The organism is Thioalkalivibrio sp. ALJ2, from assembly GCF_000378325.1.
Classification (GTDB): domain Bacteria; phylum Pseudomonadota; class Gammaproteobacteria; order Ectothiorhodospirales; family Ectothiorhodospiraceae; genus Thioalkalivibrio.
The window spans coordinates 110113-222901 of the sequence record NZ_KB899555.1 but is presented as its reverse complement, the minus strand read 5'-3'; the positions used below and the strand labels follow the sequence as shown (position 1 = coordinate 222901).

At 66.8% G+C, this 112789-nt stretch carries 113 protein-coding genes and 2 tRNA genes (1 of these 115 cut by a window edge); 38 read left to right on the top strand and 77 right to left on the bottom strand.

Annotated elements, in window-relative coordinates:
- From F468_RS0106295 to rnr, 16 genes are all read right to left on the bottom strand, one after another.
- A protein-coding gene (locus F468_RS0106295; protein ID WP_018994774.1) for a heavy metal translocating P-type ATPase crosses the window boundary here: on the bottom strand, positions 1-968 show its 5' end (the start). 1537 nt of this gene lie to the left of the window's left edge; the window shows 968 of its 2505 coding nt (coding positions 1-968); the start codon lies at positions 966-968; the stop codon falls past the left edge of the window.
- Positions 969-979: 11 nt separating this feature from the next.
- Positions 980-1111 carry a hypothetical protein gene (locus F468_RS14730; protein WP_018138107.1) on the bottom strand — a complete coding sequence of 44 codons (132 nt, stop codon included), beginning with the start codon at positions 1109-1111 and terminating at the stop codon, positions 980-982.
- A gap of 108 nt (positions 1112-1219) precedes the next feature.
- Entirely contained in the window at positions 1220-1588 is a 369-nt protein-coding gene (locus tag F468_RS14645) for a hypothetical protein (protein ID WP_026278817.1), read from the bottom strand.
- A 96-nt stretch (positions 1589-1684) separates the two neighbouring features.
- Positions 1685-3157: a cardiolipin synthase gene (cls, locus tag F468_RS0106280; protein WP_018138105.1), complete on the bottom strand. Its 1473-nt coding sequence runs from the start codon at positions 3155-3157 to the stop codon at positions 1685-1687.
- Positions 3158-3184: 27 nt separating this feature from the next.
- A complete protein-coding gene (locus F468_RS0106275; RefSeq protein ID WP_026182194.1) occupies positions 3185-4375 on the bottom strand; it encodes an O-succinylhomoserine sulfhydrylase in 1191 nt (396 codons plus the stop codon).
- Between the two features lie 34 nt (positions 4376-4409).
- Positions 4410-5519, bottom strand: coding sequence for an alanine racemase (gene alr, locus F468_RS0106270; protein ID WP_018994074.1), 1110 nt, complete (start codon positions 5517-5519; stop codon positions 4410-4412).
- A gap of 70 nt (positions 5520-5589) precedes the next feature.
- Positions 5590-6948 carry a replicative DNA helicase gene (gene dnaB / locus F468_RS0106265; RefSeq protein WP_018138102.1) on the bottom strand — a complete coding sequence of 453 codons (1359 nt, stop codon included), beginning with the start codon at positions 6946-6948 and terminating at the stop codon, positions 5590-5592.
- A gap of 88 nt (positions 6949-7036) precedes the next feature.
- On the bottom strand, positions 7037-7486 hold the full coding sequence (rplI, locus tag F468_RS0106260; RefSeq protein ID WP_018138101.1) for a 50S ribosomal protein L9: 450 nt from the start codon (positions 7484-7486) through the stop codon (positions 7037-7039).
- Between the two features lie 68 nt (positions 7487-7554).
- Positions 7555-8502, bottom strand: a complete 948-nt coding sequence (locus F468_RS0106255) for a hypothetical protein (protein WP_018175450.1) — start codon at positions 8500-8502, stop codon at positions 7555-7557.
- 31 nt (positions 8503-8533) lie between these two features.
- On the bottom strand, positions 8534-8758 hold the full coding sequence (gene rpsR, locus F468_RS0106250) for a 30S ribosomal protein S18 (protein ID WP_018138099.1): 225 nt from the start codon (positions 8756-8758) through the stop codon (positions 8534-8536).
- A gap of 42 nt (positions 8759-8800) precedes the next feature.
- Positions 8801-9205, bottom strand: a complete 405-nt coding sequence (gene rpsF, locus F468_RS0106245) for a 30S ribosomal protein S6 (RefSeq protein WP_012983301.1) — start codon at positions 9203-9205, stop codon at positions 8801-8803.
- Between the two features lie 166 nt (positions 9206-9371).
- Positions 9372-9827: a cytochrome c gene (locus F468_RS0106240; protein ID WP_018994075.1), complete on the bottom strand. Its 456-nt coding sequence runs from the start codon at positions 9825-9827 to the stop codon at positions 9372-9374.
- On the bottom strand, positions 9811-10437 hold the full coding sequence (locus F468_RS0106235) for a cytochrome c (protein ID WP_026296501.1): 627 nt from the start codon (positions 10435-10437) through the stop codon (positions 9811-9813). Before F468_RS0106235 ends, F468_RS0106240 begins: the two co-directional genes overlap by 17 nt.
- Before the next feature lie 64 nt (positions 10438-10501).
- The gene (locus F468_RS0106230) at positions 10502-10816 is read right to left on the bottom strand and encodes a hypothetical protein (protein ID WP_018994773.1); all 315 of its coding nucleotides are present in this window, start codon (positions 10814-10816) and stop codon (positions 10502-10504) included.
- A 27-nt stretch (positions 10817-10843) separates the two neighbouring features.
- On the bottom strand, positions 10844-11599 hold the full coding sequence (rlmB, locus tag F468_RS0106225; RefSeq protein ID WP_018994772.1) for a 23S rRNA (guanosine(2251)-2'-O)-methyltransferase RlmB: 756 nt from the start codon (positions 11597-11599) through the stop codon (positions 10844-10846).
- A gap of 11 nt (positions 11600-11610) precedes the next feature.
- The gene (gene rnr / locus F468_RS0106220) at positions 11611-14091 is read right to left on the bottom strand and encodes a ribonuclease R (protein WP_018994771.1); all 2481 of its coding nucleotides are present in this window, start codon (positions 14089-14091) and stop codon (positions 11611-11613) included.
- Positions 14092-14329: 238 nt separating this feature from the next.
- Here rnr and F468_RS0106215 point away from each other — a divergent pair.
- Positions 14330-14416: transfer RNA gene (locus F468_RS0106215), tRNA-Leu, on the top strand.
- 149 nt (positions 14417-14565) lie between these two features.
- On the opposite strand, the gene F468_RS0106210 is transcribed toward F468_RS0106215, so the two are convergent.
- From F468_RS0106210 to rpoE, 18 genes are all read right to left on the bottom strand, one after another.
- Positions 14566-15861, bottom strand: a complete 1296-nt coding sequence (locus tag F468_RS0106210) for an adenylosuccinate synthase (RefSeq protein ID WP_018138094.1) — start codon at positions 15859-15861, stop codon at positions 14566-14568.
- A 4-nt stretch (positions 15862-15865) separates the two neighbouring features.
- Complete coding sequence (locus tag F468_RS0106205; RefSeq protein WP_018138093.1) at positions 15866-17050, bottom strand: ATP phosphoribosyltransferase regulatory subunit; 1185 nt, start codon at positions 17048-17050, stop codon at positions 15866-15868.
- 216 nt (positions 17051-17266) lie between these two features.
- Complete coding sequence (gene hflC / locus F468_RS0106200) at positions 17267-18151, bottom strand: protease modulator HflC (RefSeq protein WP_018138092.1); 885 nt, start codon at positions 18149-18151, stop codon at positions 17267-17269.
- Entirely contained in the window at positions 18151-19371 is a 1221-nt protein-coding gene (gene hflK, locus F468_RS0106195; protein WP_038049052.1) for an FtsH protease activity modulator HflK, read from the bottom strand. Before hflK ends, hflC begins: the two co-directional genes overlap by 1 nt.
- A gap of 124 nt (positions 19372-19495) precedes the next feature.
- On the bottom strand, positions 19496-19876 hold the full coding sequence (gene acpS / locus F468_RS0106190) for a holo-ACP synthase (protein WP_026182192.1): 381 nt from the start codon (positions 19874-19876) through the stop codon (positions 19496-19498).
- 7 nt (positions 19877-19883) lie between these two features.
- Entirely contained in the window at positions 19884-20651 is a 768-nt protein-coding gene (locus tag F468_RS0106185) for a pyridoxine 5'-phosphate synthase (RefSeq protein WP_018138089.1), read from the bottom strand.
- 46 nt (positions 20652-20697) lie between these two features.
- Complete coding sequence (locus F468_RS0106180) at positions 20698-21357, bottom strand: DNA repair protein RecO (protein WP_018138088.1); 660 nt, start codon at positions 21355-21357, stop codon at positions 20698-20700.
- Positions 21358-21373: 16 nt separating this feature from the next.
- Complete coding sequence (era, locus tag F468_RS0106175) at positions 21374-22249, bottom strand: GTPase Era (protein WP_018138087.1); 876 nt, start codon at positions 22247-22249, stop codon at positions 21374-21376.
- A 41-nt stretch (positions 22250-22290) separates the two neighbouring features.
- Positions 22291-23001 (bottom strand): ribonuclease III, encoded by a 711-nt coding sequence (rnc, locus tag F468_RS0106170; RefSeq protein ID WP_018138086.1) that lies wholly within the window; start codon positions 22999-23001, stop codon positions 22291-22293.
- A 15-nt stretch (positions 23002-23016) separates the two neighbouring features.
- On the bottom strand, positions 23017-23373 hold the full coding sequence (locus F468_RS0106165; RefSeq protein WP_017925696.1) for a DUF4845 domain-containing protein: 357 nt from the start codon (positions 23371-23373) through the stop codon (positions 23017-23019).
- A gap of 59 nt (positions 23374-23432) precedes the next feature.
- The gene (gene lepB, locus F468_RS0106160) at positions 23433-24203 is read right to left on the bottom strand and encodes a signal peptidase I (RefSeq protein WP_018138085.1); all 771 of its coding nucleotides are present in this window, start codon (positions 24201-24203) and stop codon (positions 23433-23435) included.
- Between the two features lie 51 nt (positions 24204-24254).
- Complete coding sequence (gene lepA / locus F468_RS0106155) at positions 24255-26060, bottom strand: translation elongation factor 4 (RefSeq protein WP_018138084.1); 1806 nt, start codon at positions 26058-26060, stop codon at positions 24255-24257.
- Entirely contained in the window at positions 26057-26296 is a 240-nt protein-coding gene (locus F468_RS0106150) for a glutaredoxin family protein (protein ID WP_026182191.1), read from the bottom strand. Before F468_RS0106150 ends, lepA begins: the two co-directional genes overlap by 4 nt.
- Positions 26297-26348: 52 nt before the next feature.
- On the bottom strand, positions 26349-27767 hold the full coding sequence (locus tag F468_RS0106145) for a DegQ family serine endoprotease (protein ID WP_018138082.1): 1419 nt from the start codon (positions 27765-27767) through the stop codon (positions 26349-26351).
- Between the two features lie 88 nt (positions 27768-27855).
- The gene (locus tag F468_RS0106140) at positions 27856-28341 is read right to left on the bottom strand and encodes a SoxR reducing system RseC family protein (protein WP_018138081.1); all 486 of its coding nucleotides are present in this window, start codon (positions 28339-28341) and stop codon (positions 27856-27858) included.
- A gap of 5 nt (positions 28342-28346) precedes the next feature.
- Entirely contained in the window at positions 28347-29330 is a 984-nt protein-coding gene (locus F468_RS0106135; RefSeq protein ID WP_018138080.1) for a MucB/RseB C-terminal domain-containing protein, read from the bottom strand.
- A gap of 6 nt (positions 29331-29336) precedes the next feature.
- Positions 29337-29906, bottom strand: coding sequence for a sigma-E factor negative regulatory protein (locus F468_RS0106130; RefSeq protein WP_018875328.1), 570 nt, complete (start codon positions 29904-29906; stop codon positions 29337-29339).
- 11 nt (positions 29907-29917) lie between these two features.
- Positions 29918-30499: an RNA polymerase sigma factor RpoE gene (rpoE, locus tag F468_RS0106125; RefSeq protein ID WP_018138078.1), complete on the bottom strand. Its 582-nt coding sequence runs from the start codon at positions 30497-30499 to the stop codon at positions 29918-29920.
- 144 nt (positions 30500-30643) lie between these two features.
- Here rpoE and nadB point away from each other — a divergent pair, with 144 nt between their 5' ends.
- A complete protein-coding gene (gene nadB, locus F468_RS0106120; RefSeq protein ID WP_018138077.1) occupies positions 30644-32284 on the top strand; it encodes an L-aspartate oxidase in 1641 nt (546 codons plus the stop codon).
- 143 nt (positions 32285-32427) lie between these two features.
- Here nadB and F468_RS0106115 read toward each other — a convergent pair whose 3' ends face one another.
- The 3 genes from F468_RS0106115 to F468_RS0106105 form a co-directional block, all read right to left on the bottom strand.
- Positions 32428-33156 carry a ferredoxin--NADP reductase gene (locus F468_RS0106115; RefSeq protein ID WP_018138076.1) on the bottom strand — a complete coding sequence of 243 codons (729 nt, stop codon included), beginning with the start codon at positions 33154-33156 and terminating at the stop codon, positions 32428-32430.
- Positions 33153-33980 carry a nucleoside triphosphate pyrophosphohydrolase gene (mazG, locus tag F468_RS0106110; RefSeq protein WP_018138075.1) on the bottom strand — a complete coding sequence of 276 codons (828 nt, stop codon included), beginning with the start codon at positions 33978-33980 and terminating at the stop codon, positions 33153-33155. The genes F468_RS0106115 and mazG overlap by 4 nt, the downstream gene beginning before the upstream one ends.
- Before the next feature lie 96 nt (positions 33981-34076).
- Positions 34077-34829 (bottom strand): MBL fold metallo-hydrolase, encoded by a 753-nt coding sequence (locus tag F468_RS0106105; protein ID WP_018138074.1) that lies wholly within the window; start codon positions 34827-34829, stop codon positions 34077-34079.
- A gap of 230 nt (positions 34830-35059) precedes the next feature.
- Here F468_RS0106105 and F468_RS0106100 point away from each other — a divergent pair, with 230 nt between their 5' ends.
- The 6 genes from F468_RS0106100 (at position 35060) to lipA (ending at position 39838) form a co-directional block, all read left to right on the top strand.
- A complete protein-coding gene (locus F468_RS0106100) occupies positions 35060-35299 on the top strand; it encodes a BolA family protein (protein WP_018138073.1) in 240 nt (79 codons plus the stop codon).
- Positions 35300-35314: 15 nt separating this feature from the next.
- Positions 35315-35719: a hypothetical protein gene (locus tag F468_RS0106095; RefSeq protein ID WP_018138072.1), complete on the top strand. Its 405-nt coding sequence runs from the start codon at positions 35315-35317 to the stop codon at positions 35717-35719.
- Positions 35716-36300 (top strand): hypothetical protein, encoded by a 585-nt coding sequence (locus F468_RS14570; RefSeq protein ID WP_018138071.1) that lies wholly within the window; start codon positions 35716-35718, stop codon positions 36298-36300. The genes F468_RS0106095 and F468_RS14570 overlap by 4 nt, the downstream gene beginning before the upstream one ends.
- 95 nt (positions 36301-36395) lie before the next feature.
- Entirely contained in the window at positions 36396-37607 is a 1212-nt protein-coding gene (locus F468_RS0106085) for an HDOD domain-containing protein (RefSeq protein ID WP_026296500.1), read from the top strand.
- Between the two features lie 8 nt (positions 37608-37615).
- Positions 37616-38815: an HDOD domain-containing protein gene (locus F468_RS0106080; RefSeq protein ID WP_026296499.1), complete on the top strand. Its 1200-nt coding sequence runs from the start codon at positions 37616-37618 to the stop codon at positions 38813-38815.
- A 66-nt stretch (positions 38816-38881) separates the two neighbouring features.
- Entirely contained in the window at positions 38882-39838 is a 957-nt protein-coding gene (gene lipA / locus F468_RS0106075; RefSeq protein WP_018994767.1) for a lipoyl synthase, read from the top strand.
- Positions 39839-40668: 830 nt separating this feature from the next.
- Here lipA and lipB read toward each other — a convergent pair.
- From lipB to ppa, 9 genes are all read right to left on the bottom strand, one after another.
- Positions 40669-41379, bottom strand: a complete 711-nt coding sequence (gene lipB / locus F468_RS0106070; protein WP_018994766.1) for a lipoyl(octanoyl) transferase LipB — start codon at positions 41377-41379, stop codon at positions 40669-40671.
- A complete protein-coding gene (locus F468_RS0106065; protein WP_017925710.1) occupies positions 41376-41645 on the bottom strand; it encodes a YbeD family protein in 270 nt (89 codons plus the stop codon). Before F468_RS0106065 ends, lipB begins: the two co-directional genes overlap by 4 nt.
- On the bottom strand, positions 41642-42526 hold the full coding sequence (locus F468_RS0106060; RefSeq protein ID WP_018994765.1) for a D-amino acid aminotransferase: 885 nt from the start codon (positions 42524-42526) through the stop codon (positions 41642-41644). The genes F468_RS0106065 and F468_RS0106060 overlap by 4 nt, the downstream gene beginning before the upstream one ends.
- A gap of 12 nt (positions 42527-42538) precedes the next feature.
- Positions 42539-43786, bottom strand: coding sequence for a D-alanyl-D-alanine carboxypeptidase family protein (locus F468_RS0106055; protein WP_018138668.1), 1248 nt, complete (start codon positions 43784-43786; stop codon positions 42539-42541).
- 104 nt (positions 43787-43890) lie between these two features.
- Entirely contained in the window at positions 43891-44895 is a 1005-nt protein-coding gene (locus tag F468_RS0106050; RefSeq protein ID WP_038049044.1) for a septal ring lytic transglycosylase RlpA family protein, read from the bottom strand.
- Positions 44852-45877, bottom strand: a complete 1026-nt coding sequence (gene mltB, locus F468_RS0106045) for a lytic murein transglycosylase B (protein ID WP_018138666.1) — start codon at positions 45875-45877, stop codon at positions 44852-44854. The genes F468_RS0106050 and mltB overlap by 44 nt, the downstream gene beginning before the upstream one ends.
- A complete protein-coding gene (rodA, locus tag F468_RS0106040; protein WP_018994764.1) occupies positions 45874-46992 on the bottom strand; it encodes a rod shape-determining protein RodA in 1119 nt (372 codons plus the stop codon). Before rodA ends, mltB begins: the two co-directional genes overlap by 4 nt.
- Entirely contained in the window at positions 46989-48869 is a 1881-nt protein-coding gene (gene mrdA, locus F468_RS0106035) for a penicillin-binding protein 2 (RefSeq protein ID WP_018138664.1), read from the bottom strand. Before mrdA ends, rodA begins: the two co-directional genes overlap by 4 nt.
- A gap of 104 nt (positions 48870-48973) precedes the next feature.
- Entirely contained in the window at positions 48974-49510 is a 537-nt protein-coding gene (gene ppa / locus F468_RS0106030; RefSeq protein ID WP_018138663.1) for an inorganic diphosphatase, read from the bottom strand.
- A gap of 262 nt (positions 49511-49772) precedes the next feature.
- On the opposite strand from ppa, the gene F468_RS0106025 reads away from it, so the two are divergent.
- The 8 genes from F468_RS0106025 to F468_RS0105990 are packed head-to-tail and all read left to right on the top strand — an operon-like array spanning position 49773 to position 58209.
- On the top strand, positions 49773-50420 hold the full coding sequence (locus F468_RS0106025) for an adenylate kinase (protein WP_018649281.1): 648 nt from the start codon (positions 49773-49775) through the stop codon (positions 50418-50420).
- A gap of 37 nt (positions 50421-50457) precedes the next feature.
- Positions 50458-52713, top strand: coding sequence for an LPS-assembly protein LptD (locus F468_RS0106020; protein ID WP_018994763.1), 2256 nt, complete (start codon positions 50458-50460; stop codon positions 52711-52713).
- Positions 52697-54124: a peptidylprolyl isomerase gene (locus F468_RS0106015; RefSeq protein ID WP_026182207.1), complete on the top strand. Its 1428-nt coding sequence runs from the start codon at positions 52697-52699 to the stop codon at positions 54122-54124. The genes F468_RS0106020 and F468_RS0106015 overlap by 17 nt, the downstream gene beginning before the upstream one ends.
- Entirely contained in the window at positions 54090-55154 is a 1065-nt protein-coding gene (gene pdxA, locus F468_RS0106010; RefSeq protein WP_026296498.1) for a 4-hydroxythreonine-4-phosphate dehydrogenase PdxA, read from the top strand. The genes F468_RS0106015 and pdxA overlap by 35 nt, the downstream gene beginning before the upstream one ends.
- A gap of 8 nt (positions 55155-55162) precedes the next feature.
- Positions 55163-55954, top strand: coding sequence for a 16S rRNA (adenine(1518)-N(6)/adenine(1519)-N(6))-dimethyltransferase RsmA (gene rsmA, locus F468_RS0106005; RefSeq protein WP_018175425.1), 792 nt, complete (start codon positions 55163-55165; stop codon positions 55952-55954).
- A 40-nt stretch (positions 55955-55994) separates the two neighbouring features.
- Positions 55995-56981, top strand: coding sequence for an ROK family protein (locus F468_RS0106000; protein ID WP_018138657.1), 987 nt, complete (start codon positions 55995-55997; stop codon positions 56979-56981).
- The gene (gene apaG, locus F468_RS0105995) at positions 56978-57370 is read left to right on the top strand and encodes a Co2+/Mg2+ efflux protein ApaG (RefSeq protein WP_012983348.1); all 393 of its coding nucleotides are present in this window, start codon (positions 56978-56980) and stop codon (positions 57368-57370) included. Before F468_RS0106000 ends, apaG begins: the two co-directional genes overlap by 4 nt.
- A gap of 8 nt (positions 57371-57378) precedes the next feature.
- Positions 57379-58209 carry a symmetrical bis(5'-nucleosyl)-tetraphosphatase gene (locus tag F468_RS0105990; protein WP_018138656.1) on the top strand — a complete coding sequence of 277 codons (831 nt, stop codon included), beginning with the start codon at positions 57379-57381 and terminating at the stop codon, positions 58207-58209.
- A 254-nt stretch (positions 58210-58463) separates the two neighbouring features.
- On the opposite strand, the gene F468_RS0105985 is transcribed toward F468_RS0105990, so the two are convergent.
- From F468_RS0105985 to F468_RS0105935, 11 genes are all read right to left on the bottom strand, one after another.
- Positions 58464-61952, bottom strand: a complete 3489-nt coding sequence (locus tag F468_RS0105985; RefSeq protein WP_018994761.1) for an EAL domain-containing protein — start codon at positions 61950-61952, stop codon at positions 58464-58466.
- A 183-nt stretch (positions 61953-62135) separates the two neighbouring features.
- Positions 62136-63509, bottom strand: coding sequence for a metalloprotease PmbA (pmbA, locus tag F468_RS0105980; protein ID WP_018138654.1), 1374 nt, complete (start codon positions 63507-63509; stop codon positions 62136-62138).
- A gap of 86 nt (positions 63510-63595) precedes the next feature.
- Positions 63596-63859 (bottom strand): hypothetical protein, encoded by a 264-nt coding sequence (locus tag F468_RS0105975; protein ID WP_012983351.1) that lies wholly within the window; start codon positions 63857-63859, stop codon positions 63596-63598.
- 46 nt (positions 63860-63905) lie between these two features.
- A complete protein-coding gene (tldD, locus tag F468_RS0105970; RefSeq protein ID WP_018138653.1) occupies positions 63906-65348 on the bottom strand; it encodes a metalloprotease TldD in 1443 nt (480 codons plus the stop codon).
- Positions 65349-65451: 103 nt separating this feature from the next.
- Positions 65452-66282 (bottom strand): carbon-nitrogen hydrolase family protein, encoded by an 831-nt coding sequence (locus tag F468_RS0105965; protein ID WP_038038394.1) that lies wholly within the window; start codon positions 66280-66282, stop codon positions 65452-65454.
- A gap of 11 nt (positions 66283-66293) precedes the next feature.
- Positions 66294-70196 carry a YhdP family protein gene (locus F468_RS0105960; protein WP_018994760.1) on the bottom strand — a complete coding sequence of 1301 codons (3903 nt, stop codon included), beginning with the start codon at positions 70194-70196 and terminating at the stop codon, positions 66294-66296.
- A 153-nt stretch (positions 70197-70349) separates the two neighbouring features.
- Positions 70350-71876, bottom strand: coding sequence for a ribonuclease G (gene rng / locus F468_RS0105955; RefSeq protein ID WP_018138651.1), 1527 nt, complete (start codon positions 71874-71876; stop codon positions 70350-70352).
- Between the two features lie 81 nt (positions 71877-71957).
- Positions 71958-73076 carry an AI-2E family transporter gene (locus F468_RS0105950; RefSeq protein WP_018994759.1) on the bottom strand — a complete coding sequence of 373 codons (1119 nt, stop codon included), beginning with the start codon at positions 73074-73076 and terminating at the stop codon, positions 71958-71960.
- The gene (locus F468_RS0105945; protein WP_018138649.1) at positions 73073-73549 is read right to left on the bottom strand and encodes a hypothetical protein; all 477 of its coding nucleotides are present in this window, start codon (positions 73547-73549) and stop codon (positions 73073-73075) included. Before F468_RS0105945 ends, F468_RS0105950 begins: the two co-directional genes overlap by 4 nt.
- A 14-nt stretch (positions 73550-73563) precedes the next feature.
- Positions 73564-74307 carry a type 1 glutamine amidotransferase gene (locus F468_RS0105940; RefSeq protein WP_018138648.1) on the bottom strand — a complete coding sequence of 248 codons (744 nt, stop codon included), beginning with the start codon at positions 74305-74307 and terminating at the stop codon, positions 73564-73566.
- Positions 74304-75263, bottom strand: coding sequence for a LysR family transcriptional regulator (locus tag F468_RS0105935; protein WP_018138647.1), 960 nt, complete (start codon positions 75261-75263; stop codon positions 74304-74306). The genes F468_RS0105940 and F468_RS0105935 overlap by 4 nt, the downstream gene beginning before the upstream one ends.
- 182 nt (positions 75264-75445) lie before the next feature.
- On the opposite strand from F468_RS0105935, the gene F468_RS0105930 reads away from it, so the two are divergent.
- The 3 genes from F468_RS0105930 to rpmG all read left to right on the top strand — a co-directional run bounded on the left by F468_RS0105930 (position 75446) and on the right by rpmG (position 77674).
- Positions 75446-77182 carry a bifunctional diguanylate cyclase/phosphodiesterase gene (locus tag F468_RS0105930; protein WP_018994758.1) on the top strand — a complete coding sequence of 579 codons (1737 nt, stop codon included), beginning with the start codon at positions 75446-75448 and terminating at the stop codon, positions 77180-77182.
- 74 nt (positions 77183-77256) lie between these two features.
- Positions 77257-77493 carry a 50S ribosomal protein L28 gene (rpmB, locus tag F468_RS0105925; RefSeq protein WP_012983361.1) on the top strand — a complete coding sequence of 79 codons (237 nt, stop codon included), beginning with the start codon at positions 77257-77259 and terminating at the stop codon, positions 77491-77493.
- Positions 77494-77503: 10 nt separating this feature from the next.
- Positions 77504-77674 carry a 50S ribosomal protein L33 gene (rpmG, locus tag F468_RS0105920; protein WP_012983362.1) on the top strand — a complete coding sequence of 57 codons (171 nt, stop codon included), beginning with the start codon at positions 77504-77506 and terminating at the stop codon, positions 77672-77674.
- Between the two features lie 116 nt (positions 77675-77790).
- Here the strand turns inward: rpmG and F468_RS0105915 are convergent, their stop codons facing one another.
- On the bottom strand, positions 77791-78000 hold the full coding sequence (locus F468_RS0105915) for a hypothetical protein (protein ID WP_018138645.1): 210 nt from the start codon (positions 77998-78000) through the stop codon (positions 77791-77793).
- A gap of 74 nt (positions 78001-78074) precedes the next feature.
- On the opposite strand from F468_RS0105915, the gene F468_RS0105910 reads away from it, so the two are divergent.
- The 3 genes from F468_RS0105910 to mutM are packed head-to-tail and all read left to right on the top strand — an operon-like array spanning position 78075 to position 81045.
- Entirely contained in the window at positions 78075-79289 is a 1215-nt protein-coding gene (locus F468_RS0105910; RefSeq protein ID WP_018994757.1) for an EAL and HDOD domain-containing protein, read from the top strand.
- A 3-nt stretch (positions 79290-79292) separates the two neighbouring features.
- Complete coding sequence (locus F468_RS0105905) at positions 79293-80237, top strand: hypothetical protein (RefSeq protein ID WP_018994756.1); 945 nt, start codon at positions 79293-79295, stop codon at positions 80235-80237.
- Positions 80230-81045 carry a bifunctional DNA-formamidopyrimidine glycosylase/DNA-(apurinic or apyrimidinic site) lyase gene (mutM, locus tag F468_RS0105900; protein WP_018138642.1) on the top strand — a complete coding sequence of 272 codons (816 nt, stop codon included), beginning with the start codon at positions 80230-80232 and terminating at the stop codon, positions 81043-81045. The genes F468_RS0105905 and mutM overlap by 8 nt, the downstream gene beginning before the upstream one ends.
- Before the next feature lie 28 nt (positions 81046-81073).
- Here the strand turns inward: mutM and spoT are convergent, their stop codons facing one another.
- From spoT to ispB, 5 genes are all read right to left on the bottom strand, one after another.
- Entirely contained in the window at positions 81074-83245 is a 2172-nt protein-coding gene (spoT, locus tag F468_RS0105895; RefSeq protein ID WP_018138641.1) for a bifunctional GTP diphosphokinase/guanosine-3',5'-bis pyrophosphate 3'-pyrophosphohydrolase, read from the bottom strand.
- A 13-nt stretch (positions 83246-83258) separates the two neighbouring features.
- Entirely contained in the window at positions 83259-83534 is a 276-nt protein-coding gene (rpoZ, locus tag F468_RS0105890; RefSeq protein ID WP_017925738.1) for a DNA-directed RNA polymerase subunit omega, read from the bottom strand.
- Positions 83535-83568: 34 nt separating this feature from the next.
- A complete protein-coding gene (gmk, locus tag F468_RS0105885) occupies positions 83569-84219 on the bottom strand; it encodes a guanylate kinase (RefSeq protein ID WP_018138640.1) in 651 nt (216 codons plus the stop codon).
- A gap of 85 nt (positions 84220-84304) precedes the next feature.
- A tRNA-Pro gene (locus tag F468_RS0105880) sits at positions 84305-84381 on the bottom strand.
- 128 nt (positions 84382-84509) lie between these two features.
- A complete protein-coding gene (ispB, locus tag F468_RS0105875; protein WP_018175413.1) occupies positions 84510-85478 on the bottom strand; it encodes an octaprenyl diphosphate synthase in 969 nt (322 codons plus the stop codon).
- A gap of 202 nt (positions 85479-85680) precedes the next feature.
- Between ispB and rplU the strand changes: the two genes are divergently transcribed.
- The 9 genes from rplU (at position 85681) to F468_RS0105830 (ending at position 93131) form a co-directional block, all read left to right on the top strand.
- Positions 85681-85992 (top strand): 50S ribosomal protein L21, encoded by a 312-nt coding sequence (rplU, locus tag F468_RS0105870; protein WP_012983371.1) that lies wholly within the window; start codon positions 85681-85683, stop codon positions 85990-85992.
- Between the two features lie 33 nt (positions 85993-86025).
- Positions 86026-86286: a 50S ribosomal protein L27 gene (rpmA, locus tag F468_RS0105865; protein ID WP_012983372.1), complete on the top strand. Its 261-nt coding sequence runs from the start codon at positions 86026-86028 to the stop codon at positions 86284-86286.
- 88 nt (positions 86287-86374) lie between these two features.
- Positions 86375-87442, top strand: a complete 1068-nt coding sequence (cgtA, locus tag F468_RS0105860; protein ID WP_018138638.1) for an Obg family GTPase CgtA — start codon at positions 86375-86377, stop codon at positions 87440-87442.
- Positions 87439-88569 (top strand): glutamate 5-kinase, encoded by a 1131-nt coding sequence (gene proB / locus F468_RS0105855; protein WP_018138637.1) that lies wholly within the window; start codon positions 87439-87441, stop codon positions 88567-88569. The genes cgtA and proB overlap by 4 nt, the downstream gene beginning before the upstream one ends.
- Positions 88570-88654: 85 nt before the next feature.
- Positions 88655-89044 (top strand): RidA family protein, encoded by a 390-nt coding sequence (locus F468_RS0105850; RefSeq protein WP_018138636.1) that lies wholly within the window; start codon positions 88655-88657, stop codon positions 89042-89044.
- Positions 88998-91127, top strand: coding sequence for an ATP-dependent DNA helicase RecG (gene recG, locus F468_RS0105845; protein WP_081601204.1), 2130 nt, complete (start codon positions 88998-89000; stop codon positions 91125-91127). The genes F468_RS0105850 and recG overlap by 47 nt, the downstream gene beginning before the upstream one ends.
- 63 nt (positions 91128-91190) lie before the next feature.
- Entirely contained in the window at positions 91191-91448 is a 258-nt protein-coding gene (locus tag F468_RS0105840) for a GlsB/YeaQ/YmgE family stress response membrane protein (RefSeq protein WP_018138634.1), read from the top strand.
- Positions 91449-91472: 24 nt separating this feature from the next.
- Entirely contained in the window at positions 91473-91661 is a 189-nt protein-coding gene (locus F468_RS0105835; RefSeq protein ID WP_018994755.1) for a DUF3185 family protein, read from the top strand.
- Positions 91662-91826: 165 nt separating this feature from the next.
- Positions 91827-93131 carry an OmpP1/FadL family transporter gene (locus F468_RS0105830; RefSeq protein ID WP_018994754.1) on the top strand — a complete coding sequence of 435 codons (1305 nt, stop codon included), beginning with the start codon at positions 91827-91829 and terminating at the stop codon, positions 93129-93131.
- A 34-nt stretch (positions 93132-93165) separates the two neighbouring features.
- On the opposite strand, the gene F468_RS0105825 is transcribed toward F468_RS0105830, so the two are convergent.
- Positions 93166-94125, bottom strand: coding sequence for a matrixin family metalloprotease (locus F468_RS0105825; RefSeq protein ID WP_038049037.1), 960 nt, complete (start codon positions 94123-94125; stop codon positions 93166-93168).
- Positions 94126-94244: 119 nt separating this feature from the next.
- On the opposite strand from F468_RS0105825, the gene F468_RS0105820 reads away from it, so the two are divergent.
- On the top strand, positions 94245-94685 hold the full coding sequence (locus F468_RS0105820; RefSeq protein WP_018138630.1) for a DUF3617 family protein: 441 nt from the start codon (positions 94245-94247) through the stop codon (positions 94683-94685).
- A 55-nt stretch (positions 94686-94740) separates the two neighbouring features.
- Here the strand turns inward: F468_RS0105820 and ruvA are convergent, their stop codons facing one another.
- The 6 genes from ruvA to F468_RS0105790 all read right to left on the bottom strand — a co-directional run bounded on the left by ruvA (position 94741) and on the right by F468_RS0105790 (position 100000).
- Positions 94741-95346: a Holliday junction branch migration protein RuvA gene (gene ruvA, locus F468_RS0105815; protein WP_018175406.1), complete on the bottom strand. Its 606-nt coding sequence runs from the start codon at positions 95344-95346 to the stop codon at positions 94741-94743.
- A complete protein-coding gene (ruvC, locus tag F468_RS0105810; RefSeq protein ID WP_018138628.1) occupies positions 95343-95858 on the bottom strand; it encodes a crossover junction endodeoxyribonuclease RuvC in 516 nt (171 codons plus the stop codon). Before ruvC ends, ruvA begins: the two co-directional genes overlap by 4 nt.
- 48 nt (positions 95859-95906) lie before the next feature.
- A complete protein-coding gene (locus F468_RS0105805) occupies positions 95907-96644 on the bottom strand; it encodes a YebC/PmpR family DNA-binding transcriptional regulator (RefSeq protein WP_018138627.1) in 738 nt (245 codons plus the stop codon).
- Between the two features lie 161 nt (positions 96645-96805).
- Entirely contained in the window at positions 96806-97360 is a 555-nt protein-coding gene (locus tag F468_RS0105800) for a DJ-1 family glyoxalase III (protein WP_018138626.1), read from the bottom strand.
- A 12-nt stretch (positions 97361-97372) separates the two neighbouring features.
- Positions 97373-98659, bottom strand: a complete 1287-nt coding sequence (locus F468_RS0105795; protein ID WP_018138625.1) for a S41 family peptidase — start codon at positions 98657-98659, stop codon at positions 97373-97375.
- 141 nt (positions 98660-98800) lie between these two features.
- On the bottom strand, positions 98801-100000 hold the full coding sequence (locus F468_RS0105790) for a peptidoglycan DD-metalloendopeptidase family protein (protein WP_038038402.1): 1200 nt from the start codon (positions 99998-100000) through the stop codon (positions 98801-98803).
- A 77-nt stretch (positions 100001-100077) separates the two neighbouring features.
- Between F468_RS0105790 and F468_RS0105785 the strand changes: the two genes are divergently transcribed.
- The 6 genes from F468_RS0105785 to F468_RS0105760 all read left to right on the top strand — a co-directional run bounded on the left by F468_RS0105785 (position 100078) and on the right by F468_RS0105760 (position 103471).
- Entirely contained in the window at positions 100078-100413 is a 336-nt protein-coding gene (locus F468_RS0105785) for a helix-turn-helix transcriptional regulator (protein ID WP_017925754.1), read from the top strand.
- Between the two features lie 28 nt (positions 100414-100441).
- Entirely contained in the window at positions 100442-100870 is a 429-nt protein-coding gene (locus tag F468_RS0105780) for a rhodanese-like domain-containing protein (protein ID WP_018138623.1), read from the top strand.
- Positions 100870-101148: a glutaredoxin domain-containing protein gene (locus tag F468_RS0105775; protein ID WP_018138622.1), complete on the top strand. Its 279-nt coding sequence runs from the start codon at positions 100870-100872 to the stop codon at positions 101146-101148. The genes F468_RS0105780 and F468_RS0105775 overlap by 1 nt, the downstream gene beginning before the upstream one ends.
- A 109-nt stretch (positions 101149-101257) precedes the next feature.
- Positions 101258-101794, top strand: coding sequence for a protein-export chaperone SecB (secB, locus tag F468_RS0105770; RefSeq protein ID WP_018994752.1), 537 nt, complete (start codon positions 101258-101260; stop codon positions 101792-101794).
- 16 nt (positions 101795-101810) lie between these two features.
- Positions 101811-102809: an NAD(P)H-dependent glycerol-3-phosphate dehydrogenase gene (locus F468_RS0105765; protein WP_018138621.1), complete on the top strand. Its 999-nt coding sequence runs from the start codon at positions 101811-101813 to the stop codon at positions 102807-102809.
- A gap of 83 nt (positions 102810-102892) precedes the next feature.
- Positions 102893-103471, top strand: coding sequence for a hypothetical protein (locus F468_RS0105760; RefSeq protein ID WP_018994751.1), 579 nt, complete (start codon positions 102893-102895; stop codon positions 103469-103471).
- Positions 103472-103518: 47 nt separating this feature from the next.
- Here F468_RS0105760 and F468_RS0105755 read toward each other — a convergent pair whose 3' ends face one another.
- From F468_RS0105755 to rluD, 7 genes are all read right to left on the bottom strand, one after another.
- Positions 103519-103806 carry a hypothetical protein gene (locus F468_RS0105755; RefSeq protein ID WP_017925760.1) on the bottom strand — a complete coding sequence of 96 codons (288 nt, stop codon included), beginning with the start codon at positions 103804-103806 and terminating at the stop codon, positions 103519-103521.
- 112 nt (positions 103807-103918) lie between these two features.
- A complete protein-coding gene (locus F468_RS0105750) occupies positions 103919-105595 on the bottom strand; it encodes a BCCT family transporter (RefSeq protein ID WP_018649265.1) in 1677 nt (558 codons plus the stop codon).
- A 27-nt stretch (positions 105596-105622) separates the two neighbouring features.
- A complete protein-coding gene (locus F468_RS0105745; RefSeq protein WP_018994750.1) occupies positions 105623-106786 on the bottom strand; it encodes a putative zinc-binding metallopeptidase in 1164 nt (387 codons plus the stop codon).
- A gap of 103 nt (positions 106787-106889) precedes the next feature.
- Positions 106890-108158 carry a triacylglycerol lipase gene (locus F468_RS0105740; protein ID WP_018649264.1) on the bottom strand — a complete coding sequence of 423 codons (1269 nt, stop codon included), beginning with the start codon at positions 108156-108158 and terminating at the stop codon, positions 106890-106892.
- A 198-nt stretch (positions 108159-108356) separates the two neighbouring features.
- Positions 108357-110939, bottom strand: a complete 2583-nt coding sequence (gene clpB / locus F468_RS0105735; RefSeq protein WP_018994749.1) for an ATP-dependent chaperone ClpB — start codon at positions 110937-110939, stop codon at positions 108357-108359.
- A 108-nt stretch (positions 110940-111047) separates the two neighbouring features.
- Positions 111048-111833, bottom strand: coding sequence for a peptidoglycan editing factor PgeF (gene pgeF / locus F468_RS0105730; protein WP_018994748.1), 786 nt, complete (start codon positions 111831-111833; stop codon positions 111048-111050).
- The gene (rluD, locus tag F468_RS0105725; protein WP_018138614.1) at positions 111823-112782 is read right to left on the bottom strand and encodes a 23S rRNA pseudouridine(1911/1915/1917) synthase RluD; all 960 of its coding nucleotides are present in this window, start codon (positions 112780-112782) and stop codon (positions 111823-111825) included. Before rluD ends, pgeF begins: the two co-directional genes overlap by 11 nt.
- Positions 112783-112789 lie beyond the last annotated feature (7 nt).

Below are 112789 nucleotides of genomic sequence, written 5' to 3'. Positions count from 1 at the left end.
GATTTCACCGGCACCTCGACCTCTTCGCCATCGCGTTCGACCCGGGCGGTCTTCGCGCCCAGATCCAGCAGCTTGCGGATCGCGGAGGAGGCCTCGCCCTTGGCGCGGTACTCCAGATACCGCCCGAGCATGTGGAAGGCCATGATGGTCGCGGCCATCTCGATGAACGAGGTCATCGGATAGAAGAAGCCGATCAGCCCCAGCAGGTAGGGTGGCAGCGAGCCCATGGAGATCAGCACGTCCATGTTCAGGCTGCCGCTTTTCAGCGCGCGCCAGGACGAACGGTGGGTGGCCGCACCGCCCGCCATGAACACCACCGGGAAGGCCAACACGGCAATGATCAGCAGATAGCCGGGGATCTCCTGCCAGAACATGTGCGGCATCATCAGCACCATGATCGCGATGGTCGGGATCATCGCGATCCACAGCCGGCGCCAGGCCTGCTTCAGATAGGCGGCGTCAATCTCGGCGTCGTCCGCCTCGCTGCCGGCCTCCTCGGTCTCCACCGCCGCCACGTCATAGCCGGCCCCCTCGACCGCGGCGCGCAGGGCCTTGGCATCGGGGCCGCCGGGACCGGGCTCTACGGTCACACGGTGATCGCCGATGTTGGTGCGCACCGCCTGGATGCCGTCCAGCTTCTCGATCGCACCGCGCACGATCCCCGCACAGTGATCCGACCCCATGCCGGGCACCACCAGGCGCACCGCACCGACACCGCCCGCCGCGCCCTCGACCTGGGCAACGTCGTAGCCGGCCCCCTCCACGGCGGCCCGCAACCCCTGCGGGTCCACCTGCTCGGGGTCGTATCCCACGGTCACCCGGTGGCGGGCGATATTGGTCCCCACCGAGGCTACACCCGGGGTCTTCTCCAGCGCCGCGCGGACAATCCCCGCGCAGTGGTCCGACCCCATGCCGGGGACGATCACCACCGCCTCGCGGGCGTCCGCTGGCTTCGTTTCCGTCGTCATCGCGCGACTCCTCAGCGATTACTGAACAGATACTTGATCAGGGCCGCGATCCCGAGGATCAGCAGCGCCAGAATCAGTAGACCAATCCAGCCATGGCCGAAGCCGAGGCCCGTCATCCAGCCAAAACCTTGTTCATGCATCATGGTGTAGTCCTCCCAGGGAACTAGTGACAACCGCAATGCGCGACACCGCGCACCGAGTGGGCGATCCACGATCACCCGGGGCCGGGCGGAACCCCGGCCAGGGAGGACTCAGAGGGGTGGGCGAAGATCCGGTGCCGCAGGGATACCGGGGCCCATGGCGACGGGAAGGGGGGCGAAAACGGGCGCGGCCGCCGTGACCGGCGTGCCGGCGGGTGAAGGCAAACCCGAGACCCCGCAGGCGCCACAGACCGCACAGGGCATCTCGCAGGCCGAAGGCGCAGCCTGGATCACAAGGTCCGGCGAAAGGTCCGATGACATGGGGTCTGCAGGTGATCCCGCTCCATGATCCAGGCAGCGGTCCGCCGCGGTCATGCCGCCCGCGGCGCCACCGTGCATCATCCCCGCACCGGCGATCGGCGCCAGCAACAGGGCGGCGACGATCAGTAGATTCATTAGATGGCGCGAGGCTCGTGACACGGGCTGGTCTCGAAAAGGTATTCTGCCTGCAAGTCTAGCAGCCGGTCCGGCGTTCGGCGTGACACAGATCAAGCCGCCCGTTCATCGCCCAGAGCGCTACAGCACAGGCGCCAGCAGATAGGCGGCCCGCGCGGCCACGCGGCGCCACAGCGGCAGGTCGTCCACGTCCTGCCGGGTCATCTCGCGCGAGCGGGCGAAGTCGGCCTCGAACATGCGCGCCGTCTCGCGGGCAAATCCCGGATCCAGCACCAGCGCGGTGACCTCGAAGTTCAGCCGAAACGAGCGGTTGTCCAGGTTCACGGTCCCCACCGCCGCACCCATGTCGTCCACCACGAAGGCCTTGCCGTGCAGGAAGCCCTCCTGATAGCGGTAGACGCGCACGCCGGCATCCAGTAGCGGGCCCAGGAAGGCGTAGGCCGCATGCGTGGTCAGCGGGTTGTCGGTGACCTCGGGGATCAGCACGCGCACGTCGACGCCACTGAGTGCCGCCAGCTTGAGCATGCCCTGCACGCCCTCGTCGGGCACGAAGTACGGGCTGGCGATCCAGATGCGCCGCTCGGCCGAATGGATCGCCTGCTGCATCATCAGGCTGGCGGTCTCGAACTCGTCGGCCGGTCCTGAGGGCAGGATCAGCACCGGGACGCCATCGTCCGCCATGGTCGCCGGCTGCCAGTCCAGCTCCGGGATCTCTTCGGTGGCCCAGTGCCAGTCCTCCAGGAACACCGACTGCAGGGCCAGGGCGGACGGCCCCTCGATGCGCAGGTGGGTGTCGCGCCAGGGGCCGATCTTCGGGTCCCGCCCGAGGTACTCGTCCCCCACGTTCAGTCCGCCGACCCAGCCCTGTTCGCCATCGGCCACCACGATCTTGCGGTGATTGCGGAAGTTCAGCTGGAAGCGATTGCCGCGCCCGCGGGTCGAGTGAAAGTGCTGCACATGCACCCCCGCCTCGCGCAGGGTGTCCAGATAGCTGCCGGGCAGGCGGTAGCTGCCGATCTCGTCGTAGAGAAAATAGACCTCGACCCCGTCCTGCGCCCGCTCCACCAGCCGCCGCTTGAGTTCGCGCCCGATCGCGTCGTCGCGCACGATATAGAACTGCACCAGCAGGTAGCGCTCGGCCTGCTCGATCCCCTCGAAGATACTGTCGAAGGTCGCCTCGCCATCCACCAGCAGCTCGACCTCGTTGCCGTGGAGGAACGGCCAGCGGGCGAGTTGCTGCACCCCGTCCAGGTGCTTGCTCGGCTCTTGCGCGATGTACTGGTGTGACCACAGCTCCTCGGTCTTCGGCTGCAAGGCCCGCGCCAGAGCGGAGTCCTCGTCACGGCGCGCGACCACATAGCCGCGAAACTCGCTGGCGCCGAATACCCAGTAGGCCGGCACAGCCACATAGGGAACGGTGTTGAGCGACACGATCCAGGCCACCGCGCCCTGCGGCGTGCGGGTGGACATCAGCGCATCCAGCGACGACAGGAACCCCAGCAGGTGAAAGCCAATTACAACCGTCAGCAGCACGCGCCAGCGCGGACGCCGGCGCGGCTTCGGATGGGCATCACCGGACTCGGGTCTGGACATATCCGTGCGGTCGACCCGGGAGCCGCGTCAGAGCGCGTCGAGCCCGCGGGCCAGGTCGCGCTGGATGTCGGCGACCGCCTCCAGCCCCACGGCGACCCGCACCAGAGCCTCGGTAATGCCCTGGGCCTCCCGCTTGTCCGGGTCCACACGACCGTGGGTAGTGGTGGCCGGGTGGGTGATGGTGGTCTTGGCATCGCCCAGGTTCGCGGTGATCGACAGGAATTTCGTTGCGTCGATCACCGACCAGGCGGCCTCGCGCCCGTCGGCGACCTCGAAGCTCAGCACGCCGCCGAAGCCGCTTTGCTGGCGCTTGGCGATCGCATGCTGCGGGTGGGATTCGAGCCCCGGGTAATGCACGGCGGTGATCTTCGGGTGGGCCTGCAGCCACTGCGCCAGGGCCAGGGCGTTGTCGCTGTGGGCGCGCATGCGCAGGGCCAGGGTCTCCAGCCCCTTCAGGAACACCCAGGCGTTGAACGGCGACAGGGTCGGCCCGGCCGTGCGCAGGAAGCCGTAGACGTCCTTGCCGACGCGCTCGGCATCGCCGACTACCGCGCCGCCCAGGCAGCGCCCCTGGCCGTCGAGGAACTTGGTCGCCGAGTGGATGATGATGTCGGCGCCCAGATCCAGCGGACGCTGCAGGATCGGCGTGCAGAAGCAGTTGTCCACCGCGAGCAGCGCGTCGTGCCGATGCGCGATCTCCGCCAGCGCGGCAATGTCCACCACCTCGCCCAGCGGGTTGGACGGCGTCTCGCAGAAATACAGCCGGGTATTGGGCTGCGTGGCGGCCTCCCAGGCCTCGAGGTTCGACAGCTCGACGTAGGTCACCTCGACGCCGAAACGCCCGAGGTAATTGTTGAACAACACGGTCGTCGTGCCGAACACCGAACGCGAGCAGACCACATGATCGCCGGCCTTCAACAGACCCATCATGGTCGCGAGGATCGCGGACATGCCGGAGGCGGTGGCCACACAGGCCTCGCCCCCCTCCAGCGCCGCCAGACGGTCCTGGAAGGTGCGCACGGTCGGGTTGGTGAAGCGCGAGTAGATATTGCCGGGCGACTCCCCGCCGAAGCGCGCGGCGGCCTCCGCGGCCGAACCGAACACGAAGCTGGAGGTCGGGAAGATCGCCTCGGAGTGCTCGCCCTCGGGCGTACGCCGGTAGCCGTGCCGGATGGCTACAGTCTGCGGGTCGTAATCAGCGGGGTCGAAGTCGGTCATCGCGGCATCCTTGAATGCGGAATGCCACAGTGTATCAGCGCGCCGGCTGCAGCCGGTCGGCCACACGCGTCAGCAGCTCGTAGCTGATCGTCCCCGCCGCACGCGCCACGCGTTCCACGGGAAGGCCTTCGCCCCACAGGGTCACCGGGTCCCCGACCTGCGCATCGGGCACCCCGGAGAGATCCACCGCCAGCATGTCCATGGACACGCGCCCGATCAGCGGGCAAAGCGCCCCCTTCACCAGCACTGGTGTGCCCGACGGGGCATGGCGCGGGTATCCGTCGGCATACCCCATCGCGACGATCCCGGCCCGGCCCGGCACATCGGCAGCCCAGGTCGCCCCATAACCGACGGTACTGCCGGATTCGAGCGGCTGGGTGGCGATGATCGGGGCCTGCACGGTCATCGCCGGGCGCAGGTCGCTGTCCGGACCCTCCGGGAGGTGCTCGGTGGGTACCGAGGCCGGATGCGCGCCGTAGAGCATGATACCGGGCCGGCCCCAGTATTCACCGGGGGCATCGGACGTCCCGCCCCGACCCCAGCCGGCAAACAGGGCCGCCGAATTGGCCACGCTGCGGCGTCCCGAAAATTCCGCCACCGTCGTCGCGAAACGGTCCAGCTGGCGGGCATTTTGTGGATGCTCCGGCTCGTCGGCACAGGCCATGTGGGTCATCCAGTGCAACCCGCCCTGCCCGTGGCCGGTAACCTGCAGTCGCCTGGCGACCGAGGCCGCCTCCGCCGGCACGAAACCCAGCCGGTTCATCCCGGTATTCAGTTTGATCCAGACGATGGGAAGCGTGACTCGGGCGGTCTCGAGATGGTCGAGTTGTGCCGCGTCGTGCAGCACGGGCTGCAGATGGAATTCGGTGCAGGCATGCACCTCGGAGGGATCGCGCGGACCCTGCAGCACCAGCAACGCGCCGTCGAAGCCGGCATCGCGCAGTGCCCGCGCCTCACCGACCTGGGAGACGGCCAGCCCGTCGCTTTCGCTGGCGAGTGCCTCGGCCGCCCACAGCAGTCCGTGGCCGTAGCCTTCCGCCTTTATCACCGACCACATGGGGACACCGGGTGCGAGGCCTCGCGCCACGGCCAGGTTGTGCCGCAGGGCCTCGGGGTGGAGCTGGATGCTGGCCGCGCGCCTCACGCGCCGCCTCGGGCCAGGGATCGAGAAGCATTGGGCGCCAACGCAAGTGTGTACATGGCTGGGTGTCCCCCTACTGCTCCATCCCGCCGTAGACGTCGGGGGCGTAGTTCTCGAAGCGAGTGAACTGCCCGCGGAAGGTCAGGCGCACGGTACCGATGGGGCCATTACGCTGCTTGGCGATAATGATCTCGGCCGTGCCCTTGTCCGGGGACTCCTCGTTATAGACCTCGTCGCGGTAGACGAAGGCAATAATGTCGGCGTCCTGCTCGATGGCTCCGGACTCGCGCAGGTCGGACATGACCGGGCGCTTGTTCGGGCGCTGTTCCAGCGAGCGGTTGAGCTGCGACAGCGCGATCATCGGCACGCTCAGCTCCTTCGCCAGGGCCTTCAGTGATCGCGAGATGTCCGAGATTTCGTTGGCGCGATTCTCGCTGCTGCCGGGCGACTGCATCAGCTGCAGGTAGTCGACCACAATCAGCTTGAGCCCCTTGTGCTCGCGCATCAGCCGGCGGGTACGGGCGCGCAGTTCGGTGGGTGACAGCGCCGGGGTGTCGTCGATAAACAGCGGGGCCTCGGAGAGCATCTGCACGGCACTGGTCAGTCGCGGCCAGTCGCCGTCCTCCAGGCGCCCGGAGCGCAGCTTCTGCTGGTTGATCCGGCCCATGGACGACAACAGACGCATCGCCAGCTGCTCGCCGGGCATCTCCATGGAGAAGATCGCCACCGGTTCGGCGTTCTTCATCGCCACATACTCGGCGATGTTCATGGCAAACGAGGTCTTGCCCATCGAGGGTCGACCGGCGACGATCACCAGATCGCCGGGGTTCAGCCCCGACGTCAGGGCATCCAGGTCCTGATACCCCGTCGCCACGCCGGTGATCGGGTTCTGCGTCTCGTAGAGGTACTCGATCTGCTCGACCGCGGCGGTCAGCAGCGGCTTCATGCCGCGGAAACCCCGGGCTCCGCGCGCACCCTGCTCGGCGATGCGGAACACCTTCTGCTCGGCCTGGTCCAGCAGCTCCTTGGATTCCCGACCCTCGGGCACAAAGGCCGAGTCGGCGATCTCGGTGCCCACCGAGATCAGGGAACGCAGGATGGACCGCTCGCGAACGATATCCGCGTAGGCCACGATGTTCGCGGCACTGGGGGTTTCGGCCGCCAGACGGCCCAGATAGGCCATGCCGCCCGCGTCTTCCAGCTCGGAGCTGCGCTCGAGCTGCTCCGACACGGTCACCATGTCGAACGGGGCGTTGCGTTCGGCCAGCGCGGCCACCGCCCGGAAGATCAGGCGGTGGTCGTGGCGATAGAAGTCTTCATCGGTAATGCGGTCCGCCACCCGATCCCAGGCGGCGTTATCCAGCATCAGCCCCCCGAGGACCGACTGCTCGGCCTCCTCGGAGTGCGGGGGGATGCGCGGATTCGGCGTCATTGGCCGGTTCATGCCCGAGGGCACCGTGTGAACCGGCCAGCCTGCCGGGCGTCAGCGACCTGCGGCCACTCTCCCGACATGCGGAGGATCACTCCTCGCCGATGACCACGACGTGAATGTCGACATCCACGTCCGTATGCAGATGCAGTCCGACCTCGAACTCACCCGTAGTACGCAGCGGTCCTTCCGGCATGCGCACTTCCTTCTTCTCCACCTCGGTGCCCTTGGCAGTCAGCGCATCGGCGATATCGGCGGGCCCGATGGAGCCGAACAGCTTGCCTTCGCCACCGGACTTGGCGGTGATTTCCAGCACGGTGCCTTCCAGCTGTGCCTTGCGCGCCTCGGCGGCGGCCAGCGCTTCGGCGGCGGCCTTTTCCAGCTCGGCACGGCGGGCCTCGAACTCGGCGATGTTCTCCGCGGTGGCGAACTTGGCCTTGCCCTGCGGCAGCAGGTAGTTGCGGGCGAAGCCGGAGCGCACGGTCACGCGGTCACCCAGACCACCCAGGTTATCGATCTTTTCCAGCAGAATGACTTCCATCTTCGGTATTCCTGTAACGTTGGGTCAGCCCCAAAAACGAGGCATTCTACACCGGTCGCCGACCGGTCTCACGAATTGTTGTCACCGTCCGGTCCGTCACCCGGACCCTTTCGCCCGCCCAGCGCGCCAAGACGCGAGCGGATGTCCGCCCAGGCATCGATCACCCCGATCGTCGCCAGCAGCAGGAACATCTGCGGCAGGGCCAGCGCCATCAGCACGTACATGCCCACCAGCCAGAAGCTGCTCATGCCCTGGTGATGCGTCAGTGCATGCACCAGTGCAATGCCCTGGAGGAAGAACAGCACCCCAAGGATGAACGCCAGCTCGGTGGCCAGCGGCACCGGGCCGAGATGCCCGACCAGCCCCAGCGCGACGGTCACGCCGCTCATGGCGCGACCGAACTGCAGCGCGCGGAACTCCTCGCCAAACGCCCCCGGGTTATACAGAAGCGCCTGCCAATAGCGGCCGATCAGCAGACTCAGCGTCAGACTCAGCAGCACGATCCCGGCAAAAAGCCCCGTCAGGTAGGGCGCCGCACGGCGCAGCGCGGCCTCCAGCTCCTGCGCCCCGGTATCCGTACCCTCGACCAGCGGTCCCAGCAGGGCCATGCCCGCCTCGGACCAGGCCGTCTGCAGATCCGGTACCAGGGCATGTACTGCCAGTACGCCAAGCCCGGCGACCATCGCGCCGGCCTTCAGCGTCATGCGCCAGGACACCGTACGGCGCAGGACCTCGGCCAGCAGGACCACGGGTGCCCACTGCACAAACCCCGCGGCCACACCCGCCATCGGCGGGGCCTCCGGGATCAGCACGAACATCGCAGCTCCGAGCACCAGCGCCGACAACGCGGCGACGAGCAGGGCCTGCCCCAGACCGACACGCAGGCCGACCAGTGCGATCAGGGCACTGCTGACGATCGCGATCGGCGGCAGGAAGAGCCCCGCAACGCCAAAGCCGGAGACCGCGCCCACGGCGCGGCCCCGGCTTTTCATCACGAATTCGGCCAGTACACGCATGGCCGTGCGTCCGGGCGAACCGGAGCGCGGATCAGTGGTTGTCGCTGTACGGCAGCAGCGCGAGGTAGCGCGCGCGCTTCACGGCCGTGGCCAGCTGGCGCTGATACTTCGCGCTGGTGCCGGTCACGCGGCTGGGCACAATCTTGCCGGTCTCGGTTACAAAACCTTTCAGCAGGTTCAGGTCCTTGTAATCGATGTACTCGATGCCTTCGGCGGTGAACTTGCAGTACTTGCGACGACGCGGAAAACGGGCCATGTCAGATCTCCTTCAAAAATTCGGTCAACGGACGGGCGGGACTTACTCGGCGGAGGCCGAGTCGTCAGAGGCGGCCTGGCCACCTTCGTCGTCACGCTCGCGGCGACGGCCCTTGGCACCTTCCTCTTCCTGGCCCTTGGCCAGCGGGGAGGTTTCGGTGACGGCCTCTTCCATGCGCATGGCCAGGTGGCGCAGCACGGCATCGTTGAACCGGAAGGCACTGACCAGTTCTTCCAGCGCCTCTTCCGAGGCCTCGATGTTCATCAGCACGTAGTGGGCCTTGACCAGCTTCTGGATCGGGTAGGCCAGCTGACGACGGCCCCAGTCTTCCAGGCGGTGGATCTTGCCCTCGTGACCTTCGACCAGGCCCTTGTAGCGCTCGATCATCGCCGGGACCTGCTCGCTCTGGTCCGGGTGGACCAGGAACACAACTTCGTAATGACGCATTGTTCGACTCCTTGCGGGTATCAGCCTCCCGACGCAGCGGTGAGGCAAGGATTCCGCCCGCCGGAAAACCGGCAGACGGAAAGGCGCGATATCTTAAACGAACTGGGCCCCGGCAACAAGCCCGACGGCCCTCGGCAGCGCCGTCGCGCCGAGCCGGGTGACGATGTCAGTCCTCGTCCACCGGCCACTCGTCGTCCGGGATGATCCCGTCGTCACGCTGTTCGTGCCGCACCCAGGCGACGATATCCGCCACATCCTGATGATCCAGCCCGGGAACCGGCGGCATGTCGCCGTATTCCCAGTGATGCGCGACCACCCCGCGCTCGACCGCGATAAAGAAGGTGATATCGGCATGATGCGACGGCTCGTAGATCCGGTGGATCAGCGCCGGCCCTTGCTCGGTACCGCGGGCATCGGCACCATGACACTCTGCGCAGCTCTGCGCGAAGCGCTCCCGACCCACCTGCGGATCGCCATACAGCTCGATATTGGCCAGCCCCTGGATCGGATACGGCGCGCGCTCCTTCGCTGCCTCCGGGGCCTCGTCGCCACACCCGGTCAGCAGACCGGCAAGGGCCAGCGTGACCACCGGTGCCCCGACCGACTTAATGCGCATGCCCATGATGGCCCCCGCTGTGCTGATCATGGTCGTCGTGCCCGTCAGGCGCGTGATGACCATCGTGGTCATCCGAGGGGGCGTCGTCGACATCGGCCAGCTCGTAGCGTATGTAATTGACCACGTGCCAGATCTCGTCGTCGTCCAGCACACCGGCAAAGGCGGGCATCTCGCCCGAGCCCTCGCGAATCACCCAGTGGTATTCGCCTGCGGTGTGTCCCCCGGCGTGTTCCCGTAGATCGGCTGGACGCGACTCCAGCGCACGCGCCTGCGGGCCGTCACCGGCGCCGGCCTCCCCGTGGCAGGCCAGGCACTGGGCCCTGTAGGCCTCCCGCCCCATGCGTATGGATGAATCGTCCGCCGCGTGGGGGTTGTCCCGCGCGGCTGCGTCGGAAGGCGCTTCCCAGCGATGCTCGTGCGCGTCGTGGTCGTGCATGTGGTCATCGTGCGCGTGATGGTCATGGCCGTGGTGGTCACCCTGGCCGGAATGGTCATGGTGATCGTGGGTCGGCTCGCCATGATGGTGGTCGTGGGCCTCGCTCGCCGCGAGTGGCGCAGCCAGGGTCAGGCTCATGGCCAGCAGGGTGCTGACCGGAAAAACGGTTGCAAAAGACATCTGGATTCCTCGCTGTCGCAATCATCAAAACGGACACGGCCAGGCCGCATCCAAGACAGGGGAATCAGGATCTAGGTGGCGGGCTCGGGGGTGCGGCGGATGACCGGGCCGGCCGCAACAGCGATTCGGCGGGTACCCGGGCCAGTTGCGGCGTGAGCGAGACAACCGTCGCCAGCGGGGCCATGCAACAGCCACCGTGGCTGGAACACTCATGTTCGGCGTGATGATCGCAGTGCGCACCATCGCAGTGCATGGCGGCGTCCATCTCCACGGGCTCGATGTGCATGGTCGCCATGTCGGCCGCATGCACGGTTTGCGCCATCACCAGCAGGGGCAACAGCAGCAACAGCCAGAGGAACGGTCGAGGATGCACGCGCATGTACCGAGTGTATCAGGGCCGGCGCCGTCAGGATTGGCGCTGGCGCCGGACCTCGAACAGTGTGATCCCGGTCGCCACGGAGACGTTCAGGCTCTCCACCGTGCCCCGCATCGGGATTTTCGCGAGATGATCACAGGCCTCGCGGGTCAGGCGTCGCATGCCCTCGCCCTCGGCCCCCATCACGATCGCGGTCGGCGGCCGCAGATCCACCGCATAGAGGTCCTCGCGCGCGGCACCGTCCAGACCCACGGTCCACATGCCAGCATCCTTCAATGCCGCCAGGGTCCGCGCGAGGTTGCCGACCGCGACCACCGGCACGGTTTCCGCCGCGCCCGAGGCGACCTTGATCGCCGCCGGCGTGAGCGCCGCGCTGTGGTGTCGGGGTGTCACGATGGCACCGGCGCCGGCCGCGTCCGCGGTGCGCAGGCAGGCGCCCAGGTTGTGCGGATCGGTGACCCCGTCCAGCACCAGCACGAGGTCCAGCCCATCCTGTACCCGCCGGACCAGGGTCTTTTCGTCCACTACCGGGCGCGGGGCGCAATGCACGATCACGCCCTGATGCTGGAAGCCGGGATGGTGCTGGTCGAGCTTGTCGCGCCCCGCCCGCTCGATCGAGATCCCGCGCGCCTGGGCCTGCTCCAGCAAATGAGCCAGCGCGGGCTCCAGGGTGCCGCTCGCCAGCTGCAGCAGACGCACGCGCTCCGGGGCATGCTGCAACACGGCGGCGACCGCATGGATCCCGCCGAAGGACTCGCCGCGAGGCCCCTTGCCGCCCTTGCCCATCGCCTGGATTCTTAGGAGGCGCTGGACGAACGGCGCCGCCGACCACGACGACGCCGGCCGGACTTGCCGCCGGGCTCGCCATCGGCACCCGACGGCGTCTCTGAAGTGTCGACAGCCGGGGCCTCGGTCGGGGCCTCAGCAACAGACTCCGGCGACTTGCCACGACCGCGCCCACCGCGGCGGCGGCGCTTCTTCTTCGGCGGGCCGTCGTCCTGGGCCTGCTCGGGCGCGGCCTCCGGTGCCGGCTGCACGGCCTCGGCGTCCTTGCGCTTGCGACCACGGCCGCCCTTCTTCTTTGGCGCGGCCTCGACTTTGGACTCTTCGGCCAGAGCCAGATCGATCTTGCGATCGTCCAGGCTGACGCGCACGACCTGCACGCGCAACTCATCGCCAATACGGAATACGCGACCGCCGCGTTCGCCGGTCAACGTGTGGCGCGACGGCTCGAAGTGATAGAAGTCGTTATCGAGGGCGGTCACGTGCACCAGGCCCTCGATGTAGACGTCCTTGATCTCGACGAACAGACCGAACCCGGTCACCCCGGAGACGACGCCGTCAAAGGTGTCGCCGACCTTGTCCTGCATGTATTCGGCCTTGAGCCAGGCGACCGCGTCGCGCGTGGCATCATCCGCACGGCGTTCAGCCATGGAGCAGTGCTCGCCGAGCGATTCCATGTCGTTGTGCGAATACGGGAAGGCCTTGTTGCTGCCCTTGCGCAGCACATGGCGAATCCCGCGATGCACCAGCAGATCCGGGTAGCGCCGGATCGGCGAGGTGAAGTGGGCGTAGTCATCCAGCGCCAGCCCGAAGTGGCCGTCCAGTTCGGGCGCGTACACCGCCTGGCTCAGCGAGCGCAGCAGCACGGTCTGGATCAGCTGCTGGTCGGGACGCTTCTTCGCCGCCTTCAGGACCTCGGTGTAGTCGCGGGGGCTCGGCTCGCTGCCCCCGCCGAGCGCCAGACCCACCCCATTGAGGAAGTCACGCAGGTCGTCGACCTTGTCCGTCGGCGGCTGGTCATGGATACGGTAGAGCGCCGGCACCTTGTGCTTCTTGAGAAAGCGCGCGGCCGCCACGTTGGCCATGATCATGCATTCCTCGACCATGCGATGCGCGTCGTTGCGCTCGGTCGGCACGATCTGCTCGATCTTGCGATCCTCGCCGAACAGGATCTTGGTCTCGGTGGTATCGAAGTCGATCGCCCCGCGGCGGTTGCGCGCGGCATGCAGCGCCTTGAAGACCTCGTGCAGGACCTCCAGGTGGGGCATCACATGCCCATTCTGCTCGCGCAGCTGCTCGTCGCCATCGAGCATCGCGGCGACGTCCTCGTAGATCAGGCGCGCATGCGAGCGGATCAGCCCCTCGTGGAAGCGATAGTTCTTCAGGGCACCGCGAGCACCGATCTCCATCTCGCAGACCATGCTCAAGCGATCGACCTTCGGGTTCAGCGAGCAGAGCCCGTTGGACAGGACCTCCGGCAGCATCGGGATCACGTTGTTCGGGAAATACACCGAGGTCCCGCGCGTACGTGCCTCGCGGTCCAGCGCCGCATCCCGCTCGACGTAGTGCGACACGTCCGCGATGGCCACCCACAGGCGCCAACCCTTGCCGTCGCGCTCGCAGTACAGCGCGTCATCAAAGTCCCGCGCGTCGTCGCCATCGATAGTCACAAATGGCTGCTCGCGCAGGTCCAGGCGGCCCTTCTTGGCCTTCTCGTTGACCTCGGCCCCCAGCTCATCGGCTGCGGCAGCGACCTCCTCTGGCCACTCGTGCGGCAGACTGTGCGCACGGATCGCGATATCGATCTCCATGCCGGGCGCCATGTGTTCGCCCAGCACCTCGATGACGTCCCCGCGCAGGCGTGCCGTGCGCGACGCGGACTCGCGGATACGCACGACCACGATCTGGTCGTCTTCGGCCTCGCCCAGACCATCGGGCGGCACCAGGATGTCGTGCGTGATGCGCTTGTTGTCCGGGGTCAGGATGCCCACCCCGTCCTCGATGCGCAGGCGCCCGACCACCTGGGTCGTGTTGTGTTCGAGGACCTCGACGATGCCGCCCTCGCGGCGACCGCGACGATCCACGCCCATGACCCGCGCCAGCACGCGGTCACCATGGAACACACCGCGCATCTGGCGCGGCGAGAGAAACAGATCGTCGTCCTGTTCATCCGGCACCAGAAAACCGAAGCCGTCCGGGTGGCCGATCACGCGACCGCGAATCAGGTCTTCCTGGTTGACCGGGAGATAGGCGCCGCGCCGGTTGCAAAGGGCCTGCCCGTCGCGCTCCATCGCCTTCAGGCGACGGCGCAGGGCCTCGAGACGGTCGTCGTCGACGATCTCCAGCCGCTCGGCGATCTCGTCGTAGGACAGGGGGTTGTCGGCTTCCTGCAGGAGCCCGAGGATGAACTCGCGGCTGGGGATGGGATTGTCGTACTTCTGCGCCTCGCGCTCGAAATTGGGATCGGCCGGCGCCTTGCTTCTTTTTCTTGGCATTCAAACAACTCGTTGGATGATTCGGTGGCCGCCAGCGGAAGGCTGGCAACGCAAGCGCCCTATTATGCGGCAAGTAAAGATTTGCTGCCGGAAGCGCCGAGGGACGCGCGAACCCAGCCTCACGTCCGCGCCCATGGCACAGGACATTCTTGCGGGCGTTGACAGGCTTTTGGCCGCGCACTATATTGCGCGCTCCTGAAGCGCAGGACCCGGTCTCGAACCGGCGATCCGACCTCGTGCCGAGGTGGCGGAATTGGTAGACGCGCTAGCTTCAGGTGCTAGTGAGCGAAAGCTCGTGGAGGTTCAAGTCCTCTCCTCGGCACCATTTCTCTGCTTCCCGATCCCCCGAGACGAAAATACCCGCCCCGTTCTCCGCACGGATCTCCGTATAGCGGTGGAACTATGTCTGTCCGCGCGTACGGCACGGGCCTGGCCCGCACCGCACGTCCAAGCGATATCCCAAACGCGCCTGGATCAGCAATCGAACGGGTCGCGCAGCACAAGCGTCTCGTCGCGATCCGGCCCGGTGGAGATCATGTCGATCGGGACACCCACCACCTCGGACAGGCGCTCCAGATAGGCTCGCGCCGCGGCCGGCAGCTTTTCGTATTCGCGAATCCCCACGGTGGATTCCTGCCACCCCGGCATCTCCTCGTAGATCGGCTTGCAGGCCGCATAGGCCTCGGCTCCGGACGGCGGTACCTCGTGGCGTTTGCCGCCACAGTCATAGCCGACACAGATCTGCACGCTCTCCAGCCCGTCCAGCACATCCAGCTTGGTCATGCACAGGCCGCTGATGCTGTTAATCGCGACCGCGCGCTTGAGCGCGACCGCATCGAACCAGCCACAGCGCCGTGCGCGCCCAGTGGTGGAACCGAATTCGTTGCCGCGGGTGGCCAGGTGCTCGCCCATGTTATCGAACAGCTCGGTCGGAAACGGGCCGGCCCCGACACGGGTGGTGTAGGCCTTGGTGATCCCCAGCACGTAGTCGATATCGCGCGGACCGACACCGGAGCCCGTCGAGGCGCCCCCGGCGGTGGTATTGGACGAGGTGACGAACGGGTAGGTCCCGTGGTCGATGTCCAGCAGGGTGCCCTGTGCCCCCTCGAACATCACGTCCCGGCCCTGGGCCCGCAACTCGTGCAGTCGCCCGGCGACATCCGCGACCATCGGCTGCAGGCGCTCGGCGTGCGCCAGGCACTGTTCCAGCACCTCCTGCTGGTCGATCGTGGGGGCCTTGAAATAATGCTTCAATGCGAAGTTGTGGTAGTCCATCACCTCGCCCAGCTTGGCGGCCAGACGCTCGCGGTGGAACAGGTCGTCCAGGCGCAGGCCACGACGCGCGACCTTGTCCTCGTAGGCGGGGCCGATCCCGCGCCCGGTGGTCCCGATCGCAGCCTTGCCGCGCGCCTTCTCGCGCGCATGGTCCAGCGCCACGTGGTAGGGCAGGATCAACTGGCAGGCGTCCGACAGCCGCAGGCGGTCGGCAACCGGCACGCCCTTGGCCTCGAGCTCTTCCATCTCGGTAATCAGCGCCTCGGGCGAAAGCACCACCCCGTTGCCGATCATGCATTCCACGCCTTCGCGCAGGATCCCCGACGGGATCAGGTGCAGCACGGTCTTCTCGCCATCAATCACCAGGGTATGCCCGGCATTGTGCCCACCCTGAAAACGGACAACAGCGGCTGCGTCCTCGGTCAGGCGGTCGACGATCTTGCCCTTGCCCTCGTCACCCCACTGACTGCCCAGTACGACTACGAAACGTCCCATCGGCTCAGTACTCCACTACCGTCCAGGCCCCGTCGCGCAGCTCCAGGCGCGCATCGGCGGGGGGTTCATTGGTTTGCCCTTCCAGATCGCGCACCACGCGATTACCGCGCGCACGCAGGTCGGCGATTGCGGCCTCCATGGCCACGTCACCCGAGGCCGGCGCGCGCACCGTACGACGCGGCACCGGCGGCGCCACCTCGGCGCGGCGCAGCAACTCGCGCAGATCGGTGCTGAAGCCGGTCGCGGCGCGCGCCCGGCCAAAGACGCGACCAATATCGTTGTAGCGCCCGCCGCGTGCAATTGCCTGCCCGGAGCCTGGCACGAACACCGCGAACACCAGGCCCGTGTGATAGGCATAGCCGCGTAACTCGCCGAGATCAACGTGGAGGTCCACGTTCGGCTGTGTCGCCTCCAGACGTTCCGCCACCGCCTGCAGGTGATCCAGGGCCGCCTCGACCTCGGCCGGCGCACCGGCCAGGGCCTCACGCGCCGCGGCAATGACACCGGCGTCACCATTGAGATCCACCAGAGCGCGCAACCGCCGGCAGACAGCCGCATCCATGCCTTCCGTCTCCCATGCCTCGAGGGTCCCCTCGATCTCGGGGACGCTTTTGCGCTGCAACTGGTCGAAGAAGGCCTCTTCGCGCGCGTTGTCCAGACCGGCCTCGCGCGCCAGCGCGCGATAGATACCGACATGACCCAGATCCATGCTGGGCTGATAGACCCCGCAAACCTCCAGTGTGGCGAGCATCAGGCGGATGATCTCAAGGTCGGAATCCAGACCATCATGGCCGAACAACTCGGCCCCGGCCTGCAGGGGACTGCGCGATCCGGACCACTCGTCCGCACGCGTACGCAGCGTACTGCCGACATAACAGAGGCGGTTGGGGCCTTCGACCTTCAGGCGATGGGCGTCGATGCGTGCCACCTGTGGGGTCAGGTCCGCGCGCACCCCCATCAGCCGACCGTTCATCTGGTCGGTCAGCTTGAAGGTCTGCAAATCCAGCGCATGGCCCGCGCCCACCAGCAAGGACTCCAGGTATTCCGCCAGCGGCGGCATTACCAGGTCATAGCCCCAGGTATCAAACTGGTCCAGCACCCGACGGCGCAGTCCTTCCAGGCGCCGCGCGGCGTCCGGCAGCGCCTCGTCGAGGCCATCCGGCAGTAGCCAGCGGTTGATCTCGGTCATCTCGTCCCTGCCCTTGTCCTAGGGAAACACTGATCAATGTCCACGCTCGCACTCAAGGCGCTTTTGCGTCCGGCGAGTGTGTACATTGATCAGTGTTTCCCTTGTGTCACCCAATGCGCGCCGGCCGGGTCCCGGCATGACTCGGGCCCGGAAGACCGGGCCCGAGTCAAACGGTCACCGCGCACCGGACACCTGCGATGGCGCCCGGCCCCGGTGTTACTGGGTCGGCAGCGGCGCCGGCCGCTCCCCGCCCGGCGCGTTGAAGAACTGGAAGAACTCGGAGTTCGGCTCCAGGATAAAGGTGCTCTTCTCGCCGCTCATGCTGTTGCGGTAGGCGATCAGGCTTCGATAGAAGCGGAAGAACTCCTCGTCCTCGCCGAACGAGCGGCCCAGCGTCTCGGTGGCACGCGCATCACCGGCACCCCGGATCTCCTCGGAGTCGCGATAGGCGTTGGCGAGGATGACCGTGCGGTCACGGTCGGCGCGCGAGCGGATGCGCTCGGCCTCCTCCTGGCCACGGGCACGGAAGTCCTGCGCCACGCGCTCACGCTCGGCACGCATACGTTCGTACACCGACTCGGAGACCTCGTCGGGCAGATCCATCCGGCGTACGCGCACGTCGACCAGGTCAATCCCCAGCTCCAGCGCCGTCTCCAGCGCGGTCTGCCGTACCGCCCCCATGATCGCCAGGCGCTCGCCGGCGACGACTTCCTGCAACTCGAAGCGTGCGAACTCGTTACGCATGCCGTCGCGCAGGATCTGGGCCAGACGCTCCTCGGCCAGCCGCTCGTCACCGCGGGTAGCGCGGTAGAACTGACCAATATCATCGATACGCCATTTGGCGTAGAAGTCGACGATGATGTTCTTCGCCTCGGAGGTCAGGAACCGATCCGGCGGGATGTTCAGCGTCATGATCCGGGCATCGAACTTCTCGACGTTCTGGATCAGCGGAAACTTGAAATGCAGACCAGGCTCGGGGTCGACCTGACGGATCTCCCCCAGGGCAAACTTGATCACGCGCTCGCGCTCATCGACGGTGTAGGTCGACAGCGCCACCACGATCCCGATGACAACAACGGCGATACCGGCTATGCGTAGCATTAGCGCACCTCCCGCGAGCGCTGGGCCGCCGGATCACGGCTACCCAGTCGATTGACACCTGACCCAGGAGTGGCACCGAGGCCACCGCGGCTGGTATCGATGGGTTGCGGGGTCGGCGTATCACCCGAGTTGGATCGGGTACCGGTACCACGGAACAGCTGATCCAGCGGCAGCATCATCAGGTTGTTGCTGCTGCCCACGTCGAGCATGACCTTGCGCGAATCCTCGAGCACGGCCTCGACGGCCTCCAGATACAGACGGTCGCGGGTCACTTCCGGGTACTGCTGGTATTCCACCAGCAACTGATCGAAGCGCGCAGCATCACCGTCGGCCTGCGCAATGACCTGATCACGATAGGCCTCGGCCTCCTCGATGATACGCGCCGCCTGACCACGGGCCCGCGGGATCACGCCGTTGGCGTAGGCCTCGGCCTCGTTGCGGAAGCGAACCTCGTCCTCGCGGGCGCGGATCGCGTCGGCAAAGGCCTCCTGGACCGGCTCGGGCGGCTGGGCCTGCTGCATGGACACGGCGGTAACCGTAACCCCGGCCCCGTAGGAATCCAGATTCTCCTGCATCACCACACGCGCCGACGAGGCAATCTCCCCACGCCCTTCGCCGAGGATGAAGTCCAGGTTGGAACGCCCGACACGTTCGCGGATCGCGGATTCCATTACGTGATTCACAGTGGAGTCCGGGTTGCGCACGTTGAAGAGGAAATCGACCAGATCGAGGATGCGGTACTGCACCGCGATATCGATATCGATGATGTTCTCGTCTCCGGTCAGCATCAACGCGCGGTGCTCGATGGTTCGCACGTTATCGACGTTGACGATCTCGACCCGCTCGATCGGATAGGGCAGATGCCAGCCGGGACCCGGGTTCTTCACTTCCTGGAAGGCGCCAAAGCGCAGCACAACACCGCGCTCGCCCTCGGAGATGATATGGAAGCCGGAGGCCAGCCAGACGACCAGAGCGATGATCAGCCCGAGACTGACCAGGGCCTGGGCACCACGGCCCATGCCACCACCGGAGGAACCCCCGGAGCCACTGTCGCCACCACCGCCGAAGATTCCATTCAGCTGGCGCGACAGCTTGCGCATCATTTCTTCCAGATCGGGAGGCTGGTTGCCCCCGCCGCCACCGCTACCACCACCGCGCTGGCCACCGCCGCCCCCACTCCAGGGGTCGCGGTTACTATTTCCCGGTTCGTTCCAGGGCATGGACTGGACTCCGTCACTCGCTCAGGGCTGGCACCATCCGTTCACCCGACACGGATGGGCATAAGGGGCCATATTCTAGGGAGCCGGTCCCACCCGGGCAACCACGACCGGAGGGAAAAGCGGGTTACTCACCACCCTCGAGGACGACAAAGGCCTGGGCATACTCGCGCTCGTCGCTAATACTGAGGTGAATGGCGCTCACCCCAAGGCGTTCGGCGGTCGCCCGTGCGCGGCCTTCCAGCACGAATTCGGGGCGCCCGCGGGCATCATGGGTCACCCCGGCTTCGGCCAGCCCCATGTCGGCCCCGACCCCACATCCCAGCGCCTTGGCGAGGGCCTCCTTGGCCGCAAAGCGCCGGGCGAGAAATCCCGCCGGATGCTCCGACGGCAGGTCGGCGTGCTCGACCGGATGCAGGATACGCTCGGCCAGCCGCCGGCCATGGCGCTCCCACATGCCCTGCATGCGCGCCACCTGGACGAGGTCGGTGCCGATCCCGAGGATCATGCGGCGATCACACCGGGTACTGGCCGACTGGCAGGCCAGCGCGGGCGGCATCCATCAAACCGCGCATGTGGCTGACTGCCTCCGGCAACCCCGTAAACAACGCCCGGGCCACGATGGAGTGGCCGATATTCAGCTCGTGAAAGACCGGATTCGCGGCAATCGGACGTACATTGTCGTAGTCGAGCCCATGACCGGCGTTGATCACCAGCCCCATGGCCTGACCGGCAGTGGCGGCCTGGTTGATCCCGGCCAGCAAACGTTCGCGCTCGGCTGCATCACGGGCATTGGCATAGGCGCCCGTATGCAGCTCCACCACCGGAGCACCAATCTTGACCGCCGCCTCCATCTGGCGAACATCCGGCTCCACGAACAGCGAGACCTCGATCCCGGCCGCGGTCAGCGGGGCCACGAAATCACGCAGCCGCTCCAGCTGCCCGGCCGCATCCAGCCCGCCCTCGGTGGTCAGTTCCTCGCGCTTTTCCGGCACGATGCAGCAAGCCTCGGGGAGCAGCTTCAAGGCGATCGCCTGCATGCCCTCGGTGGCGGCCATCTCGAGGTTCATCGGCACCGTAAGCCGCGGCTTGATCCCGAAGACATCGTCATCCTGGATATGGCGGCGATCCTCGCGCAGGTGCAGGGTGATCGAATCCGCGCCGCTGGCCTCGGCCAGGCGTACCGCCTGCATCAGGTCAGGATACGGCGTGTGGCGGGCCTGGCGAATCGTGGCGATGTGGTCGAGGTTGACCCCCAGCTTGAGCGGTGCAGGATGCGACATGGTACGTGTGGCCTTGTATGGGCTTGAATGCGTGTCAGGGCCGGGGCTACAGCAGCGCTCGCGTGCGCAGCACGCGGCCGGCCAGGTGATGGTCAATCAGGGCGCGCATGAAGTCACGCGCCGGACGGGCATGATTATCGGGGACCGGCTGCCCCGAAGCGAGCGCCCACAGGGCCTCCCCGGCGATGGCACCCGCGCGCCCCGGTGCCGTGGGCTCCAGGCCCATCTCGGGCTCGTACCGATACCAGGCCGCCGGATCAAGCTCGGCGGCATCGACATGCTCGAGCCCGGAATCGATCGGCAGCAGCAGCGCCCACTCGGCGCGGCGCAACACCACGTCCGCGCGCTCCCGGGCCGCCAGCCGCGCGTAGGCCGTCAGCAGGGCCGGCAACGCCTCGGGGATCGGCGCGTCACGCGGATAGAGGCGCAACACCAGCTCATTCAGATACAAACCGCAGACCAACGCCCGCCCGGTCAACGGAAAGACCCGCTGCTGCTCCGCCACCTGCAGCGTGGGAAGCTCGCCACGGCCGCGCCAGGCCAGATCCAGTAGCACAAAGGGCTGTACCGACCCCGCCTTGCCACGCACCACCGCCGCCACACGCCCGGCCTCGCCCGTCAGCAGTTCCAGCACGCGGCTGTTCTCGCGCAGTGCCCGCGCATGCAGCACTACACCCTGGGTGACGGCCGTCGCCGCGCCACTCATGCGCGCCGCGGCGCCTTCACCGGGGTTCTTCGATGCCCAGCTCGCGCAGGGCGCGGGGATTCCGGGTCCAGTCCGCCTCGACACGTACCGTCAGGCGCAGCATGACCTTCCGCCCCAGCAGCTCTTCCAGCTGCAGACGCGCCGCCTGCCCGATCCGCTTCAGGCGCTGTCCACCCTTGCCGATCACGATCCCCTTCTGGCTGTCGCGCTCGACCATGATGACGGCATCGATATGCGTCGTCCGCGGCTCGTCGGACCACTGCTCCACGCGCACCGCCACCGAGTACGGGACCTCCTGCCCCAGGCTCTCCAGCAGGGACTCGCGGATCATCTCCTCGGCGCGGAAGCGCTCCGGGCGATCGGACAGCTGCTCGGGGTCGTAGAGGAAGGGCCCCGCGGGCAGGTGGCCGCGGATCTCGTCGATCAGGCCCGCGACGTTGGAGCCCGTCTTCGCCGACAGCGGGACAACACCTGCATACGGCATCGCCTCCATGCGCGCCGCGATAAACGGCAGCAGTTCTTCTTTTTCCCGCGCCCGATCGACCTTGTTGATCACCAGCAGCGCCGGCCGCTCGGACTGGCGAATCAGCTGCTCGATGCGCTCGTCGCCCTCGCCAAAGCGTCCCGCCTCGACCAGGAAACACACCAGGTCCGCGTCGGCCAGGGCCTGACTGGCCGTGCGGTTCAGCACACGGTTCACCAGACGCGTGCGTTCAGTATCGATCCCCGGGGTGTCCATCAGCACGATCTGGTCGTTCCCCTCGGTCACGATGCCGAGGATGCGATTGCGCGTGGTGTGGGGACGCCGCGTCGTGGCTGCGAGCTTCTCGCCCACCAGGCGGTTCATCAGCGTAGTCTTGCCAACATTCGGGCGGCCGACCAGCGCGACCATACCGCACCGCGTTCCGGACTCGGAAGTGCTATCCATGCCGTTCACTGCTCCTGTGCCTGCTGCTGCAACCGCTGCAGCGCGGCCTCGGCCGCGGCCTGCTCCGCGCGGCGCCGAGAGGAGCCCTCGCCCTGCTGCCCCCAGCCCTGAGTAGGCAGGTGTACGGAGACGGTGAAGCGGCGCTGGTGATCGGGGCCAACCACCTCCAGCACTTCGTAAACGGGCAGTTCCGCATTGCGGCCCTGCAATTGTTCCTGCAAACGGGTCTTCGGGTCCTTCAGGGATTCGGCGGAGGGGAGATTCCCCAGGCGCTCGGCATAAAGTGCCAGGGTGAAGTCGCGCGCAGCCTGCATGCCGGCCTCGCGGTAGGTCACGCCAATCAGGGCCTCGACCGCGTCGGCGAGGATGGAATCGCGCCGCTGACCGCCGCTCTTGCGTTCGCCCTGGCCGAGATTGAGCGTGCCTTCCAGTCCCGACTCTCGCGCCAGGGCCGCCAGCGATTCGCGGTTGACCAGCGCCGCGCGCAGGCGCGTGAGATCCCCTTCTGGCGCGTCCGGCAGCTGCTCGTACAGGGCATCGGCGATGACCAGACCCAGGACCGCATCGCCCAGAAACTCCAGGCGCTCGTTGTTGCGCCCGCCGGCACTGCGATGGGTCAGGGCCTGGCGGACGCCATCGCCCTCGCGCACCGCCTCCGGCAGCAGATCGCGAAAATCGCGACTCGCACTCGATCGTTGAAGGTTACGGTCCGACAATCCCACAGCGTTTCCCTAGGGCGCCAGGGTTTCGCTACGCGAGAAACGCGCGACCACGTCGACGTTCCCCAGGAACTCGCGGCGGACTTCGTATTCCAGATGCATCTGCCGGCGATCGCCCTCCTCGGTCACCGAGAAGTCGTCCTCCTCGATCCCGTCGTACACCGAGTTGATCTGGAAGCGGCGGTTCATCTCGCGCCACAGCTCGCGCTCGCTTTTCTCGGCCGCACCGGGCTGGGTCGCCACGTCCTGCATGATCGAGCGCACCGTCAGGTACTGGGTGTACTGCGTACCCATCTTGATCACGAAGGTCCCGACCAGCAGCGCCAGCAGGATCAATGCCATCACCGTCAGGGCACCCGCCCCGCGCATGGAATGTCTGGAATGCCGCATCGCCCTACCCCCTGGTTGCCTGCGCCCGCGAAACAGGCCTAGCGAATCGCCTGGCCAATCCGGGAAAAGTCCCTGTGCCCTTCATTGTAATCCCAATGCAGCCAGATAAAGAGGGCACGCCCCACCAGCAGATCCTCGGAGACGAATCCCCAGGTCCGGCTGTCGTTCGAGTTGTCGCGATTGTCGCCGACCATGAAATAGTGGCCGTCGGGGACCGTCACCGAGCCATCCAGGCTCGGGCGTTCCTCGCGCATCAGCGTCGTGTAGGTGCGCCCGTCGAGGGTCTCCTCGTACAGTGAGGCACCGGACATCATCTCCCCGGACCCCTCGCCCTCGAAGGTACCCACGCGCTCGGCCGACTGTGCCTCGCCGTTGACGTACAGCACGCGATCGCGGAACTCGATGGTATCCCCCGGCAGCCCAATCACTCGCTTGATGTAGTCCTCTTGCGGGTTGCGCGGATACTTGAACACCACGACCTCGCCACGCTCGGGCTCGCCCATATCGAAGACCTTGGTACGCGTAACCGGCAGGCGAATCCCGTAGGAAAACTTGTTCACCATGATGAAGTCGCCCACCAGCAGGGTCGGCATCATGGAGCCCGACGGGATGCGGAACGGCTCGGCCACGAACGAGCGCAGCACCAGCACAATCAGCAGCACCGGGAAGAACGAACGCGAATAGTCCACGAACCACGGCATGCGCGCCTGACGCTCGGGGCTCAGCCGCCGCCGCAGGAGCACCCAGCCCAGCCAGATCAGGCCCGTTGCGGCCGTGGCCAGTACCAGGATCAGTTCCAGATTCGCCATGTATTGTCCTCGATCACCGCCTTGCGGCGTGCCCGCTCCGACCCGGGCGCGTTATTTGTCGTCGCCGACCGACAGCACCGCCAGGAAGGCCTCCTGCGGCACATCTACCTTGCCAATCGACTTCATGCGTTTCTTGCCGGCCTTCTGCTTCTCCAGCAGCTTGCGCTTGCGCGAGACGTCGCCGCCGTAGCACTTGGCCAGCACATTCTTGCGCATCGCCTTGACCGTGGAGCGCGCGATAATCTTCGAGCCGATCGCCGCCTGGATCGCCACCTCGTACATCTGCCGCGGGATGATCTTTGCCATGCGCTCGGTCAGCTCGCGACCGCGCGACTCCGCATGGTCACGATGCACGATCCCGGACAAGGCATCCACCCGCTCGCCGTTGATCAGGATATCCACGCGCACCAGCGGCGCCGCCTGGAAGCGCCGCGGCTGGTAGTCGAACGAGGCGTAGCCGCGGGTTGCGGACTTCAGCCGGTCGAAGAAGTCCAGCATCACCTCGGACATCGGCAGCTCGTAGGACAACTGCACCTGACGCCCCAGGTATTGCATCTTGGTCTGCACCCCGCGCTTCTCGATGCACAGGGTGATCACCGCGCCGACGTAGTCCTGCGGCACGAGGATGTTCGCCTCGATAATCGGCTCGCGGATCTCGGCAATCTCGTTGCTCGGCGGCAGCCCGGATGGGTTGTGCACCATCACCACCTCGCCGTCGCTCTTTTCCACCTCGTAGACCACCGTGGGCGCGGTGGTAATCAGGTCAAGGTCGTACTCGCGCTCCAGGCGCTCCTGCACGATTTCCATGTGCAGCATGCCGAGGAAGCCGCAGCGAAAACCAAACCCCAGCGCCTGCGAGGTCTCCGGCTCGAAGGACAATGCGGCATCGTTCAGGCGCAGCTTGTCCAGCGCCTCGCGCAGGTCGTTGAAGTCATCCGCGCTGACCGGGAACAGGCCGGCGAACACCCGCGGCTGGACCTCCTGGAAGCCCGGCACCGGCTCGGAGGCCGGGTTGTTGAAGTCGGTGAAGGTGTCGCCCACCTTGGCCCCGGAGATGTCCTTGATGGTCGCGATCAGGTAGCCAACCTCGCCGACCTCAAGGGTCTCGCGGTCCACCGGCTTCGGCGTGAACACCCCGACCCGGCTGACCTCGTGGGCGCGCCCGACCGACATCGCCTTGATCTTCTGCCCCGCGTAGAAGCGCCCGGCCTTCACCCGCACCAGCGCGACCACGCCCAGGTAGTTGTCGTACCAGGAGTCGATCACCAGCGCCTTGGGCGAGGCCTCGGCGTCCCCCTCCGGCGGCGGGATGCGGCGCACGATCTCCTCCAGCAGCTCGGCAATCCCCTCGCCGGTCTTCGCGGAGACCCGCACGGCGTCGGTGGCCTCGATGCCGATCACATCCTCGATCTCGGCCGCCACCCGATCCGGCTCGGCCGCCGGCAGGTCGATCTTGTTAAGCACCGGGACGACCTCGAGCCCCTGATCGATCGCGGTGTAGCAGTTGGCCACACTCTGCGCCTCCACACCCTGGGAGGCATCGACCACCAGCAGTGCGCCCTCGCAGGCATACAGCGAACGCGAGACCTCATAGGAGAAGTCCACATGCCCCGGGGTATCGATGAAATTCAGCTGGTAACGCTGTCCGTCCTGGGCGTCGTAGAACAGCGAGACGCTCTGCGCCTTGATGGTGATCCCGCGCTCGCGCTCCAGGTCCATCGAGTCCAGCACCTGCTCGGACATCTCGCGCTCGGTCAGGCCATGGCAGCCCTGGATCAGGCGGTCGGCCAGCGTGGACTTGCCGTGGTCGATATGCGCGATGATGGAAAAATTGCGGGTCAGGCGAGTTTCGGTCATGCAGGGGCCAGTAGGTCCAGCAGTGCCTTTCGGTCGAGGAAATGGCAGCAAAGAATGTCGCCGTCGACCGCAAGCACCGGGACCTTCGCGTTGAAACGCACGCGCAGGTCCCGGTCCTCGTCGATGTCGACGATCTCGAGGGCGAAAGTATAACGACTTTTGAGGGCCGAAAGCTCCGCGAGCATCTGCTCGCAAAGCCCGCAGCCTTCGCGGTGATACAGCGTCAGAGTCCGCATCATGATCGCTGCCGCCGCCCGGGCGCACAACGCCCGGGCCAGGGCACGACCATCATTCGGACGGGATGCGCAGGGCGATAAAGGTCGGGTTGCCGTCGCGCTGAATCAGGACCGGGACCGTGCGCCCGGTGCCGGCCGCCTCGATCTGCTCTTCCAGCTCTTCCAGCGAATCCACCGAGTGGCGACCGAACTGCACAATCACGTCGCCTGGCCGAATGCCGGAGGAACGGGCCGGATTACCCGTCACCTCCGTAACCACCAGCCCGCCGTCCAGCCCGAGCTCGTCGGCCTCGGCGGCATCCAGCGGCTCCAGGTGCATCCCGAGCAGGCTTTGCGGCTCGGCACGCTCCTCCTGCTCCGGCTGGCGACCGCCGCGTTCCGCCGCCACATCGTCCGGCAGGCGTTCGATCTCGACCGTCAGGGTCCTGGTCTCCTCGCCGCGACGAATCTCCACCTCGGCCTCGGTACCGACCGGTGTACGTCCCACGATCGGCGGCAGCGCGGAGGAGTTCGGGACCTCGATCCCATTGAACTTGAGGATCACATCTCCCGTCTCGAAGCCGGCCTTCTCCGCCGGGCTGTCCGACTGCACACGGGCGACCAGGGCGCCGCTGGGCTTGTCCATGCCAAACGACTCGGCCAGATCGCGCGTAACCTCCTGGATCAGCACGCCCAGCCAGCCCCGCGTGACCTCGCCGTGCTCGCGCAGCTGCTTGACCACGTCCTCGACCATCTCGATCGGGACCGCGAATGACAGCCCCATGAAGCCACCGGTACGGCTGTAGATCTGGGCATTAATCCCCACGACCTTGCCGTCCAGGTTCAGCAGCGGGCCACCCGAGTTCCCGGGGTTGATCGCGACATCGGTCTGGATGAACGGGACGTAATTCTCGGTCGGGAGGTTGCGCCCCTTGGCGCTGACGATCCCGGCCGTCACGGAGTGATCGAAGCCGAACGGCGAGCCGATCGCCAGCACCCACTCGCCGACCTTGAGGTCGTCCGAGGAACCCAGCTCCAGCGTCGGCAGGTCATCGGCATCGATCTTCAGCAGGGCCACGTCGCTTTGCGGGTCCTTGCCGACCACCTCGGCGTCGAACACGCGCCGGTCGGAGAGATGCACGACGACCTCGGAGGCCCCCTCCACAACGTGATTCGCCGTGATGATGTAGCCATCCTCGGTGTAGATGAAGCCGGACCCCAGCGAGCTGCGCTCCGGCATCCGGCCTTCGCCGCCCTCGCCTCGTCCGCCACCTGGGGGGGCGCCGAAGAAGCGTTCGAACAGGTCCTCGAACGGGGAGCCCTCGAAATCGGGGTGTCCGCCCGTCTGGCCACCCTCACGCTCACGCGTGGTGGAGATATTGACCACCGCGGGGCTGTGCTCCTCCGCCAGCGGGACAAAATCCGGCAGCATGCGCGCCGAAGCCGGCAGGGAGAAGGCAAACAGGATCAGCCCCAGCAGGGCCCATTGCATCGGTCGCGTCATGATTGAACCCGCTCTTGCTCGTGCGTTCATGCTCTAGAAAATTCGTACCGGGACAAGTTCCCGGCGATTGCCTGCATTATTCGATCGGACGCGGACGGCCCTGCGCCCGGACCACACCGGCGTCGGGCTCGCGGCGCAGGAATACCGGCGCCAGATCCGGTGCGCGGTGGCGCATCCAGTACCGAACCCCGCCGAGCCCCAGCACGAAACCCGCCGCACCGGCCAGCATCAGCCAGCCCTCGCCCAGCAGCGGCCAGGCCAGCATCAGCAGCCCCGGCACGGCGACCAGGCCCAGCAGTGGCAGCAGATACATCGCCAGGGCCCCCGAGACCAGGGCCTGGTCGCGAATCCCGATGATCACGCGATCGCCGGCGCGGAGCTGACCCGGGTGGCCGATGGTCACCTCCACGGCCTTTCGCCCCAGCACCTCGGACAGCACACCGCTACCGCAGCCGGTGCGGGCCGAACAGCTTCCGCAGGTGGACTGGCGCTCGATGCGCACGCGCGCGCTGTGCGCCTCGGCCGCGAGCACGACACCTTGTTCCTCGATCCAGTGCCCCACCGGCCTTACTCGCCCGCGGCGCCTTGGTAATAGACCGCGTCCAGCACCTGCTGGACCGTAATATGGGGGACATCGCCGACCGCCGTGACCTGATGTCCGGCCATCACCCGTGCAGCGGCATGCGTGGCGCCGGCACGGGTTGCACCCTCGAAACTCTTCTCGCCATCCGCCGGCTCTACATAGACCGACACCGAGGCCAGACCATCACTCAGCACGAAGTGGCGCGAGACCTCGTCCCCGTTACCCAGCGAGCGCTCCGTGGCGGCGACTGCCTGAAAGCCAGGGGGGAGTTCACCAAACTTCCAGCCACCCAGGCCATTGTCGTCGTCCCACTGGGGCTTCTTGTGGCCGCGATCGGCGCGCACCTCGATGTGCTCGGCCTGATCGGTCGTCGGCTCGAGTTCGCTCTCGGCGATCTCGTCACTCAACTCCAGATCGGTGAAGGCAAGCCGTTCCAGCAGCTTGCCCTTGGGATCGTACAGCTCGCTCAGGAGCGGCAGGGCGCTGTCCATATGGAGACAGTAGCGATGGCTGTAGCGCAGGGCATCCCGCGCGCGCGCCATAATCAGGGTGCAGGGATAACCGGCCACGCGGTCCAGGCCCTGGATCTTCAGCGCATAGAGGTCATGTGTTTCCAACAGGGAGACCGGCGCGCCGGCAGGGCCCAACGGTGACTGCGCCCCGTCTCCCGAGGCACCGCGCGCGCCCTTGATTGCACTCAGGCGATCCACCGAGCGCAGGATCTCGCGTTCGGCGCCAGTCAGGGTCTCGAGGCGTTCTCGGTAACCGCCATCATCGGCGACATGTACCACACGGATGGTATCGATGCGGTCATCGCGCTGCAGCACGAAGGTGCCTTGATAGCTCTCCGCATGCAGGCTTGTCGTCATGCGCTCAAGCCATTCCGACGGCGAGACCTCGTCCGCCAGGACCTGCGCCGGAAGGCAGAGCGCGGTTGCGGCCAGAACGAGCGGCAGCCCACGCCACATGACGTATTACTCGTCGCTGACCGAGTAGCGTACGCGTCCCAGGGCCGAAGAGCCCGGGCCGGTCAGTTCGGCATGATTTTCGAGGTAGCGGGCAAACCGCGGATCCAGGGACTCGCCAAGTTCCGCCTGTGCGGGATCTTCGGCACCGGCGCGGGAGCTGGCCGTCTGCACGTCGCCCGTAGCCGCCGGGGTACCGCTTTCCACGGCCACCGGGGTCGCATCCTGACCGGGTTGATCCCCCAGCATCTGCATACCCACCAGCGTGACCATCGCCACGGCCGCGGCCACTCCGGTGCCGGCGACGGGCTTCAGCCAGCGCGGCGATTCGCGCCGGGGCACACCCTGCAGGGCGGGTTCGTCCGCCAGGGCCGTGCGGATGTCATCCATGAAATGTGCGGGGGCCGTGTTGCGCAGGCCGCCGCGGAGACTGTCACCGATCAGGTGATAGCGTTCCCACTGATTGCGATCCTCTTCGGACTTGACCAGCTCGTCGATCAGGCGCCGCGTCTCGAAGTCATCCGTTTCTCCGTCTACGAGGGCGGATAGACGTTCATTCTTGGTGACTTGTTCTTTCATGGTGCTTCTCGTCATTCTTCGTCTAACAAAGGACGCAAGGTCCGGTCGATGGCCTCGCGGGCCCTGAAGATGCGCGACCGTACGGTACCGATCGGACATCCCATCGTCTGCGCGATTTCTTCGTAACTCAGTCCCTCGATTTCGCGCAGCGTAATCGCCATGCGAAGGTCGTCGGGCAGTTTCTCGATGGTGCGCTGCACCGCGCCTTCTATCTCCTCGGACAAGAGCTCCCCCTCCGGGGTTGCATTGTCCTTGAGAGCGGAGTCACCGCTCATCTGTTCCGCGTCCTGTGCGTCGACTTCGGCCTCCGGCCGCCGCCGTCCCTGGGAAACCAGGTAGTTCTTGGCCGTATTGATCGCGATGCGGTAGAGCCAGGTGTAGAACGCACTCTCGCCGCGAAAGTTCGCCAGTCCCCGGTACGCCTTGATAAAGGCCTCCTGGGACACATCCTGGGCGGCAGCCTGATCATGCACGTAGCGCCCGACCAGGTTGATAATCTTGTGCTGATACTTCAGCACCAGGATGTCGAAAGCCGCCTTGTCGCCGGTTTGTACGCGTTTGACCAGAGCCTCGTCGGAAGCCTTCTCGCTCATGCGGGGGCTCCCGCCAGGGCACCGGTCTCCGGTAATCTATGAAGCATGGACCGCCTGACTCGCATTAAGTTCGCTTTCCGCACAACACTGTTGCGAAAGGGCCACGATTTGCTCGGGCAACAAGCGCAGCACGTTACCTGAGCCATGGGAACAGTACAACAACCTCGCCTGGCCGACGTACTGGTCATCGGGAGCGGCGCAGCGGGGCTCTCCGCTGCCCTGCATCTGGCCCCGCATCGCCGCGTCACCGTAATCAGCAAGGGTCCAGTGGACGAGGGCTCGACCCGCTATGCGCAGGGCGGGATCTCCGCCGTTCTCGACCGCGCCGACTCGTTCGATGCCCATATCGCCGACACCCTGGATGCGGGGGCCGACCTGTGCGATCCGGACGCGGTCCGGCGCACCGTGGCCGCCGGCCCCGAGGCAATCCAGTGGCTGCTGAACCTCGGCGTGCCGTTCACCCGCGAGGCCCTGGAGGGGCGCAGCCGCCTGCACCTGACCCGCGAGGGGGGGCACAGCGCCCGGCGCGTCGCCCATGCCGCCGATGCGACCGGCCGCGCAATCGAGGATGCCCTCGTGAAGAGCGCCTCCGGGCAGGCCAGCATCGAGGTCTTCGAGCGCCACGTGGCGGTGGATCTGATCACCCAGCCCGTGGACGGAACCCGGCGCGTGGTCGGCGCCTACGTGCAGGACGCCAAGACCCGCGAGGTGGAAACCATCCTCGCCCCGACCGTGATCCTGGCGACCGGCGGCGCGAGCAAGGTCTACCTCTACAGCTCCAACCCCGACGGCGCCACCGGCGACGGGATCGCGATAGCGTGGCGTGCCGGCTGTCGCATCGCGAACATGGAGTTCATGCAGTTCCACCCGACCTGCCTGTTCCATCCGCGCGCCAAGTCGTTCCTGATCTCCGAGGCGGTGCGTGGCGAGGGCGGTCTGCTGCTGCTCCCCAACGGCGAGCGCTTCATGCCGCGCTTCGACAAGCGTGCGGAACTGGCCCCGCGTGACATCGTCGCCCGCGCGGTCGACCACGAGATGAAGCGTCTCGGCCTGGATCACGTGAACCTGGACATCAGCCACAAGCCGGCAGAGTTCATCCGCGAGCACTTCCCCACGATCTATGAGCGCTGCCTGGAGTTCGGCTTCGACATGACCCGCGAGCCGCTGCCGGTGGTGCCGGCCGCGCACTACACCTGTGGCGGGGTGATGGTGAACCACTTTGGCCAGACCGATCTGCCCGGCCTGTACGCGGCCGGCGAGGTCTCCTATACCGGCCTGCACGGGGCCAACCGCATGGCCAGCAACTCCTTGCTGGAATGCCTGGTCTATGCCCGCGCGGCCGCCGAGCACATCCTCTCGCAGACCGACCTGCCCGCGCCGGAGCAGCTCGCGGCACCGCCCGCCTGGGACGAGTCACGGGTCACGGAATCCGAGGAGGAGGTCGTGGTCGCCCACGACTGGGATGAACTGCGCCGCCTGATGTGGGACTACGTCGGCATTGTGCGAACCCGCGAGCGCCTGCACCGCGCCGAGCGCCGCATCCGCATCCTGCAGGAAGAGATCCACGAGTATTACAGCCATTTCCGCATCTCGCCGGACCTGCTCGAGCTGCGCAACCTGGCCATGGTCGCGGAGATCATCGTGACCAGCGCCCTGTCCCGCAAGGAAAGCCGCGGGCTGCACTTTATTCGCGACTACCCCGAGACCGACCCGGCCCTGGACGGCCAGCCGACGATCCTGGCACCGGACAACGCCCTGCGCCCCGGCGACCGCCGCCGGCCGTAACCTGCCTCCCCGTCATTGCGAGGAACCTCGCGACGAAGCAAGCGGTATCCGCCAGCCAGCAAACCCCAAAGCGACGTCCAGCTTCGGGCGGTTGCCGCGTCGCCTGCGGCTCCTCGCAATAACGGGGGGCAAGCGCGGCGGCGCTACCACCACTTCTCGTACTTGAGCTGCGCCTCGGGGATTCCCCACTCGGCCAGAAGCGTGGCCATATCCTCGATGAACTCGCGCGAACCGCAGAAGTAGAACAGGGCGTCGCGCGGCAGGTTCAGGGACTCCAGCAGCTCGTGGCTGATGCGCCCGGTGTGGCCCAGCCAGTCCTCGGCCTCGCGCGTCACTGTCAGCGTTACGTCGATGTTCTCGGCCTTGGCCAGGTGCGCCAGCTCGTCGGGGAACAGCATCTCGTCCTGGTGAGCGACGCTGTAGACGAGATGGGCGTAGACGTCCGGCATGCCGTCATTGACCGCACGCAGGATGCTGAACAGCGGCGTGACCCCGATCCCCGCGCCCAGCAGCACGACGTTCCGCGCCATGCCCGGCTCGAAGAAGAAGCTGCCCTGGCCGGGGGTGATGTAGACCGTATCTCCCTCGCGTGCGGTGGAGTGCAGGTAGTGCGTGGCGTGATGGTGATCGGCGTACTTGATTGCGAGCTGCAGCCGCCCGTCATCGCGCGGCGCGGAGACCACCGAATACCCCCCGACAAACGGCTTGCCGGCGGCCTGCGGGATCACCAGATCCAGCCACTGCCCGGCCTTGCTGGCAAAGCGCGCCGGGTCGGCCGACAGAGTAAAGACCTTGATCAGCGGCGTAACCTGTTCGATCGCCTCGATCCGGGCCGGCATGAAGTGTTCGGGCAGTTCAACGGCGTGTGTCATTTGGGGTCCGTGTTGGTGTCGCGTTCACGCCGCCGGGCCTCCTGGTAGAGAGCCTCCTGGGCGTCGAAATCCAGTTGTTCCAAGGCCTGCCCCTGCGCGCGGGCCAGGGCCTCCATGGTACGAAAGCGCGCCTCGAACTTGCGCGTGGCGCCACGCAGCGCACCCTCCGGTTCCACTCCCAGATGACGCGCCCAGTTGGTCACGGCAAACAGCAGGTCGCCGATCTCCTCGGCCACGCGCTCGGGATCGGCGTCGCTGGCCAGCTCCTCGCGGACCTCGTCCAGTTCCTCGTGGATCTTCTCCAGCACCGGGGCCGGGTCGCCCCAGTCGAAGCCCAGCCGGGCCGCGCGGCGCTGGGTCTTGGCGGCACGGGCCAGGGCCGGCATCGCCAGCGGGATGTCGTCCATCGCGCTGTGGTGGTCGCGCGCGGCGCGCTCCTCGGCCTTGGCCGATTCCCAGGCGGCCTCGCGGGCGGCATCATCCGAGTATTCGGCATCGGCGAATACATGCGGGTGGCGCCGCACCAGCTTGTCGCCGATCGCACGTGCGATGTCATCGAGGTCGAAACGCCCCGCCTCCTCCGCGATCCGCGCCTGGAAGACCACCTGAAACAGGAGATCGCCCAGTTCGTCGCGCAGCTCGCGACTGGCCGCCTCGCGGCCATCGTCGCGAGCGATCGCATCGGCCAGCTCGAAGGCCTCCTCCAGTGTGTGGGGCACGATAGTTTGAGCGGTCTGCGCCCGGTCCCAGGCACAACCCTGCTCGGGATCACGCAGGCGCGCCATGATCGCGCGCAGGCGATCCACGGGATTGGTGTCCGTCATGACGGTGGAGTGTAAGGGGTCCCGGTGGGCGGGCAAAACCGTCCGCCACACTCCGATGCCAGTGTCGGGGCCGCGTGATCGGCCCCGACACCTCGATCAGCCCTGCTGATCCGGTTCGCAGAGGCGCTTTTTCTCGTCCGGCAGGTTGTCCGGGCAGATCCCGCAGCCCTCGTTGCCGGGCAGCGCCCAGTCGATCTTCTTCGGATACGGCAGGTCCATCTCCTCCATGATCTTGACGAACTCGGCCTCGGGCTTGTTCTTGCCCAGACGCGGGTTGCGCATCTTCTCCTGCCCGATGGTGGTGATCTGGCGCTCTTCGTAGTCGTGGCACGGATATACCAGCGTCTCGTCTGGCAGGGTGAAGAACTTGTCATGGATCGACCGGTACAGGGTCTTGGCGTCACCCGACTGGAAGTCGGTGCGGCCACAGGCCTCGATCAGCAGGGCGTCCCCGGAGAACAGCATCTTCAGGCCGACGTGATCCATCAGATAGGCATGATGGGAATCGGTATGCCCCGGGGTATAGAGGGGATTGATCACCAGATTCCCCACCTGGAAGGGCTCGCCCTCGCGCAGGCCGACGTCGCGACAGGGCAGCTCGTCCAGCGCCGGGCCGGCCAGCTGGCAGCCCGTCCGCTCGCGCAGCATCTTGCCGCCGGTGATGTGGTCGGCGTGGATGTGCGTCTCGATCGCGTAGTCGAGGCTCAGCCCCATCTCCTGCAGCACCCGCAGATCGCGGTCCACGGTCTCGATCACCGGATCGATCAGCGCGGTCTTGCCCGTGTCCGGGCAGCTCAGCAGATAGGTGTAGGTGGACGATTCTTCCTCGAACAGCTGCTTGAAAATCATGCGGTGTCCTCCAGGGCCATATGGGCCCGTCCGTTATATCAGCATTTCCTAATACTAACCGGTAGTCGCTGCCGGCACCAAGCCAGTGTGCGTACCGCGACTATCTCCCGTTCGGAACCCCACCACTACCACGAGTTCCCGGAGCCGGGCCACCTCGCCCTTCTGTAGCGCCACGCCACTGGCTATCATGCGGCCTCTGCCGACATACACATCGACATCAAGGACTCACCATGGAAGCCAATCAAGTGGCCGAACTCATCCGCGCCGGCCTGCCGGAGGCCGAGAAGGTCGAGGTGACCGGGGGCGAGGGCAAATTCGAGGCCCTGGTCGTCAGCCCGCAGTTCGCCGGAATGAACAAGGTCAAGAAGCACCAGACCGTCTACGCCACCGTGCGCGACCAGATCGACTCCGGCGAGGTCCACGCGCTGTCCATCCGCGCCCTGACGCCGGAAGAGGCCGCAAGCGCCTAGGCACGGCGAGCGGTAATGCTTTCACCCAAGGGCCGCGAGGAGATCGAGCGCCTGCTGGAGGGCGGCCTGGTCCACGACTGGGGCGAGGCCGAGACGACCCTGCGCAATGTCACGCGCATGCTGCTGACCACGCGCCCGGACCTGCTACGTCTGTACTTCAGCCCCGAGGCCTGGGGCCAGATCACCGCCTGGCCGCAAAAAAAGGCTGCCAACGCAATCATCGCCGCATTGCGCACCGGCGTGGTCGACGCCCTCGGGCGACCGGCTATCGCCAACCGCGAGCAGGCCCGCTTCTACCTCCTGTGCTTTCAGGATGACCTCGCCGAACGGGTGGATGCCTGGTGCCGCGAGCACCCGGAGGAATGCCCGCGCCGCAGCCGCGCCCAGACCCAGGCCCTGCCCGGCAACTCCGGCCCATGACCTCAACCGTTCTCGAATGCGGCGATGCCACCATCGAAACCCCGCTACGCGACCTGCTCGAACGCTACGGACTACAACTGGTAATGCATCCGCCCGGTGCCGCACTGCCCGGGACCTGGTGGGGCGAGCCCGAGGCCGGGATCATCGGGTTGGCCGTACATGTACGCCCGGACACCCCGCTGCACTCGGCGCTGCACGAGGCCGGCCATCTGATCTGCATGGAACCCGAGCGCCGCGCGGCCCTGCATACCAATGCCGGAGGCGACGACCTGGAGGAATGCGGGGTGTGCTATCTGCAGATCCTGCTCGCCGATGCCCTGCCCGGGGTCGGGCGCAACCGGCTGATGCAGGACATGGACGCCTGGGGCTACAGCTTCCGCCTGGGATCGACCGCGCGCTGGTTCGAGGGGGACGCCGACGATGCACGGGCCTTTCTGCGCGCCGAGGGCCTGATCGACTCGCACGAGCGTCCTTCCTTCGCCTGTCGCGGGGGCCTTGAGCCTGCGCGGGATGCTACACTGAGACCCACGTCACAAGGCGCGACTCCCCCGCAAAATACCCGGCAAGCTCCATTGCGGTGATTGCGCGGCCGGGCACCGCGGGCCGGGGGAACACGAACCCACTGGCGCCCCGCCCGGACCAGGGAATGATCGAAACACAGGCAACGGAATCGCTCATGGACACGACGACCATCGACAGTCTGCTCCAGGAAATGGACCTCACCGCGCACCTGTCGGAGTCCGCCCGCGCGGAACTGGCCCAGGCATGCGCGAGCCCGGAGCTGCCCGCCGGCAAGCGGCTGCGGCCCAAGGACGTAGCGGACCGGCACCTGTTTCTGCTGAGCGGCCAACTGGTACGCGTCAGCGGCGGCACCCCTTCGCGCATTACCGTCAGCGATGGCAACAGCGAGCCGCCCCTGCAGATGTTCGACGGCGGGGCCGGCCAGCACGATTTCATCATCACCGAAAAGCCCTGCCGCATGCTGGAGGTGCCCACAGGGGCGCTGGAGCAGGCCCACAGTGCCTCGCTGGTAATGCACGACACCGAGCTGGATGACACGGAAGGCGCCTTTTTCGGCGAGCTGTACGACTTGATCACCAGCAATCGTCTGGAGCTGCCGACCATGCCCGAGGTCGCCCTGCGCATCCAGGAGCTGACCAAGGATCCAGACGCGGACATCGACAAGCTGACCGATGTCATCCAGCGCGACGGGACCATCGCCGGAGCCTTGTTGCACGCCACGAACAGCCCGCTGTTCCGCGGCTCGCAGCAGATCCAGTCGGTACGGGACGCGGTCACGCGCCTGGGCTTTCGCAATACCCGCATGCTGGCCATGAACATGGCTATGCGACAGGCCTTCAAGGCGCGCCACGCCACCACGCGTGAGGCGATGGAGGCGGTCTGGCAGCACGGGGTACTGCAATCGGCCTATGCCTATCTGGTGGCCGACTCCCTGAAGCTGCTGGACCGTGAGCGCGCGTTGCTCGCCGGCCTGGTGGCCGGCATCGGGGCCGTCCCGATCATCCAGTTCATCGAGGTACGCGAGGACCACCCGGAGCCCGAGCGGGTGGCCCGTCTGGTTCGCCGCCTGCGCAATCTGGCTGGCGTACTGGTCATCAACTACTGGGACCTGGGCGGAGACCTGGTCAACGTCGCGGAACACAGCAGCGACTGGGGCTACCGGCCGGCGGAACCCGACTATGCCAGCATCGCGCTGGTCGCCCAGTACGCCGCGCTGCAGGCCGAGGGCAAGGAACTGCCGGCCCCGTCCGAGGTCAAGGCTTTCGAACTCCTGGGCATCGATGCCCCCGCCCCCGGGGAACCGATCGCCTTCCTGGAGGCCCGGGCCGCCGACCTGGCGGAATTGCAAAAACTCTTTGATATGTAGAGGTGTCGGTGATCGAGGAACGTCTTCCACAACTGGTCCCGTTCGCCGACCTCGGCGAGCGTGCGCGCCACAAGCTCCTCCAGCACGCCAGCACCCTGGACATCAAGCCCGGCCTGAAGCTGCATGCGCGTGACGAATGGCGCCACCTGATCTTTCTCCTTGAAGGCCGGGTAATCCTGTCTGACGACGGCCAGTCGGTCATCCTCAAGGGCGGCAGCCCGGAATCCCTGAACCCACTGTTCAACGAACGCGATTACCACAGCCACGCGATCGCGGCGAGTAGCGGGCGTATCGCCCTGTTCGACCGCAAGGTCTACGAAAACCTGATCGATGGCGCGCGCGAAGGTGTGGAGGTCAGCGAGATCGAGCTGTCCGACCTTGAGGGCGAGCTGTTCACCAGCATCTACACCCGCGCCTTCTCCGGCGAACTGCAACTGCCGCAATTGCCGGAAGTGGCACTGCACCTGCAGGCGGCGCTGAAGGACCCGGACGTCGATATCGAGCGCGTCACCCGCATCATCGAGGAAGACCCCAGCGTCGCCGCACGCCTGCTGTCGGTGGCCAACAGCCCGGCGATGGGGAGCCAGCGCGAGGTCTCGCGACTGGCCGATGCGGTCTCCCGTCTCGGCCTCGAACGGACCCGGCAACTGGTGATGGCGCTCGCTGCGCACCAGGTCTTCATTCGGCGCGACAGCCCCTACCACGGCCTGCTGGAACGCCTGTGGCGGCGTTCGTCCCGCGTCGCGGCCATCAGCTGCGTACTGGCGGACCAGAGCGAGGCAGTCGATCCGCAAAAGGCCCTGCTGGCCGGGCTGCTGCATCGGGTCGGTGCATTGCCCATCATCGGCGAGGTCGCCCGCAGCCACCCCGACCGCAGTGCCGAGGACATCGAGCGCATCCTCTATCGCCTGGAAGGCCTGATCGGCGAACTGGTTGCTCAACAGTGGGGCCTGGCTTCCGATATCATGGCGGCTATTCGCGATTCCGGTGGCCCGGAAACCGCTACGGCAGCACCCCTGACCGATATCGTGCGCATCGCTCGCAGCGCCTGCACGCGCGATGGCGACGACGCCCTGGCGGACCGGACGCCACTGGCCAAGTTGAACGCCGTGGCACGATTCGGCTTTGTGCTCGACGACGACGGCCAGCTGCCGGCAATCGACACGGCCCGCCGCGAGATTGACGCGCTGATCCGCGAGGTCGCCTGACCCCGATCGCGCCGCTATCGCCCCCTGATCGGGCGGAGCGACCGCAACCCATTCAGGGAAGACCCTATGACCACTCGAACACGACCCCAACCTGGCGAAAAACAACGCGCCGCCGACAAGGTCGCGCGCATCCCGGTCAAGATCAGCCCGACCGAGCAGCCGCAGCGCAAACCGAAGTGGATCCGCGCCCAGAGCCAGGCTCGGCCCGAGGTGCAGCGTATCAAGCGCATCCTGCGCGACCAGAAGCTGCACACCGTCTGCGAAGAGGCGAGCTGCCCGAACCTGGGCGAATGCTTCGCCCACGGCACCGCCACCTTCATGATCATGGGTGACATCTGCACCCGCCGCTGCCCGTTCTGCGATGTCGCCCACGGCCGCCCCGAGGCCCTCGACCCCGACGAGCCCCGCCACCTGGCGGAGACCATCCAGGCGCTGGGCCTGAAGTACGTGGTCATCACCTCGGTGGATCGCGACGACCTCCGTGACGGTGGCGCCGGCCACTTCGTGGACTGCATCCGCGAGGTCCGCACGCTGAATCCGAACACGAAGATCGAGATCCTGGTGCCCGACTTCCGCGGCCGCATGGACCGGGCGCTGGAGATCATGCACCAGGCCCCGCCGGACGTCTTCAACCACAATCTCGAGACGATCCCGCGGCTTTACCGCGAGGCGCGTCCCGGCGCCGACTATCAATGGTCGCTGGAGCTGCTGAAGCGTTTCCGCGAACAGCACCCCGGGGTGCCGACCAAGTCCGGTCTGATGCTCGGGCTCGGCGAGACCCGCGAGGAGCTGCTGGAGGTCCTGGCGGACCTGCGCGAACACGGCTGCGACATGCTGACCCTGGGGCAGTACCTGCAGCCCTCGCGCCATCATCTTCCGGTCACGCGCTTCCTGGCACCGGAGGAGTTCGACGACCTCGGCGAGGCCGCACGCGAAATGGGCTTCAAGCAGGTGGCCAGCGGGCCCATGGTGCGCTCTTCCTACCACGCCGACCTCCAGGCCCAGGGCCTCGAAACCGCCTGACCCGCCCTGTGCCCCCTCCCGCTGGGGCGCTGTCCCGTGCCCTGAGGCGGGACCTGGTTTGACCTCTGGAGTTTACGGTGGCTTCGGGCCACCGCCTGCCTGCGCTCACTCGCGAGCGCGCCGCGAGTTACTTCTTTGCTCGTGCAAAGAAGTAACCAAGAAACACGCCCGGAATTCGCCCAGGAACCTTGCTCCGGACGCGCCAGGCCGGCGGCGCTGAAACTCGCTACGCTGTCGCTTCGCTCAGACAGTCAGCGCCTTTTCTCCGTCCTGTCACGCCCTCCACAAGGGGCTCATATCGGGAGGGAAGATCAAAACCAGTTGTCTTCCAGCGCTTCTGCCTATCCCGTACGCCGTAGGGTGCGTTGAGCGTAGCGAAACGCACCGTGCCAACGCCGGGGCAACCCTGATGCGATTCGCTGCGCTCATCACATCCTACGATGGGGTCTGGCGCCCGCTGGCGGGCGCGGCACGCCAGGGCTGCAGGCCGCGCGTGCCCAGGATGTCGGAACACCTTGCCTCCATCCATTGGCACGAACGTCAGAGCGGCCGTTGTCTTGACCTTCATCCCCCGTATGAAGCCCCTTGCGGAGGGGTCCTCGGGACGGAAAAGAGGCGCTGACTGTCTGAGCGAAGCCGAAGGCGTAGCGAGTTTCAGCGCCGCCGGCCCGAGGACCCTGGAGCAAGGTCCCCGGGCGGAATCCGGGTGCCCTTCTTTGGGTACTTTCTTGGGCAAGCAAGAAAGTACCTCGCGGCGCGCTGGCGAGACAGCGCAGGCAGGCGGCCGGACGAAGCCACCGTAAACTCCAGAGGACGAACCAGGCCCAGCCTCAGGATGCGGGACAACGCCCCAGCGCCAGAATACGGACGAGCTCGGGCGGCAAAGAGGGTTCATGCCTGATGCTCGCGACCGCCGCGGGAAACAGCTGTTCGGCTAGATGGGCGAGCAGTTGCTCGCGGACGCGGGTGGCGTCCACCGGGCCGAGCAGATGCTGCATGGAGGTCGCGGCGAGGCCGGGATAGCCACAGGGGTTCATGCGCTGAAACGGCGCCAGATCCGGGGCGATGTTCAGCGCCAGCCCATGGATGCTGCGCCCGTGCCGGATGCGCAGCCCGAGCGCCGCAATCTTGGCCCCGTCCACATATACCCCTGGCGCCTGCTCCCGGCGCTGCGCGTGGATACCCCATTGCGCGAGCGTATCGATCACCGCCTGCTCCAGGCCTTCGACCAGACGCCGGACCCCGATCCCCAGTCGCGGCAGATCCACCAGCGTGTAGATGACCAGTTGTCCGGGGCCGTGCCAGGTCACCTGTCCCCCGCGATCGATCGCGATCACCGGCGTCGCGCCGGGGTCCAGCAGATGCTCGGGGCGGCCATTACGGCCCTGGGTGAAGACGGGGGGGTGTTCAACGCACCAGAACGCGTCCGGCCGGGTCGCATCGCGCTCCCGGGCCTGGAGTTGCATCGCCTGCCAGACAGGTACGTAGGGCTGCATACCCAGCAGGCGGGCCACGGGCCCGGGGACGAGCGGACCGGTCACAGGATCATGCGGACCCGGTCACAGCGCCCCAGGGCCCGGTAGAGGTCATCGAGCTGGGCCTGACTGGTCGCGGTGAAGGTGATGGTGATGCCGACGAAACGCCCGCCACTGGAGGCGCGCTGCTGGATCACGGCGTCGTCCGGGTCCGGCACATGCTCGGCCACACAGGCCTCCACGGCCTCCAGGAGCTCCGGGTGCGAGTCGCCCATGACCTTGATCGGAAAACGACAGGGAAACTCGATCAGGCTTTCGCGCTCGTCTGTCATGCGCACCCCTCGACTGGTGCCCGGGACGGGTGAGCGTCGCGCTTTGCCTGCTGATACGCGGCATGAACGGCCTGCCAGCCCGGGCCCGGGACCCCGGCTCCGACCGGATGGCCGTCGAGCCGACAAACCGGCAGGAGCTCCTTGGTGGAACTGGTCAGCCAGATCTCGTCGGCCGCACGCAACTGGGACTCGGACAGATCACGCTCCACAACATCGAGACCGCACTGGGCGGCCAAGCGCAGGACCAGGGCCCTTGTTACCCCCGGGAGCAGCGATGATGCCAGCGGAGGCGTAACCAGCGTGCCGTCGACGAGGGCGAACACATTGCTGGCCGCACCCTCCGTCACCTGACCGTCGCGCAACAGGATGGCCTCGACTGCATCCTGTTCGCGGGCCTCCTGACGCGCGAGCACGTTGGCCAGCAGCGTAGTGGCCTTGATGTCACAGCGGGACCAGCGCGTATCGGGCCCCGTCACCGCCGCGACCCCGGCCTGGCGGATCGTGTCCGGCAGTGGCGCGATCGGATTCGCCATCGCAAAGACCGTGGGCGGCCCGCCGGCGGGAAAGGCGTGGTCGCGCGGGGCAACCCCGCGCGTGACCTGCAGGTACAGCCCGAGATCGATGGGCACATCCCCCTCGTTGCGCCGGACGAGCTCCTCCAGCATGCCCCGCCACTGGTCGAACGACAGCGGCGATTCGAGGCGGATGGCGTCCAGCGAGCGCTGCAGCCGCTCAAGGTGTTCCGTCAGCAGAAACAGCTGCCCGGCGTAGCTGGGGATTACCTCGTAGACCGAGTCCCCGAACAGGAATCCGCGATCCAGCGGGGAGATACGCACCGATTCGAGCGGCATGAAGTCGCCATTGAAATACGCAACGCTCACACTCGCCCCGAGTCAGAACGGCCAGACCGAGCGCAGCGACAAGGCAGCACCATCCCATAGGCGACGCACCAGCCCGCCCTCCTCGATCTCTTCAAGGGCGACGACCGGCTGCTGCCCGATCAACTCGCCATTGAGACGGGCCTGCACCTCGCCCACGGCGGCCCCTGCGGCCAGCGGCGCTTCCAGCGGCTGGTTCAATTCCATTGTGGCCTCAAGGTTGTCACCGCGGCCCGGGGGCACGATCACCCAGAAATCCTCGGCCAGCCCGACGGACACCTCGCTATCCGCACCACGATAGATGCGCGGGCTGCCCAGCTGCGTCCCCGCCTCGAACAGACGCTGGGGTTCGGTAAAACGCATGCCCCAGTTGACCAGGGCCTGCGACTCGTTGGCCCGACGCGTACCACCCTCCTGGTGGTTGGAGGCCTCGATGCCCAGCACCACGGCGATCAGGCGGCGATCGCTGCGCTTCGCCGACGAGACCAGGTTGTAACCGGCCGCGGAGGTCCAGCCGGTCTTCAGGCCATCGAAACCGGCGTCACGCCAAAGGAGCATGTTGCGGTTACTCTGCGAGATATCGTTGAACTCGAACGAGCGCTCGCTGTAATAGCCGTAAAGGTCGGGGAACTCGCGAATCAGCGCCCGAGCCAGCAGCGCCATATCCTGAGCAGAGGTGGATTGCGGCTCATCGGAAGGCAGCCCGTGCGAGTTGGTGAAATACGAGTTCATCATCCCGAGTTCACGCGCCTGGCTGTTCATCATGTCGACGAACGCCCCCTCGGAACCGGCCACAGCCTCGGCGAGCGCGGTGGAGGCATCGTTTCCGGACTGGATGATCATCCCGCGCAGCAGGTCCTCGACCTTCACCTCGTCGCCGACCTCAATAAACATGCGCGACGCGCCCCGCATACCCGTGCGCCAGGCCCGCTCGCTGATGGTCACCGTGTCCTCGAGCCCCAGCCGCCCGTCGCGAATCTCGCCGAACACGACGTAGGCCGTCATCAGCTTGGTCAGGCTCGCGGGTTCGCGATCAACATCCGCCTCGCGCGAGGCCAGCACCAGACCGGAATCGAAGTCCATCAGCGCATAGCTCTTCGCCGTCACGTCAGAGGGCGGGCTGGGGATCCCGCTTGGCATGGCCCCACCACTGCCCGGAACCGGCAGGGGCTCACCCGCCATCGCCGGCATGGCGGCAACGCACACGGCCAGGGAGAGGGTCATCAGGGCGCGGCGGGCGACAGAATGGAGCGGGGGGATCATGGTGGTTCGAGGCCTCCTGTAGAGATGGCTAACGATAGCAGACCGGGCCCGAGCAGATGAACGCAAACGGGCCCGGCGGCACAAAAACTGAGCGATACGCGATGTCAGTCGTCAACGATGCGGTAGTCGACGTGGGCGGCCTCCTGCAGGCGCTCGGTCGCCTCCTGCAGCTCGACCTCTTCCAGCGGGCCGATACGCACCCGATGCAGATCCGCCTGCTCGTCGCGTTCCAGCGTCGAGATCTCGATCGACTCGAAGCCCAGGGCCTCGAGATCGCGCCGGATCTCCTCCGCCGTTCGGCGTTCGGAAAACGCCCCGATCTGCACCCAGCGGCCGTTGTTCGCGGCGGCCTCTGGGGCGTTCGCTTCGGAAGCAGCGCGCGCGTCATCAGACGATGTCGCGACCGGGCTGCTGCCGCCCCCCTGGCTGGCCTCGGCGAGCACGATGGGTTCCGGCACTGGCGGGCGCGATTCGGCCACACGCGGCGAATCGACGTCTTCCGGCCCCACGGCACGAATGCGCACCGGGGCCACACCGGCATCGGTCATGTCCAGCCGATGCGCCGCCGCATAGGAGAGGTCAATGATGCGTTCATCCACAAAGGGTCCGCGATCATTGACCCGCACAATCACGCGACGGTCATTCTCCAGGTTCACGACCTCGACATAAGTCGGCAGCGGCAGCGTCTTGTGGGCTGCCGTCATCGCATACATGTCGTAGGGCTCGCCACTGGAGGTTCGCCGGCCGTGGAACTTGGTCCCGTACCAGGAGGCCAGACCCTCTTCCTCGAAGCCGGTGCTAGTGCGCAGGGTACGGTAGCGCTGCCCGAAGACCTCGTACTCGGGCGGGTTCCCGTAGCGACTCGGGGGCTCGTCGGTCGGCACTGCGTCGGGGATCAGCGCCAGATCCTGCGGGATGTCATCCGGGTCCGGGTAGGCGTCATACGCCGCATCGCCCAGCGGGCGATCCGGGTCTGCCTTGCGATCGGGGGCCGACGAGCAGCCGGCCAGCATCAGCGCGAACAACACCGCCGCCGCGGCGGCGGCCGCGCCAGGGCGGCACCGTTTACTCGGCAAAGGCCTCGGCCAGCTGGTGGACGGCCATCGCATACAGCGGGCTCCGGTTGTAGCGGGTGATCACATAGAAATTGGGATAGCCAAGATAGTATTCATACCCGTCCTCGCCCTCGAGGCGAATGAACGAGTACTTCCCGTCCTCGGCCACGGACTCGTCGGGATAGATGCCGTGCTCGGCGAGTTCGTCGAGATCAAAGCGGGCCTGGTAATTGCGGCTGATCAGCTCCTCGTGGGCATCCCCCTCGACCCGGGCGCGTGCCACCACCGGCTCACCGGTCTGCCAGCCATGCTCGCGGAAGTAGTTGGCGACACTGCCGATCGCATCCGGCCAGGAGTTCAGCAGGTCCCGGCGACCATCGCCGTCGAAGTCCACCGCGTAGTGACGGTAGCTGGACGAGATGAACTGTCCGCGCCCCATCGCGCCGGCGTAGGAGCCCCGTGTCTCGCGGACATCCAGGTCCTCCTCCTGCACCAGGGTCAAAAACTCGCCCAGTTCGCGGCGGAAGAAGTCCGCGCGCGGCGGGTAGTCAAATCCCAGCGTGACCAGCGCATCGAACACTCGGAAGCCCCCGGTGTTGCGCCCGTAGTTGGTCTCCACGCCGATGATCGCCGTGATCATCGCCTGCTCGACGCCGAAGGTCTCCTCGGCGCGCGCGAGGGTCTCGGCCTGCTCTTCCATGAAGCGCTCGCCGCGCTCGATGCGCAGGTCGTTCACGAAGATCGGGCGATAGTCCTTCCAGGGGCGCGCCTCGGCAGGGGCCGAGATCAGGTCGAGGATGCGTTGCTGGGGATCGGCCTCGGCGAACATACTCTCCAGCTCGTCGCGATCCATGCCCGCCTCGACCTGTTCGTCGATAAAGGCCTGGACCTCCTCGCGCTCCAGGTACGGCGGATCACCGGCGCGAAACTCGGACCCCGAGACGTTCGACAGGGAGCAGGCCCCCAGTGACAGGATCAACCCGGCCTGCAAGAGGACGGAACGAAGGGTGCCCAGCGGGCGGAGGTTGAGGGTCATCGATTCACCAGGCGCTTTTGCGACGCAATGCTCATGAGAATACCGAAGGCGACCATAAGCGTCACCAATGATGTGCCGCCGTAGCTCACCAGCGGAAGCGGCACGCCGACCACGGGCAGAAGCCCTGTCACCATCGCGATGTTGACCACCATATAGACGGCGAAGGTCAGCGCCAGGCTGCCGCCCAGCAAACGGGCGAAGCGATCCTGAGCGAGGGCCGAGATCCACAGCCCGCGCGCCACGATCGCAAAATACAGCAACAACAGGAGTGCGACACCGATAAACCCGAATTCCTCGGCGTATACCGCAAAAATGAAATCCGTGGAACGCTCGGGCAGAAAGTCGAGGTGCGACTGCGTGCCATTCAGCCAGCCCTTGCCGTACAGCCCGCCGGAGCCGATCGCGATCTTCGACTGGATGATGTGATAACCGGTCCCCAGCGGATCCGACTCCGGATTGAACAGGGTCAGCACCCGCTGGCGCTGATAGTCATGCATCTGCAACCACAACGCCGGGATCGCGGCGGCCGCGGCCAGTCCCAGCCCGACGAACCAGCGCCAGCTCAGCCCCGCCAGGAAAATCACCAGGAAACCAGCGGCACCCACCAGCATCGCGGTCCCCAGATCCGGCTGGCGCATGATCAGAAAAACGGGCACCAGGATCAGGGGCACCGTCACCAGCAGGTCGCGAAAACGCGGCCGATCGTTGCGAGTGGACAGGTACCAGGCGACCATCATCGGCACCGCCAGCTTCATGATCTCGGAGGGCTGGAAGCGCATGAAGCCGAGATCCAGCCAGCGTCGCGCCCCCTTGCCGATCTCGCCGGCGACCATGACCGCCAGCAGTAGCGCGACACCAGCCACAAACAGCCAAGGCGCGAGGGACCGCAGAGTACGCACGGGGATCTGCGCGACCAGCACCATCGCGGTCACGCCGAGTCCGATGCGCATGGCCTGACGCTCCAGGGCATTCATGCTCTCGCCGGAGGCACTGAACAGCACCGCCAGCCCCACCAGCAGCAAGATGCCGATCAGCACCAGCAGCACGCCATCCAGGCGCAGGCGCCCCAGCACCCACTGCCCTAGCGGCATCTCGCGCCCCGTCACGCTGATCATTCGTCCTCCGCCACGTCGAGCGTCATTCCGGCATCGCCTTTCAGGAAGGCGTCCATCACCTCGCGGGCTACCGGGGCCGCCACACGACCGCCCGAGCCGCCGTGCTCGACCAGCACGGCCACCGCGATCTGCGGATCGTCCGCGGGCGCATAGCCCACGAACAGGGCGTGATCCCACAGATGCCGGGGCAGCTCGTCCTCGTCGTACTCCTCGTCCTGGCCCAGCCCGAAGACCTGCGAAGTGCCGGTCTTGCCCGCGATGCGGTAGTTCGTCGGCGGGCGGCTGCCAATCGAACCCCAGGCGGTGCCATGGCGCGTATGTACGGCCTCGATCAGTGATTCGTGAATCGTGTCCCAGTGCTCCGGGGCCGCCTGCACCGGCTCGCGAGGCTGCGGCAGCAGCCGTTCGAGTTCGCCGTTGCCATTGTCCATCGACTGCAGCAGGCGCGGCTGGATGCGCTGCCCGCGCCCGGCCAGCGTCGCCGTGAAGTCCGCCATCTGCAGCGGTGTCGACAGCATGTAGCCCTGGCCAATCGCGGTGATCAGGGTCTCGCCGGGGAACCAGACCTGGTCGTGCGTCGCTCGCTTCCAGTCACGGCTGGGCAGGATACCTGCGCGCTCGCCCGTGGCGTCGATACCGACGCGCTGCCCAAGCCCGAATGCCCCCAGCATCGGCACCATGCGGTCGATCCCCATCGTATGCGCAAGGTCGTAGAAATACACGTCAGAGGAGACCGCGATGGCGCGCGACATGTCGACCCAGCCATGCCCCTCCCGGCGCCAGTCACGATAGCGACGCTCATGGCCGGGGATCTGAAAATAGCCACGGGCGAACATCCGTCGATCCGCGGTGGTAATCCCCTCGTCCAGCGCGGCCAGCCCCACCAGGGGTTTGACCGTGGAGCCCGGCGGATACTGCCCGGTCAGGGCGCGATTGAACAACGGCCGCGCGGGGTCAGATTGAAGATCGGAAAAGGCGGCCTGGGAGATGCCGTGCACGAACATCTCGGGGTCGAATCCCGGGGCACTAACCAGCGCCAGCACCTCGCCGTTGTTCGGGTCCAGGGCGACAATCGCACCCCGCCGGCCCGCCAGCGACCGGTAAGCGGCACGCTGCAGGTCCGCGTCAATGGTGAGCGTAATGTCGGTACCGGCCTCCGGTGGTGTCACCGACAACTCGCGGATCACCCGTCCCTGGGCATTCACCTCTACCTGACGGTAGCCCGGGCGGCCGTGCAGCAGGTCCTCGTAGTAGCGCTCGATGCCGATCTTGCCGATATGCGAGCTGCCGGCGTAGGCACGCGGGTCCACCCGTGCCAGGTCCTGCTCGTTGATCCGGCCCACGTACCCGACCACATGCGAGAACTTGTCACCGAGCGGATAGAAGCGCATCGGACGGGCCTCGATCTCCACCCCCGGCAACTCGTGCCGCGAGACCGCGATCCTGGCCACCGTGGTGTCGTCCAGGCCCGCCTTGAGCAGCACCGGCTGGAAGGGTCGGCGCTGGCGCACGCCGCGGCGGAAGCGTTCGATATCCGCGTCGGAGAGCTCGACAAAGTCATGCAGTCGTTCCAGGAGGTCATCGAGATTGCCAGCCTGTTCAACCGTCACCTCCAGCTGGTAGGAGGCGCGGTTGCCCGCCAGCAACTGACCATTGCGATCCCGGATCACACCGCGACTGGGCGCAATCGGCTCCACCCGCAGCCGGTTGTTCTCCGACAGCGTGGTGAAATGGGTATGCGCGCCGACCTGAAGCCCCGACAGGCGCCAGCCGATCAGGAGCAGGACCGCGGCGAGCAGGACCAGTGCCAGCAGGATGCGCACGGCATACCGCTGCTGGTCCTGTTGTTCCTGCCCGTAGTCATCGCGCCCGGCCATCTCAGCGGACCGCCACAACAACGAACGCCGCGCACCCGGCGACCCCCGACCCCGGGGATACGGGGACGATCCACGCCACGCGCTGACGCCGGGCCGCTACCGGCTCAGATCTTGCTCTTCTGGTAACGCTTGTAGCTGGCAACAATCTCCGCCTTGGCCTCTTCGGCGCCTACCCAGCCCTCAACCTTGACCCACTTGCCCTTCTCCAGCTCCTTGTAGCGCTCAAAGAAGTGCTTGATCGAGTCCAGCAGTTCCTTCGGCACGTCTTCCGGGCCCTTGAATCGCTCGGACTGCGTGCACAGCTTGCTCACCGGAACCGCCAGGATCTTCGCGTCGACCCCGGCCTCGTCGGTCATTTTCAGCATGCCAATCGGGCGCGAGCGCACGACCGAGCCCGGCAACAGCGGCACCGGGGTGATCACCAGCACGTCCACCGGGTCGTTGTCTTCCGACTCCGTGTTCGGGATGAATCCGTAGTTGCACGGGTAGAACATTGCGACCGCCATAAAGCGATCGACCACCAGAGCCCCGCTGTCCTTGTCCATCTCGTACTTGACGGGCTGGCCCTGGGTGGGGATCTCGATCACCACGTTGATGTCGTTGGGGAGATCCTTGCCGGCTTCGATCTGGTTGAGGTCCATGCTTGAGTATATTCCGATTATTTTGAAGAGCGGGGCATTATACAGGGGAGAGCCTCCGCAATGGCACCCGTCGCCGTCAGGCCAGGGAGCCACGGGCTGTATTGAGCGGTTGCGGCCGATTACCCTCAGGCGGTATAAGACCGCGCTCGGGAAACGGTTTGCGCCGCACCACCGCGGCCCTTTCACGATAGCCATTCACCGTGCCGCCTCGTACCCGGCTTGTGCTGCGGTTCGGCGTCGCACCCGGCAGCAGGAGTCAGCCATGCGTATCGTCCTGATGGGCGCACCGGGGTCCGGCAAGGGCACCCAGGCCAAGAAGATGGTCGCCACCTTCGGTATCCCCCAAATCTCCACCGGCGACCTGCTGCGCGCCGCAATGGCCGCCCAGACCGAACTGGGCAAGCAGGTCGAAAGCGCGATGAACGCCGGCCAGCTCGTACCCGACGACCTGGTCCTGGGCCTGATCCGCGACCGGCTGCAGGAACCGGACGCACAAAAGGGCTTCATCCTCGACGGCTTTCCACGCAACGTCGCCCAGGCCGAGACCCTGGACACCATGCTCGAGAAGCTCGGCGCACCGCTGGACCAGGCGATCCAGATCGATGTGCCGTTCGATGAACTGAAACAGCGCCTGACCGGACGCGTCTCCTGCGGCGATTGCGGCGCGGTATTCAACTCCCATACCTTCCCGCCCCAGCAGGAAGGGGTTTGTGATTTGTGCGGTGGCGAACTCGTCCACCGCGCCGATGACACCGAGAAGACGGTCGTCAATCGACTGAAGGTCTATGAAGAACAGACCCAGCCGCTGATCGAATACTACGCCCGCCGCGGCCTGCTCAAGCATGTGAATGGCACCCGCGACATTGCACTGATCTTCGACGAAGTCCGCCAGCTGCTGGGGAAACACTGATCCAGCATGATCCGTGTTTCCCCAGACTGAAACCCGCATGACGCCATCGCCTGACGGCTACGCACGCCCACTGCACCGCCGGGCCACGGCGCGGACCATCATTGCCTGCGTGCTCGGCGTCACGGCCACGGCGGCACAGGCCGGACTCGAGCGGATGGAGCGCCCCCCGGGCTGCGACTTCGCTCCCGGCATGGAGTGGCCCGAGATGCGCGAGCTCGCGGCCGAAATCACTGATATCGACGCCGATTACGTACGCCGAGAGGGTGAACTGATCAGCGCCCGCGGAAACGTCCAGCTCTTCGAACAAGGACGTCGCCTGGATACCGAATTCCTCGAATACGACCGGGCGACGGGCGTGGCTCGCACCGAGGGTGACACCCGGCTGTTCGACGGCGACCTGCTGCTGCACACCGACGGTGGCGAGTACCGCCTGGACGAAGAAACCGGGGAATTCCGGCGCATCGACTACCTGGTGCAGTCCGTGCCGGCACGAGGCAGCGCCGGGGTGGGCATCCAGCTCGCGCCCCACCTGCACGAGTTCGAGGACGCCGAGTACACCACCTGCCCGATCGACAACGACAGCTGGTGGCTGCGCACACGAGATCTGGAACTGGACCGCGAACGCGGCATCGGGGTTGCCCGCAACGCCCGCATTGACTTCAAGGGCGTGCCCATCGCCTACACGCCGTACATCCACTTCCCGCTGGACGACCGCCGCCAGAGCGGCTTCCTGCTGCCCAGCGCCGGGGTCAGTTCACGCCACGGGCTCGACATCAGCACGCCCTGGTACTGGAACATCGCACCGAATTACGACGCGACGTTCACCCCGCGAGTCATGTCGGACCGCGGGGTGAAGCTCGGCACCGAATTCCGCTACCTGCAGCCTCGCCACGAGGGCGTGGCCGATATCCGCTACCTGCCGAGCGACCGCGTATTCGGCGACGACCGGCACTACGTGCAGTGGTTTCACCAGAGCCGCCTGACCTCGGACCTGCGCTTTCGCCTGGACGCCGCCGACGCCTCCGACAGCGAGTATTTCCGCGACTTCGGTGGCGCGGACCGCTACTCCGGCAGCACCCCCTATCTGCGCCGCCGTGCAGACCTGACCTACAACCAGCCGGCCTACCGCCTGCGCACCCGCATCGAGGACTACCAGATCGTCGATCCCGAGCTGCGCGCCCAGCGCGAGCCCTACCAGCGCCTGCCGCAGATCACCCTGGAGGCGGGCGAGTATCTGGGGCGCGGACTGGCCTGGGACCTGGACACTGAACTGGTGCGCTTCGAGCGCAGCGAGAGCGACTCGCTGGAACCCCTGGGCACGCGCTTCGACCTCAACCCCACGGCCTCCTGGCGTTTCGATACTGGGGGCTTCTTCTTTGAGCCCAGCGCCGGGGTGCGCTATACCCATTACGAACTGGACCGCCGGGGCGAGCCAGGACCCGAGTCGATCAGCCGCACCGTGCCGCGGGCATCGATCGACACCGGTCTGGTCTTCGAACGTCCGATCCAGGACGGGCGTCGCCTGCAGACGCTGGAACCGCGGATCTTCTACGGCTATGTCCCGTTCGTCGACCAGACCGATATCCCGGTCTTCGACACCGGCGAGGCGGACTTCAGCTTCGACAACCTGTTCAGCCTCGACCGCTTCGTCGGCGCCGACCGGGTCGGCGACACGCACCAGCTGACCACCGCGCTGACCACCCGCATCTTCGACGAGCAGACCGGCCAGGAACGGATGAGCCTGTCCGCCGGCCAGATTCGCTATTTCGAAGATCGCGAGGTCCGCCGCGCTCCTGACGGCGATCCGCTGACGGAGTCCCGCTCGGATCTCGCCCTTGAGGGCCGCGTGCGCATCGGCGATGCCTGGAGCGGCCGGGGCTCCATCCTGTACAACCAGGACGAAGGCGAGACCACCCTCACAGCACTGTCGGTCAGCTACAGCCCGAGCGCTCGCGCCCGCATCAACGTGGGGTATCGTCAGCGCGAGGCCGGCAACCGCTCCATCGACCAGACCGATGTCTCCGTGCTGTGGCCCGTGACCCCACGCATCGATGCGATCGGGCGCTGGAATTACAGCCTGCAGGAGGAGCGTGATCTCGAACTTCTGGCCGGCCTTCAGTATCGTAGTTGCTGCTATGGCATCCGAGTGGTCGCCCGCCGCGCCTACGACTTCGACGAGACCTACGACAACTCGATTTATTTCCAACTCACGCTGGACGGACTCGGACGTTTCGACTCCGGCGTGGATTCGCTTTTAAGCGAGGGTATAGCCGGATATGACGCACTCCCCTGACCAACACCGCCGGGCCTCCTGGCTCCCGCTACTGGGCGCCGTGCTTATGAGCCTCGGCCTGTCCGCACAGGCGCAGGTTCCCGGCGGCGAACAGCCCGAGGACGCCGTCGAGGCCCCGGTCACCCCGGGGGCCGCCTCCGAGGCCGGAGCCCCTGCCGCGCCCATCACGCCACCGGAGGGGGATCAGTTCACCGATCGCATCCTCGCCGTGGTCGGCGACGACGTGGTGACCCAGCGCGAACTGGTCGAGCGCATGAACCTGGTCGCCCAGCAAATGATGGAGCGCGGCACCCGCCCGCCGGATCGTGACACCCTCGCGCGGCAGGTCATGGAACGGCTAATCGTCGAACGCGTTCAGCTGCAGGAGGCCGAGCGGGTCGGCATCAACATCGACGAGATGACCCTGAACCGGGCGATGGAGAACATCGCGCGCGAAAACCGCATGAACCTGCCGCAGCTGCGTCAGGCCCTGCTGCAGGACGGCGTCGACTTCAACGCCTTCCGCGAACAGATTCGCAACGAACTGACCGTCAACCAGCTGCAGCGTCGCCAGGTCGACAACCAGATTCGCGTCAGCGACCAGGAAATCGCGGACCTGATCGCCTCCGAAAGCGGCGCCATCGACCGCGGCGTGCGCTATCGCATCGCGCACATCCAGGTCTCGCTGCCGCGCGGCGCGGACTCCAGCCAGATCGCCACCGCCCGCGAAAAGGCCCGCGAACTGCGCCAGCGGGTGCGCGAGGGTGAGGACTTCGCCAGTGTGGCCATCTCCGAATCCGATGCCCCGGATGCCCTGGAGGGCGGCGACCTCGGCTGGCGCACCGCCGGCGAGATCCCCTCCGTATTCGCCCGCGAGGCCGTGCTGATGCGCACCGGCGAGATCAGCGACGTGCTGCGCTCGCCGAATGGCTTCCACGTCATGAAGCTGGTGGACCGCGAAGGGGGCGACCAGACCCGCGTCCGGCAGACGCAGGTACGCCACATTCTGATCAGCCCGGACCAGGTCCGCAGCGACGAGGAGGCCCGCCGCCAGGCCGAGTCCTTGTACAACCGCATCCGCGAGGGCAGCGACTTCGAGGCCCTGGCCCGCGCGAACTCCGACGACCCCGGCTCCGCTGCCCAGGGCGGCCAGCTCGGCTGGATCAGCCCCGGCGAGCTAGTGCCCGAGTTCGAGGAGGCGATGAACGCCCTGCAGCCGGGCGAGATCAGCGAGCCGGTGGAGAGCCAGTTCGGCTGGCACATCATCGAGGTCCTCGACCACCGCGAGGTCGACACCTCGCGCGAGCAGATCCGCGCCCGTGCCCGCGAGATCCTGCAAAACCGCAAGCGCGAGGAAGAGATCGAGCTGTGGATGCGGCGCCTGCGCGACGAGGCCTATGTCGAGTACCGCGTTGACGGCTTCGGCTCCTGACGCCCGGACGCCGGGTGCAATCCCGCGTCTGGCACTGACCGCCGGCGAGCCAGCCGGGATCGGGCCAGATCTGCTGATTGCCCTGGCCCACGAGCCTGGCGGTGGCGCCCAGCGCGTCGCCATCGGGGAACCGGATGTACTCGAGCAGCGGGCGCAGCAACTGGGCCGGTCGATCCACCTGATCCCCTTCGACCCCGAACGACCGCGCACCGCTACGCCGCGCGGGGCCCTGGAGATCGTCGCGGTCCCGGCCGGCGGCCCGGTGCAGACGGGCACCCTCGACCCCCGGCACGCCGAAGGCGTACTGGCAATGCTCGCCGCCGCCGCCGATGGCTGTCTCGATGGCACCTTCGACGCGATGGTCACCGGCCCGGTGCACAAGGGCGTGATCAACCGTGCCGGCATCCCGTTCAGTGGTCATACCGAGTGGCTGGCCGAACGCGCTGGCGCGCCCATGCCCGTGATGATGCTGGCCACCGAATCCCTGCGGGTCGCACTGGTGACTACCCACCTGTCCCTGCGCGACGTCCCCGACGCGATCACGCCGGAGCGCATCGAGGCGGTCACCCGCGTACTGCACCACGATCTGGCCGAGGACTTCGGGATCGAACGCCCGCGCATTGGTGTGTGCGGACTGAACCCGCACGCCGGCGAGGACGGTGTACTGGGACGCGAGGAGATCGAGGTCATCACCCCGACGCTCGACCGGCTGCGCGCCGAGGGCCTGGACCTGCGCGGGCCGCTGCCCGCGGATACCGCCTTCACCCCGCGCGCCCTCGCCGAGGTCGATGCGGTACTGGCGATGTATCACGACCAGGGGCTCCCGGTGCTCAAGCACGCAGGATTCGGGCATGCAGTCAACGTGACCCTGGGGCTGCCCTTCGTGCGCACCTCGGTCGATCACGGCACGGCCCTCGACCTGGCCGGCAGCGGCCGCGCAGAGGTCGGCAGCTTCCTCGCGGCCGAGGGCCTGGCGCGGGAACTGGCCCGCCATCGCCTGCAGGCACAGGCCGCGCACGCCCATGGGTGATACCGCACATGGGTAGCGCGCTGCCGCCGATCCGCAAGCGGTTCGGCCAGAACTTCCTGCATGATCAGGCCGTGCTCGCGCGCATCGTCGGCGCGATCGCCCCGCACCCCGACGACCCGGTGCTGGAGATCGGCCCCGGCCGGGGGGCCCTGACGGGCGCCTTGCTGGAGCGCCTGAATCGTCTGGTCGCGGTGGAGATTGACCGTGACCTGGCGGCCGGTCTGCGCGCCGCCTTTGCCCCGGAGCGCCTGGAGCTCCATGTGGGCGACGCGCTGGATCTGGACCTGGCAAGCCTTGGCCCGACACCGGAGGGTGGCTGGCGGGTCGTGGGCAACCTGCCCTACAACATCTCGACCCCCCTGCTATTCCACCTGCTCGATCAGATGGAGGCCATCCGCGACATGCATTTCCTCCTGCAGCGCGAAGTGGTCGAGCGCATGACCGCCGCCCCCGGCAGCAAGACCTACGGCCGACTGACGGTCATGCTCGCGGCGCGCGCCCGGGCCCAGTCGCTGTTCGGGGTTCCCCCCGGCGCCTTCCACCCGCCGCCCAAGGTCCACTCCGCGGTCGTGCGCATCACACCACTGGAGGCGCCGCTGGTGGACAGCGCACTGTATCCGGCGTTCGCAAAGGTCGTGAACCAGGCTTTCTCCAACCGCCGCAAGACCCTGCGGAGGGGGCTGTCCGGGCTGGTGGATGCCTCCCGGATCGAGGCCGCCGATCTGGACCCGGGCGCCCGCCCGGAGACCGTGGACGTCCACGGCTTCGCAGCGCTGGCGCGAATGGTCGCGCCCAGCTGACCGGCCCCGCCAGCGGACCGCGATCCGCTATGATGGACCCATGGACTTCATGGTGGCCGACATCGGAGGTACCCGCACCCGGGTCGCACGTGCGCGCCGCAGCGGCGCGCACTGGTCGTTGCACGACATCCGCCGCTACCCCAGCCGCGACTTTCCCGACTTGGACCACATCCTCGAGGTCTGGCGCAACGAGGTCGAACCGGCCGAGCCGCTGGCCGCTGCCGGACTGGCCCTGGCCGGCCCCGTTCAGAGCGGTCGGGCCCGCGCGACCAACCTCGACTGGCCCGAACTGGATGCGTATGCCCTCGAACAGGCACTGGGTATCCCGGTCGCCCTGATCAACGATTTCGCCGCTGTCGGCGCCTGCCTGGATGCCCTGGAACCCGGAGACCGGATCACCCTGCAGAACGCAGCGGCCGATCCAGAGGGTTTGCGCCTGGTGGTCGGGGCCGGAACGGGTCTCGGGACCTGCCTGGTCGGCCCGCGCCAGCAGCCCGCCATCCATCCCGGCGAAGGGGGGCACGCACGCTTTTCCCCGGCCGACGCCAACGAGGCGGCGCTCGCGGCGTTCGTCAGCGCCGAGGAAGGACTGTGCACCCGCGAGCACCTGCTCAGCGGCCGCGGCATTGCGCGCATCGCACGCTTTGAACTGGCACGCCGGGACGATGGCGAGCTGGCGCGAGCGCTGACCGCGGCCGACCCGGCCGCCGCCATCAGTGACCTGGCCGATGCCGGCCACGCGGCGGCCCTCGCGGTCGTCCAGCGTTTTGTAACGATCTATGCGGGACAACTAGCCGACATGGCCCTGACTGCGCTGCCGACCGGTGGGCTATACCTGGCCGGCGGGATCGCCCCGCGCTGGGCCGATTACTTCCAGGACACGACGTTTCTGCGGGCCCTGCATAATCGCCCACCGATGACCCACTTGCTTGAGCGACTGCCCGTGTCCCTTATCATGCACCCTGAACCCGGCCTGCTGGGCGCTGCCGTCAGCGCCTGGTTCCAGACAGGAGCTGCAACCGAATGAATTCGCCCCGCGAAACCGAAGAACACGCCATCGAGATCGAGGTCGCCACGGCCTATGTCGAGGACCAGTCGGAGCCCGATGACGACCGCTACGTGTTCGCCTACCACATCACGATCCGCAACTCCGGCGCGCTGACCGTGCAGTTGCTGAATCGCCACTGGATCATCCGCGATGGCCGCGACCAGACGCAGGAGGTGCGCGGCGAGGGCGTGGTGGGCGAGCAGCCACGCATCGAGCCGGGGGACAGCTTCGAGTACACCAGCGGCACGGTAATCGAGACACCCGTCGGCACCATGGAGGGCAGCTACGGCATGCAGGACGAACGCGGCAACACCTTCGAGGCGCCGATCCCGCCCTTCACCCTCTCCGTACCCCGTACGCTTCACTAGGCCAGGGCATGGCCCTTTACGCGGTTGGTGACCTCCAGGGCTGCCTGGACCCGCTGGAACGCCTGCTGGAGCAGGTCCGTTTCGACCCCGCCACGGATCACCTGTGGCTGGTGGGTGACCTGGTCAACCGGGGACCAGACTCGCTTGGCTGCCTGCGCTACGTACGCGCCCTGGGCGATGCCGCGACCGCCGTGCTGGGCAATCACGACCTGCACCTGCTGGCCACGGCCGAGGGTGTCCGCACCCCCGGCAACAAGGACACCCTGCGCCCCGTGCTGGACGCCCCGGATGCCGCCGAGCTGCTGGATTGGCTGGCGCAGCGTCCCCTGTTGCACACGGATTCCGACGCTGGCTGGACCCTGGTGCATGCCGGCATTGCGCCGGGCTGGGATCTCGAAACCGCGCAGACCGAGGCCCGGCGGGTGGAGGCCGAGCTGCGCGACCCCGCGCGACGCCATGCCCTGTTCGAGGTGATGTACGGCGACGAGCCTGCCCACTGGGACCCGGAGCTGGCCGGATATGATCGCCTTCGCTTCACGATCAACTCCTTTACCCGCATGCGCTACCTGATGCCCGATGGCGGACTGGAATTCTCAGGCAATGGGCCACCGGAAGATGCCCCGGAAACGCTGACACCGTGGTTTGCCTGGCCGGGCCGCCCAAGCGAAGGCTGGTCCCTGGTGTTCGGTCACTGGGCCGCGCTCGGTCACCGCCGAGGACCCGGCTGGCTGTCACTGGACAGTGGCTGCGTCTGGGGCAGGACAATGACGATCGCGCGCCTCGACGAGACCCGCGACCCCTTCCGGGTACGCACCTGGCAGACCGCCTGCAGCCAATAAGGCGCAGCGTGGCCATCGGCGGCGCAAAGAGCGTCCGCCAGGGAAACACTGAGCAATGCACATGCTCGCACTTGAGTCGCTTTCGCGTGCGAACAAGGCGCGGTGACTACCGTGCAATCGATCTGCACAAGGGAGCCGCAGCACCGTGCGCACACCCGTTTTTGATCAACAATGGGCGGGTAACGCGCTCCACGAGACGCCTTGCCTCGGAAAACCCGGGCACCGATGCGACTTGTACTTGGATCAGTGCTTCTCTAGCCCGCGTGGACCGAGTGCAGATACGCCGAGAGTTCGTCCAACAGACGATCGCGGGCCGCATGCAGTTCGTGCAGGCGCGCCAGAGCCCGGCTATCCTCACCGCGTTCACGCAGGGCGAACAGCTCGCCGGCCAGGTCATGGACCTCCTGGTGCCTCTGAAGCAGGGCCTCGGCCTCGTCCACCCGCCGCGAGCCCGCACGCTCGAGGCCGCGAACGAATCCGTCCCGATCCTCGGCCAATAACGGCGGCTGAGAAGTCTGCCCCTGCAGATAGGCCTCCGCACGCATGACCCAGGCCCGGTGGGCGACTGCGGCATACATCAGAGGCATGGCCTCGCGATGGATCCGAGCCAGGTCCGCCCAGTGGGCCGGTGGCTGCCACTCGTTCACCCACGCCGGGATCCGGTCCGCCGGCATGGGATGCGCAATGCCGTAGCCCTGCGCCAGATCGCAACCGATGCCCAGCAGCATGTCGCCATGGGCAATGGTCTCCACCCCCTCTGCGATCACCTCCCGGCCGAAGGCCCCGGCCAGGCTCAGGACCCCGTCCAGAATCGCCAGATCCTCGGGATCATCCAGAATATCGCCGATGAAGCTCTGATCGACCTTGACCATCCCCGCCGGCAGGCGCTTGAGATAGGTCAACGAGGCGTAGCCGGTGCCGAAGTCGTCCAGCGACACGCCCACCCCGAGGGCCCGGCAACCCTCCAGGCGGCGGGAGATCTCCACCATGTCGCCCAGCGCACTGGTCTCCAGGACCTCCAACTCCAGGCGCCCGGGCGCGAGATCCGGATGGTGCTGCAGCAGCCGCTCCAGGCGCTCGACGAAGTTCGGCTGGCGCAACTGGTAGGCCGCGATGTTGACACTGACCTGTGTGGACAGCCCGACGGTCTCCCAGGCCCGCAGCTGCTGCAGGGTCCGGTCGATCACCCACTCGCCGAGATCAACGGCCAGCGGATGGTCCTCGATCTCGGGCAGGAAATCCCCGGGCGACAGCAGGCCATACTCCGGGTGCTGCCAGCGGATCAGGGCCTCGAACCCGATGACCGTGCCGCTGCGCATATTCACCTTGGGCTGATAGAACAGGACGAATTCCTCGTTCCCCAGCGCGCGGCGGATGTCTTCGAGGGTCTCGTGGTGGCTGCGCGCCGAGCGGTCGCGCTCGGCATCGAACACATGGAAGCGCCCTTTGCCCGACAGCTTCGCCTGATACATCGCCTGATCGGCCTGACGCAGAAGCTGGTCTGCATCCAGGTCCTGGTCCGCCTCCGGGTAGAAGGTCACCCCGAGGCTGGCGGAGACCTGCAACCGGTCGTCTTCCAGCAGCATGGGTTCCGCGGCCGCCTGCAGCAGCCGCTGCAGCAAGGCCTCGCAGCCGTGCAGATCGCCGACGTCGATCAGCACCGCGACGAACTCGTCCCCACCCAGGCGGGAGAGGGTGTCTTCCGAGCGCATGACCGCCTTCATGCGCGCAGCGACCTCCACCAGCATCCGGTCCCCGGCCGCATGCCCGAAGGTGTCGTTGATTCGTTTGAACCCGTCGAGGTCCAGATAGACGACCGCCAGGTGCTCGCCATGGCGCCGCGAGCGGGCCATGGCCTGCTGCAGGCGATCCGCCAGAAGCACCCTATTGGGCAGACCGGTCAGTGCATCGAAATGGGCGATCCGTTCCAGCTGCCGCTCGTGCTCCTTGAGGGTGGTGATATCAGTCGAGATCCCCAGCAGGCCAATGATCTGGCCCGGCTCGTTGTCGTCCCGGATCGGGGTCTTGATCTCCAGATACACTCGGCGGCCGCCATCCTCCTCGATGACCTCGATCTCCTCGGTGGTCTGGTCGCCGTCCAGCACACGGTGGTCGATCTTGCGCAACCGGCGCACCGTGTCTGGAGGGAAGAAACGGCTGTCGGTGCTGCCGGGCAGATCCTCCTCCGTCGCGCCGAACAGGCGCAGGCAGGGCTTGTTGGCAAACGTGTATCGGCCCTGCGGGTCCTTCATGTAAATGTAGGAGGAGACATAGTCCAGCGCATCACGGAAGCGCTGTGACTCGGCATGGGCCGCGCGCAGGGCGAGCTCGTCGTTCTTGCGGTCGCTGATGCCGGTGCAGGTACCGATCATCCGCAACGGGCGGTCCTCCGCATCGCGACTGACGATCAGGCCGCGATCCTCGAGCCAGATCCAGTGACCATCCGCGTGCCGGACCCGGTACTCCTGGACGTAGCGTTCGCGCCGGCCCTCGAGATAGGCCCGTAGCGCGGCCTTCACCGACTCCTTTTCATCCGGATGGATGCGCCGTTCCCATTCCTCCAGGGAGGCCCCGAGTTCGGCCTCGACCACCCCCATGATTTCGCGCCAGCGGGGCGAGAAGTAGAGCGTGTCCCGCGCGATATCCCAGTCCCAGAGGCCACTGCGCGAACCCTCCAGGGCAAAGCGCCAGCGAAATTCGCTCTCGCGCAGCTGCTGCTCCTGCCCGCGGAGCTCGTCGGTCAGGCGCCGGGCGATCTCCTCGGCGCGCACCCGGGTGCCGGAGATCGACAGGATCAGCCCGAACAGCAGGCCGCTCAGCGCCAGCCCGGCCACCAGCGTGCCCCAGGCGCTGGTGTAGGCCACCGCCGCATCCGGGTCCTGGTGATCGAACTGCAGCCGCCAGATGCGGCCGTTGAACTCGATCTCGCGGGACTGGGCAAACCGGCTGGGGACCTCCGAGTCGATGCCGCTGTTGCTGAACAGCAGGCGGTCGTCATCCACCTGGGGCCCGTCATAGATGCGCAGCCCAACGCCCTCGCCCTCCATCAGTTCCCAGTCACCAAGGATGCCGGTCATCAGGTCCGTCATGCGGTACGGACTGTAGGCCCAGCCCTTCAGGGCCTCGGCCCGTTGCCCCGGCGTATCGATGGGCATATCCATGCGATAGATGGGCACGTACATCAGCGTACCGGCCTGCACGTCCTCCTCGGTCTCCTGCACCAGCTGCACACGCCCGGTCAGCGCCGCACGCCCGGTATCCCGGGCCTGGGTCATCGCCTCGCGGCGCACCGGCTCCGAGAACATGTCATAGCCGAAGGCCCGCTGATTGCGGGCGTCGAAAGGTTCGAGGTAGACGATCGAGGAGTAGGTCTCGCGCGGACCCGGCGGAAACACGGTGTAGTCCGGGAAGCCCTCGACCCGAATCTCCTCGATGTGTGCGGCCAACTCGTCGGGCCGCAACAGGCGTGAAAAACCGATCCCCTGCACGCGCTCGAGGGTGTCGGATACCCGGAGCTTGCGCACGTAGTCGCGCCACTCCTCGCGCGTGACCTCCTCGGAGGCATCGTACAATCCTGCGGCCCCGCGCAGCACCAGGGCGTAGGCATCCAGTCGCTCCTCGATCCGGATCGTCACCTGATCGGCGGCGAACGCAAAGCGATCAGTCGCCTCGGCATCCAGCACCTGCTTGACCTGAAGCGCCGCGAGCAGCGTCAGCACGCCGCCAAAAACCAGTACGATCACCGCGAACGAATAGCGTCCGGAAGCATGGGTACGCGGGTGAAAGAAGGGTATCAACGTCAACAAAACGCCCTGGCCGTGAACAGAGCCAAGTTAACCACGAAAGAAATTCCGGTAACACCGGTCCCGGGCCGAGCCCGGGTCGCGGCCAGGCGAAGCAGAAAACGACAGGGCGCGCCGCTGTCGTCAGTCGCCGGCGACGGTCATCGATTCGACCAGGATCGAGCCGGTGTGGATGTTGCCCCGGCGATCGACGTCGGTCCCCACCGCGACGATGCGCTGGTAGATGTCCTTGAGATTGCCGGCGATGGTGATCTCTTCCACCGGGTACTGGATCTCGCCATTCTCCACCCAGAAGCCGGCCGCCCCGCGCGAATAGTCGCCGGTGACCGCGTTCACACCCTGGCCGATCAGTTCGGTCACCAGAAAGCCCGTGCCCATCTCGGCCAGCAGGGCGGCAAAGTCCCGCTCGCCCGGTTTGACGGTCACGTTGCGCGCGCCACCCGCGTTGCCAGTGCTCTCCAGCCCCAGGCGCCGGGCAGCGTAGCTGTCCAGGGTATAGCTCTGCAGTACGCCATCAGACACCAGAGGACGGTTGCGCGTACGCACGCCCTCGCCATCAAACGGGGCACTGCCGAGCGCGCGCGGCGTCAGCGGGCGTTCCTCGATCTGCATCCAGTCGGGAAACACGGACTCCCCGACCGCATTCAGCAGGAACGAGCTGTGGCGGTACTGTGCGGGGCCGGAGATCGCGCGGGTAAAGCTGCCGATCAGCGTGCGCGCCATCTCCGGGGCAAACAGCACCGGGCAGCTGCGCGTGGAAAGCTTGCGCCCGCCCAGGCGCCGCACGGTGCGCTCGGCGGCCTGACGCCCGATAGCCTCGCAGGCGTCGAGATCCGCCGCGTGGCGGGCCACGGTGTAGGCATAGTCGCGCTGCATGCCGGCATCGTCGCGCGCCACCAGGGCACAGGACATCGAGTGACGCGTACTGCGATACCCGCCCATGAAGCCCTGCGAGTCGCCGAGAAAGGCGATCGCCCGGCGGGTGCTGACGCTCGCGCCTTCGGAGTTCTCGATCCGCGAATCGGCGGCAAAGCCCGCGGCCTCGATCGCACGCGCAAGTTCGGTCGCCTGCTCGGCATCGCAGTCCCAGGGGTGGTCGAGGTCCAGGTCATCCCACTCCCCGGCCTTGAGCGCGGGATCGGGCATCCCGGCATAGGGGTCCGGCTCGGTGTAGCGCGCGATGCGGCAGGCGGCCTCGACCGTATCCAGCAGGGCCTGCTCGCCGAAATCGGTGGTCGAGGCGGCCCCCTTCGACTGGCCGAAGTAGGCAATCAGCGACAGGCTCTGGTCGCGTTCGTACTCCAGCGTCTCGATCTCGCCCTTGCGCACGGAGAGCTCCAGACCGACGCTGTGGCTGACCACCGCCTGCACATCCGAAGCCCCCTGCGCGCGGGCCACGTCCAGGGTCCGCTGGACGCGATCCTGCAGGGAGTCGGCGGAATGGGACAGGGCCTGGATCTCGAGATCCGGCGCCATGCGTTCGGGGGATGTGCTCATACAGACGTCCGTTTGCCTTCAGATCAACAGAATCGGCGGGCCGGGTTCATCCCGGCCCGCCGTGGTGTGCGAAGCCCCGCGGGGCTTCAGGAGGGGCGGCCCGTGTGCTTGTGTACGGCGCCAACGTTGCCCCAGCGTTCCAGGTCCTCGACGTGCACGCCGACCCAGTAAAGCTTGCCAACGCTGTCACGGGTCCAGCCACCAACCAGTTCCTGGCCCTCGCCCAGCTCGACGTGATCGGCGAAATGCTCGGCCCGTTCGCGGTCGCGGAAGACATGCCACTGCACGATCTTGTCGTGGCCGTGTCCCTCGGGCAGGGAATGTTCCTGATCCAGAAAATCCAGCTTCATCTAAGCCTCCTTGTCGCTGCTCGTCCGCGGGCACGCCGGGCCGGCGTCAGGCCGCCTGGGTGCCCCCCACGGTCATGCCGTCGATACGCAGGGTGGGCTGCCCCACGCCTACCGGCACGCCTTGTCCTTCCTTGCCACAGGTCCCCACCCCGGGGTCCAGGCGCATGTCGTTGCCCACCATCGAGACGCGGGTGAGCACGTCCGGGCCGTTGCCGATCAGGGTCGCGCCCTTGACCGGGTAGGTCACCCTGCCCTTCTCGACGCGATAGGCCTCGGAGGCGGAGAAGACAAACTTGCCGGAGGTGATGTCCACCTGCCCGCCGCCGAAGTTGACCGCATACAGGCCGTCCTCCACCGAGGCGAGGATCTCCTCCGGGTCAGCCTCGCCCGCCAGCATGTAGGTATTGGTCATGCGCGGCATCGGCAGATGGGCGTAGGATTCGCGCCGGCCGTTGCCGGTCGACTGGACGCCCGTCAGTCGGGCATTCATCTCGTCCTGCATGTAGCCACGCAGAATACCGTCCTCGATCAGCACGGTCTGTTGCGTCGCAGTGCCCTCGTCGTCCACGTTCAGCGAACCGCGGCGCCCCTCCAGCGTGCCGTCGTCGACGATGGTGATGCCCTTTGCGGCCACCCGCTCGCCGATACGCCCGGAAAAGGCCGAGGTCCCCTTGCGGTTGAAGTCGCCCTCCAGGCCGTGGCCAATCGCCTCGTGCAGCAGCACACCGGGCCAGCCCGGGCCCAGCACGACCTTCATCGTGCCGGCCGGCGCGTCACGCGCCTCCAGATTCACCAGGGCCTGGCGCACCGCCTCGCGGGCATAGCCAGCCGCGCGGTCATTCTCGAGGAAGTAGCGATAACCGAAGCGGCCGCCGCCCCCGGAGCTACCGGATTCGCGGCGATCCCCCTGCTGGGCGATTACCTGAACGCTCAGGCGGACCAGCGGGCGTACATCGGTGGTCAACTCGCCACGCGCATTCAGTACCAGGACGACCTCGTGCACCCCGGCGAGGGAGCACATCACCTGGGTCACGCGCGGATCGGCGGCGCGTGCTGCGGCGTCCACTTCCTTGAGCAGGTCGATCTTGGACTGCTCGTCCAGCGAATCCATGGGGTTCTCGGGGGCGTAAAGCGCCGGACGAGTCGGCATGCGGCTCGCGACCGCGACCCGCCCGCTCTGGCCCGCATCGGCGATGCTGCGCGCGGTGCGGGCCGCATCCAGCAGGGCCGGCATCGCGATGTCGTCCGAATAGGCAAAACCGGTCTGCTCGCCACGCACCACGCGGATACCCACGCCGCGCTCGATATTGAAGCTGGCCGATTTGACGATGCCGTCCTCCAGCGACCAGCCCTCCTGGCAGGCAAACTGGAAGTAGCAGTCGCCCCCGTCCACGCCGCGGCCAAAGGTCGTGCCGAGCAGGGTGGTCAGCTCGTGGTCGCCCAGACCGGCCGGGTCGAGCAGGGTTTGTTGGGCAAGGCTGTCGATCATGGAATCCTCGGGGTTCAGGAATGCGTTCAGTATGGAGCTTGGGGCCCGCGCCGGGCTTTCAAGCCCGCGCGCCACGCGGTTATGCCCGCCGCAGACATTCGGACTAGACCGTCCCCGGGCAGGCCAGGCGCCGATGTTCGATGGTGGGGAACACGGTGCGGATGCGCTCGACCTGGGCATGATCCAGATCGGCCAGCAGCACACCCGGGTTGCGCTGCAACTGATTCACGACCCGGCCCCAGGGGTCGACCAGGGCGCTGTGCCCATGGGTCTCGCGACCGTTCACGTGGAACCCGCCCTGGGCCGACGAAAGCATATAGCACTGGTTCTCGATCGCGCGGGCACGCAGCAGGACATCCCAGTGAGCCTGGCCGGTCTGCGCGGTAAACGCCGCCGGCAGCGCGACCCAGTCAGCCCCCTGGTCCAGCAGGGCCCGAAACAGCTCCGGGAAGCGCAGGTCATAGCAAATCGCGAGCCCCATGCGCCCCACAGGGGTATCCACGACCACCACCTCGTCGCCCCGTTCGAATACCTTCGATTCCGTGTAGGCCTCGCTGCTGTCTGGTAACTGCACGTCGAACAGGTGGATCTTGTCGTAACGTGCGACCTGCTGGCCCTGGTCGTCGAACACCAGGCAGGCGGAGCGCACGCGCCCCCCGTCCTCGGTCTGTAGCGGCACGGTGCCACCGACAATCCACAACCCCAGGCGACGGGCCTGCTCGGCGAGGAAGGCCTGCAGCGGCCCCGCCCCGTCGGCGACCTCGGCGATGCCCAGGATGTCCGACTCCTGCATCCCCATGAACGCGAAGTTCTCGGGCAGCACCGCCAGACGGGCCCCCTTGTCCGCGGCCTCCTGCAGCAGGCGCTTGGCCTCCAGCAGGTTTGCCTGGGGCTGAGGCCCGGAGGCCATCTGTATTGCCGCTACCTGTGTCATCGGTACATCCGCTAGTCGTCGTTGTCAGTGGCGGGCTGAACCAGGGTCTGCACCTCCGGGTCGTCCCACGGACCGGTGACGCGATATTCCACGCGAGCGGCCTCTTCGATTTGATCCCCAATCCCCAGCACTCGTTCCGCCAACAGTACCACCACCCCGGTTACCGGACCGCCGACCAGGGCCCCGACGATCGGCAGTGCGGTACGCAGACTCGGCACCACCACGATGTGGTGATCGTAATCGCGCGCGACCAGGCCGGTGCGACCGCTCAGTCGTACGCGCGCGGATGGGCCCCGCATCTCCAGATCGGGGACGTGCAGATTGCCATCTTGCAGCGTCGCGGTCGCCTCCAGCCGATCGAACGAAAGTCCTTCCGTGAACACGTCACGGAAATCGAGCCGCAGACGTCGCGGCAACACATCCAGACTCACCAGCCCCAGCAGGCGCCCTGCCCCCGGCTCGACATCCGCCAGGCGGCCATCTTCGAGTTCCAGCTCCATCGTCCCGGCCAGTAACGCCAGGCGCGGTGCATACAGCGGACCAGGCCAGGACAGGTCCAGTCGACCCTCCCCCTCGCCCCCCACCAGTGCGCGGGAGAGCCGTGCCGATGACAGGGCCCCTCCCCAGTCATCACCAGACAGCCGGACATCCAGACGGCTGTCGGGCCGTCCGTCGGCGAGGACATGCCAATGGCCAGTCCCTTGCGCCCGCAAATCGCCGTCCGGGCCGCGGGCGCGCAGGCTCTCCACCCGCAGACCCTGGTCCACGGGCTCCAGTGCCAGGTGGACATCGGCCAGGCGGTACTCGCCGACTTGCAGCCGGTCCAGGATCAGATCCACCCCCGGCCACTCCCGCGGGTCCTCCAGCCCCCCTCCCTCGACAGCCCGAACGGTCGTATCGCTGTCCGGCTCGCCATCAAATTCCACGTCCTCGAGGATCAAATGACGCAGGCGCGCCTGCCAGCGGTCACGGCCATCGCCGGACGCACGCCAGGAGGCGCTTCCCGCCAGCCAGGCAGACTGGGCCTCCAGGTCCCAGCCCTCGTCACGACGCTGCCCCTGCAGGCGCATACCCGGGATCTCCAGCTCGCCCCAGCGGATACGATCGCGCACGTCCAGCTCGATCCGCTGCAGGCTGAGGCCGCCGCTGCCATCTGCGGCTTCCACATCCCCCAGATCCACATCCCGCGCCCAGGGCGCCTCGGCCAGCGCCTCCAGCCAGGGCTGGACCTCCAGCTTCGGCAACCGTGCCCGCACCGAGAGGCCCTCGCCCGGAAGCGAGAGCAGGGTTGCGGCCGGGATGCCTATCTCCAGCGCCATGGCCTGCACGTCCGTTCCGGCCGCAGCGGTCTGTGGATCCACCCCGCGCGCAGCCGGGTCGTCCGGTGCCTGACTTGGGCTCAGGCGCAGGTGGGCCCGCAAGGTCTCGCCCAGCCGCACATGCCCGATGCCCGCCCGGCTGTGACCGAACGGGAGCGTTACCTCCAGTGGGCGCCGCTCATCGGGTTCCTTGCCAATCGGGCTGGGCCAGTCGATCCCGACGCCGACCAGATCCGAGCTCAGGTCGAGACGCACGCCATCGATGGCATCCCCCAGCCGCAGGGTCGCATCCCAGGTCGCGCGCCCCTCCAGATATGGCTGCAGGGCGGGTATCTCCTCCAGCCACGGTTCCAGCGGCTGGGGGCCATGGGCGCGAATCGTGGCCTCCTCGCCGTTCAGCGGCCAGTCGGCGCTGACATTGATCCACTCTCCATGGACTCGTGCCTGCACATCATCGGCCCATACCCGGTCGTGGGTATCAAAATGCACCGCACCCTCCACAGCCTCGAAGCCGGTCGGCCAGCCGGCGACTTCGGCCCGCGTGTGCAGCAGGTCCAGCCGCCCCTGCACACGGACATCCTGCAGGCGGTCCTCGTCGAGCGGCAGGGTAATGCCCAGGGCCAGACGCGTGGGCCCCTCGATCATGGCCGCATCGCGAATCTCGGCGGCGTCCTCCAGCAACCCGGCCTGACGCAGGTACAGCAGCAGGTCCTGTGCGGTGCCGTCGCCCGTCCCTTCGATTTCCAGGACCGGGGTGTCCATCATGTCGTCGATCCACACCTCGGTGCCGTGGACCGCCGTATCGAGGATGCGTCCCGAGACATCGGTCGCGCGGAAACTCGCGTTGTGGAACAGCAGGCGCCCGCGCAAGTCCTCCGCCACCGGCCAGCCGGGCTCGTAATCGAGCCGGCCTTCCTCGATATCCGCCCACAGGTCGAACACACCCGACTGATCCGTAAACGGGAAGTCGCGGCCACGGCCGCGATAGACCATACCGCCCCCGTCGGAGACCCCCGTCTGGATGCTCTCCGCCAGCCACTGGTAGGTATTGGATGGCAACAGGTGGATGGGCAGATAACGCTGGGTGTAGTCGCCGTCGGCGCGCAGGATATCCAGCGCCAGGTCCACGCGCGGGCCCGACTCGTGTCCGTCGAACAACAGCCGCATGCGTCCGCGCGCCGCCGCGTGCTCGTTCGCGACATCGAGCCCCTCCCCGGCGATGCGCCAGTCACCCGCCTCGCTGCGCTCGGCCCGCAGCCGCCCGCGCACCGTCTCGACCCACAGGGGGTCATCAAACAGGGTCGGCATCTCGAAGCGCACATTGCGGCTGTCGAGGTCGAGCTCCAACCCGCCCTCGCGCCAGGAGACCTCCCCGTCGACCCCCTGCACGCCCGGCCCGTAATCGCCCGCATGCCATTGCAGATCGCGCAGTTGCGCCAGCCCCTCTGCCGGCTCCAGGCGTTCCCCGTCATGCCGCGCCCGCACCCAGGCATCGCCGAGCCGTCCGCGCGGGCGCACCTCGCGCAGGGGGGCGGCCAGCTCGGGCGCGCGCTGCTCTACCAGGAACAGCAGCGGCGCATAGGGCTCCACCTCCAGGTCCCGCGCCGCGAGTTCCAGCGCCTCGACGATCAGGGCCTCGGGTTCCCCCCCGAGCGTATAGCGCAGGCGCAGATCGCCCGACCCCGGGCGCGTCGCGGTCCAGTTGGATTCATGGGCGGCGCCGCGCACCCGCCAGTCGAAGCGATGACCAAAGGCGCCCCCCGGCTCGCCCCCGGCTCCGTCCAGCTGGGTGTCGTGCTCGCCGCGCAGCGCGACCACACGGCCATCGTCGATCTCGCCCCACAGGCGCAGAGCGGTCGTGCCAGGAGGCGGCTCCCAGCCCAGGCGCACCAGCCAGGGAGACCAGGCGCCCAGTGCCACCGGTTGGGTATCGAGGAAGAAACGTGCATCGCGGGCGGTCGCATCCGGCACCTCCACTCCCAGGATGAAGTCACCGTCGGCCGCCCCCTGCATGGCGCCATCGAGGAAGACTCGCAGCCGGCCCCGGGCGTCCGTCCGCACGGCCAGGCGCCGCACGTCCAGGACCGACTCCAGCGCCGCCCCGCGGTCCTCCCAGGTGATGCGCACCTCGCTCGCTTCGAGATCCGGCCAGCGCTCCACCGGGATCTCCAGCAAGGCGCCGTCGCCCAGCCCCACCTCGTAGCCGTGTACGTGAATCGCGCCATCGGCCTCGCGGACCACCCGGACCTCGGTGCCGGCCACTTCGATCTGCATCGACGGAAAACGGCTTCGCAGCGTCGCTCCGGCGCTGAGTGACAGGCGCAGGCGTTCGAGATGCAGCGGTTCCTCGCCGGACAGGTCGACGCTCACCCCCCGGGCAACCAGCGCCGGCGACCAGCCGGACCAGCCCAGTTCGATCTCGTCCGTGCGAACGGGGTAACCCAGCTGCGCGCTGGCCGTGGTCTCCACCCACTCGCCCAGCCCGTCCCAGTGGGCCACCGTCAGGCGCAGAGACAGCAAGGCAAGCGCAGCCAGCGCAATCAGCAGCAGGAGGACGCCAACAGCGACACGAACGGAGTGTGACAGGGCTCTCATTTCAGCCCCGACCGGCCGCAACACCGCCGGCCCGGTGTGCCGGGACCCCTGCGCTGTCTGGGCCCGTGCATCGCTGTCACGCCGTCCGTTTCCTCCTCCGTTCCTGGCTGGGGGCTCGTTTACCCAGCGTTTCCCTGGCTAGAACAAAACCACCTAGATGAAAACCACGTCGAACTGCTCCTGGGTATATAGCGTCTCCACCTGGAAACGGATCGGGATACCGACAAAGCTCTGCAGCTCCGCCAGGCTCGCCGATTCCTCGTCCAGAAGCAGGTCGATCACGTTCTGCGAGGCGAGCACGCGCAGTTCGCGCGCGTCGTACTGACGTACCTCGCGCAGGATCTCGCGAAACAGCTCGTAGCAAACGGTCTCGGCCGACTTCAGATAGCCGCGCCCCGCACAGGTTGGACACGGTTCGCAGAGCTGGTGTTCCAGGCTCTCGCGCGTTCGCTTGCGCGTCATCTCCACCAGCCCCAGTGGCGAGACATCGCAGATCTGCGTCTTCACGTGATCGCGTTCGAGCGCCTTCTCCAGCGCGCGGATCACCTGGCGCTTGTGCTCGTCGTCCTGCATGTCGATGAAATCGATGATGATGATCCCGCCGAGATTGCGCAGGCGCAGCTGGCGCCCGATCGCCTGGGCCGCCTCGAGGTTGGTCTTGAAGATCGTCTCTTCCAGCTTGCGATGCCCGACGAAACCGCCGGTATTGATATCCACCGTGGTCATCGCCTCGGTCTGGTCGAAGATCAGGTAGCCCCCGGACTTCAGCTCGACCTTGCGCTCCAGCGCCCGCTGAATCTCCTCCTCGACATTGAACAGATCGAAGATCGGGCGCTCGCCAGGGTAATGCTCGATCCGCCCGACCAGCTCCGGGAGGTACTGTGCGACGAACTCGCACACCTTCTGGTAGGTCTCGCGTGAATCGATACGGATGCGCTCGATCTCGACCCCGACCATGTCGCGCAGGATGCGCAGCACCAGCGGCAGGTCGGCGTAGACCTCCTCCCCCGCACTGGCCTCGGCGGCGGCGAGCTGAATGCTGTCCCAGACCTTCTTCAGGAAGGCCGTGTCGTTTTCCAGGGCCTCGTCGTCCACCAGCTCCGCCGCGGTGCGCACGATAAAGCCATGCTGCGGGGCGATCTCGTCGCGCAGCGCCTCCACCTTCTCGCGCAGACGACTGCGCGAGCCCTCGTCCTCGATACGCGTGGATACGCCGACATTGCTCTGATTCGGCATCAGCACCAGATGGCGGGACGGCACGGTGATGTAGGTCGTCAGCCGGGCGCCCTTGGTGCCCAGCGGGTCCTTGATCACCTGCACCAGGACATCCTGGCCTTCGCGCAGCAACTCGCGGATGGTCTCGGCACGGCCGGAACCATTGCCGCCGCCGTTTCCGGCGCCATTGCCCGCCCCATTGCCCACTCCTGGGCCATTAAGCTCTTCACGCTCCACCGGGGCCACGTCGGAGGCATGCAGAAAGGCCGTACGATCCAGGCCGATGTCCACGAAGGCCGCGTCCATGCCCGGGAGCACGCGCACGACACGACCCTTGTAGATGTTGCCGACGATCCCGCGCCGACGGGCCCGCTCCAGGTGCAGTTCGGTCAGAACGCCGTTGTCGACCAGGGCCACGCGGCTTTCCTGGGGGGTGACGTTCATCAGGATTTCGGTACCGGTCATGCTGGGTTTTTCTTCTTGTTGTTGTGAATGTGCAAGCCACGCCGGCCTCCCGCGCAGACGCGGAACGCCGGCCCGGCGGGGCTACTTGGAGTCGGCTTCGGCGGGTTCGCCCGTGGCAGACTGCTGCTCCGCCTCGCGCCTGGCCTCGAGCTTGTCGGTGCGCGGCCAGGACTTGATCACCGCGTGCACAAGGGTCGCCAGCGGGATCGCGAAGAACACGCCCCACAGCCCCCAGATGCCACCGAACACGAACACCGCCGCGATGATCGCGACCGGGTGCAGATTGACGACCTCGGAAAACAGCAGCGGAACGAGGACATTGCCGTCCAGGAACTGGATCACCCCGTAGGCGATCAGCAGCCACGCAAACTCGCTGGACAACCCGAACTGGAAGTAGGCCACCGCGGCCACCGGGATCGTCACCACCGCTGCCCCGATATACGGGATGATCACCGAGATGCCGACCATGAACGACAACAGCACGGCGTACTCCAGCCCGAACCAGTTGAAGGTCAAAAAGCTCACCGCCCAGACGATCAGGATCTCGATGAACTTGCCGCGCACGTAGCTGGCGATCTTCACGTTGACCTCGCGCCACACCTCGCTGGCCAGATGCGAGTCGCGCGGCATGAAGCTGCGCACCCAGTCGAGGATCAGGTCGCGGTCCTTCAGCATGAAAAAGACCATCAGCGGCACCACGATCAGGTAGATCACGACATCCACCAGATGCCGGGCGCTGGCCAGCGAGAACGAGACGACGCGTTGTCCCAGCATGGTGGCCTCGGCCTGGATGGCGCCCATCAGGTCGCGCACCTGCTCGTCCGTAATCAGTTGCGGATATCGCTCGGGCAGCTGCAGGAGCAGCGCCTGCCCCTCGCGGATCATGCCCGGCAGTTCGCGCACCAGCTGCGTCACCTGGGCCGACATCAGCGGCACGACACTAAAGAGGGCAGCTACCGTCAGCGCCAGGAAAGCGATCAGCACGATCGTGACCGCCAGCAGGCGTGGAACATGCAGGCGTATCAGCTTTTGCACCGCCCCCTCCAGCAGGTAGGCGATAATCAGCGAAGCGAGCAGCGGCGCGAGAATGCGCCCGGCGAAGACGATAATCAGGAACCCCGCCAGCAGCAGGAACGCCAGGATCACTACCTGAGGGTCGGTGAAGTGCCGCCGGTACCACTCGCGCAGGACGTCGATCATCGCGACTCGTCCCCGTCAGCCGAACCACCGTTCGCCTGAGTATCCTCGCCCTGGCGCATCGGGTCCTCGGCCAGTACCTTTTCGTAGTGGGTCTGGAACACAACCTCCAGCTCGTCGATCACCTCCACCGCCGAACGCCCCTGCATCACATGCTGGGCCATCAGCGCCGAAGTCTCGTTGAGCAGCTTGGAGCGATCCAGCATGTGATAGGTCGCCGACAGCCGGCGCATCGCCTTGACCACCGACTCCTGCTCCGGGCGCGGAATCGGCTCCGGCTCGGGCACCGGTTCCGGTGCCGGGGCCGGCGACTCCTGTTCAAGGAATCGCGCGAATTTCAGCAGGCTGGCCTGATCCTCGGGCGACAGGCGTGACGCGATCTCGGCCAGCTCGCGCGCCGGGTCGTCCTTTTTCTTCTTGCCACGGGCCAGGGCGGAGGCGACATCGCCCCCGCCCAGCCCGCCGGGACTGCCCATCGGAGGGAGCATGCCTACTCGTTCTCGATCTTCAGGCTGAACACGGGCATCTTGCGCCGCTCCTGCATCAGGCCGAGCTCCTTCACCAGGGCAACGATCACGTCCTCGGTGACCTTCTGCATGTCACCCCATTCCATGCGCGCCTCGCCCAGCAACTCGCCCATGTTCGGCGGCGGGTTGTGCTTGGCCTCCATGATGATGTCTTCCAGCATGCCCGGCTTCATTTCCGGCCGGAACAGCAGGCCGTAGGTCAGCTTGTCCGGCCGGACCGCCAGCCAGTCACCATCGTCGTCCACCAGGACCGGCTCCAGCCCCTCCGGCAGATCCACGCGGCCGTTGACCAGCTGCAGCACGCGACGCCCGTCCAGGGCCTCGGCCAGGTCGTCGCCCTCGCCGGCCGCGGTCTTGTGCGCAGTCACGAAACGGGCCCGGTACATCGGGTCCTCATGCGCGGTGCCACCAGCCTGTTCGGCTACCAGCAGCCCGCCCATGCCCAGCCCCACGACCGGGCGCTGCGAACGGCGGAAGATATCAATCAGCGCCAGCTCGTCGGGGACCTGCGGGTTTTCTTCATGGTCCGCGGTCGGCCAGGCACCACCGAGCAGCCACAGGCCGTCAAACTGGGCCGCCGACCCGGGGAGGTCCTGGCCGACAAAAGGCCGGTAATAGGAAAAGCCGATATCGCGCTTTTCGAGCTGCGATTCGATCAGGCCGAGAAACTCGGAATAGCTATGCTGCACTACGCAGTAATTCTTCATGTCGCGTCTTCTATTCGATTGGATTCTGTGTTCGCGGGGTCACCCTCGGCAGCGCCGGGCCCCAGGCCCGTGCAGTAGCCGCGCAGGAACTGCATCAGCACCTCCAGCGTCGGCACGCGGAACTGCTGGCGCGCATGCACCAGCGAGATCGGGCGTTCCAGCGGCGGGTCCAGCGGGATCGCCGCCAGCTCGCCCAGTGTCAGTTCCTTGGCGACCACGGCCTCGGACAGTACCGACACGCCCATGCCCGCCGCCACGGCGCCCTTGATGGCCTCCGGGCTGCCGAGTTCCATACACCCGCGCAGGGTATTGCGGTCGTAACCGGACCGCCCAAGGTACTCCATGATGACCTCGCGGGTCCCGGAACCCTCCTCGCGGCATATGAATGGCTGCTCGACGAACTCCGCGACCCGCACACTCTTGCGGCTGGCCAGTTCGTGCTCCGGCGGCACAATCAGGCGCAACTGGTCCACCGTGCAGGGCTGTACCAGCAGGGTGCGATGGCTCACCGGCGCCTCGACGATCCCCAGGTCAACACTGCCCTCTTCAACCATCGCGACGACATTCTCGGTGTTGCCGACACGCAGCCGGATACCGATATCCGGGTGTGCCCGACGGAAGGCGCCGAGCAGGGCCGGCAGCATGTACTCGGCCACCGTCATGCTCGCGCCGATCACGATCGCCCCGCCGTCAGCACCCTTCAGCTCGCGCAGCGCGGCCTCCAGCTCGCCGTAGGTATCGAAGATGCGCTCGGCATAGCGCTGCACCAGACGCCCGGCCTCGGTCAGGGTCACCCGATTGTGGTTACGGTCGAACAGCCGCGTCTCCAGCTGCTCCTCCAACTGGCGCACCTGGAAGGTGACTGCCGGCTGGGTCATATGCAGGACCTCGGCCGCCCTGGTAAAGGACAGCAGGCGCGCCACCGTAAGAAAGACCTGCAAGCGTCTATCGGCCATGCACCACTCCGCAACCCGTACGATTCGGCATGCTACCAAGCCACTCGCAAGGGGGACAGCCAGACGCACACCCATGAGCGACTGGCACCCACCAGTGACCGGGGAATGAACTCACCAGTCTCACGGGAATCAATTTTTAAAGAGGGACAGGCTGACAAAACTCATTCCAGCAAGGAACGCGCATGGAGCAGCTTTCGGAGTTTGACCGACCCTGGCGTCCCGAATCCTGGCTCGGGGTAACCGGCGCCTGGCGCCTGACCGGCGTGGGCCTGGTCCTGATCCTGATGGCCGGCATCACACTGCTGGTCTATCAGACTGGCGGCACCAGCACGGCCTATCTCAACTTCATCCTGATCCCGGTACTGCTGGGCGCCGCCCTGATGGGCCTGTGGGGCGGACTGGCCTTCGGCCTGCTCGCCGGGCTTCTGCTGGGGCCTCTCATGCCCCTGAACGTGGACGAAGGTATTGCACAGCCGACCCTCAACTGGGCAACGCGGGCAGGGATCTATCTGGTGCTGGGCGGGTTCAGCGGCTGGCTGTTCTCCCAGCTGCGCCAGCACGCGGCGCGGCTGTTCGATCAGGCCTACCACAACCCCGTGACCGGCCTGCCCAATCGCGAGTCACTGGAACAGCATATCCGCCATTTGATGGCCCAGGCGGAGGGCTCGGAGCAGCCCGCGACCCGGGTATTCGTGATCAGCCTGCAAATGGACAATTATGCGGACACGATCAGCGCCCTGGGCTTCGCCGCGGAGAGACCCCTGCTGATGGGGATTGCCGAACGACTTCAGGCCGTCGCCGGGAGTCCGGACACGCTCGTCTACCATATCCACGACGACCACTTCGCCCTGCTGCTGCCCCACCGCAGCCGCCAGGAGTGCCTGGCCACCACACAGGAGGCCGTGGAAGAGTTGCAGGCGCCGTTCGAGGTGCTCGGGCTGCCGGTTTACGTCGGGGCCCACGCCGGGGTGTCCTCTTTTCCGTTCCACGAACAGGACGCCCCGCAAAGCCTGCTGACCAAGGCCTGGATGGCGATGCACGAGGCCAGTCAGTCGGGCCGGCGCTACCGCACCTACGACCGACGCAGCAACGACGCCGGCCGCCAGACCGTGGAGCTTCTGGGCGAGCTGCAAAGCGCCCTGGAGGACGACCAGTTCCAGCTGTACTACCAGCCCAAGGTCACCCTGCGGCGTGACGAATTGTGCGGCTTCGAGGCCCTGTTACGCTGGCAGCACCCGCACCGAGGACAGGTACCGCCGGACCGGTTCATTGCACAAGCCGAACGCACCGGGCTCATCCACGCCCTGACGCTCAAGGTGCTGGACCTGGCGATCGCCGACCTCCTCGTGCTGCGCGAGCAAGGCATCCAGGCCCCGGTCAGTATCAATGTCTCGGCGCGCAACTTCCTCGATCCCGACTTTGCACAAACCATTATCGAGCGCATAGAAGCCGCCGGTCTCCCGCCCTGCGCGCTGGAAATCGAGTTCACCGAGACGGCCCTGATGGCCGATCCTGATCAAGTCATCGAGGCCCTGCGGCGTCTGACAGAGCGCGGGCTCGCACTCTCCATCGACGACTTCGGCACCGGATATTCCTCTCTTGCCTACCTGAGGCGACTCCCGGTGACGACCCTCAAGGTCGATCAAACCTTCGTCTCCCACATGGCCACTCAGAGGGTGGACGAGCAGATCACCCGCGCGGCCGTGGGCCTCGCACACGACCTTGGCCTGAAGGTGATTGCCGAAGGCGCGGAAGACAGCCAGACCCTCGCCATGCTGCGCGAACTGGGCTGCGACGCCGTCCAGGGCTTCGGGGTCGCCCGCCCCATGCCCTTCGGCGAGGCACTGCAATGGGCACGCCATCAGACGGTCGAGCCCTCGTTGCGGCGCGAGTGCGCACTGGAGCAGGACGATCCGTGATGATCTTGCGCCCGGCCGCCGACTGGGCTAAGATCCGCCGTCTTTTGCTAGACCCAATTTCCGGAGTCCCCGAGATGGCCCGAGTATGTCAGGTGACCGGCAAGCGCCCGGCGACTGGTAACAACGTATCCCACGCCCACCGCAAGACGCGGCGGCGTTTCCTGCCCAATCTGCACACCCACCGCTTCTGGGTGGAGAGCGAGAACCGCTTCGTGCGGCTGCGCGTGAGCAGCAAGGGCATGCGGATCATCGACAAGCTGGGCATCGATGCGGTGCTCGCGGACTGCCGCGCACGCGGCGAAAAGGTGTAAGGAGCTACCCATGGCAGCGAAGAGCGCACGCGACAAGATCCGCCTGGTGTCCTCCGCCGGCACCGGTCACTTCTACACCACGTCGAAGAACAAGCGGAACATGCCCGAAAAGATGGAGATCAAGAAGTTCGATCCCGTCATCCGCAAGCACGTGATGTACAAGGAAGCCAAGATCAAGTAATCCCTGCCCGGCGCGAGAGCGCCTGATGGCAGAGCTATAAGCCCGGCTTGGCCGGGCTTTTTTATTTCCTGTGGCCTCGAGTGGGCGCACCATCACGGGCACCACTCATTCGGAGCCTATCCTTCCCCGGCCGCTCCCTGCTGTGCCGCCGTCTCTGCCCAGCGCATCATCATGCGCCCCCACTGATGGGCGGTTGCCGGATCCAGTTCGATCTTGGTGTAACGGCCGCCATCGCGGATAATAACCCTCAGGAGAGGGACTCCCGAGTCGTGCAGGATCTGCCGCAACTCCACGACCTCACCAAACGGCGCATCAATCGACTCCATGATGTGTTCGCTCTCTCCCGGGCCGGCCGCGCGCAGATCGGGCCGCCTCGTTCATCAACTGGCAAAGCGCAAGCATGCACCCTATTTTTGTCGGCCGGCAACCCATCTTCGATGCGCACGAGCACCTGGTCGGCTTCGAACTCCTGTTTCGCGCCGGCCACCGTAGCGAAGCGGCGGTGACCAATGGCGACGAGGCCACCTCGGACCTGCTGCGAAGCGCGTTCGTGGATATCGGCCTGACCCATCTGGTCGGTCCGCATCTGGCCTTCGTCAACCTGACGCGGTCCTTTCTCGACGACGACATCATTACCAGCCTGCCGCCCGAACAGGTGGTCCTGGAGATCCTCGAGGACATCGAGATCGATTCCGAGGTCGTCGCCGCGGTACAAAGGCTGAAGCAACGCGGTTTTCGCATCGCGCTGGATGACTACCAGTTTCAGGTCCACCACTCGCCGCTGGTGGCACTGGCAGACATCGTCAAGCTCGATGTGCTGGTTTTGTCCACCGAGGCACTGGCGCGCGAGGTCGAGACGCTGCGCGCATTCGGCGTAGAGCTGCTGGCAGAGAAGGTCGAAACCGCCGAGTGCTACCACCACTGCCAGCAACTGGGTTTTCGCTACTTCCAGGGCTACCACCTGTCACACCCGCACGTGATCGAAGGCCAGCGCCTGGAGAGCCTGGAAGTCGCGCTGTTGAAGCTGCTGAAGACACTGCAGGACCGCGATCCCGAACCGTCGGAACTGGAACGTCTCATTGGCGCTGAACCCGATCTAGCCGCCCAGATCCTGCGCATCGCCAACAGCCCCGCGTACCGCGCGGAACAGCCCACGGTCGATCTGGCTTCGGCGATCGAGCGTCTGGGACAGGGGCGAATCCGCCGCATCGGGATGCTGCTGGTGCTCAACAATGCGGCCGGACCCTCGGCCGCGGTCGAACAGGTCATGATCCGCGCCCGCATGGGGATGCTGCTCGCCCGGGCGTGCAACCTGACAGCCCCGGAGTGCGAGTGCCACTTCTCGCTGGGGATGCTCTCGGGATTGGACCGCGTACTGGGCATCCCGCTGCGTCGCATCCTGAACGAACTGCATCTGGTGCCAGAGACGGAACAGGCGCTGATCGAACACAAAGGCCCGCTCGCCCCCTGGCTGGAGACCATCGAGGCGTTCGAGGGACCGGCAAACCCGCCCCCCGCCGGCGAATCCCCGGTGGCGCCACAGGTTGCCAGCCGGCTCTACCTGGAAGCGGTACGCTGGACCGAGGACATACTCGACGCGCTGTCCAGGACCTGACTGATGGCACCCCACCTGTACAACCGACTCGTCTCGCCCGGGACGACGCTCCAGGACGGCCTCCACGTGCGACTGGATGCCCCCGTGGGGATCCAGGCCAGGGCCGGCCGGATCGAGGTCGCCCCCGGCCTCGAGGCCCTGGCCCCGGATCTCTATATCGAGAGCTGGTGTGGAAACGGCCCAGCACGTTCCACGAACGCCACGCCCCTGCATCTGCTGGAGTTCGATGATGTTCTGTTCGCCGCCTGGCAGGGCCCGGACCGACCTTTGCGCGAACAAACCGAGCAGGCCTACCGTCAGCTCCTGAACGCCTGCAGGGAACGCGGCTTCGAGCACCCGGCACGCATCTGGAACTATTTTTCCGACATCCACGGTGACGAACAGGGCCAGGAACGCTACCAGGCCTTCTGTATCGGGCGCGCCGAGGCGCTGGGGGCGCTCGAAGTCCCGCTGGGCAGCATGCCTGCAGCCACCGCAATCGGCACCCGGCAACCGGGCCTGTTCGTCTACCTGCTTGCCACCCGTGCCCCGGCCCGTGCGATCGAAAATCCGCGCCAGGTCAGCGCCTACCACTACCCCGAACGCTACAGCCCGAGAAGCCCGGCCTTCGCGCGCGCCACGCTGCTGCTGACCGCGACCGGGCCCATGCTGATGGTCTCCGGCACGGCCAGTATCGTCGGTCACGAAAGCCGCCACCCGGACGATGTGGTGGCCCAGGCGCGCGAGACGGTAACCAACCTCCAGGCCCTGCACGACACGGCAGGGCGCGAACTCCCCGGCCCCGCGTGGTTGCGGGTCTACCTGCGGCGTCCCAAAGATCGCACCGCCGTTGCAGGGGTGATCGCCGACCACTACAAGGCAATGAAGCCGGGCCCCGTCATCCAGTGGGCCCGGGGCGACATCTGCCGGCCAGAACTCCTGCTGGAAATCGAGGGCGTTCATGCCTGAGCTCCCCGAGGTCGAGACCACCCGGCGGGGCCTGTCACCTCTTCTTGAAGGCCAGACCATCGAACGGCTCGAGGTACGCAATGGACGCCTGCGCTGGCCGGTGCCGGAGGAGCTGCCCGGGCGTCTGGCCGGGGCCCGCATCACGACATTGGCGCGACGAGCCAAATACCTGCTGCTGGACACCGACCGTGGCGGGGCACTATTGCATCTCGGTATGTCCGGCTCACTGCGCCACTGCACGCCCGACGTCCCGCTGCGCACGCACGATCACCTGATCCTGCATCTGACGAATGGCTCGCAGGTGCGCTTTCACGATCCTCGCCGCTTCGGGTGCTGTCTGCCGCTGCCGGAGACCGGTGAGGTGCACCCTCTGCTGGCCGCCCTGGGGCCGGAACCACTCGATGCCACATTCAACGGCGACTACCTGTTCCACCGCAGCCGCGGGCGCCGGGGCCCGGTCAAGGCCTTCATCATGGATCAGGATATCGTGGTCGGGGTGGGCAACATCTATGCGACCGAGGCGCTCTTCCTGGCCGGGATCCGTCCGGGGCGGGCCGCCGGGCGCGTAACCCGGGCGGAATACGAACGACTGGCCGGATTCATCCGCACCGTGCTGGGCGCGGCGATCGAACAGGGCGGCACAACCCTGCGCGACTTCCTGCGCGAGGACGGGACACACGGGTATTTTCGCCAATCACTGCGGGTCTACGGGCGCGCCGGAGAGCCGTGCCTGGAGTGTGCGACACCGCTGCGCAACCGGCGCATCGGGCAGCGCGCCTCGGCGTACTGCCCGACCTGCCAACGGTAGCGAGCCGCGCACGCCCGGGAAACGCTAACTAGCCGCGCTGACGCGCGATCCGCAGCACATCCGGAAGACGCCGCAGGCCGCGCATGATCTGGGCCAGGTGCTGACGATCACTGACGGTCAACAGGAAGGTCATCGCGGTGGAGTGGCCATCCTGCTCGTTGAACGAGATGTGCTCGATATTCGAGCCGTGATCGGCGATCACGGCCGCCATGTCGGCCAACGCACCGCGCCGGTTGGCGGTGCGGGTGCGCACCGCCGCGGTGAATTGCAGTTCCGGCTCGTGCGACCACTCGAGCGCGATCGTCTTGTCCGCCCGGTCGCGGCTCTCGTGCAGCACGTTGCGGCAGCTCTCCCGGTGCACGACCAGCCCACGCCCCGCGCTCAACTGGCCGATAATCGGGTCACCCGGGATCGGGTGGCAGCAGCGGGCGTAGTTCAGCACCAGACCCTCGGTACCCTTGACCGCCAGGGTAGTCTGAGTCGTGTTGTCGGCGTCCGCGCTTTCCTTGCCCACCATCTGGCGGGCCACCAGCGAGGCCATGCGGTTGCCCAGCCCGATATCCACCAGCAGGCTGTCCAGGTCCTGTAGCTGCATCGCGTCCAGCAGCTGATCCAGACGCGCCGGCGAGATCTGCTTGAGCGAGGCGTCCAGCGCGCTCAGGGCCTTCTCCAACAGGCGCTCACCGAGGGCACGGGCCTCGTCCGACTGCATCGACTTCAGGCAATGCCGGATACCAGAGCGGGCCTTTCCGGTGACGACGAAGGACAGCCAGGCAGGGTTGGGGCGCGCGCCAGGCGCGGTGACAATCTCGACCGTCTGTCCACTCTGAAGGCGTACCGAAAGCGGCGCCAGCTGGCGATCGATCTTCGCGGCCACGCAGCGGTTGCCGACATCGGAATGCACCGCATATGCGAAGTCGATCGGGGTCGCATCGCGCGGTAGAACCAGAATGTCGCCCCCGGGGGTGAAGGTGTAGACCTCGTCCGGGAACAGATCGACCTTCACGTTCTCCAGGAACTCAATGGAGTTGCCGACGCTGTTCTGGATCTCCAGCACATCCTTAAGCCACTCGCGGGCCCGGCTCTGCGCGGTTCGCGCGGACTCGCCCCCGGCCTTGTACTGCCAGTGCGCGGCGATCCCGCTCTCGGCCACGCGATCCATCTCGGTGGAGCGGATCTGCACCTCGATCGGGATGGCCTGCGGCCCGAACAGGATGGTATGCAGCGACTGGTAGCCGTTCGACTTGGGGATCGCGATGTAGTCCTTGAAGCGCCCCGGCACCGGCTTGTAGAGGTTGTGCACCACGCCCAGCGAGCGATAGCAGGTGTCGACATCGTCGACGATGATGCGGATGGCGAAGACGTCGAACACCTCCTCGAACGAGTGGTGCTTGTCGCGCATCTTGCGATAGATGCTGTACAGGCTCTTTTCGCGCCCGGAGATGCGCCCGACGATCCCCGCCGCCTCCATGCGCGAGCAGATGGCCTGCTCGATGTTCTTCATCGGCTCGCGCCGGTTGCCCCCGGCCCGCTGCACGGCGCGCTCCAGCACGGCGGCGCGCCAGGGATGCTTGGCGGAAAAGCCGAGCTGCTCCAGCTCGCGGCGGATCGCGTTCATCCCCAGGCGCTGGGCGATCGGCGCGTAGATCTCCAGGGTTTCCTTGGCGATGCGGCGGCGCTTGTCCGGGCGCATCACGCCCAGGGTGCGCATATTGTGCAGGCGGTCGGCCAGCTTGATCAGGATCACCCGGATGTCGCGGGTGATCGCCAGCATCATCTTGCGGAAGTTCTCCGCCTGCGCCTCGGCCTTGGACTGGAACTGCAGGTGGGTCAGCTTGGAGACGCCGTCCACCAGCTCGGCCACCTCCTCGCCGAATTCGGCGTGGATACGGTCCTTGCTGGTGGCGGTGTCCTCCATGACGTCATGGAGGATCGCGGCGCAGATGGCCTTGTGGTCCATCCGCATCTCGGCCATGGTCCGGGCCACGGCCAGCGGGTGGTAGATATACGGCTCGCCGGTCTTGCGGGTCTGGCCTTCGTGGGCCTCCGCGCCCAGCAGATAGGCGCGATAGACCTCCTCGACTTCGTCCGGCTCGAGATAGGACTCGAGCTCGGAACACAGATCGCTGATCAGGAATCGGGTCGAGTCACCGGGAACCGGCGATGCGGCCCCGGGCGCGGCTGGCTGCCCAGCGGCCATGAGTTATCGACCCCTAGCGTTCGTCGGCTTCCAGCTGCTCCAGATGGCGGATCGTGCTGAAGTCCAGCATCTGGTTCTGGGGCCGTTCATCGTGCTCGTCGAACACCTCGGTGCCGACCAGCCCCTCGGCGATCTCGCGCAGGGCGATGACCGTGGGCTTGTCGTTGTCCTCGGATACACGGGGCTCCTTGCCGTGTGCGATGTGACGGGCCCGGCGGGCCGCCATCAGCACCAGTTCGAAGCGATTGTCCACTTTTTCGAGGCAGTCCTCGACGGTGACGCGTGCCATGGGTACTCCGGTTATGAGTCGTTAATACTGCATGTTACGCCGTGCCCGGCGTGCTCGCCAACAGATTCCGTATCGTCGATGCGGAGCGTATCTCCTGCTCTACCGTGCGCAGACGGTTGGAACGGAAGATGCTGGCCAGATCACTGACCGCCCGCTCGAAATCCGAGTTGACGACCGTGTAGTCATATTCGCGGAAATGCGTGCAATCAGACTCCGCGTCGCGCAGGCGCCGCTGGATAACCTCTTCGCTGTCCTGCCCGCGTCCGCGCAGGCGGCGTTCCAGCTCGTCGCGCGACGGCGGCAGAATGAAGATCGAATGCGCATCCGGCACCGCCGCACGCACCTGACGCGCACCCTGCCAGTCGATCTCCAGGATCACGTCCATGCCGGCATCCAGGCGCTCTTCGACGCTGGCGCGTGCGGTGCCATAGAAGTTGTCGAACACCTTCGCGTGTTCCAGCAGCTGGCCGTCCTCGATCATGCCGAGGAATTCCTCGGCCGAGACGAAGTGATAGTGCTCGCCGTCAACCTCGCCAGCGCGCGGCTTGCGCGTCGTATGCGAGACCGAGACCTCGACCTGCTCCACCCGCTCCAGCAAAGCGGCGACCAGGCTGGTCTTGCCTGCGCCCGATGGCGCGGAAACGATGTAGAGGGTGCCGCGAACGGCCTGGGAAGTGGCGGTCATGAACGCGTCCGCAGGAGCAGAACAGGAATGGAATCATCGGCTGGCTGCCGGCCAGATACGACCCGGCACACCAGGGAAATAGAGTTGGTCGGAGTGAAAGGATTCGAACCTTCGACCCCTGCCTCCCGAAGGCAGTGCTCTACCAAGCTGAGCTACACTCCGAACCGAGCCCGCTATTATGCCGAGCCACTCCGGGCGTGTCCATGCCCTCGGCCAACGGAATACGTGATCCGGACAACGCCCGATGCGCTTGCGCGGCCGCGAGTGCACCGACCCGCGGCCGCGCCCGGTCAGTGATCGCGGCCCACCGCGAAGCGCGCGAGGTCGATCAGGGCCTGGCGGTGTGGCGACTCGGGGAGCACGGACACCGCGGCAATCGCTGCCTCGGTCTCCGCGGCCGCGCGTTCGCGGGCATAGTCCAGGGCCCCGGTGGCGTGGACAACCTCGAGCACTGCATCCACCTGTTCGCGCCCGCCGTCCTCGATCGCCTGGCGCACAATGGTCTGCTGCTCCGGCGTACCGACCCGGATCGCCTGAATCAGCGGCAGCGTCGGCTTGCCCTCGGCCAGGTCATCGCCCATGCGCTTGCCGGTCACGGCATCGTCGGAGGAGTAGTCGAGCACGTCGTCGATCAGCTGGAAGGCGGTACCCAGATGCATACCATAGCGGGCGAGCGACTCTTCCTCGGCCCGCGGACGCTCGCCCAGGATGGCGCCCAGCTGGCAGGCGGCCTCGAACAGCTTGGCCGTCTTTGACTGGATCACGTTCATGTAGCGCGCCTCGTCGACATCGGCATCGTGGCAGTTCATCAACTGCATCACCTCGCCCTCGGCGATCACGTTGGTCGCGTGGGCCAGGATCTCCATCACCCGCATCGAACCGACCTCGACCATCATTTCGAACGCGCGCGAGTAGAGAAAATCGCCGACCAGCACCGCGGCCTCGTTGCCAAAGATGTGGTTCGCAGTCTCGTTGCCCCGGCGCATCTCGGAGGCATCGACCACGTCGTCATGCAGCAGGGTCGCGGTGTGGATAAATTCCACCACTGCGGCCAGCACCACCGGCTCCTCGCCCTCGACCGCGCAGGCGCGCGCCGACAGGGTCGCCAGCAGGGGCCGCAGGCGCTTGCCCCCGGAGTGGATAATGTAGTGACCCAGCTGGTTGATCAGCACCACCGGCGAACTGAGCCGGTCACGGATGCACTGGTCGACCGCCTGCATGTCGTCTGCAGCCAGCTCTCGGATTGCGTTGATGGACATGCGGGTAGGCGCGCCAGTATGAGGAAGTTGGTAGGCGCTGGCATGCTAGGAAGGCCCCGGTGGGGTGTCAAGCGCGCACCGCCGAATGGCATTGACCCGAACGCGACTCGCTGCTAGCATTTCCGCCCTTTCGCGAGACCGGTCTTCAGTTCCAGACTTTACGGGCCGGTCCACACAGGTATCGCAACGGAGTCCCAGGGAAATGTACGCGATCATCGCAACAGGTGGTAAACAGTACCGCGTCGCCGAAGGTGACGTGATCCGCATCGAAAAGCTTGAGGCCGAAGCCGGCTCCGAGGTCGAGTTCGACCAGGTGCTGATGGTCGGTTCGGGCGACGATGTTCGCGTCGGGGCCCCGCTGGTCGACGGCGGCAAGGTGACCGCGAAGGTCGAGGACCATGGCCGTGCCAAGAAGGTCCACATCATGAAATTCCGGCGCCGCAAGCATTCGCAGAAGCAGATGGGGCACCGCCAGCACTACACCACCGTGCGCATCACCGGCATCGCCGGCTGACGCGCCGGCGCACTTTTTCAGGAGAACGAATCCATGGCACATAAAAAGGCAGGCGGGAGTACCCGCAACGGGCGCGATTCCGAGAGCAAACGCCTGGGCGTAAAGCGCTTTGGCGGCCAGGTCGTGCGCGCCGGCAACATCCTCGTCCGTCAGCGCGGGACGCAGTATCATCCCGGCGAGAACGTGGGTTGTGGCAAGGACCACACGCTGTTCGCGAAGGTGGACGGCCAGGTCGTGTTCAAGGTCGGTGGGCCGAACAACCGGCGCTTTGTGAGCGTGCAGCCGCAGCAGTAAGCGGACACGCCACTGGTAGCGCCAAAAGCCCCGTTCCGCGGGGCTTTTTTATTGTGCGCATCAAGAACGGGAACCAGGAAGAAGCGGCATGAAGTTCATCGACGAGGCAACCATTACCGTGAAGGCCGGCGACGGCGGGAACGGCTGCGTGAGCTTTCGCCGCGAGAAGTTCATCCCGTTTGGCGGGCCGGACGGCGGTGACGGGGGCGATGGCGGCTCTGTGTGGCTGGTCGGCGACGAGGGGCTCAACACCCTGGCCGACTTCCGCTACCAGCGCCGCTTCGACGCCCAGCGTGGCGAGAACGGCATGGGGCGCCAGCGCACCGGTGCCTCCGGCGCGGACCTGGAGATCCCGGTCCCGGTCGGCACCCAGGTCCGTGACGCCGATACCGACGAGGTCCTGGGCGATATCACCCGCGACGGCGAGCGCCTGCTGGTCGCCCAGGGCGGCTTTCACGGGCTCGGCAACACCCGCTACAAGTCCTCTACCAATCAGGCCCCGCGCCAGAGCAAGCCCGGCACGCCGGGCGAGCTGCGAAAGCTGGCGCTTGAGCTGATGGTACTGGCTGACGTGGGGCTCCTGGGCCTGCCGAATGCCGGCAAGTCCACCCTGCTCTCGCGCGCCTCGGCCGCACGCCCGAAGATCGCGGATTACCCGTTCACCACCCTGATCCCGCAGCTGGGCGTGGTGCGCATCGGACCGAACCAGAGTTTCGTGATGGCCGATATCCCCGGCCTGATCGAGGGCGCGGCAGAGGGCGCCGGGCTAGGCACCCGCTTTCTCAAGCACCTGGCGCGCACCCGTTTGCTCCTGCACGTGGTCGACGTGGCCCCGCCCGACCCCGAGGCCGATCCGGTCGCAGACATGCAGACCGCGCTGGGCGAGCTCGAACGCCACAGCGATGAACTGGCCGGCCGTCCGCGCTGGATCGTGCTGAACAAGAAGGAACTGCTGGACGCCGAGGCCCTCGAGACCCTGATCACGAGGGTGCGCGAGGTGGCGGGCGGCGAGCGCCCGGTGTTCACCATCTCCGCGGCCACCGGCGACGGGGTGGACGCGCTGATGCAGGCCGTCATGCGCCACGTCGAAGCGGCCAACCAGGAGCCCGCCACGGCCCCCACGGCGACCGGCGAGGCCGGGGAGGATCACGCGTGAGCACCCGCGCCCTGCGCGAACTCCCGGCCATCCGCCGCGTGGTGGTCAAGATCGGCTCCGCGCTGATCACCGCCGATGGCGCGGGCCTGGATCGCCCGGCGCTGGAATCCTGGGCTCACCAGATCGCCGCGCTGCGGCGCAAGGGGCTGGAGGTCATCCTGGTCTCCAGTGGCGCCGTGGCCGAGGGCATGCGCCGGCTCGGGATGAGCGAGCGCCCGCACCAGCTGCATCGCCTGCAGGCCGCCGCGGCCGTGGGGCAGATGGGTCTGGTGCAGGCCTACGAGCGGGAGTTCGCAAGCCACGACCTGCACGCGGCACAGGTCCTGCTGACGCATGACGACCTCGCCGATCGCTCGCGCTACCTGAATGCCCGTTCGACCATGCAGGCCCTGCTGGAGATGGGGACCATCCCCGTGGTGAACGAGAACGACACGGTCGCCTACGAGGAGATTCGGCTGGGGGACAACGACACCCTGGCGGCCCTGGTCGCCAACCTCGTGGTCGCAGACCTGCTGCTGATCCTGACCGACCAGGACGGCCTGTTCGACCGTGATCCGCGCCAGCACGCCGACGCAGAGCTGATCCACGAGGGCCGCGCCACGGATACCGAACTGCACCGCTTCGTGGCTGCCGATTTCGGGCGCCTGGGGCGCGGCGGCATGGCCACCAAGCTCAAGGCCGCGGAGCGCGCCGCGCGCTCCGGCACGCATACCGTGATCGCCTCCGGGCGCGAGGCCCAGGTGATCGGCCGCGTGCTGAAGAACGAGCGCCTGGGCACCTGGCTAAAGCCCGACCGCGAGCCGCTGGCCGCGCGCAAGCGCTGGCTGGCCGACCAGCTGCATTCGCGCGGCGAACTCCTGCTGGATGCCGGCGCAGCACGCGTACTGCGCGAGTCGGGCCGCAGCCTGCTGCCGGTGGGCGTGGTGGGCCTGCGCGGCGACTTTCGCCGCGGCGAGGTCGTGACCTGCGTCGACCCGGACGGCCGCCCGGTCGCGCGCGGGCTGACCAACTACGCCTCCAGCGAGGTGGAACGCATCCGCGGCCTGCGCGCGGACCATGTCGAGGCGGAGCTTGGCTACCTCCTGGAACCCGAGCTCATTCACCGCGACAATCTCGTTCTCTTGTAGATGCATTGCCCCGGCGATCCCACCGCTCGACGAATGCGGTAAGGTGCCCGCATCCCGAATCACCGACCCGAGCCAAGGAGCCCGCATGTCGCGCGAAATCATCCAGACCGAAAATGCCCCGGCCGCGATCGGCCCCTACTCCCAGGCCGTGCGTGCCGGCGACACCCTGTACCTGTCCGGCCAGATCCCGCTGGACCCGGCCACGATGGAGCTGGTCGACGGCGGCATCGAAGACCAGATCCGCCGCGTGTTCGACAACCTGAAGGCCGTGCTGGAGGCCGCCGGTGCGGATTTCTCCGACATCGCCAAGCTGAACATCTTCCTGATCGACCTGACCCACTTCCCGCTGGTCAACAAGATCATGAGCGAGGTCTTCGCCGAGCCGTACCCGGCCCGCGCCGCAATCGGCGTAGCCGCCCTGCCCAAGGGTGCGCAGGTGGAGATGGACGCCATCGCCTGGTGCCCGCGCGGCTGATCCGCGCGCGGCGACCGCGGTGGACCTTCAGGCACCGCTGACGGGGTTCAAGGGCGTCGGCCCCGCAGTGGCCGAGCGTCTGGCCCGCCTGGGCCTGGAACAGGCCCGCGACCTCCTCCTGCACCTGCCGCTGCGCTTCGAGGACCGTACCCGGCTGACCCCGATCCGCGCCCTGCGCCCGGGACTCCCCGCCCTGTTCGAGGGCCGGGTTACCCATGCCGAGGTCGTCCATCGCCGCCGACGCATGCTGGTGGTCACGCTGGAAGAGGACGGCGCGTCCATCCTGCTGCGATTCTTCCATTTCGGCAGTGGTCAGCAACGCCGCCTGAGCCCGGGCACGCGCATTCGCGCCTTCGGCGAGCCCCGCGGTATGCCCGGCGCAATGGAGTGCGTGCACCCGGAACTCCAGGTGGTGGGCACGAAACCGCCCGTGCTGGAGACCCACCTCACTCCGATCTATCCCACCACCGAGGGCATCTCGCAGAAGCTCCTGCGCCAGCTGGTAACCGAGGTCCTGCCGACGACCGGGCAGCTGCCCGACCTGCTCCCGGAGCTGAACCAGCGCCAGCTGCCCGGGCTGCACACGGCCCTGCAGCAGCTGCACCACCCGCCGGCGCGGGCCGAGGCCCTGGATGCACTGGACACCGCCGAGCAGCGCGGGCCCGCACGCACCCGCCTGGCCCTGGAGGAGTTGACCGCCCACCAGCTCGCCCGCATGGAACAAAGCCGCGCCCCGCAGGATACGCGCCGCGCGCCGGTCATCCGCCCCGAGGGCGCACTGTGGCGACAACTGCGCGACCAGCTCCCGTTCGAGCCCACCGGCGCACAGGACCGCGTGATCCACGAGGTGCGCGAGGACCTGGCCCGCCCGGCTCCGATGAACCGGCTGGTGCAAGGCGACGTCGGCTCCGGCAAGACCCTGGTCGCAGTCGCGGCCGCCCTGGCGGCGGTGGAGGCGGGCCATCAGGTGGCATTCATGGCCCCCACCGAGCTGCTCGCCCGTCAGCATGGGCGCAATCTCGCCATGTGGCTGGAACCGCTGGGCGTGTCGGTGGCGTGGCTGGGCGGACGCCAGGGCGCCAGCGAGCGGAGCCAGTTGCTTTCGGAACTGGCCAGTGGTCAGCGCCAGGTCGCGATCGGCACCCACGCCCTGTTCCAGGAGGAGGTCCGCTTCCAGCGCCTGGGGCTGGCGATCATTGACGAACAGCACCGCTTTGGCGTGCACCAGCGCATGGCCCTGCGCGACAAGGGCAACGGCCAGACGCCGCATCAACTGATTATGACCGCGACCCCGATCCCGCGCACCCTGGCCATGGCCCTGTACGCCGATCTGGACAGCTCGGTCATCGACGAGCGTCCACCGGGGCGCACACCCGTGCGCACCGCACTGATCAGCCACGAGCGCCGCGACGAGGTGATCGAGCGCATCCGTGCCGCCTGCGGCTCCGGCACCCAGGCCTACTGGGTATGCCCGCTGGTGGAGGAATCGGAACAACTGGAGGCAGAGTCCGCGGAGGCGACCGCCGAACGCCTGCGCGAAGCGCTGCCGGAGCTGAACATCGGGCTGGCCCATGGGCGCATGAAGGGGCCCGAGCGCGATACGGTGATGGAACGCTTCCGCGCCGGCGCGCTCGATCTGCTGGTCGCGACCACGGTGATCGAGGTCGGCGTGGATGTCCCCAACGCCAGCCTGATGATCATCGAGAACGCCGAACGCATGGGGCTGTCGCAGCTGCACCAGTTGCGTGGACGTGTCGGGCGCGGCAACACCGCCTCCGCCTGCGTGCTGCTCTACCGCCCGCCGCTGGGCGAGACCGCCCGCGAGCGCCTCGAGGCGATGCGCCGCACCGACGACGGCTTCGAGATCGCGGAGGTGGACCTCCGGTTGCGCGGCCCTGGCGAGCTGCTGGGCACACGCCAGACGGGCGACCGCAGCTTCCGCGTGGCCGACTGGTCACGCGATCAGGACCTGCTGGAGGAGGCCACGGAACTGGCCCTGCGCGTGCGCGAGGACCGGCCGCGTGCTGCGGCCCTGATCGAGCGCTGGCTGGGCAGCGCCACGCGCTATGCCACCGTCGGCTGAATCCGGGCCGCACGGAACGCCCGTCCCCGTCATCCATCAGACAAGAGAGCAAAGGAGTACTCAATGCCCGTTGAATCACTGTTATTGCTGCTGCTGGTCGGCGGCATCGCCGGCTGGCTCGCGGGTTTGCTGGTCCACGGCGCCGGCCAGGGCATCCTGCTGAACATCGTGATCGGGGTCATTGGGGCGGTGCTGGGTGGCTGGCTGTTCACCCAGCTGGGGGTACCGACGGCCGGCCTGATCGGGACCCTGGTGGCGGCCACCGTCGGGGCGATTCTGCTGCTGGCGCTGCTGCGTCTGATCGCACCACGCAAGTGGTAAACGAACCGCATGGAGGGAGACGCAATGATCCAGATCCTCGGCATTGTCCTGCTGGTCGGTGGCCTGATCGCGGCCATCGTCGGACTGCAGGACAGCTTCGGCCTGCGTGAACGGGCCGCCCGCCTGTTCTTCGGCCGCTTCACCCGGCGCACGCTTGCCCTGCTGACCGGGGGCGTCACCGCCGCGGTCGTGGGGCTTGCCCTACTGGTCTGACTCCCCCGCAGTCATCCCCCAGCGTATGACTTTTCCAATGCTCACACCCCGAAAAAAGGTTGGCGCATATCGTCCGACCCGGTAGGGTCCGGACCGGGAGCAGGCGGTCACCCCGGGACGGGGGGCACGCCCTGCCCCGACCATAACAAGACCCCGGGGGACCGCATGACGCACTATTCCACGCGCCGACTGGCGCTCAGTGTGGCCGTCGCCGGCGCCGTGTTCGCCGCGCCGGCCACCCTGCTCGCAGCGGGGTTCTACATCCAGGAACAGGGTGTCACCGGCCTTGGCCGAGCCTATGCCGGCGAGGCCGCCGCCGCCAATGACGCCAGCACCATCTACTTCAACCCGGCCGGCATGACGCGTCTGCAAAGCGGCGAGTTTCAGGCCAACGTGCACCTGCTGATGCCGCGCACACGCATGAGCGACCGGGGCTCCTCGGCCACCGGCGCCTTCGGCGAACAGGCCACCGACGGTGGCAACGGCGGCAACCCGTACGAGCCGACCCCCGTCCCGAACCTCTACTGGGCCGAGCGCTATGGCGAGCGCCTGTGGCTGGGCGTGGGGCTGACCGCACCCTATGGCCTGGCCAACGACTACGACGACGACTTCTTCGGCCGCTACGACTCCACCGAGACCGACCTGAAGGTGATCAACCTGCACCCGTCGATGGCCTTCGAGTTGAGCGAGCGCGTCTCCATCGGCGGCGGCCTGGACCTGCACTACGCGAACGCCACGCTGCGCAGCGCCATCCCCTCGCCCGCGGGACCGGATCCGGACACCGATGGCGAATTCAAGCTGGAGGGCGACAGCTGGGATGTCGGTTTCAACCTGGGCCTGCAGGCCGACCTGACCGACGCGACCCGGCTGGGCCTGCACTACCGCCACGGGGTCAGCCAGAACCTGCGTGGCACCGCAACGATCACGCCCCCGGCCGGGACCGGTGCGGATACCAACACCATATCCGCGCAGGCCGAACTGAAACTGCCGGATATCGCGAGCGTCGCCCTGTCGCACGAGTTCGATGCCCGCTGGACCGGGCTTGTGCAGTACACCTGGTTTCGCTGGTCGAACTTCGACGAGATCGATGTTCGCGGCAGCGGTGGCGGTTCCATCCAGACCCTGGATCAGAACTATCGCGACAGCTATACGATCGCCCTGGGCGCAGAATATCAGGCCAACCCGCAGTGGACGCTGCGCGCCGGAATCCAGTACGACCGCACACCGACCCGCGACGGATTTCGCAGCACGCGCACACCGGATGGCGACCGCACCTGGTACACGGTCGGCGCCAGCTTCCGCGCCAGCGATCGCTTCAGTTTCGACTTCGGCTATGCCTATATCGACGTTGACAGCGAGTCGATCGAGCTCGAATCGGAGTTTGCCAATGCCGGGGTAACCACCGAGACTCGCGGGCGCACGCGGGGCGATGTACACGTCCTGTCGGCCGGATTGCGCTACCGCTTCTGATGCCTGCCGGGGCGAGGGATCGCGCCCCGGCCCTTCACGGCTTCACCAGCTCCACCCCGCACGACTCCACCAGCGCGGCACGATCCGCCGCGGCCAGGTCCTCGCGGCCCGCGTTCGCGGGGCCCAGCTCCGCGTGCATGACCGCGGCGGGGTCATCGACGTGCCCGATCCCCAGCGCATGGCCGAGCTCGTGTGCCAGCGTCAGGCGCAGTTCGTCAATGTCGCTCGCCTTGTAGACCGTGATGCTGCGACGGTTGCCCTGCTGCTGGTAGATCGCCATGTCGAAACCGCTGCCCGCAGCCGCTGTCCGGTTGAACTGATCGACCTGCTCATTGAGGGCGGCGATCTCGCGTTCCAGGTCGCGACCGGCCGCGTTCAGATCCGACCGGCGATCCTCCAGCCCGCGGCGGCGCTCTTCCAGTCGTTCATGCTCCTCGCGCAGCTCTCGCGCTTCCCGTTCCAGACGCTCGCGGGCCTGCGCACTGCGCTCCCCGCGCCCCGCATTCCAGTCGGCGACCCGGCCTTCGTGCGCACGGCGGCGCTCGTCGAACCCGCGCACACCGCGTTCGTACAGCTCGACGTCGGCGTTCAGCGCCGAGCGATGGCGGTCCAGGCGCTCCCGGGCATCGTCGATATCCGCTTGTGCCTGATCCAGCTGCGCACGCGAGCGCTCCCGCGCCATGGCGCCGGCCTGACGTTCGTCGAACACCAGCCGCACGACCATCCCTTCACCGTCGCGGGCGGTAAACAGCCGTTCTTCGGTATGGGTCTCCCACATCGCCACCGCGGCATCGAGTGCGCGGCGCACTTCGTCGGGCTCCAGCTCGAAGCGCGGGTCGATTTCGCCCAGATGCATCTCCACCGGAATCGCACAGCCGGGAGCAGCCGGATGCCCGCCGCCCGCCAGGAAATCGCGCGGATCCCCGTCCAGCAGCACGGCGCCGCCCAGCACCACGGCACCCGCACCGCCCAACACCCATAATGGTATGGCCATGCATCCCCTCCGAGACCCCCAACCGCAACATGCCACCGATCAGAGACATTCGCCAATTTGCTCCCCTGCAAGCGCCAAGGCACCATGAACCGCACACATTTCGCAGGGAGAGCCCCATCATGATGCCTCGTTCCAGCCTTTACAGCCTGCTGGCCGCCGTCCCGTTCGCGTTCCTGCCACTGGTGGCCCAGGCCGAAACACCGAATATCCAGCCGGGCGAGTGGGAGTACACGAACACCACCACCATGGACGGCGCGCACCAGATGCCGGAGCAGACCGAGACCTACACCGAGTGCGTGACCGAGGACGACCTCGCGCGCGGCGAGGAGATGATCGAGGCACCGGACGGCTGCAGCGTGGACAGCATGGACATGCGCGCGGACGGTGTGGACTACACCATGACCTGCACCGATCCCGACGGCACCAGCATGGACATGCAGGGCTCAATGCAGTTCATGGGGGATCGAGCGGAGGGCGAGATGACCAGCGAGATCGACTCGCCGATGGGTCCCATGTCCGTGCGAATCTCGGTTGAAGGCCAGCGCATCGGCGACTGCTAGGGGGGGCGCCTGCTGACCGTATCTGACCGGCCCAGGCGATACCGGGCCGGCATTCTCAGCGCCTGACGGTCGCGCGCAATGCCAGGCGCACCAGCGTCTCTACCGAATCGGCCTGATCGCGCACGGCGGCGACCATCTTCTCCGCGCTGGCGCGCTGATAACCCAGCGACTCGAGCGCCGCCAGGGCCTCGCCGTCCATCGCGGCGGCCGGGGCATCGACCCCTGTGCCGGCGACACCCGGCGTGGCCGCGAATCCCATCTCGGCCAGTCGCTCGCCGAGCTCCAGCACCACCCGTTCGGCCGTGCGCTTGCCGATCCCCGGGACCTTGGCCAGTCCGGTCACGTCACCGCCGCTGATCAGGCCGGCCAGTTCATCGCCCGCGTAGGTCGAGAGCATCGCCAGCGCGAGCTTGGCCCCGATCCCGTTGACCCGGATCAGACGCCGGAACAGATCGCGGTCGCGCTTGTGCATGAACCCGAATAGCTGGTGCGCATCCTCGCGTACCACGAGGTGCGTGGTCAGCACGACACTGCCGCCCGGCTCCGGCAGGGCCGCCAGCGTGGAGAGCGGAACCTCGACCTCGTAGCCCACGCCACCCGCATCAATCACCACGCCATTCACCTCGCGGCTGATCAGCGTCCCCTCCAGCCGGGCAATCATGGGCGCCCCCCGATCACGGCCGAGGCGGCCCCTGCCAGACGCGCCTGGTGCTGGGCGGTATGGGCATGGCACAGCGCGACGGCCAGGGCATCGGCGGCATCGCTGCTGGCCGGTTCGGTCAGACGTAACAGTTGCTGCATCATGTGCTGGACCTGCTCCTTGTCCGCGCTGCCCACGCCGACCACCGCCATCTTGATCGCACGCGGCGCATATTCATGTACCGGGAGCCCGGCCTGGGTCGCCGCGCAGATGGCGGCCCCCCGGGCGTGCCCCAGCTTGATCGCCGACTGCGCATTGCGCGCGACGAACACCGTTTCGATCGCCAGTACGTCGGGCTTGAGTTCGCTGATCACCTCAACGACACCGGCGAAGATCTCGCCCAGGCGCTCGGGAAACCCCTTGGATCTGGGCCGGATCACGCCATGGCCGCGGGAACGGCCCTGGCCTTTGGCATACTCGATCACCGCAAAGCCGGTAATCCGCGAGCCGGGATCGATACCAAGGATACGCATCGTTGTTTGTCCAGAGAGGCGCGGATTACGGCGCGCAGCAGCGCGGCATCACTGCCCCACGCCTTCCGGGAAATCGGCGTTGGTAAAGACGTTCTGCACGTCGTCCAGGTCGTCCAGCATCTCCAGGAGCTTCAGCACGGACTCGGCGGTCTCCGCATCCAGTGGCGACAGGGTCTCCGGGCGCCAGGTGACCTCGGAGCTCTCCGGCTCCAGTCCGCGGTCCAGCAGCGCCTGGCGCACGTCCTGATAGGCATCGGGCTCGGTAATCACCTCGATTGCGCCGTCGTCCTCGACCTGCACATCCTCGGCGCCGCCCTCCAGCGCGGCCTCCATGACCGTCTCGTCGTCCAGACCGGGCGCAAAGCGGACCACGCCCTTGTTCTGGAACAGATAGGCCACCGAGCCATCGGTCCCCAGGTTGCCACCCATCTTGGAGAAGGCGTGGCGGACCTCGGCCACTGTCCGGTTGCGATTGTCGGTCATGCAGTCGACCAGGATCGCCGCACCGCCCGGGCCATAACCCTCGTAGCGAATCTCCTCCATCGCGGCCCCGTCGGACTCACCGGCGCCGCGCTTGGCCGCGCGCTCGATGGTATCCCGCGTCATGTTGGCGCCAAGCGCCTTGTCGATCGCCAGGCGCAGGCGCGGATTGGTCTCGGGGTCGGACCCGCCCTGCCGGGCAGCGACGGTGATCTCGCGGATCAGCTTGGTAAAGAGTTTGCCGCGCTTGGCGTCCTGGGCGTTCTTGCGATGCTGGATGTTCGCCCACTTGCTGTGGCCTGCCATTCGGTCACGACTCCTTGGGTTGGGTTCGTTGGGCGCGGCCAGGCGACCGCGAGACCCGCACAGTCTAATCGACTGGGGCCGTCGGGTTCATGCCAGGATGCAAAGGGACGCTGGATGGAGCCGCGCAGGGCGTGCACGGGGAGCAGGAAAGGTCTGCCTTGCTAAGGACGTAGCAACGGCCCCTCGACGGCCTCGCGGGCCTCGCGCCCGGCCAGCTGCTCGATCAGCGTCAGGGCAAAGTCCATCGCCGCCCCCGGACCACGTCCGGTGATGATGCGCTCGTCGACTTCCACGAGCCCCCCGGTAGAGGGGATACCCGATTCGTCCAGTGCCCCGGTAAACGAGGTCACGCGGCGACCTTCCAGCACACCCGCCTGCGCCAGCGCCTTGGGCCCGGCGCAGATCGCGCCCAGCCAGCCGTCGCGCTCGGCCTGTGCCCGCAGCATTGCCTGTACCCGTGGATCGTCGCGCAGGTGATCGGCGCCCGGTAGCCCACCGGGCAGCACGATCAGGTCGAAGGCATCGTCCTGAACTGCTTCCAGCGTGGCGTCCGGCTGGATCACCGTCCCGCGGGAACAGCGCACGGGGCCCTGTTCGAGCCCCGCGACCGTGACCTCGAAGCGCGCGCGGCGCAACAAGTCGATGATGGTGACGGCCTCCAGCTCCTCGGCCCCGGCCGCCAGCGGCACCAGGACACGCGGTGTTTCCTGCGTCATGGCCACCTCCGATCAGCGCTGGCTGTAGATGTTCAGCCCCTTGAGCAGATTCAGGGCCTCGCTCAGGCCGTAGTCGCGCTCGGCCAGGCTCTCGCCATTGTCGTCATCATCCTCCGGCACGTCCTCGCCCTGCAGCTCCCGCTGCATGCGCACCTGGGCGTCGCGGCCATTGCCGTCATCGGCACGCGAGACCGTCAGGTTCTCCAGCCGGATATCGGGCTCTACGCCGTCTTCCTCGATGTTGCGGCCGTCCGGCGTGAAGTAACGCGCGGTGGTCAGCTTGATACCGGTGTTCTCGGTCAGCGGCAGGATCGTCTGCACCGAACCCTTGCCAAAGGTGTTCTGGCCCATGACCACCGCACGCTTGTGGTCCTGCAGGGCGCCGGCCACGATCTCGGAAGCCGAGGCCGAACCCCGGTTCACCAGTACCACCATCGGGGCACCGCCGAGCACATCACCCGGCGAGGCCTGGTAGCGGAACTGCGAGTCCTCCAGCCGGCCCTCGGTGTAGACAATCAGCCCTTCCTCCAGGAACGCATCGGACACACCGACCGCACCGTTCAGAATGCCGCCCGGGTTGTTGCGCAGGTCCAGCACCAGGCCGCGCAGATCACCCTCTTCCTTCAGCTCTTCGACGGCTCGCACGACGTCACGCGCGGTGCGCTGCTGGAAGTTGCTGATACGCAGGTAGCCATACCCGTCTTCGAGGATCTCGGATCGCACGCTCTGGACCTGGATACGGTCACGGGTCAGCGTGATCTCCTTCGGCTGGTCCTCGCCCTCGCGGACGATGGTCAGGGTAATGTCGGAGCCCTTCTCTCCACGCATCTTGGAGACGGCATCGGACAGCGTCATGCCCTGCACCGATTCACCGTCCAGGCGAATAATCAGGTCACCCGCCTGGATGCCGGCCTTGCTCGCCGGGGTGTCGTCGATCGGGGCAATGACCTTGACGAAGCCATCCTCCATGCCGACCTCGATCCCCAGACCACCGAACTCGCCGGAGGTCCCGACCTGCATGTCCTCGAAGTCCTGCTCGTCGAGATAGGCCGAATGCGGGTCCAGCCCGGAGAGCATCCCCTGGATGGCGTTATCCAGCAGCTCCTTGTCGTCCACCTCGGTGACGTAATTGCGCTTGATGCGCATATACACCTCGGTAAACCGCTGCAGGTCCTCCACCGGCAAGGCATTCTGTGCGCCATTCTCGCGATCGGCATACACCGCCACCGACACGCTGAGCATGACACCGACAACCAAACCCACCACCAGGGCGTACCCAGTGCGACAAGACTTCTTCATTACCGATCCTCTAGAAACGGAGGTATTTACCGGACCGATGGTAGCACCGGGAATCTGACCCATGCCTGAACGCCCGACTGCGTCTGCTGTTTTCGCCCGACAAATCCTTCAAACACGGTCACGATTATTTCGTGACGCTCGTCATTGAGATAGCCACCAGTCCTCAGGGTTCAACGGATCGCCATTTCGCCGAATCTCGAAGTAGAGTCCCGGTGCGATCGCCTCGCGCCCGGCGCCGGCCAGGGCCATCCGCGTGCCGCCCTCGACCTCCTCGCCCTCGGCGACCAGGATTTCCTCCAGGTTGCTGTACAGCGTCAGGTAACCGCTCCCGTGGTCGAGGATCACCAGAAAACCGTAGCCCTGCATCCAGTCGGCGTAGACCACACGACCAAAATGGACGGCGTGCACCGACTCGCCGTTGTCAACCTCCAGCACGGTTCCGCGCCAGCGTGACTGCAGACGACTGCCGCGCGGCTCGTTGAAGCGCCGAACGACCGAGCCGTCCGCCGGCATCGGAAGCTCGCCCTGGAGGTCAGCAAAGGCGACATCGGAACGAACGGGCGCACGCTCGGGTGGGGGATCGCCCCGCGCAGCACGCTCTTCGCGTTCAGCCGCATCGCGCTCCACCTCGCGAATCAGGTCTTCCAGCGTCTCGGCATTGCGCTCCAGCCGCGCCAGCTCCAGCGCTTCGTCCGCGATCGCGCGTTCCAGCTCGTCCATCGCCACACGCTGCCGCTCCTCCTCGCGTTCGAGATCCGCCACCACCTCGCGCAGCGCCGCCTCCTGCTCGGCCAGCACCGCCTGCTCGCGTTCCAGGTCGTCGCGCGCGGCGCGCAGCACCTCGAGCTGTTCACCCAGGGCCGCCAGCGCCTCGGCCCGCGCCTCGCGCAGGCGCGCGGCGATCTCCGGGTGCAACCGGCTCAGCTCGCCCTCGCCTCCGGTGCCGGGTACGCGTCCCGGGTGCCGGTCGCGCTGCCACTGGTCGCGCAGCAGGCGCCCCGCCTGCACGCGTTCCTCGCGCAGCCGTTCCTCTTCCTGCTCAACGCGCGCCTCGTGCTCGGCGATCACCTCGGATTGTTGCTCGCGCTGGGCCTCCAGTTCGCGCAGTTCGCGCCGCGACTCGCTGCTGCCCCGCGCCGCGCGCTCGAGCTCATCCTCCAGACGTTCGAGCGCGGCCTGGCGCTCCTCCTGACTGCGCTCCAGGTCACGGATCGCCTCCAGCGTCTCCTCCAGTTCGGCCTCCGGTTCAAACGCCGACAGGCTGCCTGCGGGCGCCAGCAAAAATGCCGCCAGAACAAGCAGTAAGGGGTATCGGGAAGTCAAGATTGCGCAAATTCGCATATCGGGGTACGTTTAGGTACTTATATTCTCACCCGGTTACGGGCTTGCTGTTTCGCAAAACAATAAAGAGGCATGCCGTGAGCAACGAAGCGGTCGAAGAAGAAAAGATGGTCGAAGAAGAACTGATGTCTCAGGACGAGGACATTGAACGGGCCTCGCGCTCGCTCAAGGCCATGTCCCACCCCCTGCGGCTCAAGATCCTCTGCATTCTCGGCGATCGCGAGATCAGCGTACAGGAAATCGTCGATCAGGTCGGGACCTCGCAGAGCAACATTTCGCAGCACCTGGGCATCCTGCGCGACAAGGGCATCCTGGCGACCCGCAAGGATGCGAACCGTGTCTACTACCGAGTGGGGGACTCCCGCACGCTGCGCCTGATCGGTATGATGCAGGACGTTTTCTGCAGCTCCTGACATCTCCCTGACCGACGCGGCGGCCTGAATGCTCGAAAGACTCCCTGAATTCCTGTCCAATCATCCGATCCTGACCGGTGCCCTGCTGGCGGTTGTCGGGATGATCCTGTTCACCGAGTTCCGCCGCCTGACCCGCAAGTACCGCACCCTCTCGCCGAGCGAGGCCGTGCGCGTGATCAATCAGGACGACAGCCTGGTGCTGGATGTGCGCGAGGACAACGAGATCGCCTCCGGCCGCATTGGTGGGGCCAAGCACATCCCGGTGGGCAGCCTGCAAAAGCGCATGGACGACATCGCCAAGTACAAGGACAAGCCCGTAGTGGTGTACTGCCGCAGCGGTAACCGCTCCGCGATGGCCGCCTCACAGCTGACCGCTGCGGGGTTCCAGGATGTCGTGAACCTCCAGGGCGGCATCCAGGCCTGGCAATCCGCGGGCATGCCGATCAAGAAGAAGTAATGCGCTTCGAGGTCTATGGCACGGTCCGCTGCCCGTTCTGTCTGCTGGCCCGCCGGCTGCTGATCCACCACGGTTACCCCTTCGACGACCACCCGGTGGACCGCGAACCCGGGGCGCGCGCGGAGATGGAACAGCGGGCCGGCCGCAGCTCGGTGCCGCAGATTTTCCTGGGTGACACCCATATCGGCGGATACGACGAGCTGCAGGCGCTGGATCGCTCCGGTGAACTGCAACGCATGGCCGAAGCGGCCGGCATCGCGCGCACCAGCGACGCCTGAGCCCCCAGGACGACGGGAAAACTCACCCGCCTCTTGACTCCTATCCGGCGCCACATTCCTTTACGATTCCCGCACACGAATCCCATTCTCCACGACTCGGAACAACATCATGGCTGAAGAAACCTCCAACACCAGCGGTAACGGCGCGGGCGCGCAGGGCAACTCCCAGGACAACCCCGGCTTCTCCATCCAGAAGGTGTTCATCAAGGACATCTCGTTCGAGTCGCCGGACGCCCCCGAGATCTTTCTGAACGAGTGGAAGGGCGACACCAACATTCAGCTGAACACCAACGCCCGCGCGATTCGCGAAGAAGAAGGCGTGTTCGAGGTCGAGCTGAAACTGACCGTGACCACCGAGTCCAACGGCAAGACCGCCTACCTGGTCGAGATCAACCAGGCCGGGGTCTTCATCGTCCGCGGCTTCCCCCGCGACCAGCTCAACCAGCTGCTGGGCTCCTACTGCCCGAACCTGCTGTTCCCGTTCGCCCGCGAAACGGTCGCGGACCTGGTACTCAAGGGCGGCTTCCCGCAGCTGCTGCTGCAGCCGGTCAACTTCGAGGCGCTGTACCAGCAACACCTGGAAGACCAGAAAAAGGCATCCGGCGACTCGCAGGCGGCCGCGCCGGAGTCGACCTCCCAGGCCTGATCCGGGGCTCGCACCCGTGCGCATCGCACTCCTGGGTGGCGGTTCCTGGGGCACCGCGCTGGCGATCCACGCCGCGCGTCTGCACCAGGACGTCGTGCTCTGGGTCCGCAAGGACGAGGCCGCCGAGCGGCTGAGCCGCGCGCGCGAGAACGCCCGCTATCTGCCCGGCATCCCCTTCCCCGAAACCCTTTCCATCAGCGCCGCCCCCGGTGTGATCGACGATGTCGACCTGGTGCTGATCGCAGTCCCGTCCGGGGCCTTTCGCGAGACCCTGCGCTGGATGCAGCCGCGCCTGCGTGAAGGGCAGACGGTCGCCTGGGCCACCAAGGGACTGGAGACATCCAGCGGGGCCTGGCTGCACGAGATCGCCGAGGAAGAACTGGGCTCCGGCTTCCCGCCCGCGCTGATCTCCGGACCCTCCTTCGCCGCAGAGGTGGCCCGCGGCCAGCCCACCGCACTGACGGCGGCCTCGCAGAGCGAACACAGCCTGGACCGCCTGACTGGCGCACTGCATGGCAACGCCCTGCGCATCTATCGCAATCACGACGTGATTGGTGTGGAGCTGGGCGGAGCCCTGAAGAACGTCCTCGCGGTCGCGACCGGGATCGCCGACGGCGCGGGCTACGGCGGCAATGCCCGCGCCGCGCTGATGACGCGCGGTCTGGCCGAGATGCAGCGCCTGGGCGAGGCGGTCGGGGCCCAGCCGGGCACGCTGACCGGGCTTTCCGGTCTCGGCGATCTGATCCTCACCTGCACCGATGACCAGTCGCGCAACCGTCGCCTGGGGCGCCTGCTGGGTCAGGGCTATGACCTGGAGACGGCCCGCGCCCGTATCGGCCAGTCGGTCGAGGGGGTCGAGACCGCGCGCCAGATCAGCACGCGCGCCGAGGCCCTGTCGGTGGACATGCCCATCTCCGCGGAGGTCCACGCCGTGCTTTACCAGGGGCGACCGGTACGCGAGGCCGCCCGCCGCCTGCTGGAACGCGATCCGACCCACGAGAACCCGACCGGGTAACCCCGAGCCGAACCCGAACAATCGCGCATGCCGGCACAGTTCGTTACCGTGCACGGACGATTGTCCACAGCTGGGAGGCACCCATGCGCAAGGCGTGGAAGGAACTGGATCTCGAGGGCGGCGGCCTGCAGGCGATCAACGCGAAACTCGCGGCCGAGATGCGCGCGCGCCCGCCCGCCTACGCCGCCTGGGTCCTGTTTCCGCTGGGACTGCACCGTTTCTATCTGCGCGAACCTTTGGGGGGCGCGGGCTACATTGGCCTGAGTGCGGCAATTCTGATCGTGGCCTGGCTAGTGGCTGGCTGGTGGTGGCTGATCCCGACGGGTGCCATGGTGGCCTGGGCGGCGTTTGATCTGATCTGGATCGACCGCCGCGTGACCGACTACAACAAGGAACTGCGCAAGCAGGTGTTCCTGCGCAAGGGCCACAAGCCGCCGCAGGATTATCGCGGCCGCTACACCAGCGACGAGGACGCCCAGCGCGAACTGACTGAATACCAGTCGATCAAGGAAGGCGAGCGCGCCGGGCACCCGGGCCCCGCCGGGGCGAATGAGCGCGATCGCGACGTGGGCGGCAAGCGCCGCATGCCAAGCTTCAACGAGCAGGAAGCCATGCTGCGCCAGATGCGCTCACGCAAGAAGGGCGAGGCCGGGGACGACTGAGCCCCAGCCTCCGGCTTCATGCCCGCAATCAGGCGGGCAAACGGACTTTAGTTATCGCCCGGGCGCCAGACGCCACTGGCCTCCTGCGGCGGCGGGGCGGCCTGCTTGCGGCTCTCCATATCCACGAACACCGACTCGGTGAACTGCGAGAGCTGCTTCAGATACTCCTTGCGCTCGTTCACCGACTCCGGCATCTGCGCCACCAGAAAACCAGTGATCGCGCTCAGATACTGCACGGCCACGATGGGCTGCTGGGCCTTGGGATCGGTCTCGACCAGAACGTCCTGGATCTTCTGGATCAGGTCGCCGGACAGCTGCAGGGTATCGTCGCTCATGGTGCTCTCTCGGTTATCGAATGTGTGAACAGGCTAAGGCAAGGTCGCCGCGTCCAAAAGTGAACGCAAAGCCGGCGGGACTTTCCATCACGACCGGCGAATCGCCCGACCCTCACCACGGCCGCGGCGGTGGCCCCTGATCTTCCGGATTATCGTCGTCCGGACCGGATTCTGGGGCATCATCCTCAGTGTCATAATCCTCGCTAACGCGATCCGCCGGCACCTGCCAGGGCTCGCTGGGCAGGATCGACCGCTCGCCCGGGCGCGGTGCCCAGCGCTCCTGCTCCAGCCCCCGGATCAGCCCCACGATCATCATCAGGATCACCAGCGAAAATGGCAGGGCCGCCAGGATCACTGCGCTTTGCAGGACCTCCAGCCCGCCCGCCAGCAGCAACACCGCAGTGATCAGGCCGATCAACGCACCCCAGATGGTCAGATGCCGCTTGCGGTGCTCTGTGGAACCGTGGGCCAGCAGGGTATTGATCACGACGATCCCGGCGTTGGCGGAGGTCAGCAGGTAGGTCGCAATCAGGATCGTGATCAGCCCGCCCCCGACCTTGGCCACCAGCCAGGGCTCCAGCGTATCCATGGTCGCGAAGGTGGCCATGGTCAGGTCTTCGGAGACCTTGTCGGCAATATCCGCGATCCCCTCGACCTCGGCATGCAGCGCGGTACCGCCCAGCATCGCCAGCCAGAAAAAGGTGATGACCGTAGGCACCAGCAGCACGCCCAGGACAAATTCGCGCAGCGTGCGCCCGCGCGAGATGCGCGCGATGAACAGCCCGACAAACGGCGCCCAGGCCAGCCACCAGCCCCAGTAGAACACCGTCCAGTCGGAATGCCAGGGATCCGTCTGGTGGGCGTGGGTGTACAGCGAGAGCCCCAGCAGGTTCTGCAGGTAACTGCCGGAGGACTGCACGAACAGTGCCAGCAGATACTGGGTCGGCCCCCAGATCAGCAGCAGGCCCATCAGCGCCACGCTCAGCCACATATTGGCCTGGGAAATCCGCTGTACGCCGACCTGGACGCCGGTAATGACCGAAACGATCGCAATAACAGTGAGCAGGGCTGCCAGGAACAGCTGCCCGTTCTCGCCACCGGAAATCCCCAGGGTATGCACCAACCCGGTATCCAGCTGCTGAATACCCAGCCCCAGGGTAGTCGCGATCCCGAACACCGTGGCCAGGATCGCCAGCAGGTCGACGATGTCGCCGGGCCAGCCGTGGCTGTATTTTCCGATCAGCGGATGCAGCGCGGAGCGCAGCGCCAGCGGCTGCCCCCGGCGGAAGCCGAAGTAGGCCAGGATCAGCGCCAGCAGCGCGAACACCGCCCAGGCATTCAGACCCCAGTGGAAATAGGTCAGCACCATGGACATGTCGGCGGCCTCGGCCGTCTCGCCATTGTCCAGCAGGAACGGGTTGCCCCCGTAGTGACTGAGCGGCTCGGCCACCGCCCAGAACAGGAGGCCCACGCCCATGCCGGCGGCAAACAGCATGGCCAGCCACGACACGGTGGTGAACTCCGGCACCTCGTCATCCCGTCCAAGACGAACATCCTTGTAGCGGCCGACGCCCAGCCAGATCACGATGGCCAGGAACACGGCCATCGCGACCACGTAGTACCACTCGAGGAAAGGCGTCAGAAAGGTGCGGGCGTCCGAGACCACCCGCTCGAGTTCATCCGTGCGGTAGATCGCAAACAGCGCGATCAGCACCACCAGCAGCAGCGCGATCGGGGCTACGCGCGGGTTCAGTCCCTTGAACGGTCCTCGGGTCGCGACGTTGTACATCCGCTTCCTCCCTGAAGTGTCCGGCCCTCAGACGCGATGCGTGTGCAGCAGTTCCCGCTCGCCTGCGGAACGGTTACCGGTACGAAAATCCTGGATGACCCGATGCACGAAGCCCAGCTTCGAGATCGCCTCCGGTGTCAAGACGAATGGATAGACATGGGCATGCCCCATACTGCGGTTCAGGCTGTTCAGGGCTGCGGCCAGCGGCAGCCAGTGCGCGACCAGGGCATCCGGATCGTCGGTGGCGTAGGCATCGAAATGCGATTGCCCGCCCTGCGGCCCAAGCCTCGCCGCCTCTCCAACACTGGGCGCGACATCCATGCCATAGGCCGCCGCCGTATCGAGGGCGTCGACGATATGCAGGTAATGCGCCCAGGTCTCGGCCCAGTCCTCCCAGGGATGGGAGCTTGCATAGGCGGACACGAAATGGTTCTGCCAGTCGCTGGGCGGCCCATCCTCGTAATGGCGGCGCAACGCCTCGTCGTAGTCGATGCGTTCATCGCCGAAGCGGCCACGGAAGTACTCGTGCCAGCGCGTCCCCCGGATCAGACGGTCCCAGTAGTAATGCGCCGATTCATGACGAAAGTGTCCGAGGATGGTGCGGTAGGGCTCGGCCATGGCCTCGCGCATGCTCTCGCGCACGGACGGGTCCGCCTCCGCGATGTTGAGTGTAATCACGCCGTTCGCATGCCCGGTTACCACGCCGCCGCCCTCGTGGAAATCAGGGTTCGGGTCGGCCAGAAAATCGAACGCCACGCCGGCGGAGTCCGTCTGCTTGGACACAACGGGTAACCCCAGGCGCAACAGGCTGTAGACCAGGCGCCGCTTTTCCGTCTCCATCCGTTCCCACAGGCGCGCATTGCCCGGCACGCTCAGATCCGGGATGGTGCGGTTCAGCCGGCACGCGCGGCAATAGCCCTCCGGGTCATCGTGGCGCACCATCCAGTTACAGACCGCGTCCACCGCGTAGTGGCGGCACTGGCGATAAAGCGGCCCATCGGGTTCGCCCGCGACACGCCACAGCCCGCCCGGGATCGGCTCCCCGGAGGAGTAAAGCGCATCCCCGGCCATCTCCAGCGCCGACAGCTCCAGGCGGTCGGGTAGAAAGCCCAGCCGCCGTCCACAACCATTGCAGTAGGTATTGTCGAAATAAATGACACTACCGCAGCCTTCACACTCGAACAGCTGCATTACGACCTCCCGAAAAGCCGTGCCGCGGCGATTCGCGGCACGGCTTTCAGCCTACGCCAAAACCGCTGCATGCGTCGCGCACGTTCTGGCCCTCAAGGCCCACTCAGGGGTCTGGTTCGAGCAGCATTTGTACCCGCTTCAGCGCCAGCGGGTCTGTCAAAATCCCCGCATGCGTGGTGTTCACGCCGTAGATGCTGCTCGCCATTCCCTGTATCGGGGGGTACAGCATGGTCGACAGCGTGAGCACGCCATCCGTCCCTGCGCGTCCTCCGCTATCCGGACGGCGAAAGCTGAATAGCAGGTGCAGCTCCGTCTCCCCCGACAGTTCCGATTCGAACAGTCGGCGCTGATACTCGCTGCCGGGTGCCATGTCACGCCAGACCGGGATCACCACCGGCGAACGATCAACCCCCGACTGCGCGGCGGCATGCCCGTGCCAGGGCGTGGACAACGCAATCATGCGTGGGATCCGGGCCGGCGCCGCCCGCCGCTCGCGCTCATGCAGAAAGCCCTTCGCCACCAGCCCCCCCATGCTGTGCGCCACGACCGGCAGGGACTCCACGTCATAGCGCAGCTCCAGCTCTTCCAGGGTCTGCGCCAGGTGGGCCGCGATGGACTGCAGGGGCAACCCGGACGGGTAGTAGTACAACCAGGGTTGGTAACGCTCGCGATCGAGCTGGTGGATGAGTTCGGCGAACCCTCGCGGCGAGCCGTTCATACCGTGTACAAACAAAACCGGGATGCGGTCGGGATCGTAGGGTTCGAGAAAATAGACCCCGGCATAGCCGGCCAGCATGAAATCCAGCGGCCGCCACTGGCTCCCGCGCGCGACATCGTCGTCGAAACGCGGGTCATCCAGCGTAGTCACTTCCCCGAACGCCGTGACCCCACCGACGCTGAAGGGGCCGCCCTCCGGACCCCGCTCGCGCGCGGGCGACAACGCGATCGCATGTGCCGCGACCCCTTCGCCCCCGATCCGGATCTCCATATCGCCAAAACGCGTACCCGCAGGGCATTCCAGCACGCCACCCTCGTTTGCCAGGTACACCGGGGCACCCGCCTCGTGGCGCCCGTCACGCTCGGGGTCGGCAAAGGCCAGGACCTGGTAACGCCCCGGCGCCAGGCCAAAGAACCACTCGCCACCTCCAGCGCTCACCATGTGGTCCACCGGTTCCGGCACGGCACCCTCCTCCATCGGCGCGCGGAATACCGCGACCACATAAGGTCCCGGGACCTCGTCATCCGCCATCACGGTTCCGGCAATCGTGCAGGCCTGGCCCATCATCTGCATCTGTCCGCGCGCATCCCACAGCCCGCAGCCCGTCAGCCACCACGCCACCAGCACCAGTGCGGCAATCCTTGCTCCGTCCATGTCCGCCTTCCTGCCCGCCCGGATTAGTCCAACAAGCGGCTCGTGCATCTCGCCGCCCACCTGTCCCTCTCAGGATAGCGGCGCACACGCCAAATCGCCTGCTGTTAACCGCCGCTGTGGTACCCGCCCCTGCGCGCCCCAAACAAAAAAGGCCCGCGCGGGGCGGGCCTTGTCGGTTGCGGAAGAAAGCGGGCCGAATCAGGCGGCCGCTGCGGCGCGGGTGAAGGCCAGATGCTCGCCGGCCATGTCCACCTCGATGGTGTCGCCAGGGCCGAACTCGCCTGCCAGCAGCGACTGCGCCAGCGGGTTTTCCAGCTGGGTCTGGATCGCCCGCTTGAGCGGACGCGCCCCGTAGACCGGATCGAAGCCCGCGGCCCCCAGGTGGTCCAGCGCGGCGTCGGTGATGGTCAGCCCCAGGTCGCGCTCTTCCAGACGCTTGCGCAGGTACTGCAACTGGATGTCGGCGATCGCGCGGATCTGCTCGCGCTCCAGCGGATGGAACACCACCACGTCGTCCACACGGTTAATGAACTCGGGGCGGAAGTGCTGCCCGACGATCTCCATCACCGCGCCCTTCATCGCCGCGTAGTTCTCCTCGCCGGCCATCTCCTGGATCTGCTGCGACCCCAGGTTGGAGGTCATCACGATCACCGTGTTGCGAAAGTCCACGGTGCGCCCGTGCCCGTCCGTCAGGCGGCCGTCATCCAGCACCTGCAGCAGCACGTTGAAGACATCCGGGTGCGCCTTCTCGACCTCGTCGAGCAGGATCACGGAGTACGGCTTGCGGCGCACGGCCTCGGTCAGGTAGCCGCCCTCCTCGTAGCCGACATAGCCCGGGGGCGCCCCGATCAGCCGCGCCACGGAGTGCTTCTCCATGAACTCGGACATGTCGATGCGCACCATCGCTTCTTCCGTGTCGAACAGGAAGCTGGCCAGCGCCTTGGTCAGCTCGGTCTTGCCCACGCCGGTCGGGCCGAGGAACAGGAACGAGCCGTTCGGGCGATTCGGGTCGGACAGGCCCGCCCGCGAGCGACGGATGGCATTGGCCACGGCATTGACCGCCTCGGACTGACCGACCACGCGGGCGCCGATCGCCTCCTCCATGCGCAGCAGCTTGTCCTTTTCCCCCTCCAGCATCTTGGAGACCGGGATGCCGGTCCAGCGTGATACGACCTCGGCGACCTCTTCGTCGGTCACCTTGGTGCGCAGCAGTTTGGTCTCCTGACTTTCCATCTCGTGGGCCATGGCCAGGGACTTCTCCAGGTCCGGGATCCGCCCGTACTGCAGCTCCGACATGCGCGAGAGATCCCCGGCGCGGCGGGCCGTCTCCAGCTCCATGCGGGCACGCTCGAGCTCTTCCTTCAGTTGCGCGGCACCGGAGACCGAGGCCTTCTCGGATTTCCACACCTCTTCCAGATCGGAGTACTCGCGCTCCAGGCGCTCGATCTCGCCCTCCAGGGTGTCGAGGCGCTTCTTCGAGGCGTCGTCGGATTCCTTCTTCAGCGCCTCGCGCTCGATCTTCAACTGGATCAGACGGCGCTCCAGGCGATCCATGGACTCCGGCTTGGAGTCGATCTCCATCTTGATGCGGCTGGCCGCCTCGTCGATCAGGTCGATCGCCTTGTCCGGCAGCTGGCGGTCGGTGATGTAGCGCTGCGAGAGCTGCGCGGCGGCGACGATCGCCGGGTCGGTGATCTCGATTCCGTGGTGGACCTCGTAGCGCTCTTTCAGTCCGCGCAGGATGGCGATGGTGTCTTCCTGGCTGGGTTCGTCGACCAGCACCTTCTGGAAGCGGCGCTCCAGCGCGGCGTCCTTTTCGATGTTCTGGCGGTATTCATCCAGCGTGGTCGCGCCGATGCAGTGCAGCTCACCACGCGCCAGCGCCGGCTTGAGCATGTTGCCTGCGTCCATCGCGCCCTCGGCCTTGCCGGCGCCTACAAGCGTATGGATCTCGTCGATGAACAGGATCACGCGACCCTCTTCCTGCGACAGCTCCTTGAGCACGGACTTCAGCCGTTCCTCGAAGTCACCTCGGTACTTGGCCCCGGCCAGCAGCGCACCCAGGTCCAGCGCCAGTACGCGCTTGTCCTTGAGCCCCTCGGGCACCTCGCCGTTGATAATGCGCTGCGCCAGGCCCTCGACGATCGCGGTCTTGCCAACCCCCGGCTCGCCGATCAGCACCGGGTTGTTCTTGGTGCGGCGCTGCAGCACCTGGATCGAGCGGCGGATTTCCTCGTCACGCCCGATGACCGGATCCAGCTTGCCCTGCTCGGCACGCTCGGTCAGATCGGTGGTGTATTTCTCCAGCGCCTGACGGCTCTCCTCGGCATCCGGGTTGTCCACCTGGCTGCCACCGCGAATGTCATGAATGGCCTTGTCCAGTGCGTCCTTGTTGGCGCCGGCATCGCGCAGCATCTCGCCCACGCCGCCCTTCTCGTCGACGGCGGCGAGCAGGAACAGCTCGCTGGAGATGTACTGGTCCTTGTTCTGCTGGGCCAGCTTGTCACAGACATTCAGCAACCGGCCCAGGTCATTGGAGACATGGACCTCGCCGGCCGCGCCCTCGACGCGGGGCATGCGGTCCAGCGCCTCGCCCAGCGCCGAGCGCAGCTGGCGCACGTTGACGCCCGCGCGGTCGAGTACATGGCGCACGGTACCGCCATCCTGGTCCAGCAAGGCCAGCAGCAGGTGGGACGGTTCGATGAACTGGTGGTCGCGGCCAACGGCAAGTGACTGCGCATCGGCGATCGCGGACTGGAATTTGGTGGTCAGGCGATCCATTCGCATTGGGAAACCCCTCGGTCAAATCTTGGTGAACTGACACGAACCATGGGGGCAATGCCCGTCGCTTCAAGGATAGCCACCGAATTTAGAACACGTGGCGCGCCGTCATTCCTCGTCCAGATGTCCAATCCAGGCCAGCGTGCCCATGCGCCCGGTCTCGCCGTCCCGGCGATAGGAATAGAACCGCCCGGCCTCCGAATAGGTGCAGCGCCCGCCGCCCGTCACATGTACGACTTCGACCCGCTCCAGCCGGTGCCGGGCCAGCGCGTAGATGTCCGCGTGGAAATGCCCGTTCGGGCCGGCACGGAAGGCGGGCGCGGCCTCGACATCGTGATCGAGGAAGGTATCACGCACCTCCGGCCCGACCTCGAAGGCCCCCGGGCCGATCGCCGCCCCCATCCAGGCGCGGATCTCCGCCTCGGGGCGAGTAATGCGCAGGGCCTCGACGGCCGCCTCGAGCACCCCGTCGGCCAGCCCGCGCCAGCCGGCATGGGCCACGGCCACCGCCTCGCCATCGTCGGTCGCCAGCACGACGGGCAGGCAGTCCGCCGTCTGCACCGCACAGACCACACCGGGCGCGTCGGTGAATACCGCATCGGCCTCGATCACCTCGCCCTGCTCCCACGCCTCCAGCAGGTCCTCGGCCCGGATGACGCGCGTGCCGTGGACCTGCCGCGGCCAGGCGACGGGCTCCGCGATCCCCAGGCTGTGTTCCAGGCGGTAGCGGTTCTCGGCGACATGTTCGGGGTCATCGCCGGTATGCAGGGCGAGATTCAGCGAGTACCAGGGGCCCGTGCTCACGCCCCCCTCCCGCGTGCTCTGTACCGCCCAGACGCCCGACGGGAGGTCGCCGAAGTCCGGTGCGAGCGTGGGGATCAGTTCAGCGGTCATTCTCGGCCTCCCGGTCGGTACGCAGGGCGACGAGCAGCGCCTCGAAATCCTCGGGCACGGGTGCCTCGAAGGCGAGCACTTCGCCACTGTCAGGATGCTCGAATTCCAGTCGCGCCGCATGCAGGGCCTGACGGCGAAAGGCCGCGAGCGCCCCCTTCGCCGCCTCGCCCATGCCACGCACCGGGCGCGGGCGCCCTCCATAGGCGGGATCGCCCACGATCGGGTGCCGGATATGCGCCATGTGCACGCGGATCTGGTGGGTACGCCCGGTCTCAAGTCGCACATTCAGCAGGGTATGAGCCGGGAAACGCTCCGCTACCCGATAGTGGGTCACCGCCGGCTTGCCACCGCCCGTGACCGCCTGGCGCTTGCGATCCACCGGATGACGGCCGATTGGCTCTTCGATGGTGGCACCGCTGATCACGCGACCCTGCACCAGTGCCCGGTACTCGCGGTGGACCGTACGCTCCTGCAACTGGCGCACCAGCGCGGTCTGCGCCTGCGGCGTACGCGCAACCACCATCAGCCCGGTGGTGTCCTTGTCCAGCCGGTGCACCACCCCGGCGCGCGGCAGCTGCGAGAGGTTCGGGTCATGGTGCAGCAGGGCATTGACCAGGGTGCCGGCACGATGCCCCGCCGCCGGGTGCACAACCAGCCCGGCCGGCTTGTTGATTACCAGTACGGCGGGGTCCTCATGGACGATATCCAGCGCAATGGGCTCTGGCTCGGCCTCCAGGACCGGGGCCTCCGGGGGCTCCAGCACGACATGCTCGCCGCCCTGCACCGGCGTGCGCGGTTTCGGCTGGCCACCGTTCACGGTCAAGGCCCCTTCCTTCAGCCACTGGGTCAGCTGGCTGCGCGAATACTCCGGGAACAGCCTAGCCAGCGCGGCATCCAGCCGCTGGCCGGCCTCTTCCTCGGGGAGTTCCGCAGATCGCGGTTCGTTCATTGGCGAT

What these genes read in the sequence shown, in the direction of transcription:
- F468_RS0105915 (WP_018138645.1), bottom strand. Translation starts at nt 78,000, where the DNA reads ATGGAGTCGATTGATGCGCCGTTTGGTGAGGTCGTGGAGTTGCGGCAG.
- F468_RS14730 (WP_018138107.1), bottom strand. Translation starts at nt 1,111, where the DNA reads ATGATGCATGAACAAGGTTTTGGCTGGATGACGGGCCTCGGCTTCGGC.
- rplI (WP_018138101.1), bottom strand. Translation starts at nt 7,486, where the DNA reads ATGGAAGTCATTCTGCTGGAAAAGATCGATAACCTGGGTGGTCTGGGT.
- F468_RS0105950 (WP_018994759.1), bottom strand. Translation starts at nt 73,076, where the DNA reads ATGATCGACGTCCTGCGCGAGTGGTACCGGCGGCACTTCACCGACCCT.
- dnaB (WP_018138102.1), bottom strand. Translation starts at nt 6,948, where the DNA reads ATGACGCCGAATCCGCGCATCCCCCCGCACTCCGAGGAGGCCGAGCAG.
- secB (WP_018994752.1), top strand. Translation starts at nt 101,258, where the DNA reads ATGGCTGAAGAAACCTCCAACACCAGCGGTAACGGCGCGGGCGCGCAG.
- mltB (WP_018138666.1), bottom strand. Translation starts at nt 45,877, where the DNA reads ATGACCCTCAACCTCCGCCCGCTGGGCACCCTTCGTTCCGTCCTCTTG.
- rpmB (WP_012983361.1), top strand. Translation starts at nt 77,257, where the DNA reads ATGGCCCGAGTATGTCAGGTGACCGGCAAGCGCCCGGCGACTGGTAAC.
- F468_RS0106205 (WP_018138093.1), bottom strand. Translation starts at nt 17,050, where the DNA reads ATGACCGAGATCAACCGCTGGCTACTGCCGGATGGCCTCGACGAGGCG.
- spoT (WP_018138641.1), bottom strand. Translation starts at nt 83,245, where the DNA reads ATGGCCGCTGGGCAGCCAGCCGCGCCCGGGGCCGCATCGCCGGTTCCC.
- F468_RS0105905 (WP_018994756.1), top strand. Translation starts at nt 79,293, where the DNA reads ATGGCACCCCACCTGTACAACCGACTCGTCTCGCCCGGGACGACGCTC.
- F468_RS0106145 (WP_018138082.1), bottom strand. Translation starts at nt 27,767, where the DNA reads ATGCAATGGGCCCTGCTGGGGCTGATCCTGTTTGCCTTCTCCCTGCCG.
- cgtA (WP_018138638.1), top strand. Translation starts at nt 86,375, where the DNA reads ATGAAGTTCATCGACGAGGCAACCATTACCGTGAAGGCCGGCGACGGC.
- rpoZ (WP_017925738.1), bottom strand. Translation starts at nt 83,534, where the DNA reads ATGGCACGCGTCACCGTCGAGGACTGCCTCGAAAAAGTGGACAATCGC.
- F468_RS0106255 (WP_018175450.1), bottom strand. Translation starts at nt 8,502, where the DNA reads ATGCGTGTACTGGCCGAATTCGTGATGAAAAGCCGGGGCCGCGCCGTG.
- F468_RS0106130 (WP_018875328.1), bottom strand. Translation starts at nt 29,906, where the DNA reads ATGAAAGAACAAGTCACCAAGAATGAACGTCTATCCGCCCTCGTAGAC.
- acpS (WP_026182192.1), bottom strand. Translation starts at nt 19,876, where the DNA reads ATGATCCTCGGGATCGGCACCGACCTCGTCCAGGTGGCGCGCATGCAG.
- lipA (WP_018994767.1), top strand. Translation starts at nt 38,882, where the DNA reads ATGACCACTCGAACACGACCCCAACCTGGCGAAAAACAACGCGCCGCC.
- F468_RS0106275 (WP_026182194.1), bottom strand. Translation starts at nt 4,375, where the DNA reads ATGACCGACTTCGACCCCGCTGATTACGACCCGCAGACTGTAGCCATC.
- F468_RS0105930 (WP_018994758.1), top strand. Translation starts at nt 75,446, where the DNA reads ATGGAGCAGCTTTCGGAGTTTGACCGACCCTGGCGTCCCGAATCCTGG.
- F468_RS0106085 (WP_026296500.1), top strand. Translation starts at nt 36,396, where the DNA reads ATGGACACGACGACCATCGACAGTCTGCTCCAGGAAATGGACCTCACC.
- F468_RS0105745 (WP_018994750.1), bottom strand. Translation starts at nt 106,786, where the DNA reads ATGCAGCTGTTCGAGTGTGAAGGCTGCGGTAGTGTCATTTATTTCGAC.
- F468_RS0105750 (WP_018649265.1), bottom strand. Translation starts at nt 105,595, where the DNA reads ATGTACAACGTCGCGACCCGAGGACCGTTCAAGGGACTGAACCCGCGC.
- rplU (WP_012983371.1), top strand. Translation starts at nt 85,681, where the DNA reads ATGTACGCGATCATCGCAACAGGTGGTAAACAGTACCGCGTCGCCGAA.
- rlmB (WP_018994772.1), bottom strand. Translation starts at nt 11,599, where the DNA reads ATGGGCAAGGGCGGCAAGGGGCCTCGCGGCGAGTCCTTCGGCGGGATC.
- clpB (WP_018994749.1), bottom strand. Translation starts at nt 110,939, where the DNA reads ATGGATCGCCTGACCACCAAATTCCAGTCCGCGATCGCCGATGCGCAG.
- ispB (WP_018175413.1), bottom strand. Translation starts at nt 85,478, where the DNA reads ATGTCCATCAACGCAATCCGAGAGCTGGCTGCAGACGACATGCAGGCG.
- rpsR (WP_018138099.1), bottom strand. Translation starts at nt 8,758, where the DNA reads ATGGCCCGTTTTCCGCGTCGTCGCAAGTACTGCAAGTTCACCGCCGAA.
- F468_RS0105775 (WP_018138622.1), top strand. Translation starts at nt 100,870, where the DNA reads ATGCGCTTCGAGGTCTATGGCACGGTCCGCTGCCCGTTCTGTCTGCTG.
- F468_RS0105825 (WP_038049037.1), bottom strand. Translation starts at nt 94,125, where the DNA reads ATGGCCATACCATTATGGGTGTTGGGCGGTGCGGGTGCCGTGGTGCTG.
- F468_RS0106165 (WP_017925696.1), bottom strand. Translation starts at nt 23,373, where the DNA reads ATGCGCGGGGCGGGTGCCCTGACGGTGATGGCATTGATCCTGCTGGCG.
- rpmG (WP_012983362.1), top strand. Translation starts at nt 77,504, where the DNA reads ATGGCAGCGAAGAGCGCACGCGACAAGATCCGCCTGGTGTCCTCCGCC.
- F468_RS0106185 (WP_018138089.1), bottom strand. Translation starts at nt 20,651, where the DNA reads ATGTCGCATCCTGCACCGCTCAAGCTGGGGGTCAACCTCGACCACATC.
- F468_RS0105790 (WP_038038402.1), bottom strand. Translation starts at nt 100,000, where the DNA reads ATGCGAATTTGCGCAATCTTGACTTCCCGATACCCCTTACTGCTTGTT.
- pdxA (WP_026296498.1), top strand. Translation starts at nt 54,090, where the DNA reads ATGTCGAGTACCGCGTTGACGGCTTCGGCTCCTGACGCCCGGACGCCG.
- F468_RS0106240 (WP_018994075.1), bottom strand. Translation starts at nt 9,827, where the DNA reads ATGGGCATGCGCATTAAGTCGGTCGGGGCACCGGTGGTCACGCTGGCC.
- F468_RS0106100 (WP_018138073.1), top strand. Translation starts at nt 35,060, where the DNA reads ATGGAAGCCAATCAAGTGGCCGAACTCATCCGCGCCGGCCTGCCGGAG.
- F468_RS0105805 (WP_018138627.1), bottom strand. Translation starts at nt 96,644, where the DNA reads ATGGCAGGCCACAGCAAGTGGGCGAACATCCAGCATCGCAAGAACGCC.
- F468_RS0105820 (WP_018138630.1), top strand. Translation starts at nt 94,245, where the DNA reads ATGATGCCTCGTTCCAGCCTTTACAGCCTGCTGGCCGCCGTCCCGTTC.
- nadB (WP_018138077.1), top strand. Translation starts at nt 30,644, where the DNA reads ATGGGAACAGTACAACAACCTCGCCTGGCCGACGTACTGGTCATCGGG.
- F468_RS0105910 (WP_018994757.1), top strand. Translation starts at nt 78,075, where the DNA reads ATGCACCCTATTTTTGTCGGCCGGCAACCCATCTTCGATGCGCACGAG.
- mazG (WP_018138075.1), bottom strand. Translation starts at nt 33,980, where the DNA reads ATGACGGACACCAATCCCGTGGATCGCCTGCGCGCGATCATGGCGCGC.
- F468_RS0105935 (WP_018138647.1), bottom strand. Translation starts at nt 75,263, where the DNA reads ATGGCCGATAGACGCTTGCAGGTCTTTCTTACGGTGGCGCGCCTGCTG.
- F468_RS0106020 (WP_018994763.1), top strand. Translation starts at nt 50,458, where the DNA reads ATGACGCCATCGCCTGACGGCTACGCACGCCCACTGCACCGCCGGGCC.
- rpmA (WP_012983372.1), top strand. Translation starts at nt 86,026, where the DNA reads ATGGCACATAAAAAGGCAGGCGGGAGTACCCGCAACGGGCGCGATTCC.
- F468_RS0106230 (WP_018994773.1), bottom strand. Translation starts at nt 10,816, where the DNA reads ATGCGCGTGCATCCTCGACCGTTCCTCTGGCTGTTGCTGCTGTTGCCC.
- mrdA (WP_018138664.1), bottom strand. Translation starts at nt 48,869, where the DNA reads ATGGCCGGGCGCGATGACTACGGGCAGGAACAACAGGACCAGCAGCGG.
- ruvC (WP_018138628.1), bottom strand. Translation starts at nt 95,858, where the DNA reads ATGCGTATCCTTGGTATCGATCCCGGCTCGCGGATTACCGGCTTTGCG.
- hflK (WP_038049052.1), bottom strand. Translation starts at nt 19,371, where the DNA reads ATGCCCTGGAACGAACCGGGAAATAGTAACCGCGACCCCTGGAGTGGG.
- rluD (WP_018138614.1), bottom strand. Translation starts at nt 112,782, where the DNA reads ATGAACGAACCGCGATCTGCGGAACTCCCCGAGGAAGAGGCCGGCCAG.
- rnr (WP_018994771.1), bottom strand. Translation starts at nt 14,091, where the DNA reads ATGCCAAGAAAAAGAAGCAAGGCGCCGGCCGATCCCAATTTCGAGCGC.
- cls (WP_018138105.1), bottom strand. Translation starts at nt 3,157, where the DNA reads ATGTCCAGACCCGAGTCCGGTGATGCCCATCCGAAGCCGCGCCGGCGT.
- rsmA (WP_018175425.1), top strand. Translation starts at nt 55,163, where the DNA reads ATGGGTAGCGCGCTGCCGCCGATCCGCAAGCGGTTCGGCCAGAACTTC.
- F468_RS0106050 (WP_038049044.1), bottom strand. Translation starts at nt 44,895, where the DNA reads ATGCGATGGCCGTCCACCAGCTGGCCGAGGCCTTTGCCGAGTAAACGG.
- F468_RS0106210 (WP_018138094.1), bottom strand. Translation starts at nt 15,861, where the DNA reads ATGGGACGTTTCGTAGTCGTACTGGGCAGTCAGTGGGGTGACGAGGGC.
- F468_RS0105940 (WP_018138648.1), bottom strand. Translation starts at nt 74,307, where the DNA reads ATGAAGAATTACTGCGTAGTGCAGCATAGCTATTCCGAGTTTCTCGGC.
- F468_RS0106105 (WP_018138074.1), bottom strand. Translation starts at nt 34,829, where the DNA reads ATGATTTTCAAGCAGCTGTTCGAGGAAGAATCGTCCACCTACACCTAT.
- apaG (WP_012983348.1), top strand. Translation starts at nt 56,978, where the DNA reads ATGAATTCGCCCCGCGAAACCGAAGAACACGCCATCGAGATCGAGGTC.
- rng (WP_018138651.1), bottom strand. Translation starts at nt 71,876, where the DNA reads ATGACCGGTACCGAAATCCTGATGAACGTCACCCCCCAGGAAAGCCGC.
- F468_RS0106095 (WP_018138072.1), top strand. Translation starts at nt 35,315, where the DNA reads ATGCTTTCACCCAAGGGCCGCGAGGAGATCGAGCGCCTGCTGGAGGGC.
- F468_RS0105780 (WP_018138623.1), top strand. Translation starts at nt 100,442, where the DNA reads ATGCTCGAAAGACTCCCTGAATTCCTGTCCAATCATCCGATCCTGACC.
- rodA (WP_018994764.1), bottom strand. Translation starts at nt 46,992, where the DNA reads ATGATCAGCGTGACGGGGCGCGAGATGCCGCTAGGGCAGTGGGTGCTG.
- F468_RS0106055 (WP_018138668.1), bottom strand. Translation starts at nt 43,786, where the DNA reads ATGATCCCCCCGCTCCATTCTGTCGCCCGCCGCGCCCTGATGACCCTC.
- mutM (WP_018138642.1), top strand. Translation starts at nt 80,230, where the DNA reads ATGCCTGAGCTCCCCGAGGTCGAGACCACCCGGCGGGGCCTGTCACCT.
- ppa (WP_018138663.1), bottom strand. Translation starts at nt 49,510, where the DNA reads ATGGACCTCAACCAGATCGAAGCCGGCAAGGATCTCCCCAACGACATC.
- F468_RS0105960 (WP_018994760.1), bottom strand. Translation starts at nt 70,196, where the DNA reads ATGAGAGCCCTGTCACACTCCGTTCGTGTCGCTGTTGGCGTCCTCCTG.
- F468_RS0106135 (WP_018138080.1), bottom strand. Translation starts at nt 29,330, where the DNA reads ATGTGGCGTGGGCTGCCGCTCGTTCTGGCCGCAACCGCGCTCTGCCTT.
- F468_RS0106150 (WP_026182191.1), bottom strand. Translation starts at nt 26,296, where the DNA reads ATGCGGACTCTGACGCTGTATCACCGCGAAGGCTGCGGGCTTTGCGAG.
- F468_RS0105835 (WP_018994755.1), top strand. Translation starts at nt 91,473, where the DNA reads ATGATCCAGATCCTCGGCATTGTCCTGCTGGTCGGTGGCCTGATCGCG.
- lepB (WP_018138085.1), bottom strand. Translation starts at nt 24,203, where the DNA reads ATGGCGAATCTGGAACTGATCCTGGTACTGGCCACGGCCGCAACGGGC.
- F468_RS0106015 (WP_026182207.1), top strand. Translation starts at nt 52,697, where the DNA reads ATGACGCACTCCCCTGACCAACACCGCCGGGCCTCCTGGCTCCCGCTA.
- F468_RS0106065 (WP_017925710.1), bottom strand. Translation starts at nt 41,645, where the DNA reads ATGACAGACGAGCGCGAAAGCCTGATCGAGTTTCCCTGTCGTTTTCCG.
- F468_RS0105795 (WP_018138625.1), bottom strand. Translation starts at nt 98,659, where the DNA reads ATGAAGAAGTCTTGTCGCACTGGGTACGCCCTGGTGGTGGGTTTGGTT.
- lepA (WP_018138084.1), bottom strand. Translation starts at nt 26,060, where the DNA reads ATGACCGAAACTCGCCTGACCCGCAATTTTTCCATCATCGCGCATATC.
- pgeF (WP_018994748.1), bottom strand. Translation starts at nt 111,833, where the DNA reads ATGACCGCTGAACTGATCCCCACGCTCGCACCGGACTTCGGCGACCTC.
- rpsF (WP_012983301.1), bottom strand. Translation starts at nt 9,205, where the DNA reads ATGCGTCATTACGAAGTTGTGTTCCTGGTCCACCCGGACCAGAGCGAG.
- F468_RS0105975 (WP_012983351.1), bottom strand. Translation starts at nt 63,859, where the DNA reads ATGAAGCTGGATTTTCTGGATCAGGAACATTCCCTGCCCGAGGGACAC.
- rpoE (WP_018138078.1), bottom strand. Translation starts at nt 30,499, where the DNA reads ATGAGCGAGAAGGCTTCCGACGAGGCTCTGGTCAAACGCGTACAAACC.
- ruvA (WP_018175406.1), bottom strand. Translation starts at nt 95,346, where the DNA reads ATGATTGCCCGGCTGGAGGGGACGCTGATCAGCCGCGAGGTGAATGGC.
- F468_RS0105990 (WP_018138656.1), top strand. Translation starts at nt 57,379, where the DNA reads ATGGCCCTTTACGCGGTTGGTGACCTCCAGGGCTGCCTGGACCCGCTG.
- F468_RS0105760 (WP_018994751.1), top strand. Translation starts at nt 102,893, where the DNA reads ATGCGCAAGGCGTGGAAGGAACTGGATCTCGAGGGCGGCGGCCTGCAG.
- F468_RS0105830 (WP_018994754.1), top strand. Translation starts at nt 91,827, where the DNA reads ATGACGCACTATTCCACGCGCCGACTGGCGCTCAGTGTGGCCGTCGCC.
- hflC (WP_018138092.1), bottom strand. Translation starts at nt 18,151, where the DNA reads ATGCTACGCATAGCCGGTATCGCCGTTGTTGTCATCGGGATCGTGGTG.
- era (WP_018138087.1), bottom strand. Translation starts at nt 22,249, where the DNA reads ATGGTCGCGCTGGTCGGCCGCCCGAATGTTGGCAAGACTACGCTGATG.
- F468_RS0106000 (WP_018138657.1), top strand. Translation starts at nt 55,995, where the DNA reads ATGGACTTCATGGTGGCCGACATCGGAGGTACCCGCACCCGGGTCGCA.
- pmbA (WP_018138654.1), bottom strand. Translation starts at nt 63,509, where the DNA reads ATGAGCACATCCCCCGAACGCATGGCGCCGGATCTCGAGATCCAGGCC.
- F468_RS0105755 (WP_017925760.1), bottom strand. Translation starts at nt 103,806, where the DNA reads ATGAGCGACGATACCCTGCAGCTGTCCGGCGACCTGATCCAGAAGATC.
- F468_RS0106025 (WP_018649281.1), top strand. Translation starts at nt 49,773, where the DNA reads ATGCGTATCGTCCTGATGGGCGCACCGGGGTCCGGCAAGGGCACCCAG.
- F468_RS0105840 (WP_018138634.1), top strand. Translation starts at nt 91,191, where the DNA reads ATGCCCGTTGAATCACTGTTATTGCTGCTGCTGGTCGGCGGCATCGCC.
- F468_RS0105740 (WP_018649264.1), bottom strand. Translation starts at nt 108,158, where the DNA reads ATGGACGGAGCAAGGATTGCCGCACTGGTGCTGGTGGCGTGGTGGCTG.
- F468_RS14570 (WP_018138071.1), top strand. Translation starts at nt 35,716, where the DNA reads ATGACCTCAACCGTTCTCGAATGCGGCGATGCCACCATCGAAACCCCG.
- F468_RS0106180 (WP_018138088.1), bottom strand. Translation starts at nt 21,357, where the DNA reads ATGAGTGGCGCGGCGACGGCCGTCACCCAGGGTGTAGTGCTGCATGCG.
- F468_RS0105800 (WP_018138626.1), bottom strand. Translation starts at nt 97,360, where the DNA reads ATGACGCAGGAAACACCGCGTGTCCTGGTGCCGCTGGCGGCCGGGGCC.
- F468_RS0105945 (WP_018138649.1), bottom strand. Translation starts at nt 73,549, where the DNA reads ATGGGCAGTCCCGGCGGGCTGGGCGGGGGCGATGTCGCCTCCGCCCTG.
- gmk (WP_018138640.1), bottom strand. Translation starts at nt 84,219, where the DNA reads ATGACCGCCACTTCCCAGGCCGTTCGCGGCACCCTCTACATCGTTTCC.
- F468_RS0105850 (WP_018138636.1), top strand. Translation starts at nt 88,655, where the DNA reads ATGTCGCGCGAAATCATCCAGACCGAAAATGCCCCGGCCGCGATCGGC.
- F468_RS0105965 (WP_038038394.1), bottom strand. Translation starts at nt 66,282, where the DNA reads ATGACACAGGTAGCGGCAATACAGATGGCCTCCGGGCCTCAGCCCCAG.
- F468_RS0106235 (WP_026296501.1), bottom strand. Translation starts at nt 10,437, where the DNA reads ATGTCTTTTGCAACCGTTTTTCCGGTCAGCACCCTGCTGGCCATGAGC.
- F468_RS0106115 (WP_018138076.1), bottom strand. Translation starts at nt 33,156, where the DNA reads ATGACACACGCCGTTGAACTGCCCGAACACTTCATGCCGGCCCGGATC.
- tldD (WP_018138653.1), bottom strand. Translation starts at nt 65,348, where the DNA reads ATGATCGACAGCCTTGCCCAACAAACCCTGCTCGACCCGGCCGGTCTG.